Annotated in this window: 77 protein-coding genes, 1 tRNA gene and 16 pseudogenes; 47 read left to right on the forward strand and 47 right to left on the reverse strand. The window is 57.5% G+C overall.

The window, feature by feature from the left end; all coding sequences use genetic code 11:
• The 4 genes and pseudogenes from JCM25414_RS18655 to JCM25414_RS08875 form a co-directional block, all read right to left on the reverse strand.
• Positions 1-189 (reverse strand): annotated as a pseudogene (locus tag JCM25414_RS18655) (energy transducer TonB); the annotation flags it as partial.
• 385 nt (positions 190-574) lie between these two features.
• Positions 575-1,641 (reverse strand): annotated as a pseudogene (prfB, locus tag JCM25414_RS18660) (peptide chain release factor 2).
• Positions 1,642-1,734: 93 nt separating this feature from the next.
• Positions 1,735-4,367 (reverse strand): annotated as a pseudogene (locus tag JCM25414_RS26010) (penicillin-binding protein 1A).
• Positions 4,368-4,918: 551 nt separating this feature from the next.
• Positions 4,919-6,049 carry an SMP-30/gluconolactonase/LRE family protein gene (locus JCM25414_RS08875; protein WP_242403474.1) on the reverse strand — a complete coding sequence of 377 codons (1,131 nt, stop codon included), beginning with the start codon at positions 6,047-6,049 and terminating at the stop codon, positions 4,919-4,921.
• 307 nt (positions 6,050-6,356) lie between these two features.
• Here JCM25414_RS08875 and pgm point away from each other — a divergent pair, with 307 nt between their 5' ends.
• Together pgm and JCM25414_RS08885 are read left to right on the forward strand one after the other, a co-directional pair.
• Positions 6,357-8,003 (forward strand): phosphoglucomutase (alpha-D-glucose-1,6-bisphosphate-dependent), encoded by a 1,647-nt coding sequence (pgm, locus tag JCM25414_RS08880; protein ID WP_025841413.1) that lies wholly within the window; start codon positions 6,357-6,359, stop codon positions 8,001-8,003.
• A gap of 105 nt (positions 8,004-8,108) precedes the next feature.
• The gene (locus tag JCM25414_RS08885; protein ID WP_025841414.1) at positions 8,109-9,503 is read left to right on the forward strand and encodes an alpha/beta hydrolase family protein; all 1,395 of its coding nucleotides are present in this window, start codon (positions 8,109-8,111) and stop codon (positions 9,501-9,503) included.
• 14 nt (positions 9,504-9,517) lie between these two features.
• On the opposite strand, the gene JCM25414_RS08890 is transcribed toward JCM25414_RS08885, so the two are convergent.
• From JCM25414_RS08890 to hemC, 5 genes are all read right to left on the reverse strand, one after another.
• Complete coding sequence (locus JCM25414_RS08890) at positions 9,518-10,087, reverse strand: cytochrome b (RefSeq protein WP_025841415.1); 570 nt, start codon at positions 10,085-10,087, stop codon at positions 9,518-9,520.
• Between the two features lie 12 nt (positions 10,088-10,099).
• On the reverse strand, positions 10,100-10,285 hold the full coding sequence (locus JCM25414_RS24920; RefSeq protein WP_242403465.1) for a plastocyanin/azurin family copper-binding protein: 186 nt from the start codon (positions 10,283-10,285) through the stop codon (positions 10,100-10,102).
• The gene (locus tag JCM25414_RS24925) at positions 10,282-10,536 is read right to left on the reverse strand and encodes a cupredoxin domain-containing protein (protein WP_242403466.1); all 255 of its coding nucleotides are present in this window, start codon (positions 10,534-10,536) and stop codon (positions 10,282-10,284) included. Before JCM25414_RS24925 ends, JCM25414_RS24920 begins: the two co-directional genes overlap by 4 nt.
• A gap of 60 nt (positions 10,537-10,596) precedes the next feature.
• Entirely contained in the window at positions 10,597-12,831 is a 2,235-nt protein-coding gene (gene katG, locus JCM25414_RS08900; protein ID WP_035443031.1) for a catalase/peroxidase HPI, read from the reverse strand.
• Positions 12,832-12,988: 157 nt separating this feature from the next.
• A complete protein-coding gene (hemC, locus tag JCM25414_RS08905; RefSeq protein WP_025841417.1) occupies positions 12,989-14,041 on the reverse strand; it encodes a hydroxymethylbilane synthase in 1,053 nt (350 codons plus the stop codon).
• A 363-nt stretch (positions 14,042-14,404) separates the two neighbouring features.
• Here hemC and JCM25414_RS21710 point away from each other — a divergent pair, with 363 nt between their 5' ends.
• Both JCM25414_RS21710 and JCM25414_RS08915 read left to right on the forward strand, forming a co-directional pair.
• A complete protein-coding gene (locus JCM25414_RS21710) occupies positions 14,405-15,541 on the forward strand; it encodes a TonB-dependent receptor plug domain-containing protein (protein ID WP_025841418.1) in 1,137 nt (378 codons plus the stop codon).
• A gap of 88 nt (positions 15,542-15,629) precedes the next feature.
• Entirely contained in the window at positions 15,630-16,427 is a 798-nt protein-coding gene (locus JCM25414_RS08915) for a TonB-dependent receptor domain-containing protein (protein WP_148301016.1), read from the forward strand.
• A gap of 38 nt (positions 16,428-16,465) precedes the next feature.
• On the opposite strand, the gene JCM25414_RS08920 is transcribed toward JCM25414_RS08915, so the two are convergent.
• Positions 16,466-17,158, reverse strand: coding sequence for a GntR family transcriptional regulator (locus JCM25414_RS08920; protein WP_025841420.1), 693 nt, complete (start codon positions 17,156-17,158; stop codon positions 16,466-16,468).
• 176 nt (positions 17,159-17,334) lie between these two features.
• Between JCM25414_RS08920 and JCM25414_RS24930 the strand changes: the two genes are divergently transcribed.
• From JCM25414_RS24930 to ggt, 8 genes are all read left to right on the forward strand, one after another.
• Positions 17,335-17,730 (forward strand): Plug domain-containing protein, encoded by a 396-nt coding sequence (locus JCM25414_RS24930; RefSeq protein WP_051535795.1) that lies wholly within the window; start codon positions 17,335-17,337, stop codon positions 17,728-17,730.
• On the forward strand, positions 17,730-18,827 hold the full coding sequence (locus JCM25414_RS24935) for a TonB-dependent receptor (RefSeq protein WP_051535796.1): 1,098 nt from the start codon (positions 17,730-17,732) through the stop codon (positions 18,825-18,827). The genes JCM25414_RS24930 and JCM25414_RS24935 overlap by 1 nt, the downstream gene beginning before the upstream one ends.
• A gap of 20 nt (positions 18,828-18,847) precedes the next feature.
• A complete protein-coding gene (locus tag JCM25414_RS24940) occupies positions 18,848-19,666 on the forward strand; it encodes a TonB-dependent receptor domain-containing protein (protein ID WP_051535797.1) in 819 nt (272 codons plus the stop codon).
• A 63-nt stretch (positions 19,667-19,729) separates the two neighbouring features.
• Positions 19,730-21,013: a cation:dicarboxylate symporter family transporter gene (locus tag JCM25414_RS08930; RefSeq protein ID WP_025841421.1), complete on the forward strand. Its 1,284-nt coding sequence runs from the start codon at positions 19,730-19,732 to the stop codon at positions 21,011-21,013.
• 19 nt (positions 21,014-21,032) lie between these two features.
• Complete coding sequence (locus JCM25414_RS08935) at positions 21,033-22,070, forward strand: Ldh family oxidoreductase (protein WP_025841422.1); 1,038 nt, start codon at positions 21,033-21,035, stop codon at positions 22,068-22,070.
• A gap of 435 nt (positions 22,071-22,505) precedes the next feature.
• Positions 22,506-25,055, forward strand: coding sequence for a TonB-dependent receptor plug domain-containing protein (locus tag JCM25414_RS08940; RefSeq protein WP_025841423.1), 2,550 nt, complete (start codon positions 22,506-22,508; stop codon positions 25,053-25,055).
• Positions 25,042-27,105: a M1 family metallopeptidase gene (locus tag JCM25414_RS08945; RefSeq protein ID WP_025841424.1), complete on the forward strand. Its 2,064-nt coding sequence runs from the start codon at positions 25,042-25,044 to the stop codon at positions 27,103-27,105. The genes JCM25414_RS08940 and JCM25414_RS08945 overlap by 14 nt, the downstream gene beginning before the upstream one ends.
• 15 nt (positions 27,106-27,120) lie before the next feature.
• Positions 27,121-28,917 carry a gamma-glutamyltransferase gene (gene ggt / locus JCM25414_RS08950; protein WP_025841425.1) on the forward strand — a complete coding sequence of 599 codons (1,797 nt, stop codon included), beginning with the start codon at positions 27,121-27,123 and terminating at the stop codon, positions 28,915-28,917.
• A 124-nt stretch (positions 28,918-29,041) separates the two neighbouring features.
• On the opposite strand, the gene JCM25414_RS18685 is transcribed toward ggt, so the two are convergent.
• From JCM25414_RS18685 to JCM25414_RS18695, 4 genes and pseudogenes are all read right to left on the reverse strand, one after another.
• Positions 29,042-29,668, reverse strand: a complete 627-nt coding sequence (locus tag JCM25414_RS18685; RefSeq protein WP_242403467.1) for a hypothetical protein — start codon at positions 29,666-29,668, stop codon at positions 29,042-29,044.
• Positions 29,665-29,892, reverse strand: a complete 228-nt coding sequence (locus JCM25414_RS24945) for a hypothetical protein (RefSeq protein ID WP_242403468.1) — start codon at positions 29,890-29,892, stop codon at positions 29,665-29,667. Before JCM25414_RS24945 ends, JCM25414_RS18685 begins: the two co-directional genes overlap by 4 nt.
• Positions 29,889-30,895, reverse strand: a pseudogene (locus JCM25414_RS18690) (ferritin-like domain-containing protein). Before JCM25414_RS18690 ends, JCM25414_RS24945 begins: the two are co-directional and overlap by 4 nt.
• Before the next feature lie 18 nt (positions 30,896-30,913).
• Positions 30,914-31,581 (reverse strand): annotated as a pseudogene (locus JCM25414_RS18695) (ATP-dependent Clp protease proteolytic subunit).
• 181 nt (positions 31,582-31,762) lie between these two features.
• Between JCM25414_RS18695 and JCM25414_RS08970 the strand changes: the two are divergent.
• From JCM25414_RS08970 to JCM25414_RS23365, 8 genes and pseudogenes are all read left to right on the forward strand, one after another.
• A complete protein-coding gene (locus JCM25414_RS08970; RefSeq protein ID WP_025841426.1) occupies positions 31,763-32,707 on the forward strand; it encodes a hypothetical protein in 945 nt (314 codons plus the stop codon).
• A 99-nt stretch (positions 32,708-32,806) separates the two neighbouring features.
• Positions 32,807-34,011, forward strand: a pseudogene (locus tag JCM25414_RS18700) (LL-diaminopimelate aminotransferase).
• On the forward strand, positions 34,008-35,321 hold the full coding sequence (locus JCM25414_RS08980; protein WP_025841427.1) for a homoserine dehydrogenase: 1,314 nt from the start codon (positions 34,008-34,010) through the stop codon (positions 35,319-35,321). Before JCM25414_RS18700 ends, JCM25414_RS08980 begins: the two are co-directional and overlap by 4 nt.
• A gap of 84 nt (positions 35,322-35,405) precedes the next feature.
• Entirely contained in the window at positions 35,406-36,398 is a 993-nt protein-coding gene (glpX, locus tag JCM25414_RS08985; protein ID WP_035443016.1) for a class II fructose-bisphosphatase, read from the forward strand.
• Between the two features lie 21 nt (positions 36,399-36,419).
• A pseudogene (gene recJ / locus JCM25414_RS18705) lies at positions 36,420-38,227 on the forward strand (single-stranded-DNA-specific exonuclease RecJ).
• Positions 38,228-38,274: 47 nt separating this feature from the next.
• Positions 38,275-38,350 (forward strand) — tRNA-Glu (locus tag JCM25414_RS08995).
• A 129-nt stretch (positions 38,351-38,479) separates the two neighbouring features.
• Positions 38,480-39,601, forward strand: coding sequence for a tyrosine-type recombinase/integrase (locus tag JCM25414_RS09000; RefSeq protein WP_025841429.1), 1,122 nt, complete (start codon positions 38,480-38,482; stop codon positions 39,599-39,601).
• 74 nt (positions 39,602-39,675) lie between these two features.
• Positions 39,676-39,831, forward strand: coding sequence for a hypothetical protein (locus JCM25414_RS23365; RefSeq protein WP_159101735.1), 156 nt, complete (start codon positions 39,676-39,678; stop codon positions 39,829-39,831).
• A 228-nt stretch (positions 39,832-40,059) separates the two neighbouring features.
• Here the strand turns inward: JCM25414_RS23365 and JCM25414_RS22995 are convergent, their stop codons facing one another.
• The 9 genes and pseudogenes from JCM25414_RS22995 to JCM25414_RS09040 form a co-directional block, all read right to left on the reverse strand.
• The gene (locus JCM25414_RS22995; RefSeq protein ID WP_148301017.1) at positions 40,060-40,302 is read right to left on the reverse strand and encodes a hypothetical protein; all 243 of its coding nucleotides are present in this window, start codon (positions 40,300-40,302) and stop codon (positions 40,060-40,062) included.
• A gap of 15 nt (positions 40,303-40,317) precedes the next feature.
• Positions 40,318-40,704: an aminotransferase class I/II-fold pyridoxal phosphate-dependent enzyme gene (locus JCM25414_RS21730; RefSeq protein ID WP_148301018.1), complete on the reverse strand. Its 387-nt coding sequence runs from the start codon at positions 40,702-40,704 to the stop codon at positions 40,318-40,320.
• Entirely contained in the window at positions 40,613-40,819 is a 207-nt protein-coding gene (locus tag JCM25414_RS21735; RefSeq protein ID WP_025841431.1) for an aminotransferase class I/II-fold pyridoxal phosphate-dependent enzyme, read from the reverse strand. The genes JCM25414_RS21730 and JCM25414_RS21735 overlap by 92 nt, the downstream gene beginning before the upstream one ends.
• Before the next feature lie 141 nt (positions 40,820-40,960).
• Complete coding sequence (locus tag JCM25414_RS22435; RefSeq protein ID WP_035443021.1) at positions 40,961-41,281, reverse strand: WGR domain-containing protein; 321 nt, start codon at positions 41,279-41,281, stop codon at positions 40,961-40,963.
• Between the two features lie 158 nt (positions 41,282-41,439).
• The gene (locus tag JCM25414_RS09030) at positions 41,440-42,420 is read right to left on the reverse strand and encodes an ABC transporter permease (RefSeq protein WP_025841433.1); all 981 of its coding nucleotides are present in this window, start codon (positions 42,418-42,420) and stop codon (positions 41,440-41,442) included.
• Positions 42,417-43,142 carry an ATP-binding cassette domain-containing protein gene (locus JCM25414_RS23715; RefSeq protein ID WP_369346040.1) on the reverse strand — a complete coding sequence of 242 codons (726 nt, stop codon included), beginning with the start codon at positions 43,140-43,142 and terminating at the stop codon, positions 42,417-42,419. Before JCM25414_RS23715 ends, JCM25414_RS09030 begins: the two co-directional genes overlap by 4 nt.
• A gap of 235 nt (positions 43,143-43,377) precedes the next feature.
• Entirely contained in the window at positions 43,378-43,677 is a 300-nt protein-coding gene (locus tag JCM25414_RS26015; RefSeq protein ID WP_199897611.1) for an ATP-binding cassette domain-containing protein, read from the reverse strand.
• Positions 43,674-43,853 (reverse strand): annotated as a pseudogene (locus JCM25414_RS26020) (ATP-binding cassette domain-containing protein); the annotation flags it as partial. The gene JCM25414_RS26015 and the pseudogene JCM25414_RS26020, both read right to left, overlap by 4 nt.
• A 102-nt stretch (positions 43,854-43,955) precedes the next feature.
• Complete coding sequence (locus JCM25414_RS09040) at positions 43,956-45,008, reverse strand: sugar ABC transporter substrate-binding protein (RefSeq protein WP_025841434.1); 1,053 nt, start codon at positions 45,006-45,008, stop codon at positions 43,956-43,958.
• Positions 45,009-45,568: 560 nt separating this feature from the next.
• On the opposite strand from JCM25414_RS09040, the gene JCM25414_RS09045 reads away from it, so the two are divergent.
• The 3 genes from JCM25414_RS09045 (at position 45,569) to JCM25414_RS09055 (ending at position 48,504) form a co-directional block, all read left to right on the forward strand.
• The gene (locus tag JCM25414_RS09045) at positions 45,569-46,576 is read left to right on the forward strand and encodes a sugar phosphate isomerase/epimerase family protein (protein ID WP_148301020.1); all 1,008 of its coding nucleotides are present in this window, start codon (positions 45,569-45,571) and stop codon (positions 46,574-46,576) included.
• Positions 46,577-46,714: 138 nt separating this feature from the next.
• Entirely contained in the window at positions 46,715-47,578 is an 864-nt protein-coding gene (locus JCM25414_RS09050) for a MurR/RpiR family transcriptional regulator (RefSeq protein WP_025841436.1), read from the forward strand.
• Between the two features lie 2 nt (positions 47,579-47,580).
• On the forward strand, positions 47,581-48,504 hold the full coding sequence (locus JCM25414_RS09055; RefSeq protein ID WP_025841437.1) for a ribokinase: 924 nt from the start codon (positions 47,581-47,583) through the stop codon (positions 48,502-48,504).
• Positions 48,505-48,664: 160 nt separating this feature from the next.
• On the opposite strand, the pseudogene JCM25414_RS24955 reads toward JCM25414_RS09055, so the two are convergent.
• Together JCM25414_RS24955 and JCM25414_RS18730 are read right to left on the reverse strand one after the other, a co-directional pair.
• Positions 48,665-49,369: pseudogene (locus JCM25414_RS24955) on the reverse strand (IS6 family transposase).
• 130 nt (positions 49,370-49,499) lie between these two features.
• Entirely contained in the window at positions 49,500-50,021 is a 522-nt protein-coding gene (locus tag JCM25414_RS18730; protein WP_081775864.1) for a recombinase family protein, read from the reverse strand.
• A gap of 5 nt (positions 50,022-50,026) precedes the next feature.
• On the opposite strand from JCM25414_RS18730, the gene JCM25414_RS18735 reads away from it, so the two are divergent.
• Positions 50,027-50,689, forward strand: a complete 663-nt coding sequence (locus tag JCM25414_RS18735) for a relaxase/mobilization nuclease domain-containing protein (RefSeq protein WP_242403469.1) — start codon at positions 50,027-50,029, stop codon at positions 50,687-50,689.
• Entirely contained in the window at positions 50,640-51,929 is a 1,290-nt protein-coding gene (locus JCM25414_RS24960; protein ID WP_242403470.1) for a hypothetical protein, read from the forward strand. Before JCM25414_RS18735 ends, JCM25414_RS24960 begins: the two co-directional genes overlap by 50 nt.
• 54 nt (positions 51,930-51,983) lie before the next feature.
• Here the strand turns inward: JCM25414_RS24960 and JCM25414_RS09075 are convergent, their stop codons facing one another.
• The gene (locus JCM25414_RS09075) at positions 51,984-52,286 is read right to left on the reverse strand and encodes a helix-turn-helix transcriptional regulator (protein WP_025841438.1); all 303 of its coding nucleotides are present in this window, start codon (positions 52,284-52,286) and stop codon (positions 51,984-51,986) included.
• A 1,689-nt stretch (positions 52,287-53,975) separates the two neighbouring features.
• Here JCM25414_RS09075 and JCM25414_RS09085 point away from each other — a divergent pair.
• Positions 53,976-58,907 carry a glycosyltransferase gene (locus tag JCM25414_RS09085; RefSeq protein WP_148301021.1) on the forward strand — a complete coding sequence of 1,644 codons (4,932 nt, stop codon included), beginning with the start codon at positions 53,976-53,978 and terminating at the stop codon, positions 58,905-58,907.
• A 75-nt stretch (positions 58,908-58,982) separates the two neighbouring features.
• Here JCM25414_RS09085 and JCM25414_RS23000 read toward each other — a convergent pair whose 3' ends face one another.
• Together JCM25414_RS23000 and JCM25414_RS09090 are read right to left on the reverse strand one after the other, a co-directional pair.
• The gene (locus JCM25414_RS23000) at positions 58,983-59,282 is read right to left on the reverse strand and encodes a hypothetical protein (RefSeq protein ID WP_148301022.1); all 300 of its coding nucleotides are present in this window, start codon (positions 59,280-59,282) and stop codon (positions 58,983-58,985) included.
• The gene (locus JCM25414_RS09090) at positions 59,282-60,220 is read right to left on the reverse strand and encodes a right-handed parallel beta-helix repeat-containing protein (protein WP_159101736.1); all 939 of its coding nucleotides are present in this window, start codon (positions 60,218-60,220) and stop codon (positions 59,282-59,284) included. The genes JCM25414_RS23000 and JCM25414_RS09090 overlap by 1 nt, the downstream gene beginning before the upstream one ends.
• 1,222 nt (positions 60,221-61,442) lie before the next feature.
• Here JCM25414_RS09090 and gmd point away from each other — a divergent pair.
• The 3 genes from gmd (at position 61,443) to JCM25414_RS18745 (ending at position 65,117) form a co-directional block, all read left to right on the forward strand.
• Entirely contained in the window at positions 61,443-62,435 is a 993-nt protein-coding gene (gene gmd / locus JCM25414_RS09105) for a GDP-mannose 4,6-dehydratase (RefSeq protein ID WP_025841442.1), read from the forward strand.
• Positions 62,436-62,441: 6 nt separating this feature from the next.
• Positions 62,442-63,362 (forward strand): GDP-mannose 4,6-dehydratase, encoded by a 921-nt coding sequence (locus tag JCM25414_RS09110; RefSeq protein ID WP_025841443.1) that lies wholly within the window; start codon positions 62,442-62,444, stop codon positions 63,360-63,362.
• Positions 63,363-63,425: 63 nt separating this feature from the next.
• Positions 63,426-65,117: a glycosyltransferase gene (locus JCM25414_RS18745; RefSeq protein ID WP_051535799.1), complete on the forward strand. Its 1,692-nt coding sequence runs from the start codon at positions 63,426-63,428 to the stop codon at positions 65,115-65,117.
• A 1,078-nt stretch (positions 65,118-66,195) separates the two neighbouring features.
• Here JCM25414_RS18745 and JCM25414_RS23370 read toward each other — a convergent pair.
• From JCM25414_RS23370 to JCM25414_RS21755, 5 genes are all read right to left on the reverse strand, one after another.
• On the reverse strand, positions 66,196-66,333 hold the full coding sequence (locus tag JCM25414_RS23370) for a hypothetical protein (RefSeq protein ID WP_159101737.1): 138 nt from the start codon (positions 66,331-66,333) through the stop codon (positions 66,196-66,198).
• A gap of 1,740 nt (positions 66,334-68,073) precedes the next feature.
• Complete coding sequence (locus JCM25414_RS18755) at positions 68,074-68,526, reverse strand: ABC transporter ATP-binding protein (protein ID WP_277911176.1); 453 nt, start codon at positions 68,524-68,526, stop codon at positions 68,074-68,076.
• Between the two features lie 32 nt (positions 68,527-68,558).
• Complete coding sequence (locus JCM25414_RS26025) at positions 68,559-68,720, reverse strand: ATP-binding cassette domain-containing protein (protein ID WP_277911179.1); 162 nt, start codon at positions 68,718-68,720, stop codon at positions 68,559-68,561.
• Positions 68,721-68,733: 13 nt separating this feature from the next.
• On the reverse strand, positions 68,734-69,363 hold the full coding sequence (locus JCM25414_RS21750; RefSeq protein ID WP_051535801.1) for a hypothetical protein: 630 nt from the start codon (positions 69,361-69,363) through the stop codon (positions 68,734-68,736).
• Between the two features lie 34 nt (positions 69,364-69,397).
• A complete protein-coding gene (locus JCM25414_RS21755; protein WP_148301024.1) occupies positions 69,398-69,859 on the reverse strand; it encodes a hypothetical protein in 462 nt (153 codons plus the stop codon).
• A 518-nt stretch (positions 69,860-70,377) separates the two neighbouring features.
• On the opposite strand from JCM25414_RS21755, the pseudogene JCM25414_RS18765 reads away from it, so the two are divergent.
• Positions 70,378-71,834: pseudogene (locus JCM25414_RS18765) on the forward strand (mannose-1-phosphate guanylyltransferase/mannose-6-phosphate isomerase).
• Between the two features lie 533 nt (positions 71,835-72,367).
• Here JCM25414_RS18765 and JCM25414_RS26620 read toward each other — a convergent pair.
• From JCM25414_RS26620 to JCM25414_RS09160, 3 genes are all read right to left on the reverse strand, one after another.
• The gene (locus JCM25414_RS26620) at positions 72,368-72,535 is read right to left on the reverse strand and encodes a transposase (protein WP_159101738.1); all 168 of its coding nucleotides are present in this window, start codon (positions 72,533-72,535) and stop codon (positions 72,368-72,370) included.
• Positions 72,536-73,234: 699 nt separating this feature from the next.
• Positions 73,235-73,783: an ABC transporter permease gene (locus JCM25414_RS22450; protein ID WP_242403471.1), complete on the reverse strand. Its 549-nt coding sequence runs from the start codon at positions 73,781-73,783 to the stop codon at positions 73,235-73,237.
• A 779-nt stretch (positions 73,784-74,562) separates the two neighbouring features.
• Complete coding sequence (locus tag JCM25414_RS09160) at positions 74,563-75,057, reverse strand: alpha/beta hydrolase (RefSeq protein ID WP_148301025.1); 495 nt, start codon at positions 75,055-75,057, stop codon at positions 74,563-74,565.
• A 411-nt stretch (positions 75,058-75,468) separates the two neighbouring features.
• On the opposite strand from JCM25414_RS09160, the gene JCM25414_RS09165 reads away from it, so the two are divergent.
• The 3 genes and pseudogenes from JCM25414_RS09165 to aroE all read left to right on the forward strand — a co-directional run bounded on the left by JCM25414_RS09165 (position 75,469) and on the right by aroE (position 78,310).
• Positions 75,469-76,002, forward strand: coding sequence for a cupin domain-containing protein (locus tag JCM25414_RS09165; RefSeq protein WP_025841447.1), 534 nt, complete (start codon positions 75,469-75,471; stop codon positions 76,000-76,002).
• Between the two features lie 57 nt (positions 76,003-76,059).
• Entirely contained in the window at positions 76,060-76,971 is a 912-nt protein-coding gene (locus tag JCM25414_RS18770; protein WP_242403472.1) for a LacI family DNA-binding transcriptional regulator, read from the forward strand.
• A gap of 479 nt (positions 76,972-77,450) precedes the next feature.
• A pseudogene (gene aroE / locus JCM25414_RS18775) lies at positions 77,451-78,310 on the forward strand (shikimate dehydrogenase).
• 271 nt (positions 78,311-78,581) lie between these two features.
• Here the strand turns inward: aroE and JCM25414_RS09185 are convergent.
• Positions 78,582-79,274, reverse strand: coding sequence for an aspartate/glutamate racemase family protein (locus tag JCM25414_RS09185; protein WP_081775862.1), 693 nt, complete (start codon positions 79,272-79,274; stop codon positions 78,582-78,584).
• Positions 79,275-79,498: 224 nt separating this feature from the next.
• On the opposite strand from JCM25414_RS09185, the gene JCM25414_RS26030 reads away from it, so the two are divergent.
• The 5 genes and pseudogenes from JCM25414_RS26030 to JCM25414_RS18785 all read left to right on the forward strand — a co-directional run bounded on the left by JCM25414_RS26030 (position 79,499) and on the right by JCM25414_RS18785 (position 84,330).
• Positions 79,499-79,630 (forward strand): hypothetical protein, encoded by a 132-nt coding sequence (locus JCM25414_RS26030; RefSeq protein ID WP_277911177.1) that lies wholly within the window; start codon positions 79,499-79,501, stop codon positions 79,628-79,630.
• Between the two features lie 103 nt (positions 79,631-79,733).
• A pseudogene (locus JCM25414_RS18780) lies at positions 79,734-81,076 on the forward strand (NAD(P)-dependent oxidoreductase).
• A gap of 2 nt (positions 81,077-81,078) precedes the next feature.
• Positions 81,079-82,347 carry an NAD-dependent dihydropyrimidine dehydrogenase subunit PreA gene (gene preA, locus JCM25414_RS09200; protein WP_025841449.1) on the forward strand — a complete coding sequence of 423 codons (1,269 nt, stop codon included), beginning with the start codon at positions 81,079-81,081 and terminating at the stop codon, positions 82,345-82,347.
• 17 nt (positions 82,348-82,364) lie between these two features.
• Entirely contained in the window at positions 82,365-83,600 is a 1,236-nt protein-coding gene (locus JCM25414_RS09205; RefSeq protein ID WP_025841450.1) for a M20 family metallo-hydrolase, read from the forward strand.
• 85 nt (positions 83,601-83,685) lie between these two features.
• Positions 83,686-84,330, forward strand: coding sequence for a TetR family transcriptional regulator C-terminal domain-containing protein (locus tag JCM25414_RS18785; RefSeq protein WP_242403473.1), 645 nt, complete (start codon positions 83,686-83,688; stop codon positions 84,328-84,330).
• Here JCM25414_RS18785 and JCM25414_RS09215 read toward each other — a convergent pair.
• Positions 84,302-85,744, reverse strand: a complete 1,443-nt coding sequence (locus JCM25414_RS09215) for an NCS1 family nucleobase:cation symporter-1 (protein ID WP_025841451.1) — start codon at positions 85,742-85,744, stop codon at positions 84,302-84,304. The two genes, JCM25414_RS18785 and JCM25414_RS09215, sit on opposite strands and share 29 nt — an antisense overlap.
• A gap of 132 nt (positions 85,745-85,876) precedes the next feature.
• Between JCM25414_RS09215 and hydA the strand changes: the two genes are divergently transcribed.
• Positions 85,877-87,271: a dihydropyrimidinase gene (hydA, locus tag JCM25414_RS09220; protein ID WP_025841452.1), complete on the forward strand. Its 1,395-nt coding sequence runs from the start codon at positions 85,877-85,879 to the stop codon at positions 87,269-87,271.
• A 19-nt stretch (positions 87,272-87,290) separates the two neighbouring features.
• Here the strand turns inward: hydA and galE are convergent, their stop codons facing one another.
• From galE to JCM25414_RS09240, 4 genes and pseudogenes are all read right to left on the reverse strand, one after another.
• Positions 87,291-88,280: a UDP-glucose 4-epimerase GalE gene (galE, locus tag JCM25414_RS09225; RefSeq protein ID WP_025841453.1), complete on the reverse strand. Its 990-nt coding sequence runs from the start codon at positions 88,278-88,280 to the stop codon at positions 87,291-87,293.
• 574 nt (positions 88,281-88,854) lie between these two features.
• Positions 88,855-90,167, reverse strand: a pseudogene (locus JCM25414_RS18790) (bifunctional folylpolyglutamate synthase/dihydrofolate synthase).
• Positions 90,168-90,231: 64 nt separating this feature from the next.
• Positions 90,232-91,107 (reverse strand): acetyl-CoA carboxylase, carboxyltransferase subunit beta, encoded by an 876-nt coding sequence (gene accD, locus JCM25414_RS09235; RefSeq protein ID WP_025841454.1) that lies wholly within the window; start codon positions 91,105-91,107, stop codon positions 90,232-90,234.
• Positions 91,108-91,302: 195 nt separating this feature from the next.
• Complete coding sequence (locus JCM25414_RS09240) at positions 91,303-92,784, reverse strand: sugar porter family MFS transporter (protein ID WP_025841455.1); 1,482 nt, start codon at positions 92,782-92,784, stop codon at positions 91,303-91,305.
• Between the two features lie 67 nt (positions 92,785-92,851).
• On the opposite strand from JCM25414_RS09240, the gene JCM25414_RS26035 reads away from it, so the two are divergent.
• Positions 92,852-92,977: a hypothetical protein gene (locus JCM25414_RS26035; RefSeq protein ID WP_277911178.1), complete on the forward strand. Its 126-nt coding sequence runs from the start codon at positions 92,852-92,854 to the stop codon at positions 92,975-92,977.
• 33 nt (positions 92,978-93,010) lie between these two features.
• On the opposite strand, the pseudogene JCM25414_RS18795 reads toward JCM25414_RS26035, so the two are convergent.
• The 4 genes and pseudogenes from JCM25414_RS18795 to JCM25414_RS09265 all read right to left on the reverse strand — a co-directional run bounded on the left by JCM25414_RS18795 (position 93,011) and on the right by JCM25414_RS09265 (position 95,344).
• Positions 93,011-93,825, reverse strand: a pseudogene (locus JCM25414_RS18795) (metal ABC transporter permease).
• Complete coding sequence (locus JCM25414_RS24965; RefSeq protein ID WP_081775863.1) at positions 93,812-94,261, reverse strand: ATP-binding cassette domain-containing protein; 450 nt, start codon at positions 94,259-94,261, stop codon at positions 93,812-93,814. Before JCM25414_RS24965 ends, JCM25414_RS18795 begins: the two are co-directional and overlap by 14 nt.
• Entirely contained in the window at positions 94,198-94,488 is a 291-nt protein-coding gene (locus JCM25414_RS21765; RefSeq protein ID WP_148301026.1) for an ATP-binding cassette domain-containing protein, read from the reverse strand. Before JCM25414_RS21765 ends, JCM25414_RS24965 begins: the two co-directional genes overlap by 64 nt.
• A complete protein-coding gene (locus JCM25414_RS09265; protein ID WP_025841458.1) occupies positions 94,481-95,344 on the reverse strand; it encodes a metal ABC transporter solute-binding protein, Zn/Mn family in 864 nt (287 codons plus the stop codon). Before JCM25414_RS09265 ends, JCM25414_RS21765 begins: the two co-directional genes overlap by 8 nt.
• 90 nt (positions 95,345-95,434) lie before the next feature.
• Between JCM25414_RS09265 and JCM25414_RS09270 the strand changes: the two genes are divergently transcribed.
• From JCM25414_RS09270 to JCM25414_RS22460, 7 genes and pseudogenes are all read left to right on the forward strand, one after another.
• Complete coding sequence (locus tag JCM25414_RS09270) at positions 95,435-95,935, forward strand: Fur family transcriptional regulator (RefSeq protein ID WP_025841459.1); 501 nt, start codon at positions 95,435-95,437, stop codon at positions 95,933-95,935.
• Positions 95,936-95,959: 24 nt separating this feature from the next.
• A complete protein-coding gene (locus JCM25414_RS09275; RefSeq protein ID WP_025841460.1) occupies positions 95,960-96,445 on the forward strand; it encodes a hypothetical protein in 486 nt (161 codons plus the stop codon).
• 115 nt (positions 96,446-96,560) lie between these two features.
• Positions 96,561-97,491 (forward strand): annotated as a pseudogene (locus JCM25414_RS18805) (asparaginase).
• Positions 97,492-97,500: 9 nt separating this feature from the next.
• Positions 97,501-98,916: a sugar porter family MFS transporter gene (locus JCM25414_RS09285; RefSeq protein ID WP_025841461.1), complete on the forward strand. Its 1,416-nt coding sequence runs from the start codon at positions 97,501-97,503 to the stop codon at positions 98,914-98,916.
• A gap of 345 nt (positions 98,917-99,261) precedes the next feature.
• Complete coding sequence (locus tag JCM25414_RS09290; RefSeq protein WP_025841462.1) at positions 99,262-100,611, forward strand: inorganic phosphate transporter; 1,350 nt, start codon at positions 99,262-99,264, stop codon at positions 100,609-100,611.
• Positions 100,612-101,366: 755 nt separating this feature from the next.
• A complete protein-coding gene (locus tag JCM25414_RS18810; protein WP_369346041.1) occupies positions 101,367-102,152 on the forward strand; it encodes an EAL domain-containing protein in 786 nt (261 codons plus the stop codon).
• A 275-nt stretch (positions 102,153-102,427) separates the two neighbouring features.
• Positions 102,428-103,084, forward strand: a pseudogene (locus JCM25414_RS22460) (IS5 family transposase); the annotation flags it as partial.
• A gap of 776 nt (positions 103,085-103,860) precedes the next feature.
• Here the strand turns inward: JCM25414_RS22460 and JCM25414_RS09310 are convergent.
• The coding region (locus JCM25414_RS09310; protein ID WP_206777955.1) for a Hint domain-containing protein at positions 103,861-105,058 on the reverse strand (1,198 nt) is incomplete at its 5' end.

The raw sequence follows: 105,058 nt of genomic DNA on the forward strand, positions 1-105,058 counted from the left end.
TGGCGGCGGCGGCGGCGGCTTCTTCGGTTCCGTGATGATCTTCGTCTTGATCGGCGGATGGAACTGTTCGACGATTTTCGAACCCAGACCGTTCATCAAGGCGTAGATCACAACGACGTGGAAGAGCACGGCGATTGCGATGCCGACGATGTACTTCGTCGGGCGTCGCTCCTGCTCGGCGTAGTTCATCGGTTGTGTCACTCCAAACCCTCTGTCCTGTGCCCCACACCTCTCTCGCGAGAGGGGCGGACCGACTTGAAATTATCGCAACCGCCTCATGCGATTTGCGTTCCGGTCAAGCGTCAGTTTGGCCGACACATCCCGAAATGTTTACCATGCTCCTGACGCATGGCTCCCGTGCAAATTGGGCAAAGGTAAGGCACTGCTGTCAAGTCAGTTTCGTTTCGTTCATGCCGTTTTCCCGATCGCGTTGGTTTGCATACCAGCGACACGACACTTTGAGACACAGTGAAACGGAACATTAATTCACTGCAAGAGTAATATTTGTGAAACGCGCAAAAAGGGGCCGAAAGTCTTGCACAGCAAGAGATTCAGCCCCCTAACCGCGCCCTGCTCATTGCGCTGTGGCGCTCGCCTCCGAACGCGTTGCGCCCACGCGCTGGGCCAGCGCCGCAGACATGAAACTGTCCAGTGCGCCATCCAGCACCGCGCCGGGATTGCCCGTTTCCACACCCGTTCGCAGATCTTTGACCAACTGATACGGCGCCAGAACATACGACCGAATCTGATGTCCCCAACCGATTTCGGTCTTTGCCGCCTCGGTCTGGGCTGCCGCGGCCTCACGCTTTTGCAGCTCGGCCTCGTACATACGCGCCTTCAGCATCTGCATGGCCGTGGCACGGTTGCGATGCTGAGAACGGTCTGTCTGACACGCCACAACGATTCCTGTCGGGATATGCGTGATGCGAATCGCCGAATCGGTCTTGTTGACGTGCTGACCACCCGCGCCGGAGGCTCGGAAGGTGTCGACCTTCAGATCGCTGTCGTTGATCTCGATCTCGATCGTATCGTCGACGACCGGGTAGACCCAGACCGATGCGAATGATGTCTGGCGACGCGCTGCCGCATCGAAGGGCGAAATGCGCACCAGACGATGCACACCGGCCTCGGTCTTGAGCCAGCCATAGGCATTGGCACCGGTCACCAGCAGCGTAGCGGATTTGATGCCCGCCTGCTCGCCCTCGCTGGTTTCCATGACTGTCACCTTGTAGCCACGCTGCTCTGCCCAGCGGGTGTACATGCGCAGCATCATTTCGGCCCAGTCCTGAGCTTCGGTGCCACCAGCGCCTGCATTGACCTCGATATAGCAGTCATTGCTGTCTGCCTCGCCCGATAGCAGGCTCTCGATCTGACGAGCGTTGGCCTGCTCGGCCAGCTTGCGCAGGGTTGCCACGCTTCGGCCACGGTGTCCTGATCCTGCTCGTCCTCAGCCAACTCAACCAGTTCGAGCATATCGACCGTGTCGCGCTCGATCTTCTCGACACCTTCGATCTGCGTAGCCAGAAGCGTGCGCTCGCGCATCAGCTTCTGTGCAGCGTCGGCATCGTTCCAGAGATCGGGGTCTTCTACGCGGTGATTGAGTTCCGCGAGTCGTGTCTGTGCAGCATCCCAGTCAAAGATGCCTCCTCAGCAGTGCCACCGACTGCTTGATCTGCTCCGATAGGGCCTCGGTTTCGGCCGACATTGTTCATGCTCCCAGAAAAGGTTTGTGCCTCAATAAAGCCCGCCCATGCCGATGTCACCCGGAGGTTGAGCATTGGGGGCCTGAAGTTTCTTCGGAGCGCCCGAATTCTCGCCATTGGGATCGCCTGTACCGGCCTGACTGGCTGCTCCGGCCATATCGGTCTCCGTATCGTACAGATCGGTCCCGGTATCGGCGGCCGTCAACGCCTCGGTGCCCGCGCCGAAGCCATGCAGCGCGATGCTCATGCCCGGCACCTGGTCGGCCTTGAACCCGTCAACGGCCATGATACGCCCCGTATCGTAACGGGCCAGCGTCACGCCGTCAGGCACGCGGAACTTGAGTTCGGGCCGGCCCTCGATCGCGACCTTCATGAAGCGGTTCCAGATCGGACCTGCGATTCGTCCCCCCGTCTCGCTCTTGCCCAGTGATTGCGGGGTATCGAACCCGATCCAGACAATCGTGACGATATCGGGGGTAAATCCGGCAAACCAGGCATCGCGGAAATCCTGGCTGGTGCCTGTCTTGCCTGCGATTTCGCGCGTGATGCCCTGCCCTGCAATCCTGCCCGTACCGCGGCTGATGACGTCCTGCATCATCGCCGTGATCTGATAGGCACTGGCCGCGCTCGCAACCTGGCGTCGGTTATCCTGCAAATGGGGCACCTCCACGCTGCCTGCCACAGGCTGGCTGGCAGGCGCTTGCACCGGTAGCGCTGGTGTGGCGGGCGGCACACCAGCGTCAGGCGCAGGCGCGCTCGGCATCGCGGGTGCTACCGTGGCAGTCTGGTTCGGAGCCTGCATCGTCTTGCCGAGGGCGACAGTTTCGGGCTTCCAGAGGACGCTGCCATCGCGATCAAGGACAGCATCGATCAGAGACGGTGTGACGAGCTTGCCGCCATTGGCGATGGTGGCATAGGCTCCTGCCTCACGCAGCACCGTTGTCTCGACCGCACCTAGGGCTGCGGGCAACACATGCGGCATCTGATCGACCAGGCCGATGGAGATGGCCATATCGGCCACGGATTTCATGCCCAGATGAGCGGCAAGGCGAATGGTGACGAGGTTGCGGCTTTCACGCAGCGCGTCATGCAGCGTGGTCGGCCCCCAGTTATCCTCTTCGTAGTTTTTCGGATGCCAGTCACCGTAGGAGACCGGTGCGTCATCGAATTTCTCAGAAGGCGGAATGCCCTGCTCCATCGCATCGAGATAGACGAAGGGCTTGAACGATGACCCCGGCTGACGCAGCGCCTGTGTCGCTCGGTTGAACTGGGACTCCTTGAACGACCATCCGCCCACCATGGCCAGAACGCGTCCGGTGCGCGCATCCAGGCTGACAAGCGCGCCCTCGACCTTCGGCACCTGACGCACGGCAACACGCCCTGAATCGGCCTGGGGTTCGATCATGATCACGTCACCGACGGCCAGAGTACCGCCACTGCGCATCCAGCCGAGATCCTTGGGCAGAACCTGCCCTTCCTGCGTCTCACCATGCGAGAGCCAGCCCACACGCCCCTGTGCCGGGTTGAGCACAACGGCGAGACGCCACTGGTCGATCATTCCCGCCGGGGGCGTGACATTCTTGAGCGCAGCAGCCCAGCTCTCGCCTGCATCATGCAACTTTGTAACCGGTCCGCGCCAACGACTATGCCCACGATCATACTCCATGAGCCCTGTCTCAGGCTGAGTGTCGCAGCGTCCTGCAATTTGCGGTCGAGGCTGGTATGCACCTCAAGACCACCCTGCATGGCGCGATCGGGACCATAACGATCAATCAGCTGCCGGCGCACCTCGCTGCCGAACCACTCCGCATTGGGCAGCGGGCCGAAGCGCACCGCGTCATGCGGGATGAGCGGCTCTTTCTGCCCGGCCTCAGCGGCCTCCCGCGTGATGGCGTGGATTTCGGCCATACGATCCAGCACCCAGTTGCGTCGTTCGATAGCGCGCTCAGGATGGCGATAGGGGTTGTAATTGGCGGGCGATTTCGGCAGCGCCCCCAGAAACGCAGCTTCGGCATCGGTCAGCTGGTCGAGCGGCTTGTTGAAATAGGTCTGCGCTGCGGCAGCCACACCATAGGCGCCGTTACCGAGATAGATACCATTGAGGTATATCTCGAGAATCTTGTCCTTGCTGAGCGTCTGCTCAATCCGCAGGGCGAGCAGGGCCTCTTTCTCCTTGCGTTCAAGCGTGCGCGCGTTGCTGTTGAGCAGCATGTTGCGCGCCACCTGCTGGGTGATGGTCGACGCCCCCAGAGCGCGCTTGCTGCGATGGGTCAGATTGGTCAGCTCGGCACGGATGATGGCGAGCGGATCGAGCCCCGCATGGGTATAGAAATTCTGATCTTCAGGGGCGATGAATGCGTTTTTCACCCGCTCGGGAATGGCGTTGATCGGTACATAGATCCGTCGCTCGGCGGCAAGCTCCGCCATGATGCGATCGTCTGACGTATAAATCCGGCTGACCGTCGGCGGTTGATAGGTCTTGAGCGTATCGACACTCGGCAGGTCAGAGGCAATCCGCTCATATTGGTGCCAGACGAAAAGGCCGGATCCCGCGACCCCGACCAGCACGATGCCCGTTGCAATCGCAAGACCCTGACGCCAGCGCCTGAAGCGCGGCCCACGAGGTGACCCCACTTCGGCCCGGTCGGCCGCCACCCCGGCCACCCATTGGCGCGCGTGGCGGCGCCCCCCCCGTCAGACGCGGCGGCAAGCCACAGGGACGGGAATGCATCGGAAGAAAGGGCGGTAGAAGAGCGGATCATGATGAAAGATGTAGCAGCCTTGAGGAGACACGTCGCCCCCTGCAAACACGGGATAGGGGCACCAATATGGCAGGCCCGGTCGGGCCGTCACTGCCGACACTTCCCAACGGGGAAACGCCGGACCCGTTCCCTTATCGGGGCAGGGATCAATCCTCGCCTCTGTCTTTGTTCATCCGGTTTATAGGAAACTCAACAAGGTCGCTTGATCGACGAGATGAGAGTGAACAGCCAGCACGCATCCGAGTGAAAGTAAACGTTTCTCACCGTCCCGGACGTCCAGACGAAGCAGGAGAATCTGGCCCTTCGCTCAGCGGCAGAAAGCGACACCATGTTTCCCCTACACTTAGCCTGTATAGCCCCCCCCTAAGGTCACATGACCAATCCGGGAAATTGCACGCGGAAAAATAATTCCGCGCGCAGACTTTCAAAATCGTTTTTTATCCGAAATCACTATCAGGACGGTGCAGCTCCCTGTACGCCAACCTGGAGCATGAACAACGCGCTACCGGCACACATGATGATGTGATCGCGCTTGGGCCCGGCGAAAGTCAGATTCGAGCAGCCCTGCGGCAAGCGAATGCGACCGATCAGCACACCGAGCGGGTTGAACACAAACACGCCGCACAGGCCAAGAGGCCCCGTCACGCCGCACCACAGATTGCCGAACACATCGGCCCGGAATCCGTCCGGATTCATCTGCGCCCCATGAAAGCGCATATCGGCAAACACGCGGCCGTTCGTCAGGCTGTCACCCTGCACGTCATAGACATGGATCGCCTGATCGCCCCCTTTTTTCTGGCCTGGTCCCGCCGGGGTAGAAGCGATGTAGAGCTTCTTGAAATCGGGCGAGAAGACGAGACCATTCGGGCAGGTGATATCCTTTTCTGCCAGAACCGCCTTGAGCGTACCGTCAGGGGCGAGGCGAAACACATGGTCCTGCTGACGCTTCGTGCCACCGATCTCGCCGATCAGCTCGCGGCCGATCTTCCATTTGATCTTGCCATCAGGATTCGTCGGGCCGCCCGGCTCGTCAGCATGGCCCTCGGTTATATTCGTGCCATAGCCCGGATCGGTGAACCAGATGCTGCCATCCGGGTGAATCACTACATCATTGGGTGAATTGAGCCCCTTGCCTTCGAATTTATCGGCCAGGACCGTGACGCTGCCATCATGCTCGAACCGGACGACGCGACGAAAGAAATCCTCGCAGGTGATCAGACGGCCCTGATAGTCGAAGCAATTGCCATTGGCCGAATAGCTGTCCGCACGAAATTCGGTGACTTCGCCCGTTTCCCAGATATAGCGCAAAGCCTTGGACTGCACGACATCGCTGAATACGAGATAGCGGCCTTCACTGCTCCAGGCCGGGCCTTCGCTCCAGATGCCCTTGTCCCAGATGCGTTTGATGGGCGCTGCAAAATAGGTCAGGGCGTTGAAGGACGGATCGAGCGCAAGCACGTCGGGATCGGGAAAATAGGCGGGTCCAGCGGCGCTGCCCCATTGACGGACGGGCTGGCTGATGACGCTCGGCGGGCTGGCCGTGGCTTCGGAAGCTGCGCGTGCCGGGATGGCGGCACAGGCCATTCCCCCAAGCGCCGTGGTCAGAAACCCTCTGCGGGCGAGGGGCATTTTCAGGTCCATCATATCGTCCTGTGTGACTATGTCATTGGCATGCGCCACCGAGCATAACGCCACGCCGGGCCATCCAGACCAAAACGGTTTTGTATCAAGTTATTATCAACCATTCGTGACGAATGTCACATGATGGGTTTTTACCCACCGGAGACCTCTCAAAAGAGAAGGCAACCAGACACGCCACATTGACTTCAAGCCGTCAGGCGGTTTCACCTGACGCCATAAGGTTTGTCCGCACGATCAAGGATCCGATTTCATGACGACTGTCAGCCCCCTCGCCGGAAAGACGCTGCCCGCAGCCGATCTGGCCGATATCCCAGCCCTGATCTCGGCCTATTACAATCGCAAGCCTGACCCTGCCATCGCCACGCAGCGCGTGTCGTTCGGCACATCGGGTCATCGCGGGTCGTCGCTGCATACCAGCTTCAACGAAAATCATATTCTGGCCATCAGCGAGGCCATCTGCCGCTATCGCAAGGACAAGGGCATTAACGGCCCGCTCTTTATCGGCATCGATTCCCACGCTCTCTCAGGCCCGGCGCAACGCTCCGCCATCGAGGTTTTTGCCGCACACGGGATGGAAGTGCGCATTGATTGCCACGACCGCTTCACCCCCACGCCGGTCGTCTCTCATGCCATTCTGACGTATAATAAAGGTCGCACCGAAAACCTGGCCGATGGCGTGGTCATCACCCCGTCGCATAATCCGCCGATCGATGGCGGCTTCAAATATAACCCGCCCCATGGTGGACCGGCCGATACTGACATCACGAAGGTGATCCAGGATCAGGCCAATGCCTTTCTCTCTGCCGGGATGAAAGACGTGCATCGCCTGCCTTATGAGGAGGCCCGCCAAGCCGATTGCGTGCGCGGCCATGATTTCATCACGCCCTATGTCGACGATCTGGGTGCGGTGATCGATATGGACGCCGTTCGCAACAGCACCATCCGTATCGGCATCGATCCACTCGGTGGCGCGGCCCTCGATTACTGGCCTGCGATCATCAAGAAATACAACCTCAAGGCCAAGATCGTCAGTAAAGAGCTCGACCCGGCTTTCGGCTTCATGACGGCAGACTGGGACGGACAGATCCGTATGGATTGCTCCTCTCCCTATGCCATGGCACGGCTGATCGGCATGGGGTCGGAATTCGACGTCGCTTTTGCCACGGATACGGATGCTGACCGCCATGGGATCGTCTCGCGCCCTGACGGGCTGATGAACCCCAATCACTATCTCGCTGTTGCCATCTGGTATCTCTTCACCCAGCGCAAGGACTGGGCCGCCAGCGCGAAGATCGGCAAGACGCTGGTCAGCTCGGCCTTGATCGACCGTGTGGCCAAAAAGATCGGCCGCGATGTGGTGGAAGTGCCGGTCGGGTTCAAATGGTTCGTCGACGGCCTCTATGACGGCAGCCTTGGTTTCGGTGGGGAGGAAAGCGCAGGAGCTTCCTTCCTGCGTCGTGATGGCAGCGTCTGGTCTACTGACAAGGACGGTCTCATTCTCGGCCTTCTGGCCGCAGAAATAACCGCTGTCACCGGCAAGACACCGGCAGAGCATTACCATGCACTCACTGCCGAACTCGGCGCGCCGTTCTATCAGCGCATCGATGCGGCAGCGAACCCGGAACAGAAGGCCATTCTCTCGAAACTCACCCCCGAAAAACTTTCGATGACGCATCTGGCGGGCGATCCCGTCACGGCAACGTTGACGCGCGCGCCGGGTAATGATGCCGCCATCGGCGGCCTGAAAGTGACGACCGATAATGGCTGGTTCGCCGCTCGCCCCTCGGGCACGGAAGATGTCTACAAGATCTATGCCGAGAGTTTCGTCAGCGAAGCCCATCTGAAACAGATCCAGAAGGATGCCCAGACCGCCATCTCGGCACTCTTCAATGCCTGAGGCAGCGAGGCCCTTTTCCTGCGGGAAAAGGGCCTTTTTTATGCAAAGCCTTACGACAGAGCGTGGGGAAATGTAGGCGGCGCATCGATCGGAAAGGGCTTGATCATGATTTTTCGTCGTTACGCCTATCTGGCTTTTCTCGCCTGCCAGGCTCTGACACCGGCCTGCGCTCGTACGCTCTCGGGCGACTGGCGTGGCGCGCTCTTATTGCCGCAAGGCGCGACGCTTCCGCTCGTTCTGCATATGAAGGAAAAAAGGGCAGGCTGGAGCGCCTCGCTGGACAGCCCGATGCAAGGCGCGTTTGGCCTCGCCGTTCAGGACGTGACACTCGACGGCAAAACCCTCACGCTCACTTTGCCAACACTCGGCGCCCGGTACATCGCTCAGGTAAATGGGCACGACAACAGCCTCGAAGGGACATGGTATCAGGGTACGAGTTATCTGCCCCTCACCCTGATACAATCGGCCCCGGCCCCTCCACCAATAATGAGCCGCCCGCAGATCCCCCACCCGCCTTTCCCCTATCGGAGCGACGAGGTGGCGTTCGATAATCCCGCAGGTCCGGCTCATCTGACCGGCACCCTCACCCTGCCCGCAGGCAAAGGACCGTTTCCCGCAGTGTTGCTCATCACCGGCTCAGGGTTGCAGGACCGGGACGAAACGATTTTTGGCCATAAGCCTTTTCTCGTCTGGGCAGACACACTCACCCGTCGCGGCATTGCCGTGCTGCGTGTCGATGACCGTCAGAAAGGCGGCTCGACCGGGCCGGTCAGCACCGCGACCACGCAGGATTTCGCGCACGATACCGAAGCGGGTCTGACCTATCTGCAGCATCGGAAGGATATCGATCCGCACAGGATCGGGCTCATGGGCCATAGCGAAGGCGGCATCATCGCTCCGATGATTGCACAGAGAGACCAGAACGTAGCCTTCATCGTCCTGCTGGCTGGACCGGCAACCAGAGGACGGCAGATCATTCTGGCTCAGCAAGACCATGCCGCGAGGCAGCAGGGGAACTCCGACGCGGCGATCGCGGCCGCTGATACCGCCTATAACGGCCTCATGGACACGCTGTCTCCCGACCAGTCACAGGCCGACGCGGACCAGGCGGCTCAGGCATTCTGGGCGCGCCAGCATCCGGATAGCCCCGCCCCGCCTCCGCAACTAAAAGTCCTGACATCGCCATGGATGCGGTTTTACGATCGTTACGATCCGGCGCCTGCCCTGGCGAAGACCACATGCCCGGTTCTCGCTGTTATCGGTGCGAAAGACCGGCAGGTGCCGCCCGATCAGACCCTGCCGGCTCTGAAAGCCGCGCTTGCCCGAAACAGCCAGGCGACGATCAGCGTGCTTCCGGGTCTGAACCATCTCTTCCAGAAAGCCAACACAGGCGACGTTTCGGAATATGCTCGTATCGAGGAGGATATCGACCCGGAGGCTCTTTCAGTCGTGGGAGACTGGATCATCGCGCAAACCGCCCGCCGAGGAATCACCCCGTAGAGGCGCAGTTTTCTTCAGAAGCGTTCTCCGAAAGGGAAGCGTGGCAGTATCTGGGTAAAAACGCCATCCTTCCTGATCAGGCCATGCCAGGTAGCCGCCGCGATATGACTGACCACAAGGGCCGCCAGTAGCCATCCCGCCCAGTGATGCACCGAACGGAGTGGCGCCTCGAAACGACCATCGGCAGGAAAAGGAAAAAGTGGCCAGTCGAACAGGCCGAACAGGCTCAAAGGCAGCGCCAGACTCGATGTCGAGGCCAGAGCCCACCCGCTCAGGGGCGAAGCCACCTGCCCGACATAAAGCAGGAAATGGGTCAATGCCGCGAACGTTCTGACAGTGGGTGCCACCGAGCCCGGTAGAGACGGCGGTTTGTGGCCCAGACGCCAGAGAATACGCAATCCAATCAGAACGAGCGCCACGATGCCGAGAGCGCGATGGGCCTGAAAAAGGGAGAATGCCAGCATATCATCGAGCGTCACATGATCCATGACCAGACCCATCGCGATCTGGATCAGGATAAGCGCGGCGATCAACCAGTGGAGCAGAGAAGCAACGACCGTATAGCGTGCATCGTCCTGCTTCATGACGCCCTGCCCTCAGCTATGATCGAGCTGGGTAAAGAGCTGGTCGAATCGCTGCTTTGCAGCGCCCGGCTGCGGCACTCCCTTCGCTGCCGTCTCGTTCACAGGCTTGTCGACCACGACGAGCCCGACCATGCCGAGAAAATAATGCGGCAGGCATTTATAGCCATAGAGGCCCGGCTTCGAAAAAGTGACGCTCACATCATGCCCCATCTGGCCCGCGAAAGGCGTCGCGCCGTCAGGATCATACCGGGTATGGACTGGGCGTTGTGCCCCGGATCACTGGCCACGAAATGGACTGTGTCACCCGGATGGATATGCACGATAGCCGGGTCGAAGCCTCTGCCGCCATTGGCGGCGTGAGACAGCATCTTGACCTCAACCGTTGCCGCCTGGGCAGCAAGGGGCATCATGGCGGCGCAGAGCGCCAGGGCGCGTATCGTTCTGGACATGGGTTATTCTCCCGACCCGCCAGCGCCGCAGCACTGACGGGTTCTTGCGTTTTCAGACGCTCAGTTGCGGTGCAGATCGAAACGGTCGAGCGTCATGACCTTGGTCCAGGCCTTGGCGAAATCATTGACGAATTTCGACTTGGCATCATCCGAGGCATAGACCTCAACCACGGCGCGCAGCTCGGCGCTTGCACCGAAAATCAGATCGACCGAGGAGGCCGTCCAGCGCTGCTTGTTGGTCTCACGGTCGAAACCGTCATAGACACCCGGCTGAGAGGCCGATTTTTCCCAACGCGTGGACATATCGAGCAGATTGACGAAGAAGTCGTTGCTCAGCGTGCCCGGACGGGTTGTCAGAACACCCTGCCCGGAATGGGCCGTGTTGATGTCGAGCACACGCAGCCCGCCCAGCAGAACCGTCATTTCCGGCACTGTCAGATCGAGATTACCCGCACGATCGACCAGCATTTCGGTAGGCGATTTCTCATCCTGCTCCGCACGGTAGTAGTTGCGGAAGGCATCGGCGCTGAGTTCGAGCAGGGCAAAGCTCTGCTTGTCGGTCTGCTCCGGCCCGGCATCCACACGACCCGGTGCGAAAGGCAGATCAAGGCTGACACCGGCCTTCTTCGCCGCCTGCTCGACACCGACATTGCCCGACAGCACGATCACATCGGCCAGAGAGACCTTGCGACCATGATGATTGGCGCTGTTGAAGTGCTTCTGCACGGCTTCGAGCTTCGGCAGAACGGTCTGCAGATCGGCCGGATCATTCACCGCCCAGTCGCTCTCGGGAGCCAGACGGATACGGGCACCATTGGCCCCACCGCGATGGTCGGAGGTGCGGAAAGACGCGGCAGAGGCCCAGGCGGTCTTGATCAGGTCGCGTTCTGAAACGCCTGATGCCGCAATCGCCTTCTTCAGCTCACGGATATCGGCCTGGTTGATCATCGCGCCCTGCGCCGCGGGAAGCGGGTCCTGCCACAGGAAATCGGCTGCCGGGACTTCAGACCCGAAATAACGCGATTTCGGCCCCATATCACGGTGGGTCAGCTTGAACCAGGCATGAGCGAATGCATCGGCAAACTGCTCGGGATGAGCCGCCCAGCGCGTGATGATGGCGCGATAGGACGGATCGGTGCGCAGCGCGATATCGGTCGTGAACATCATGAGCGGATGCGCCTTGGTCGGGTCGCTGGCATCCGGCACGATGTTCTCGGCGTCCTTGGGCATCCACTGGATGGCACCGGCAGGGCTCTTTGTCTTGACCCATTCATGGCCAAGCAGATTATCGAGATATTGCGAGGTAAAGTGGATCGGATCGGCCGACCAGGCGCCTTCAAGCCCGCTGGTAATGGCGTCGGTCGCCTTCAGCTTGCCCTTCACGCAGTGATTGGCCCAGCCCAGACCCTGCTGCTCGACAGGAGCGGCTGCAGGAGCGTCCCCTACGCATTTGGTGGCGGAAGCCGCACCATGTGCCTTGCCGAAGGTGTGGCCACCGGCGATCAGCGCCACGGTTTCTTCATCGTTCATGGCCATGCGGCCAAAAGCGAGACGGATCATATCGGCGGCAGCGGCCGGATCGGGCACGCCATTGGGGCCTTCGGGATTGACGTAGATCAGGCCTTTGGTGGTCGAGGCGAGCGGCTTGGGCAGATGACCGCCGGGCTCAACGCTGGACTTCTTGATCTGCGAATCGACGTTCGAGCTCATGAACTGGGTGCCGGGGCCCCAGTAAACCAGTTCGCTTTCCCAGTCATCGGCGCGACCGCCGGCAAAGCCAAGGGTCTTGAAGCCCATGGATTCAAGCGCAACATTGCCGGTCAGCACCATCAGATCGCCCCAGGAAAGGTCGCGACCGTATTTCTTCTTGACCGGCCAGAGCAGACGGCGGGCCTTATCCAGGCTTGCATTATCGGGCCAGCTGTTCAGCTGCTCGAAACGCTGTTCGCCGCCTTCTTCACCGCCGCGGCCATCCATGGCGCGATAGGTACCCGCCGCATGCCAGGCCATACGCACGAAGAACGGCGCATACGTGCCGTAATCGGCAGGCCACCAGGGCTGCGACTGGGTGAGGGTCTTGCGGATATCGGCCTTGACCGCATTCAGGTCCAGCTTCTGGAAATCATGCGTGTAGTCGAAATCGGCACCATAAGGGTTGGACTCGGCGGCGTGCAGGCGCAGCGGGGCAAGGCTGAGGCGGGTCGGCCAGAAGAATTCGTTGGGCTTTTCGATACCGTCAGCCTGCGCCGAACGAGGCATGGTGGTCAGGGTCGTGGTGGCAATCAGAATCGCCATACCGCATTTCAAGAGCTTCACTTCAATACTCCCAATTTCATGATAATGACACGACGAATGCCGAGATCATTATTGTTATGTTTTATCTAGAAACCATTCTGTTATTTATCCAACCGATTGTTCTTATATCTCTGACAGGAATTACCGGGTCAGAGACTCACCAGCCCGGCTGGCCGATCAAACGGTCGAAAACAGCTTCTGGCGTGTCACGACGGAGCATGGCGGCCATTTCGGCACCCAGCGCCGCAGCCTCTCCCGGCTGGCCTTCGATACGGCGCCTGACGACGCACCCACCGTCTTCGGAGGCGATAAGCCCATGCAGGATCAACCTGCCTTTCTCCATACGGGCAAAGCCGCCGATGGGCGTGCGGCACGAACCGTCGAGCGCCTCAAGCAAGGCACGCTCAGCGGTTGCAGCAATGCGCGTTGCCGTGTCTTCGATACCAGCAAGGAGCCCCCGCAACCCCGTGTCGCGCCGACGCAACGTTATGCCGATGATGCCCTGACCGCAGGCAGGCAGCATCGTCTCCGGCTCGAAAACGACATCGGCGCGTGAGCCGAGGCCGAGGCGATTCAGACCGGCCAGCGCCAGAAAAGTCGCATCGCAGGCCCCTTCCTCCAGCTTGCGCAGTCTTGTCTGCACATTGCCGCGTATCAGACAGAAACGCAGATCAGGGCGCCGCGCCAGCAACTGGGCCTGACGACGAATGGAGGCACAGCCGATCACCGCGCCCTTCGGCAGACAATCCAGGGCATCCCCTCCTGCGACAACAGCATCACGGTCGCGCAGCACCAGAGCATCGCGCGGGTCTTCACGACGGAGCGTGCAGTCCAGAACCAGATCATCGGGCAAAAAGGTTTCCAGATCCTTGAGGCTATGCACGGCAAAATCGATGACGCCTGCGCGCAGCGATTCATGGATCTCTTTCGAGAACAGTCCCTTCCCGCCGATATCGGCCAGTCGTCTGACCTGATCGCGATCGCCGCGTGTCGAGATAGGACATTCCTGCAAGGAACCGAAAATCTCGAGAAAGGGATAAGCCGCCCCTAGCTGCGCCATGAAACTGCGCGACTGCACAAGCGCCAGAGGTGAAGCCCGCGTGCCGATACGCAGCGTCCGGCCGAAAGCCGGATGCTGAAGAAGCTCCCGCGGCAGAGCGGCGGCAGCAATCGGATCGATCGACAGGGGGCGTGCGAGTGTCAGGGTCATGACAAAAGGGAATACAATCTGACCCGAACCACATTGTAACTGTTAGTTCCGGGATCAGTGACAGGCATGACCTATTGAAACGGTCTCTTGGGAACGGACGGAGAAGCCTCAAGGACTACCCGTATCAGGGAGAGCCCTGTGCTTTGCCCGCCACAGTGAAGATAATCCGCATCAATCAGGTTCATCAGCAGAGAGTAGCTACTTGTTAAATGATAATGATTCTCATTATCACAAAACTTTCTGTCTCTGGAAGGTTCCCTCTCTTATGCATCGCCGCTGCGTGCGCCCCAGCAAGGCCGAAACGATTCAGCCACCCGTTATATCTGCCTCGCCCTGATAACGGGATCGCTCTGCCTGCCAGACATGGCACTGGCTGACGACACCGAGAAAGCAACCGGCACCACGACAATCACGCCAGCGAAGAAAACGAAAACGGCCAGAGGCGAGGCCGAGAGCGCAAATCCGACAGAAACGATCATCGTGGTCGGCGACAAGCTTGACCGGCTGCAAAACACCAATAGCGCCACGACGATCCTGCGTCATCTCGACGCCAGCGAGTATCGGTCGCTTTACGATGTGGTAAATCGCGTGCCGAACATGATCGGCAATGCCGCCGATATTCCAACCATACGCGGTATGACCGGCTCGGGGGCAGCTGGCGGCATTTTCAGCCTGATGTCAGGCAGCCGCCCAAGAACAGCCACCATCATAGATGGCCTGCCCGAAACCTATTCGGGTCAGCGTTATGTCGATGCAGGCACATGGGACATGGATCAGGTCAGCGTCCTGCGCGGCCCACAGGCCACGACGCAGGGTCGAAATGCCATCGGTGGCGCCATCACGCTCAATTCGAAGGCACCGACGCAATACTGGCAGGCAGGCGTCAGAGGCGGCTATGAAAGCGCAGGCAGCAAGGGCGTTTTTGCCGGGGTTCTATCCGGCCCGATCATCAAGGACGAGCTGGCCTTTCGCATTACGGGCGATGGCGTGCGGGGCGATAGTTATATCCGCTATCCAGGCGATGGCTGGCCTTTCAACCCGCATGAGGTGAGCCAGACCTCGATACGCGGCAAGCTGCTCTGGACGCCTAAAATCCTGCCCGATCTCAAGGTCACGCTCATGGGCTGGCATCGCGAGCAGCATGGCGAATATCTCTATACCGCGACCGGCCTCGATCTGTTTCGCTATCGCTTCGACAATCCCGACATGAATACGCGCATTTCGGATTCCAGCATCGATCAGGCCAGTTTGCGCGCCAGCTATCGAATCAGCCCGTCTCTGACAAACGAACTGACCTATGGCCATGTCTGGTACAACGCGCTCTTTCATCAGGGCAACGCCTCGGCAGTGCCAATAGCCTGGGGCATCTCGCCCTGCGCGAACAGAACAATACCGTTGAAGACCGGCTGGTTCTTGCCCCGGCCCATAGCCGTCTCAATGGCGTGGCCGGATTCTATTATTTCAACCGCGACCAGACCATCCGCTCGGATATGGGCGTGAACGGCCCCGATGCCGAACGCACCTATGCAGGCTATCTCGATGGCACCCTGCACCTGATCGGCGGCCTGAGCCTGATCGCCGGTGCCGTGTGGAACGGGAGGAACAGGCGCGCAATGTGGCGCTCTCATGGGGAAAAGTCGCCCTCAATGCGGGCACGACCATGTTCCTGCCAAAGGGTGGATTGAGCTACAGCTTCACCCCGGTCACAAGCGCCAGCTTTACCGTCAGACGCGGCTATAATCCGGGCGGTGGCGCCATCGACTGGGATAACGGCACCTATTACCAGTACGGCAAGGAAACGGTGACGACCTATGAGCTGGGCGGCCATACCGAGCTTCTGGATCGCAAACTCAGCCTGAACACCAATCTGTTTTACAACGACTATCATGATTATCAGGACCTGCTGAACTATACCTTCGTCAATATCCCGCATGGGCGCAGCCTGGGTCTCGAGCTCGAAGCGATCTATCACGTCACGAAAAGCCTCGAGCTATTCGGTGGGCTCGGTCTTCTGGACACCAAAATTCTCGACGCGCCTGAGGCCTACCGCTCGGTCGTAGGCAAGAAGTTCAGCAACGCTCCCTCGGCAACGCTCAATATCGGCGTGGAGAAAAGCTTCAGAAACGGCTTCTTCTTGGGCGCCAATTTCAACCGTGTAGGCAGTTACTCGTCACAGGTCGAAAGCGGCACGGGGTTGGTCGCAGGCGACTACAATGTGCTCAATGCGCATCTGGGTTACCGCACGCGCCATTACACGATCCGCTTCTATATGAAGAACCTGACCAACGAGAATATCCTGTTCAGCGGTCGCACCAACTGGGCCGGTCTACAGGCCCAGATCGGCCAGCCACGGGCTTTCGGCTTCACGATCGACGGGCGGCTCTAGCCCCAATTTCCTGCCCTGCGGAAACAGGGCAGGCATTTTCATGAGTCGGCGAGAGCTCCGCCCAATCCGGCATGACGATTGCTGCGGGCGCGGTTACGCAGGGCTTTTTCGAGATGCACCAGATGGTCCTGCGTGATGCGTATGGCCTTGTCCCTGTCGCCACGCTCCATGGCGGCAATCAGCTCACCATGGTCGTTGCAGGAATGCTGCGCATCTTCTTCCGACTGATAGAGTGCCGAAATCAGCACGGTGCGCGCTGTCAGGTTTTCGAGAATATCGGCCAGAACCGAGTTGCCCAGCACATCGGCGATATGCACATGGAAATGCCCGAGCAGATAGGAGCGTCTCGCCAGATCCTGCCCGGCAATGGCGCCCTGCTGGGCCATGTGATGGGCACGCAGACGCGCAATGGCTTCGGGCGAAACAAGCGCATGATCCATGATCAGCCCGGTCTCGACGGCGCGTCTGGCTTCGATGATCTCACGCGCCTCGGCCACGGTCGGTTCGATCACGAACCAGCCGCGACGCGGTGAAACATCGACCAGTCCGCGGCTGCTGAGGCGTATCATCGCCTCACGCACCAATGTGCGCGACACTCCGAAGATCTCGCCAACCTCTTTCTCACCGAAGCGCTCGCCAGGCGCGATTCGGCCTGAAAGAACCGCATGGATGATCCGCTCTTCGATCACGAGGCCACTGGCACGTTCCGGGTCGAGTTTCTGATGCTGCATGAATGTTTTATGCGCTGGGCAAAGACCCAAGGCAAGCGGGTTGCATCGTATCGGACCAGCAACAGTCAGACGCGGATTTCACAAATTTTTCATTTCGCCGTGGAACTGTTCCAGTTTGTATTCTAGTTAGTATACAAGTCCTGCCTATACGAGAATTATCGCTGTCGGAGCCGTCCATGTCCCCCCTGAAGACCCATCGCCCCTCGCGCATGATGTCCTGTCGGACAGTTCTGCTCGTCTCGACCATTGTGGCGTCGCCTCTCCTCCTGACACTTGCTTCATCGGCACAGGCGGCCACCGCCACCTCGCACGCCAAACCCGCCGCACATAAAAAGAGTCAGGCACGCGCACCGCTTAATAGCGGCAGCGAAACGGTTCAGGTTGCTGCCCGTCGCGGCGTAACCAGCGCCGGGCAGCACAACGCCCATTCGGAAACCATCCTGTCGCGTCAGGAATTGCAGAACCGGAACGTTCGGCAGCTGACCGATATCGTGCGCGTGGCCCCCAATCTGACCATCCAGCCGAGCTTCGGCAGTGCGGCGCTGAATTTTGCCCTGCGTGGCGTGGGCTGATGGATTTCACCCAGAACAACACGCCTTCGGTCATGCCCTATGTCGATGGCGTGGCGTATCCGGTCAGCATCATGACCACCGGTATGCTGTTCGATATGGACGATATCTCGGTGGCCCCCGGTGCCTCGGGCTTTACCCATGGCCAGTCCACCACGGGTGGCGAGATTAATTTCCATACGGGCGATCCGACGCAGAGCTTTCACGCCGGTCTGACAGAAGACATCGCGAGCTATGGCCGCAACCGTGTTGAGGGTTTTGTCTCCGGCCCGCTCTCGCGCAGTGTTTCCTACCGCATCGCGGGCCAGTCGCAGACCGGCGGCGGGTTTCAGCATAACGGCCAGGGCGTCGGCTACGGCAACAGCAATATCGGCGCCCTGCGCGGCAAGCTGCGCTGGCAGATCGACGAGACCTCGCGTCTTGATATCGGCGGCCACTGGACAACCGACCAGTCGGAATCGTCGTCAGGGCATAATCTCTACAATGCCTATGGCGTGCCGGTTACCAACGATATCTATCAGACAGCCTGGGGTCTGGACCCACGCTTTGCCAAGATCATCGGCATCAACGCCAACAACCCGAAACCCCGTGAGGATAATCTCTTCTGGGGCGCGAATATTCGCTACACCAAGGAATTCAACTGGGCACGCCTGTGGACACAGAGCGCCTATGAGATGGTGGACGAGCATGAATTGACCAACCAGACCAACTCGGTTCTGTCTTATGGCAACATGTTCCGCAACAACCAGACCAACGTGTTCTCTCAGGAAATAAAGTTGGAATCCCGCGACCCGAAGGCACGCTTCCATTGGGAAACGGGAATGTATTATAGCCGTGCCCGCATGGCGCAGAGCTTCTGGTACGACAGCTCCGACCGCCCCGGCACGACGCCGCTGAACGAAACCGCCTATCGGCAGAACCAGCAGAATTTCAATCAGTATGTGCAGCTCAGCTATCGCATCCTGCCCAAGCTGACCCTGATTGGCGCGATCAATCACGAATCAGACGATCGCCAGATGCTCAATCTGACCAGCACCAACGTCAATCTCAATACTGGCCTCGCCACGTCACAGACCAATTTCGGCAGCGCCGGTGCCTGACCAACCAGTTTGGCGGGCGCGTGGGTCTGCAATATCAGGTCACGCCCAATATCATGGGCTATGCGATCTTCTCCAAAGGCTTCAAGCCGGGCGGGTTCTCGGCCAATATCACGCAGAATGCCAACCAGCTTCGCCCCTTCAAGCCAGAATCCGTGCTGACCTATGAGGGTGGATTCAAGTCGATGCTGTTCGACCGCCGTCTGCGCTTCAACGCTGCCGGGTTCTATTACGATTATCGCGACCAGCAGCTTCTGGGCAGCATTCTGGTGCCGCCTTATGGCGTGCTTGGCGGTTACGTGAACGCCCCACGCTCCTATATCTACGGCGCGGAATTCGACATCGAGGCGCATCCCTTCCATGGTCTGACGCTGACGCAGAATTTCGGCTATCAGAACGGCGTCTATACACAGTTCCAGAGCCTGAATCGCAGCGCTACCACAGCGCAATTCGCCTCTACGGGCGTCTGGTCGCCGGTGTTTACCAATTATAACGGCTATAATATGGGCCTCGCGAACCTCACCCTCTCGGGGGCTGCGGTCTATACCTGGCCGATGTTCCGCGATTATCGCATGACCTTCGACGTCGATTACAATTATCGCGGCGCGCAGACACAGCCCCAGCATATCGGTGATGGCGGCATCTATCGCGCCCCGGCATATTTTCTCGTTAATTCCTTCCTGACCTTCGCAGCCCCCAAACAGCATTGGTCACTGACGGTCTATGGTCAGAATCTGGCCGATCGACGCTACTGGCTGTCGGGCGGCACGCAGGCCACCTTCTATGGCGTTATTCCCGGTCTGCCCCGTTTCGTTGGTGCCAAGATCAACGTAACCTATTGATGTTCCTACTGCCGGGCCCGCCTTGCGCGCCCCAGCTGCAGATTTTCTGGCCGGAGAGTTGATTTGAGCGCCCATGACCTGAAGACACCCGCCCGATATCGCCCCGGTATTTTCGTTCAGGTCATTATCGCCACCATAGGCGGCATTCTTCTCGGGCTTTTTGCCCCGCATCTCGCCCATCAATGCCGATGGCTGATCGATCTCTTTCTGCGGCTCATCCTGATGATCGTGGGGCCCTTGCTGTTCTGCATCGTCGTGAGCGGCATTACCGGGGCGGGCTCGCTGGGGGCGGTCGGGCGGCTCGGTAGCCGGGCGCTCATCTATTTCGAAGCCATGACCACGATCGTGCTGCTTCTCTCCGTCGGCGCTGCCCTGCTGCTCCATCCGGGGCGCGGCATGAACTACACGCCTAGCGTGGAAGACGCCCATGCCGTGGCAAGCTATGCCGCCAATGCCCATGCGCTGCACGGCCAGGGCGTGACAGGCTTTATTCTCAACCTCATTCCCCGCTCGCCGATCGCTGCCTTTGCCGACGGCAATATTCTCCAGATCCTGTTCTTCGCCGTGCTGCTGGGCTGCTGCCTGTCGCGACTGGGTGAGGCAGGTGCGCCCATCACGAAGCTCATCGACAGCTTTTCGGCCCTTTTCTCGCGCATGATGCGCGTCATCATCGCGACCGCCCCCCTTGGCGTGTTCGGCGCGGTTTCGACGACTGTGGCCCAATACGGGCTGGACGCCATCGATCATCTGGCACTTTTCGTCATTCTCTATTTCAGCGCCATCGCCGTGTTCATCGTCGTCATTCTCGGCGGGTTGCTACAGCTCTGCGGCATCAACCCGCTGCGCTTTGCGCGCTATTTCCGCGAGGAAATTCTGATCGTCACGGCAACCACCAGCTCCGATTCCGTGCTGCCGAGCATCATGACCAAGCTCGAAGCGATGGGCATTCCGCGTCAGGTCGTGGGACTGGTGGTGCCTGCGGGGTATTCGCTCAATCTCGACGCACTCTCTATCTATCTCGGTTTCGCCGTCGTCTTTCTGGCCGAGGTCACCCACACACCACTTACCCTCACCCAGATCCTGTCGATGCTGGCAACGGCGCTCATTACGTCGAAAGGCGCGCATGGCGTGCCGGGCATTGCCATCGTCGTTCTGGCCGCCACCATGGCGGCCGCCCCTTCCATTCCGCTTTCAAGCCTCGTTCTGCTGATCGCCGTCGACTGGTTCAGCGGTATCGCGCGCGCCGTCGGCAATCTGGCAGGCAATTGCGTCGCGCCCGTAATCCTTGCAGCATGGGAGGGCGCACTCGACCGCGAACGGGCACAGAAGATGCTCGGCTCCCAATAACCGCTGAAGACGGATTTTCATGACCAACGCCACACGCTATCCGGCTGACCTTCTTACCGAATCCTGCCAGTCCAGACTCATCGCCGCAGGCGCCTTGCCTGAAGACGCTGCAGGAACCGTACGTGCCCTGATGCATGCGTCACGCCTGGGCACGGACAGCCACGGTGTGAGGCTGATCGGCTATTATGTCGACATGCTCGAAAACGGCGGCGTGAACCGGCACCCGCAGCGCCGCTTCGAACAGACGGCCCCGGCGACCGGACGGCTCAACGCCGATTTCGGCCTCGCCCATGCCGCTTCCTATCAGGCCATGGATGAAGCCGTCTCTCTGGCGCGCCATGCGGGAATCGGTGCCGTGACCGTGCATCATTCCACCCATTACGGGGCGGGAGGCGCCTATGCGCTGGCCGCTGCCGAACAGGGCTTTGTCTCGCTGGTGCTGAGCAATTCTGACCGCGCCGTGGCTCTGGCGGGAGGGCGGGCGCCGTTTCATGGCACCAACCCCATCGCCATGGGCGCGCCCGTGCGCAACCGCAAACCGTGGCTGCTCGACATGGCCACATCTTCCATCCCTTTCAACCGCGTAAAGCTCTATCGCAGCCTCGGCCTGCCCCTGCCGCCCGAAGTCGCCCTGAACGAAGAAGGCCATCCCACGCTCGACGCCATGCAGGCACGTTTTCTGCAACCGCTTGGTGGCATGGCCTATGGTCACAAGGGGGCGGCGCTCGCCGGTATGGTGACGATTCTCTCTGCTATTCTCGCAGGGGCCGATCCCGACCCGGTCATGATTTCGACGACTGAGGCGCAGAAAGGCCCGAAGCCACAGAATGTCGGCCATATCATGGTGGCATTCGACCCGGCCCGCTTCATCGGTCAGGAGGCTTTCGAAGCCGGGATGGCCCATTATCTCGACCTCCTTCATGCCTCGCCCGTCGCAGAGCCGGGCGTGCCGGTCTGCGCGCCGGGCGACAAGGAATGGGAAGAGGCCCTCCAAAGAGAGCAGCTCGGCATCCCCGTCGATCCCGATACGGAAAAATTCCTGGGCCTGTCCCACTGACAGATCCCGGCCCGAGCTGCTGGCGGCTCGGACAATAGCCCGTCTTCGGGCAGCAAATATTCCCAATGACAAAGAAGTCGTCAGGCTGCGCAGCTATCCGCGCAAGCTGACGAGGCCACCCGGTATCGATGACAGGCAATTCTGCTCCTGACAATCGCTTTCAACGCGCCAGAAATAACCGAAAATAAAATCCAGATTCCATCGACAATCATCGATCCGGCATTACTGGATCAATGATGGATTTAGCCCGACGCAAAATCAGTCCATATAACCCGGCGCACGGCCTATATCATAAAATCATAATCCACAGACGATCTGTGTTATAAAAGAATATGTTACATAAAGTTTCCTTTTCGTTTATTGCCCAAAAGGTCAGCTTATGCTCGGATATTACGAATTCGTATCGTAATGATGTCGTGCTGAAAGACCCCGTGAATGCCCCGCAAACTGCCGGCTGCCAGAAAAACCCTTGCGCCGAAAACCCTCGTTCTGGCCCTGATTTCATCTACTGCCCTTTTCCAGGGTTTTTCACGCCCGGTTCTTGCTGCTGACACAGGCGAGGCCCTGCATGGCCAGCATAAACCGCACGGCCACCACCCTGCCGCATCGCAGAAAACCACCGACCGGAAAAATACTGTCGGGACAGATATGTCGGCACAGCATCGGAAAAGAGGCGCGGAGAAGGGGGCTGATGGTGGCAATGAAGCAATCATCGTCACCGGTACGCGCTCTTCGAACAAGCGCGTGCGTGACAGTTCCTCGCCCATCACCCTCTATACCCAGGCCCAGATGGAGCGTACCGGCGAGTTGAACCTCGCCAGTGTTCTGGCACGCCTCGACCCGTCCATCAGCGTCTCGGCGCTGGGCAACGACACGGCGGCCCTGACCTCGTCCATCCGTATGCGCGGGCTGTCGGCCAACGAGGTTCTGGTGCTTGTCGATGGTAAGAGACGCAACATTACCGGCAATATGGCGGGAGGCACTACCCCGGTCGATCTCAACATGATCCCGGCGGGTGCCATCGATCATATGGAAGTGCTGCGCGACGGCGCTGCCGCCATGTACGGGTCGGACGCCATTGCCGGAGTGGTGAACATCATCACCAGAAAGACCGATCATGGCATTCATACCTACGCTCAGACAGGCGCGAACGCCTATAATGGCGATGGCTGGCAATATCTGATCGGTGCCGATGGCGGTCATAAATGGGGCAATGACGGCTTTGTCCATATTTCCGGTCAGGTCTATCACGCCGATCATTTCGTCGCCGATAACAAGAGCACGCGCGACCATCGCTGGACGGCCACATCGAGCTGGCCCGCCAATTCGAACAAGATCGAGAGCACGCCCGAAGAGACCCGTGAAAATCTCTCGATCGAATGGGGCAAGGATGTCGTCGAGGGCCTGCGCACCTACGGGCTCGTCACCTACGCGCATCGTCACGCCGAAGCCTATGAGAATTATCGTCTGCCCGGCGCCTCGGCCCCGACCACGATCTATCCCTATGGGTTCTCGCCGCTCGAAACGATCGACGAGAATAATTTTCAGGCCAATCTCGGCCTGAAAGGCGATAATCTTTTTGGCTTCAACTGGGATCTAAGCACGCTTTACGGCGAAGACGATGACGATATCGGCGTCAAGAACACCTATAATTCCAGCTATGCCAAAATCTATGGCTATTCGCCCACAACCACGCGCGCTGCGACCTATCGCATGGCCCAGTGGACGAGCAATTTCGACATGCGCCGCAATTTCAATGTCGGCATGGCCACCCCCATGACCTTCGCCATGGGCGCCGAGCATCGTCTGGAAATGTACCATGTCGGGGCGGGTAATGACGCGTCCTATCTCTATGGCGGCACCTCTGGCTATGCAGGCATTTCCCCCGTCAGCGCGGGCACGTGGCAGCGCAATGTCTGGGCCGGGTATCTGGATGGCGACTTCCATCCGCTGAAGCACTGGGATCTCGATTTCGCCGGTCGCTTCGAGCACTATACCGATGCTGGCAATACCGAGACCGGCAAGGCCACCACGCGCTATGATTTCACACGCCGCATCGCCATTCGCGGCACGATCAGCACAGGATTCAGGGCACCGACACTGGCTGAAGAGCATTACAGCTCGCTAAGTGTCTCGCCGACAGGCGCGTCGGGCCTGCTCGGCGCGAATAGCGCGGCTGCACGCGCCATCGGTGCGTCACAGCTCAAGCCCGAGCGATCGACCAGCGCCGAAGGCGGCATCGTGCTTGAGCCGATCGACCGTTTCCACATCTCCGCCGACGTCTATCAGATCAATATCCGTGACCGTATTCTGGCCGCATCGAGCATTGCGGGCACCTCTGCCCTTGAGGCGATCCAGGCTTCGGGCGTCGATATCGCAACAGGCAACGGCGTTTCCCTGAGCAATATCAAGGCTAATTATTACGCCAATGCCGCCAGCACCCGCACGCAGGGCCTCGATATCCAGAGCGATTACCGCTTCCTGCTGCATCGCTATGGCTCGCTCGATCTCTCGCTGCTGCTCAACCTGAACCGCACGGTCGTGAGCCATCTCAACACCAATATTTTCAACAATCCCTTTGCCAACGCCCAGACCCAGGCCTCGGCCCAAGGCGTGCCGCGCTCGAAAATCATCCTCAACGCGCATTGGGATTACGGCAAATGGGGCGTCAATCTGCGCGAAACGCGTTTTGGCTCCTACAAGACCCTGCTCACCTATGAAGATCTCGCACCGTCTTCTGTCCGCTATTCCACGACCACCTTCCTGCCCTTCGAAAACACGCCCGTCTGGACCACCGATCTTGAGGTGGCCTATCGCTTCAGCAAGCACTGGCGCTTCGCGATCGGTTCGAACAACATCTTTAACCAGCGCCCCCGCATGGTGCCGGCTGTCGTGAATTATCTCGGCCCGAAGATCTACGACTCAGCCTCTCCGCTTTCGATGACCGGCGCCTATTATTTCGGCCGTGTCGATGCGAATTTCTAAGCCACGCTATCGGGCAGCGACAAAGCCCCTTCTCAGAGCCAGCGCTGCAACAGGGCTGGCCACATTCCTTGTCGCGGCGGCCCCCTCTCCCCCTCCGGCCCAAACCGGGCCGGAACCCGCACATATCTTCGCGCCCATCGATTATCCGACGGCGATCAACCGCTATCGTTCTGCCGATGGCACACCCGGCCCCGATTACTGGCGTAACCGGGCCGATTACCGCATCGAAGTGGCGCTCGATGCCCCCACCCATCGCCTGACCGGGCGAGAAACCATCACCTATCGCAATAACTGCCCCAGCAGCCTGAACGTGCTGTGGATGCAGCTCGACCAGAATATCTACCGCGAGACATCACGGGGCGCTGCCGCCATGCCAGCGCGCTTCAAGGCGCATGGTCACACCGAGGGTGTGCAGATCGACCATGTTGCGCTGCTCGACGCCCATGGAAAAGAAACCACTGTCACGCCGCTGATTTCCGACACACGGATGCAGATCGCCCTGCCCGCCCCGCTGCCACCCGCCAGCACGATCAAATTCAATGTGTCGTGGCATTACGAAGTGCCCGGCATCTGGGGCGGACGCACTGCCGTTACCCCATCGCGAAACGGGGATATTTTCGAGATCGCGCAGTTCTATCCACGCATGGCCGTTTTCGACGATCTGCGCGGCTGGGATACTGCCCCCTATCTGGGTGGCGAATTCTATCTCGATTACGGCGATATTGATTATCGCGTCACTGTCCCTTCGAATTTCTTGGTCGTCGGATCGGGGGCGCTGCTCAATGAAAGCGAGGTTCTCACCGCGCAGGAGCGTCAGCGTCTTGCACAGGCACGGTTCAGCGAAAAACGTGTTCTGATCCGCGATCAGGCTGATATCGAAGCGGCTTCTCATAGACTCACCAGCGGCACACAGAGCTGGCATTTTTTCATGCCCAACACACGCGATGTAGCTTTCGTCGCTTCTGCCGCCCTGCTTTGGGATGCTGCAAGGCTGGATCTGCCGCCTGTTGTCCCGGCCCCTGGGCTGAAACCTGCGCCACGACTGGCGATGTCGGTTTACCCCGTAGAGGGTATCGGCCCCCAGGCCTGGGACCGCTCGACGGAATATGTGAAGCATAGCATCGAGTATTTCTCGTCGAGCTGGTATCCCTATCCTTGGGCGACCGCCATCAATGTCGGCGGTCATGGCGCCGGAATGGAATATCCCGGCATCGTTTTCGACGGCATGCAGGACCGTGATGCCAAGCTCTTCTGGATTACCACCCATGAGCTGGGCCATGGGTGGTTCCCGATGATTGTCGGCAGCAACGAGCGTCGACATGGCTTCATGGATGAGGGATTCAATACCTTCATCGACTCCCTTGCCTCTCAGCATTTCAACAAGGGAGAATTCGCCCCCAAGCAGGATGGAGAATACGCCCCCGCTACGGGCAAGCCTGCCGATGACATCGTCAAGATCCTGACAAACCCGGTCTATGACCCGCTCATGACCCCCTCCACCATTCCGGGGCACGGCAACCGTCATGCCATGGCCTATTTCAAGGCCGCTTACGGGCTCGAATTGCTGCGCAGCCAGATTCTGGGGCCGGAGCGGTTTGATCGCGCTTTCCGGCATTACATCGCCGCATGGGCGTTCAAACACCCGACGCCGTCGGATTTCTTTCGCCTGATGGAAAGCGATGCCGGTGAGGATCTCTCCTGGTTCTGGCGGGGATGGTATTTCGAAAATCGCAGCCCCGATTATGCGCTCGACACGATCGATTATCCCGATCATGACCCGGCGAAAGGCGCCTCTCTGACGATCAGCAGCAAGGGATGGCTCCCTTTGCCGGTAACACTCGCGGTCACCCGCGAGGATGGCAGCGTCGAACGCCTCGTGATTCCGACAGAAGTCTGGAGCGGCGGAAATACCCATGTGGTGACGCTCCGGGGAGGCAGCCCCGTACGCCTCGCCACACTCGACCCGGATCATGCCATTCCCGATATCGACCGCAGCAATAACGCGCTCAGCCCGGCGCCTCCATCCACTTCGCCCTCCTCTTCCCACTGATTTCAGGACCGCCCCATGGCTTTTCCCGCTTCACCCTCCCGTCGCTGGCGCCAGCGTCTTTTTGCTTCTGCCGTTTCCTGCGCCGTGTCGGTCTCGGCTCTTGCAACCGCCCAGGCGGCACCTGGAGGTGACGCGCTCAATTTCGGTGGCGCCATGACCAGCCGCCCCCCTATTCCCTCGACCCAGGGCGCGCATGGAATGGTGGTCTCGGCGCAGCATCTGGCCTCGGATGTCGGGGCGAAGATCCTGCGTGACGGCGGCAATGCCGTCGATGCTGCCGTGGCCGTGGGCTATGCGTTGGCCGTCGTTTATCCGGCGGCGGGCAATATCGGTGGCGGCGGGTTCATGACCCTGCGCACGCCAGATGGCAAAGCCTATTTCATCGATTTCCGCGAACACGCCCCGCTCGCTGCTACCGAGACGATGTATCAGGACAAGGAGGGCAAGATCATCAAGGGGCTCTCGACCATCGGATGGAAATCGGTCGGCGTGCCCGGCACGGTGGCCGGGCTTGATCTCGTGCTCAAACGCTGGGGCCGTTTGTCGCGTGCCAAGGTCATGGCCCCTGCTATCGCTCTGGCCGGTGAAGGCTACACTCTGGAAGAGAACGACGTTCACCTGCTGAACACCTCGACCAAGGCCTTCATCAACGATCCCTATGCCACGAAAATCTTTCTGCGCGCCGACCGCCAGCCCTTTACAGTTGGCGATCGCTTCAAACAGACCGACCTCGCCCGCTCGCTGCAAGCCATCGCCGATAAGGGGCCGGATGTCTTTTATCGCGGCTGGATCGCTGAAGAGACAGTGCGTGTCAGCAAGGAGAATGGCGGCCTGCTGACCATGGCCGATTTTGCCGCCTACAAGCCGCGTGTCATGGCGCCGGTACGCTGCACCTATCGTGGCTATCAGATCGATACCGCCCCGCCACCAAGCGGAGGCGGTGTGGCGCTATGTGAAATGCTGAACATTCTGTCGGGCTACGACCTCAAGGCCGAAGGGCTCTACAGCGCGCTCTCGACACATCAGGAAGTCGAGGCGATGCGTCACACCTATTCGGATCGACGCGATCTGGGTGATCCTGCCTTCGTCAAGAACCCCGTGGACCACCTTATCGACCCGGCTTATGCCGCAAAAATCCGCGCTGGCATCCCTGCCGAAGATGCTGTTGCCTCAGCCAGCCTCATGGCTGGTGACCCGCAGCCCGAAAAACGCGAAACAACGCAATATTCGATCATGGATCACTCGGGCTATGCCGTTTCCGTCACCTACACGCTCAATGGCTGGTTCGGGGCGAAAGTCATGGCGGGCAGCGCCGGGTATTTTCTGAATGACGAAATGGATGATTTCTCGTCCAAACCCGGCGAGCCGAACATGTTCGGCATTGTCGGGAGCAAGGCCAATGCCATCGCACCCGGCAAGACGCCGCTCTCTTCCATGTCACCCACCATTCTCTCCAGAGATGGCAGGGCCATCATGGCCATCGGCAGCCCGGGCGGCTCCCGCATTCCCACCATCACCGTCGCCGCCATTCTGGGTGTGGTCGATTACGGCATGACCATTCAGGAAACCGTCGACATGCCGCGCATTCACGAACAATGGCAGCCCGAAGCCGTCGAAATAGAACCCGGCGCCTTGGCGGAACCGGTCATGGCCACACTGCGCGCTCACGGCTACACGCTTGAAACACATCAGCCCTGGGGCTCCGTCGAAGGCGTTCTTGCAGGCGGTGCCAAGCTAGGTTCGCATCCCGACGGCCATTTCTATGGCGGTTACGATCGTCGTCATGCGGGTGGCGGCGCGACCGGAGAATAAACAAGCAAATTTTGCGGGGCGCTGCCCCGATCACCGGAAAGGGGCGCACCCCTTTCATCCCTATTTGAGGGCGCCCAAAGGGCGACCGCCCTTTGGCGGGGCATGGGGGAGAGCCCCATGCCTGTCAACGCGACAGACCGCGCCCTTTATCCCATAGGCGCAACCCACGCAGCGCCAGATCGGCAATGCCGGGAAGCAGCCGGGGTTGCATGAGACCAGGGTCGAATGCCGTCATGCGACGGGCATTTTCGCGATAGCAATCCTCGACGAAGCCGCGGAAAGAGAAGCCGTCGAGAAAGAGATTGGTCTGGGTCACGGCGAAATCGCGCCCGTCATTGGGCTCCTGCCCACGACGCACCATACCCAGAAGGCGGCTGAGCGCGCGCAGGTAGAAATGCAGCGATTTGAATGACCGCCTTGCGCGGCCAAGGCCGCGACGCTTTTCACGCCAAGCCATATAATTGATGAAGAAGACGATGTGACGCGTCTCTTCGAACATCAGGATATCGAAGATCTCGAACATCTTTTCGGGCAGGAAGTGCGACTGGCGCGCACTTTTGAAAGCGCCAAACCCGAGAAAGGCGTCGAGACATTCACCGAAGCCGAAATCGATGAAGGCTTTCTCGAGATCGGCAGGGAATTTCTCGATCGGCTGCTTCTCGGCATCGAGACCGTAACGCTCGATCATGACGCGAATCAGATCGGCATGACGGGCCTCTTCGTAGCCCTGAAGCCTGACAGCCTCTTTCACCTCAGGTCGATGATCTGGGGCGTAAAGGCGTCGACAATGGCCCCAGCCCGGCGCTCGGTATGATACACCTCCTGCCAGAACGGGACCGCACGGAGCCGGGACAGTTCTTCTTCCGTCAGTTCGGGCCAGGGGAGCGTCTCAGGATCGAACACCTGATGGGTGTCGATAAACTGCTGACAGAAATAGTGCTTATGCGCCTCTGATCCCGGCTCAATCATACTCATGCAGGGGCGTGCTGCGCTTTATGGCCAAGGCGTGAACGCACCGCACCGGAAGCCTTGCCCCACAGACGATAGGCAGCCAGCCCGGTCTTGACGAGAGTCGGCGTTGTGGTGGGACGCAGCAGGCGATGATCGTAGCCGGAGAAGCGGCGATCGTTCTCATCAAGGCAGAGCTGCATCAGCTCGGGCACCTTGATGTCGATATCCGTCATGTCCTTGGCACCGGTCACGGTGAAATTATTGTCCTGCGTGTGCTCGTTGCCCTCGGAATCGATCGAGCGCGCCAGATCCATGCGCTCATAGGCGAGGAAAGCCCAAACGCCGAGAACGCGCGCTTCGAACACCGGACGCTTCCACCAAGCATGGTAGCACGATGCCATGCCAGCCAGTTGGCAAAAAGCAGGATATGACGGCATTCTTCCTGCATGACCGGCTCGAAGGTCTCGATCAGCTCCATCGGGAAGAGACCGGCACGCTCGGCCAGAGCAAACAGACCGAAGGCGAAGAAGCTGTCGACGCATTCCGAAAAACCGGTGACCAGATAGGCCCATTCCGTGTCTTTCGGCTCGATATAGGGCGGCTCGGGGGCCATTGGGATGTTGTAGGCCTCGACCAGCTTGGAGAGCACCTCCTTGTGGCGGTTTTCCTCCCAGGCATTGCGACGCAGGGCGTCCTTCATGTCCGGGTCGTCGATCATGTCGGCATAGGCCGCCATGCGCAGACGGGCCTTGCCTTCGGTCTGCACCGCAATGTCCCAGATGGGCAGGGAGGTGATGCGATGCAGGGTTGCGGGGTCCAGCTCAGGCCATTCGATGACCGAAGGTTTGTAGGGGTTGAACGTCTCCCTGAACATGTCGGCCACGGCACGCTTGTGTTCTTCCGTGCCCGGCTTGAGCGGACCGGGAATGGCGCTGCTCCAATGACGGGCTTCGAAATCGGCCTTGGCCAGGGTCTTGTCTGACGGCGCATCAGGAAGATGGCTGTAGAGTTGTTCAAGACGAGACATGAGAGAGATTTCCTCTTCTTATTCCTTGATGTCGCTCATTTTGCTGATGACGCGCGAAACAAGGCCATAGGCAATGGCTTCTTCGGCGGACATCCAGTGATTACGATCAGTGTCCTTGGCGATCTTCTCGTAGGACTGGCCGGTTTCACGGGCAAAAAGACGGTTGAGGCGCTCGCGCATCTTGATGATTTCGCGGGCTTCAATGTCGATATCGGTTGCCGGGCCACGCACGCCGCCCATCGGCTGGTGCAGCAGGAAACGCGTGTTCGGCAGGCAGAGACGACGCTCGGGGCGACCGGCGGCGAAAATCAGGCGCCGGCAGACGCGACCCAGCCTGTGCCGATCATGTTCACCGGAGCGACGGAATCCACGAAACGGATCATGTCGTGAATGGTATCGCCACTCTCGACATGGCCACCCGGCGAATTGACGTAGATGTCGATCGGCTTGTCGGACGCGCCTGCCAGAGCAAGGAGGCGCCCCGTCACATCACGAGCGACCTTGTCGTTGATTCCGCCGAAAATCAGCACCTTGCGCTGTTCGAACAGCTTGCCCTCGATCTCTGCGCCGGGCGGCTTCTCGACAGCTTCTTTCTGCTCGGGCGCGTCGGGGGTCTGAGGATCGGGGTCTTCATCGTCGAGACGCGGGGCGAGACGGAAAAGGTCCTGGGGTGTCGTACCACGCATGCTGGGGTTCCTATGTCGGTGGAGCCTGTTCATCCTTTATATGTTGCGCTCGATAGGCGCCCCTCACAAGAGCCCCCCCGATTTTTGCTCCAAATCAAGCATCTCGCCAGAAAGAGCGGGAACGGTTAGGGTGGCGCCAGCGCGAGAAAACCGGACAAGAAACGCAAGTCGATCGGAAAACATGCAGAAAACAGGCTGGCTGCGAACAGGCTTTGCCATGACGGGCATCATGACACTGGCCGCCTGTGGGCATAGAGACGCCGTCGACACGGTCGGCAACTGGTACAACCAGTATCAGGGCGGCGAGATTGCCAAGCAGCGCCCCCCTGCGCCGGGCGTGCACGGCCCCTATCCACGCGTGGGACTGACCCCCACGACGAACGTCGATCTGCCCAGCGCGCAGGCCCGTCAGGCTCTGACCGCTCGCATGACGCTTCAGCGCAATCTGAGCCAGCATGTCGCCGTGGCAGATGGTCCGCTGACGATTGCAGCCCCTCCGCCTCCACCGCCCAAGCCGCGCGCTTCCACTAGCGAGAGCGGCTCGTCGATGAGCGTCGTCGCGCCCGGACAGACGCCTCCCGCCACGCCATCTGCTACTGTGAATACCCCCGTTGCCAAGACGGCCGGATCGAAGACGGCGGACGATACCAGACCGGCCTCTGAGGCGGCTCTGCCCGAAGTGACACGCTTCGCCCCACCGCCCATCAAACCGGGCGAACTGCCCCAAATCGGCGATCTACCGCCCGTCGCACCCAACTTCCCGGGCTTCGCCATCCCGCGCGATGCAGCGCTGCCCGATATCGCGCCGCCTGCCTATGATCTGACTGAGCCGCATGGCACGCTGATCCGCTTCAATCAGGCGTCAGACCAGATCGCGAGCGGACAGGATGGCGTGATCGGCAAGGTTCTGGGCGCAGGCAGCCCGCACGACATGCTGTTCATCAAGGGCTTTGGCGAGATCACTTCTTTCCAGCCCTCCGAACAGGTGCTTGGCATCAAGCTCGGCCTGCTTCGGGCACGCGTGCTGGCCCAGAGCCTGATCCTGCGCGGTATACCGGCGTCGCATATCCGCATCAGCGCAGGCGCGCTGGGACGGGGTGCGAGAATTGACCGCTCGCCTTACTGAGGAAGGTTCCGCCGGTTCTGGAATCGGGTTAGTGAAGATTGTCGGAGTCGCCCTGACTCCGGTAATTTTATTTCAACCCTGTGCCCCCGAGCCGAGAAAATGACCGAAGAGTTTCACCGTATCCGTCGCCTGCCGCCCTATGTGTTCGCCGAGGTGAACAAGGCCAAGGCCGCGGCCCGAGCGCATGGTGAAGACATCATTGATCTGGGCATGGGCAATCCTGACAGCCCCACACCGCCCCATATCGTCAAGAAGCTGGTCGAGACCGTGGCGGACCCGCGCAGCCATCGCTATTCGGTCAGCAGGGGCATTCCCGGCCTGCGTCGGGCGCTGGCAGGCTATTACGAACGCCGGTTCGGCGTGGATCTGAACCCTGAGACAGAGGTCATCGCGACTCTCGGATCGAAAGAGGGTCTGGCCAATCTGTCTTCGGCCATCACGAGCCCCGGCGATACGATTCTGGTGCCCAACCCCTCTTATCCCATCCATCAGTTCGGTTTCATCATCGCTGGCGCCTCGGTACGCTCGATTCCGGCGACGCCCGATGAGGACATGCTGCGCGCGCTTGAACGCGCCGTGCGCCACTCCGTGCCCAAGCCTACCGCGCTGATCGTGAACTTCCCGTCCAACCCCACGGCATTCACGGCCTCGCTCGACTTCTACAAGGAGCTGGTGGCGTTCGCCCGTCGCGAACAGATCTGGATCCTGTCCGACCTAGCGTATTGCGAAATCTATTTCGGCGACGAGCCGCCGCCATCGATCCTACAGGTACCGGGCGCGAAGGACATTGCGGTCGAGTTTACCTCGCTGTCGAAAACCTATTCGATGGCAGGCTGGCGGATGGGGTTTGCCGCAGGCAACCCCCATCTGATCCAGGCGCTCACACGCATCAAATCCTACCTCGATTACGGCGCCTTCACCCCCATTCAGGTCGCGGCTGTGGCAGCACTCAGCGGGCCGCAGGATTGCGTGACCGAAATTCGCGACATGTATCGCGAGCGACGCGACGTGCTGATCCGCGGATTGCATGCCGCAGGCTGGGATGTTCCCTCGCCCCAAGCTCGATGTTCGCCTGGGCCCCCATCCCCGAGCGCTTTGCCGAAATGGGCAGCGTCGATTTCAGCAAGCTCCTGCTGAAAGAGGCTGGCGTGGCCGTCGCGCCGGGTCTTGGCTTTGGTGAATATGGTGAAGGCTTCGTGCGTATCGGTCTTGTGGAAAACACGCAGCGCCTGCGTCAGGCGACACGCGCCATCAAGACCTTTCTCAACAAACATGGCGTCCAACAGGCAGAGGCAGTTTCGTGAACGGTCAAACTCTTCATCTTGGTATTGCTGGTCTTGGCACAGTCGGGGCCGGCGTGGTGCGTCTGCTGCGCGAAAATGCCCAGGCCATTACGGCCCGTGCCGGACTCAGCATCGAAGTGGTGGCCGTCTCGGCACGTGATCGCACGCGCGACCGTGGCGTCGATCTGTCCGGCCTGACCTGGCATGACGACCCCATCGCCCTTGCCTCGGACCCAAAGGTCGACGTGGTGCTCGAGCTGATCGGTGGCGCCGAAGGGTCGGCTCGCGCATTGGTTGAGGCCTCGCTCAAGGCTGGCAAGCCGGTCGTCACCGCCAACAAGGCCCTGCTCGCCATTCACGGGGCCGCACTCGCCACACTGGCAGGCGAGAACAACACCTCGCTTCTGTTCGAGGCCTCGGTGGCAGGCGGCATTCCTGCGATCAAGCTGGTGCGCGAAGGTCTGGCGGCCGATCATCTGCTGCGCGTGGGCGGTATTCTGAACGGTACCTGCAACTACATCCTGACCGCTATGCGCGAGACAGGTCGCGATTTTGACGATATCCTCGCCGAGGCTCAGGCGCTGGGTTATGCTGAGGCCGATCCCTCGACCGATGTCGATGGCTGGGATGCCGCGCACAAGCTGGCCATTCTGGCTGGCCTCGCCTTTGGGCGCCCGGTGCGCTTCGACAGCCTGCATGTCGAGGGTATTCGCAATATCGCCGCATGCGACCAGGCTTTTGCCCGTGAAATGGGCTATCGAATCAAGCTTCTGGGCAGTGCACGCAGCGACGGTTCAGGCCAGATCGAGGCCTCGATGCGCCCCTGCATGGTGCCGCAATCGGCACCCATCGCCAATGTCGATGGCGTGTTCAATGCCGTCCTGACCGAAGGGGCCTTCAGCGGTCCCATGCTGATCGAGGGGCGCGGTGCCGGTGCAGGCCCGACGGCGAGTGCAGTTCTGGCCGACGTGATCGATCTGGCACGTGGCACGGCGTTGCCGGTCTGGGGCATGGCGCCCCAGCCCGAGATCGCCTGCGCCCCACGCGAGACGCTGCGCGGCGCCTATTATCTGCGGCTCTTCGTTCAGGATCGCCCGGGTGTCGTCGCCGATATCACGGCAGCACTGCGCGATTACGGTGTCTCGCTGCGTGCGCTTTCGCAGCACGCGGCAGAACAACAGGTCCAGCCAGCAACTTCACAGACGGTTGTACCGCTTGCGCTTGTCACACATGAAACCAGTGAAGCGGCCATGCTTTCCGTCCTCACTGCCCTGAAACCCCTAAAAACCGTCATCGGCACACCTCTGCTCATGAAAATCGAGACTGTGTGATGTGGCAAAGACGGCACTTACCGGCATAACAGGGCGTGTCGCAATTCCGGCTCAGCCGGATAGAGTACAGATAGGATTTACCGGATGCCTTTCTCTCCTAAGTATAAAGTGACGGATCGCAACCTCGCACTCGAACTCGTTCGCGTGACAGAGGCGGCGGCCATCTCGTCATCGGCTTGGACGGGCCGTGGGGAAAAGAACGAGGCTGACGGTGCGGCCGTTCAGGCCATGCGGGCTGCGTTCGACACGGTAGCGATCGAGGGAACGGTCGTTATTGGTGAGGGTGAGATGGACGAAGCGCCGATGCTCTATATCGGCGAAAAGGTGGGCGCTGGCGGGCCGAAGATGGATATCGCCGTCGATCCGCTCGAGGGCACTAATCTCTGCGCCAAGGACATGCCCAATGCCATGACCATGGTGGCGCTGGCTGAGAGCGGCAATTTCCTGCACGCTCCGGACATCTATATGGAGAAGCTGGTCGTCGGGCCGAACCTTCCCCCCGATCTGATCGATATCGATGCCCCCATCGAGACCACGCTGCGCGATCTTGCCAAGGCCAAGGGCAAGGATATCTCCTCCATTACCATGTGCGCCCTCGACCGCGAGCGTCATGAGGAGCTGATCGCCCGTGCCCGCGAAGCCGGCGCACGCGTCATGCTGCTGACCGATGGCGACGTAGCTGCTGCCATTGCTGCCTGCATGGACGAAAGCCGCGTGGATATCTATGCCGGTTCGGGCGGCGCGCCGGAAGGTGTTCTGGCTGCCGCTGCCGTGCGTTGCGTGGGTGGCCAGATGCAGGGCCGCCTCATGTTTGAGGATGAGAGCCAGGTCGAACGCGCCCGCTCGATGGATCCGGGTAACGACCCGACCCGCAAGCTTGGCCTGCACGACATGGCACGCGGCGACGTGCTTTTCTCGGCAACGGGTGTCACCACCGGCACGCTGCTGCGTGGCGTACGCTTTTACGGCCCGACCATTGCCCGCACGCATTCCATCGTCATGCGGTCGAAATCAGCGACGGTGCGCTTCATCGAAGGGCGTCACGATTTCTCCACCAAGACGTGGGCAGCTCACTGAACCCAGACTATAAGGGGGCGCATGTCTGACGCCCCCTCACTCATCGCCTCGCCAGAACCGGTTCTTTCGGTCCATTCCAGCGGTAGCGGAAGGGCCTGGGTCTGGCGCGATGACAGCCTCGCCACTGGCGATGGCAGACAGGCTCTCGCCATGGCGCAGAGAGCCGCCATTCCTGAAATTCTTGCCCGTATCCTCCATAGTCGAGGCGTGGAAGCTGCCCGTGTCGCTGCGTTTCTGGACCCGCGCCTGCGCGACTGGTTGCCAGACCCCTCCTGTCTGCGCGACATGGACAAGGCGTCCGCCCGACTGGCAGAAGCGGTCAGGACTGGCGAAACGATCGGCGTCTTTGGCGATTACGATGTCGATGGCGCCTGCGGCACCACCATCCTGACCGAGACCCTGCGCGATCTCGGCTGCGCCGTACATTTTCATATTCCCGACCGACAGAAAGAGGGTTACGGCCCAAACGGGCCTTCTCTTCAAGGCTTGCGCGAAAAGGGCGCCACGCTGCTGATCTGCGTCGATTGCGGCACGGCGGCAGTCTCGCTGCTCGACAGGCTACGCGAGGATGGCGACATCATCGTGCTGGACCATCACAAGCCGGACGGTGCTGTTCTGCCAGGATGCATCGTAGTGAACCCCAATCGCCTGGATTGTGACTCCGGCCTTGGCCATCTCTGCGCCACCAGCGTCGCTTTTCTCACCCTCATTGCCACTTGCCGCGTGCTCAGGCTGACAGGCTGGTTCGAGACGCATGAAGAGCCTGCCCTGCTACGCAAGCTCGACCTGGTCGCCCTTGCGACGATTTGCGATGTCATGCCGCTGCGCGATCTGAATCGCGCCTTCGTAGCGCAGGGTCTGCGCGTGATGGGGCGAGGCGAGCGGTTGGGGCTTGCGACGCTGGCCTCTGTGGCGGGCGTAAAAGAGACCGCGAGCGCCATGGCCTGCGGCTTCGGCATCGGCCCGCGCATCAATGCCGGAGGGCGCATCGCCAAAGCCGAACTGGGCGTGACGCTTCTGCTCTGCGACGACGCCTTCGAAGCGCGCGCCCTTGCTGAGAAACTCGACGAGATCAACCGCCAGCGCCAGACGGTCGAAGCCGACATTCTGACAGAGGCCTACCACCAGGCCGAAGCGCAGCTCGATGCAGGTCATGCCGCGTTGTTTCTGTACGGAGAAGACTGGCACCCCGGTGTGGTCGGCATTGTCGCCAGCCGTGTACGTGAGCGGTGCAACCGCCCCGTTCTGGTCGGCGCAGTGCAGGAGGGTCTGATCAAGGGATCGGCCGCTCAGTGCCCGGCATCGATATCGGCGCGGCCATTATCGGTGCAAGCCAGTCGGGCCTGCTGCTGACGGGCGGCGGCCACGCGATGGCGGCTGGTTTCTCCCTCGCGCAAGAGAAGGCTCAGGCCTTTCATGCCTTCCTTGACGACTTACTCGCCGAAGCACGCCAGCGCCCACGGCATGACGCGCTGTGTATCGATGGCATTCTGAGCCTACGCGGTGCCACGGCAGAGATTGCGACCCAACTCGCCCGGCTCGGGCCGTTCGGTGCAGGGCATGAGGAACCGGTCATTGCCATCAGCCGCGTGCGTGCCGTCAAGACCGAGCGCATCGGCCGCGACGGCAATACGCTGCGCGTCATAATGCAAGGCGAAGATGGCGGCAGGCTGCGCGGCCTCGTCTTTCGGGCAGCTGACAAGGCCTATGCCGCCCTGTTGGAAGACCGGTCCATGCCCGTTCTGCACGTGGCCGGACAATTGCGCTGCGAGCAATGGCAAGGTCAGGACATGCTTAGCTTTTTTATTTTGGACGCCGCCACGATTTAGGGTTGACCCCTCCCCAACGCTGGGATAATCAGCCGCTCACGCCTCCAGTCCCGTTCGTCTAGAGGCCTAGGACACCGCCCTTTCACGGCGGTAACACGGGTTCGAATCCCGTACGGGACACCACGGCATTTGCCGCAGTTTTCTGCGGAATGTAGCCTGTTAAAAGCAAAATCCTGATTTACCAAAGTATTGATTTTGAGCCATTCCTGAGCCAATCAGGAAGTTATGGCTCTTTGGTATCAGGGGCTTCGCATGAGCGAATCAGAAAAATCAGGCATCGATCCGGCCACAGGTAAACCGCTCCCAAAAGGGTTCTGGTACCGCGGCGCGGGCCAGTATCAGGCCCGCAAGATGGTCGACGGCAAACGCCTGAGGAAGACCTTTGCATCCTCAGCGTTGGCTCGCCGCTGGCTAACTGAAAAACGTGCCGAGGTCGATCTTCGCCAGTTCAAGGACACATCGTCCCTCGACAAGACACCACTCAGACGATTGGTGGAACGCTATCGCGACGAATGCATGGCCCATCGCCAGGGGGACCGTACGGGCCACATCCCTGCCCTGCTCGATGACCCTGTCGTTAATGTTATGGTGAGCAAATGGCAGCCAGCTGACGTTCGGGCCTTTCGCGATCGCATGCTGTCCGACGGTTATGCGCCAGCGACGGTGGTCAAGCGGCTCAATCTCCTCGCCAGCATCGTCCCGCACGCGATCAGTGAGTGGGATATCCATACGGTCAATCATGCCTCCGGCAGGGTTGTAAAACGGCCGCAAGGCGCTGACAGGAAGCGTAACAGGCGGTTGGCCATTCTAGATAATGAGCTTAATCTTCAGAGTGAATATGACCGCCTTATAGAGGTTGTTTCGGCCTCTGAGCATGCGGACGATGTATGGCTCGTCAAATGGTCGATCGAACAAGCCTGTCGTCTATCGGAGTCCGTTTCTCTCTGCTGGAGAGACATCGATTTCCGCAATCGCACGCTGTCGCTTATCAGAGTGAAGAGCGAGCGACACCGGGAGGAGCTCGGTCCTGAGAAGCGCCCCCTGACACCCGGTGCACGGCGCCTCCTCGTCGAGAAACTCAAGCAGATGCCGCACAGGCCCGAGCCGCACGAGAAGATCTTCAATATCGGCAATGAGAAGGCGTTCTCCGTCCGCTTTGGCCGGATGACCAAGCGGGCGGGGCTGACCAACCTCACCTTCCACGATCTGCGCCATGAGGCGACGTCGCGTCTCGCGCGCTATCTTGCGAACCCCCTAGATCTGATGCGTATCACTGGACATCGCGATCTGACATCGCTCGACCGATACTATCAACCCGTCATGCAGGAACTTGCAGACAAAATTGAGGCGAATGAACCGACGCTTATAACATAGATGCTCGATCGCTCCCCTATTTCCGATAATTCTTATTATCGGAAATAGGTGCAGGGCGCGCAAGAGCGCGCCGGATGGGTTCAGAAGCCTGTTTCAAAGGCACGAGTTGTGGCGGTTCGGATCGTTTTTCCACTCATGCCGATACGCGCCAAGCCGGACGGCAGCGTCTGCTTGAATCGCGAGCGGATATGGCGGTCGGGCATATTCCTGAAAGCTGGCATCTGGAATGATTACTGAAAGCCTAACCAGGGCCGCATGCGAAACCCACTCGATCGGTGGTCGGTGAAGCCACGGTCGGCGGACGGTAAGCCGCCTCCCATGTATCTCCCGGTTAGCGTCGTGTGTACAAGATTGTTCAATTAACCATCCTTGTAAGCCCAGCGATTGCGGCATTGCTCACGTCGGCCATGTTCAACCAGATTTCCAAGGCGCGCTTTGGTAGAACCATTTTGCCGCGATCATCGTGTCTTTCTAAGAATCTCTCGTAGAGCCCGATCTGTACGAGTAACATCTTCCTCGGTACCGATGCTCACGCGGATCCAGCGATCGAGTGGCAGAAAAGGCTTGCCGACGAGCAATCCGTGATCGGTGAATGCCTGTCTTGCATCAGGCACGGGGAGTGGGCTCTCGAAAAAGACGAAGTTCGCTTGGCTGTCTGTATGGCGGAGGCCGATCTGATCAAGGGTGCGTGTGAGGCGCATGCGTCCGTCGGTGATCTATGTCCGGACTTGCGCCACCCATGCTTGATCCGCCAAAGCAGCACGGGCAGTCGCGATAGGCAGCCGACCAATACCGTGTGCATCGCCGAAACCGGCCTCCTGAAAGGCGTGAACGAGTGAGGGCGGGGCGACGAGATAGCCGATTGGCAGCCCGGCCAGGCCATAAATCTTGTTTAGTGTGCGAAACACGGCGACGTTGGCCCCCGACCGGATAAGAGCTACCGCACTTCGGGCCCGAGGCGCATATTCGATATAGGCCTCGTCAACGATCACCGGTGTCCGTCGCGAAATATCAGCGAGGAAAACGCTCGAAGTGGTTCGGATCGCTCGCCACTCCGCTCGGATTATGCGGATTGACGAGGTATAGCGCTCTCGTCCCGGCAGTCACGGCACATGTGAGTGCGAGCAGGTCGTTGCCAAGGGACGCATCGAGCGGGATGCCAATCACGCGGGCGCCGACCGGACGCCCGGCATCGACGAGCGCCGGATAGTCAGGCACGGAGTAGACGAAATCTCCGCCCGGCGCGCCTCTCGCGGCGCCAGTTCGGCCGTTTTCAGGAAACGATCGCGTTCGGCAATGGTCAGATATTTCCACGTCTCCTGCCGGGAGTGTGAGAGCAAAGCCTCATTCCTTTCTGTCTCACATTTTCTCCCTCCGGGCCCGATACCCCCGCTCCACCTTCTGTCCGAGCACCGCGTCAAGCGCGCCCTGAGCCGCTCCCCGATCGCGATAGAGTGCGATACGAAATTGGCCACCTGTGCCGATCCGTCCCCAGTGACGAATGAGGACGGTGCCGCCGAAGAGATCTTCCTGCAGGGAGAGGCGGTAAAAACGCCAGCATTTGGTGGCGGCATCGATACGCGCGAGATCGGCCTCTTCGGGAAAGAGACAAAGCTGAGTGAGGGGCGGGACGGAGCCTTTTAGGGTATTTTGGGCATTTATCCGAGTGAACTGTATCACAAGTGCATGACAGAAGACAGCAGGATCGACTGGAAGATCCGTGTTTTCTGGGAAAAATCAGAGCGCGGAAGGCTTTAGAACCGCAAATATATTGTGCATACCGTAGCCAGCAATCACATAATTTAAGTGGTCCCCCACAGAGCGAGGAACCGAGAACTTCAGGCGCGCCCTCTCGTAAAGCGATCGACCAGCATGGCAACGATGATGATCAGGCCGGTGGCGAGAAGCTGATAGAACGCCTGAACATTGAGCAGAGTTAGTCCATTGCGCATTTCCCCCAGCACGATGGCGCCAAAGATCGTGCCGACAACGCTTCCCTTACCGCCCATGAGGGAGGCACCACCGATCGCAGCCGCAGCGATGGCATCGAGTTCCCAAAGATTGCCGAGAACGGGTTCTGCTGCGCCAAGCCGCCCGATAAGGATCATGGCGGCAATCGAGGTAACACAACCCGAGATCATGTAGGTGGCGATCTTGGTTCTGGCGATGGGAACACCTGCTATACGGGCTGCTTCCTCATTCCCGCCCACGGCAAGAATATACTCGCCAAGCGGCATTTTGCGCAGGATAAACCAGGCGACCAGCCCGATCACCCCGGCGATGATAACAGGCACGGGTATGGGACCGAGAGTGCCGTTGAAGATCGTACGGAAGCCGCGATCCAGCCCAATGATCGGATTGCCACCCGTATAGATCAGGGCGAGAGCCCGAAAGAGGCTGAGCGTACCGAGCGTGACGATGAAGGGTTGCAATCCGGCAAAGGCCACGAGCGCCCCGTTACAGAAACCGCATAACAGGCCTACGCCGATCCCGGCGCAGAGTGCCAGAGGAATGGGTATCCCCGCATGAAGCGTACTGGCAGTAATCACGGCTGAGAGCGCGGCAACCGGGCCGACCGACAAATCGATTCCTCCTGCGACGATCACCAACGTCATACCAAGAGCAACACAGGCATTGATGCTTGATTGCTGGAGGATATTGATAGCGTTGTGCGCCGTCATGAACAGCGGTGTCGAGAGGGTGAACACAACGGCGATCACCACAAGGCCGATCAATGTTCCTGCGTCGCGCAGATTGGGAAGCCAGCGCAGTCTCTGCCCCGTTTCGGGCCGCAGGGTAAGGGTTTTCTGTTGGCTCATGACACGAGCTCCGTCTGGGCTGTCTGCAGGGTCTCTGCGGCATAATGGGCGATGGTTTCCTCCGACAGGGCGTCGCGCTCGAGCGTTGCCGCGACATGGCCCGTGCGCATGACAAGCACACGATCACTGACGGTCATGATCTCGAGTAATTCCGAGGAAACGACGATGATGGCCTTGCCTTCGGCAGCGAGCATGCGGATCAGGCGATAGATCTCCTGCTTGGCGCCCACATCGATACCGCGTGTCGGCTCATCCAGAAGAAGTATCTCCGTTTCAGCAAGCATCCACCGGGCCAGAATGGCTTTCTGCTGGTTGCCACCACTGAAAAGACGGATGGGCTTGTCAGGATCCATTGGGCGCAATTGCAGATCGCTATAGAGGGAATTGATCCGTGCGCGCATCTGTTTGGCTTTGATATGTCCCAAGCGTGTAAATCGTCCCAGCGAGGTGATTGCCGTATTGGAAAGGGCGGAGCGCAGTGGAATGATGCCGTCACGCTTTCGCTCCTCAGGTACCAGACCAATGCCAAGCGCAATGGCATCACGCGTAGTGCGAAACTGACGTGCGACGCCCCCGACTTTGATTTCGCCAGAATCCGGCTTTTCCGCGCCAGCAAGCAATTGCAGCAATTCTGTTCGTCCGGCGCCCACCAACCGGCAATGCCGAGAACCTCGCCCTTGTGCAGATCGAGCGAGACATGCCGCACCTTGTTGCCCCAGCACAGATCCCGCGCTGTCAGGACGACTTCTTCAGTCCTGAACGACACATGCGCAAAGGCCGAAAGTTCACGCCCGACCATCATGGAAACCAGCTCGCGCTCACTCATATCCCGCAGGTTGACCTCGGAAATATGGCGGCCATCACGTAGCACCGTGCCACGATGACAAATACGCATGACCTCATCGAGCTTGTGCGATACATACACGACCGACACGCCCTGACGGCACAGATCCGCAATCACCTGTTCGAGCTTCGCGACTTCAGTGGGCATGAGACTGGACGTAGCTCATCCATGGCAATGATTTTCGCCTCGAAAAGCAAAGCCCGGGCGATTTCGACAAGTTGGCGGCTTGCTACGCGCAAGGTATGAATGGGCGCACGTACATCGATAGAGGGGTCGAGACGTGAGAGAACCTCCTGAGCGCGAATTTCCATTTTGGTGCGTGCCAGGACGGGGCCGTACCGCAAAGCGCGGCCCAGAAACATGTTCTGGGCGACGGTGAGTTCCGGAACCTGTTGCAGTTCCTGATGGATCATGCGACGCCCGCCATGCGGGCTCCTGCCATGGTATAGCTGGGCAGTTCCGTACCATCGACGCGTACAACGCCTGAGGTGGGACGCACAACGCCAGAAAGCATTTTGAGTAACGTCGATTTTCCAGCACCGTTTTCGCCCAGAAGGGCATGGGCGGTGCCTGGTTCGATCGTAAGGCTGACATTGTCTATAACCCGTGTCTCGCCGTAGCACTTGACGAGATTTTCGAGTGCCAGCCGGGGGAGGGAATAACCGTCCATGACCAACTCCTGCTTCCAGCGTCAGTGAGACGATGTGGCGTCCTCTATCAGAGCGGCCCTGACGCTTTTCTCATCGCCCGTAAACCTGGCCATGTTCTCGCGTGTGACTAGAACCTGCGGCGTCGCCACAACCCGGGGTAGTTTTTGCCCGACAGTCAGGCGTGTTGCGGCATCAAAGGCAATTTCACCCGTCAATACTGGGAAGCTGTCGACCGTCCCCTCCATGTCGCCCGCCTTGATCGAACTATAGGCATCCGTAGTGCCATCCGTGCCGAAAACATGCACCTGTTTGGCAAGGCCAAGCGATTTGACCGCCTCGACGGCCCCAAGCGCCATCGTGTCGTTATTCGCATAGATACCGACAAGCTTTGGGTGGGTCTGGAGAATATTGACGGCGGCATCATAGGATTGCTGGCGGTCCCAGTTACCCGGAACACTGGCGACAACCTTGAGCTTGCCCGAGGCGACAATCGTTTCCTTGAAGCCGATTGTGCGCTGAAGGGCAGCGAAAACGCCCGCCTGACCTTCAATAATCGCAACTTCCCCCCCATTGGGGTAGTGCTCGATGAACCATTTCGCCACGCGTACGCCATTCTCGCGTTGAACGACGCCGACGAAATGGCCGATCGAGCTCACCACGGCATCATCGACATTGATCACAGGGATGCCGGCCTTCTCGGCTTCGTCGATGGCAGGCTGAAGATTGGCATCTGTCTGCGGCGAGATCATGAGTGCCTTGTATTGCGGGCCGATCATGTTCTCCATCATGGCAAGCTGACCCATCTGATCAGACTCACCTTGGGCAGCCTGCACATCGACTTTTGCGCCAGCATCGGCCGCGGCCGTCCTGTAGCCCTTGGCAAGGAGGCGCCAGAAATCATTTGTCAGCGTCTTGAGAACCACTCCAATTTTCTGACCCTGTACATGCGGGGCGGGGCCATATTTTTGCGGGACCTGATACCAGGCGATCCGATCGGGTTCGCTGTCCGGATTGAGCGGCGACAAATCTGCCGCGAGAACGCTCGATGACAGCAATGCGCTAAGTGTCAGACCTGAAACAACCGTTTTCCGCATGATACGCGCCCAATAAAATGAGGATAATGCTGGTGATCGGCTCCGAAGCGGCATGATTGCGGTACGGAATACCGGCCAAGCGCCGTTTCTTCGGCGTTCAATGCCTCATCCCCCGTTTTCTAAACGCGTTTCGGTAATTCATTTCCTTAGGTGAGCCGTACAATCGATAGCCTCGACCTATAAGAAGCGAAAAGCTGACCTCCTTTAATTTCTATATATATGTTAATTTGTGAAGTTATAAATCACAAAATGGTGTTTTAGTATTAAAGCCAAGTGCTCTGCTCGTTTGCTACCCGTTGAGCATAACGCCTCCAGCAGATGGGTAAGGTCGCGATTTTATAAAGGACTTAATAGTAATTTTCTGTATTTTCAGGGTGTTAATTGAAATGGCTGGTGGCTAGGTGATTTTGAGACAATACTATCTGCAAGAGGCTGAAGCGTCCCCATCGTCACAGAAAAACGGAACAAAAAAGAGAGGGAATCGCAAAGCACGAGATTTCGTGATTCGTAACTTCACGAGACAACGTATAAACGTGAAGATAGAGAGGAGATTTATTCCCATGTCCCACAATCTTCACAATCTGCCCTTCGCGACACGTCTCAACTCCTTCGCTTCCAACCCGGATGCGTTCTGGAGCGATCTCAAGGGTAAGCCGACCCCTTTGCAAATGGCGCAGCGTGCTGCCACGGTTGAAGGACTTACCGTTCTTGATCTGAACTACCCCGATCACTTTATCGACCATGACCCTGTCGAACTGGCGCGTGCAATACGCGATGCCGGGCTCGATATCAGCGGCGTGGCGATGCGCTATTACAGTGTGCCGCAATTCCGTCTCGGTGCCTTCACGAACCCCGACGCCAGCGTGAGGCGGCAGGCTATCGATCTGACGAAAAAAGGCGTGGATGCGGCAAGCCAGTGCGATGCCCCTCATCTCACGCTCTGGATGGGGCAGGATGGCTTCGACTATGCGTTTCAGATGGATTACGCACGGGCGTGGGAAGCGGAAATCGAGGCGATACGTGAAGTTGCGCTCCACAATCCCGATGTCATGATCAGCATCGAATACAAGCCCAACGAACCACGCTCTTATGCGCTCATGCCAGATGCGGCCACGACCCTGCTTGCAATCCACGATGTCGGCCTGCCCAATCTGGGTGTAACGCTTGATTTCGCGCATGTACTCTATGCCGATGAACAGCCAGCTTTCGCTGCAGCGCTGATCGCACGGCATAGCAAGCTTCTCGGCATTCACCTTAATGACGGGTACTCAAAGCGTGATGACGGGTTGATGGTTGGTGCCGTTCATACGGTCCAGACAATCGAACTCCTGCGTCAGATCAAAAAAGACGGGTATTCGGGCGCACTCTATTTCGACACTTTCCCGGATGTGACGGGCCTCGACCCTGTTGCCGAATGCGAGGCTAATATTCGCACGGTCCGGCACATGATCGATGTCGTCGACCGCCTCGATGCGCGTAACGGTCTGGTCGATGCGATCGATCGTCAGGATGCCGTCTCCTCCAACCGTATCCTGCAGGAAACGATGCTGCAGACGGCACGGCTTTGAAGCAAGCTCTATCGGCTCACCGGGCTTGATGGCGACAGAAGAGGGGGCAGTCTAGAAGAGGCGTTGTGCCTGGGGCAACGGCGTATCCTGCCGTTTTGCCCTGCACCTTTGGCATGAACACTTGTGGGCGGAAAGACGATGAGCGGTGAGACAATGGATATCTATGCAATCGGAGCAAGGATCAGGATGCTGCGACCCGGTCTCAGCCCGTCCGAACTCAAGGTCGTCGATATGCTTACCCGCCCCGACATGCCCGACAGCATCAAGCTGAAGGATCTGGCTGAGACGATCGGGGTTTCGGAGCCGCTGGTGGTCAAGACCACCCAGAAACTCGGTTTTTCAGGTTATCGTGACTGCCGCCGGTTCCTGCAAGCCTATAATGCCCTGCCGTCCACCGCCCTCTTTCAGGAAATTGAGCCTGAGGATTCCACGGCGGAGATCCTTTCCAAGGTCTTCAACACCTCGATCCAAGCTTTACAGGAAACCCTGGCAATCCTCGATGTCGCCAGTTTCGAAAAGGCGGTCACTGCCCTTCATCAGGCGCGTAACCGCGATCTCTACGGCGTTGGTGGATCGGCCCAGATCGCGCGTGACGTTGCGCATAAACTGCTGCGTATCGGCGTGCGAGCTTCAGTTTATGACGATGCCCATATGATGCTCATGTCCTCATCCCTCCTGGGCGAGGGCGACGTTGCAATCGGCTTCTCCCATTCCGGCCGTACAGGTGTGGTAATCGATGCCATGCTCCGGGCACGGCAGGCTGGCGCCACCACGATTGCAGTAACCAATTACGCAGAATCGCCCCTCTCAGAAGTGGCTGACCTGGTGCTGTGCTCTACAGCGCGCGGCTCGCCCCTGCTGGGGGAGAATGCTGCTGCGCGTGTTGCGCAGCTCAATATCATGGACGCCATGTTCGCGGCCCTTGCACAGAAGAATCTCGATTTCGCCGAGCGGAATCTGCAGAAAACCTCCGGGGCCGTTTCCGAAAAACGAAGGAAATAATCATGCTTCCCTCCGTACTTGTTGTTGGGAGTCTTCATTACGATCTGATGATCGCAGGCCCTCGTCTTCCGCTTCTGGGGGAGACACTGCCGGGTTCATCTTGGCACTACAAGGCGGGTGGAAAAGGTGGAAACCAGGCAGTGGATGCCGCACGCCATGGTGTCGCCGTCTCGATGATTGGCTGTGTTGGCAAGGATGATTTCGGCAAGGTTCTGGTCCGGAACCTTGCGCGCGCCGGGGTCGATACCGCCCATGTTGCAATTATCAAGGGGGAGACGGGGCTCAGCATTGCGATTACCGAAGCCGAGGGCGACTACGCGGCCGTTATCATTTCAGCAGCCAATGCCATGATGCAACGCAATCAGATCGAAGAGGCCACAGCATTGTTTGATAGTGCGGGAATAATCGTGCTGCAAAATGAGATACCTGAAGAAATCAATATTCTTGCAGCGCAGATGGGCCGCAAGGCGGGCGCAAAGGTCATTCTGAATGCCGGTCCGAGCCGACCCATGTGCGATACCCTCAAGCCTCTAATCGATATCCTTGTAGTCAACAGCCTCGAAGCCGAGGGGCTGGGAAGCTGTTCTGTCACCGATCTCGCCTCGGCGCAGGAGGCGGCACGCCAGTTGGCCCATGATTTTCCGGCAGTGATCGTGACCGCTGGGGGCAATGGTGTGGCGTTCTGCGCGGGCGATGACGAAGCCGCCCTCGCACCGCATAAGATCCGGCTTGTCAGCACCCATGGGGCGGGGGATGCTTTCATTGGGGCACTTTCTGCTGAACTAGCAAAAGGTGAGACGTTACGCTTTGCCGTTACACGCGCGAATGCTGCAGCAGCAGTGATCGTCTCAATGCCTGATACAGAGCGGCAAGCGCTAGACGCAAAACAAATGAGGTACAATATTTATAAAATATGCGGATTTTGATATTATATGTTAATTTTATAAATATATAATTTTTTCAATATTCAAATGAGTATTATTTATTACACTTAAACGCTAAAGAACTAATATAGATGTAGTTCATTTTAAAAGGGTGATGTCACGTCAACTAAAGTGAGTTAGCTGAAGCCCGTGAAAGGGACATTCAGACGCTGAGAGCTGTCGCGCTGCCCCATTGAGCGAAGGCCCTGATGCGATGGATGTGCCGGGAAAAGGTGGTGATGATGGAGGCGGATGGGACGAAGAGATTACGAATGGCCGGAAAGACAAAGACGAAGCGCTGACACCCGCCCGGAAAGCAGAATTTCTGCATAATGCGCTCGCGTTTTCGTAGAGGGAGATTGCTGTTCTCTGCCCTGTTGTTCAGCCCCTTATGCGAGAGATGCCGTATTGAGAGACACATTTTGCGTCTGGCTGCTCCATAGGATTTCAGCTTGTCGGTAATCAGGCGACCGGGGCGCAACCCCTGCCGCTTCAAAAGCCGTGTCAGCAAGCGTCTGGCGGCTTCGGTGTTGCGTCATATCTGAAGGATTTCGTCGAGAATATACCCGTCCTGATCCACGGATCGCCACAACCAGTGAGACTTGCCACGGATCACGACCCGCACCTCATCCAGGTGCAAGATATCATCCGGTCTTGCTGCCTTGCGACGCAAGGAGCGAGCGTAAGCTGTGCCGAACTTCAGGCTCCACCGACGGATCGTCTCATATGAGACGACTATACCCCGCTCGAGCAGCATTTCTTCAACAAGACGAAAGCTCAGGGGAAAGCGGAAATAGAGCCACACCGCATGCGCTATCAGTTCACACGGAAAACGGTGCCGATTGTAGCTCACAGATGACGTTCTCATCGTCAGCGTCTAACACGCCGCACTTAACGTGACACCACCGGCTTGCGCTTGTCGCTGCCTGCGGTCTGGCGGGTCTCGCGTTGATGCAAAGGGCTCGGCACTGAGGCAACGACAGCCTCCAGCGTTAAGCTCAGGCTGCAGCGCTGGAGGATGGCCCGGCCCGCTGCGGTCTTGCTTCACTCTGCAGCGCTCGATGCACGGTGGCGCGCCCGACATTCATGACGGACGCGATGTCCCGGATGGACAGACCCTGTGCCGCCAATGCCCTGACGTGCTGCGTCTGCGCCGGTGTCAGCGCACGGGGCCGTCCGATGCGACGTCCCGCCGCTCGCGCTGCCGCAATCCCCGCCCGGGTACGTTCGCGAATGAGCTCGCGTTCAAACTCCGCTATCGCCATCAGGATAGTGAGAAACAGGCGTCCATTGGCCGTTCCCGTCTCGATGCCCAGCGCAAGAATACGCACTCTGACGTCGCGCGCGTCCAGCGCGGAGACGAGCTGCAGCATATCGATTGCATCGCGCCCGAGCCTGTCGAGACGCACTACCACTAGACTGTCGTGAGGCTGGAGCCGGTCTAGCAGCGAGGCAAGGACGGGACGCTCTCTGGCAGGAAACCCGTATCCGGACAAGCGGCGGCCATCAGGCCGTTTCACGCCATGTGCTTCGGGGCGCGAAGAACGAAGCCATACGCGTTCTCTTTGGCAGCGACTGGTGCCTTGCGGACTGGATGAAGGAAGCAAGACGTGAGGGCATACGCTACGGCCTGCGTCACATAGCCTTCAACCCTGCCGAGCCCATGAGTGACGAGGCCCTCGCCTCTTTCGCCGCCAGGCTGTGCGATGAGTTGCAAGCAGATAGGGAGCGCATGACGCTGGTCGTGCATCAGAAGAATGGCAACACCCATGGTCACCTGCTCCTGCCCGAATGGCAGGACGACCATATGCTGAGCTCGCGCTTTTCCTGGCAGCGTCTGGAGAAATGTGCCCGTCTCGAGGAAATCCGTCTGGGGCATCAACTGGTTCCGGGTCGGCATGACCGGGCCATTGTCAAAGCCCTGCGTCAGGAAGGAAAGACGGCAGAAGCGGAACGCGTTGAGGCGACCCTGCAGGGACCAGCAACCGATAGTGCAAACCTCCCCGCCTCTACCCCTGCATCTCCTGACACACAACTCTCTCCAGCCGCATCCGCATCCAAACGCGGACCCCAGCCCCTTCCATGCGCAGCCTATACTTCGCAGGCGCGGCGCATAGCCGAGCGACAGAGACTGGATCTTGCTGAAGCAAAGAAGGTCATCGCCCCCCCTCTGGGCGCAGTCGGATAATCAGCTGCATCGTTTTCGCATCCTGCTGAAAACGACGGGCTGGGTCATGCGTGCCGGAGACCGGCATGATACCCGCAAGGACGTGCATATCATCGAGACATCAGATGGTGTGCTGATCGGGTCTTTCACGCGTCTGATGAAGACACGCATGAAGGATTTCCGCCAGCTTCTGGTGGATGAAGCGACCAGACCGAAATGCGGAGATATCCGGGCAGCAGTCAAGCCGCTCGTGGACCGTGCTGCTCTGGAGACGGCCGCGATGGAAAGTTATGCAGAGCGGAGCGGTCTGCTCCTGCCGTCCTGCGAGGAACTGAGGCGTGACCCGGAAACACTTGCCAGAGCGGCTGCCAGAGGAGGGTCGTCACAGCACTCGCAAAAACGACCGAAGATCGTTTTTCTGGATCGTATCGACGAACTGCCACCGAACTTTGCTCACTACATCCGGCAGTGGAGACGAGAAGCCAGAGCGTGCCGCACAGTACTGAATGCAAGACCGCCTCTGGAGTATGGCCCGCGGCGCTCTGTCGATGAACAAGGCGCAGCGCTCTTTGCGCAGATCGAAGACACGCGCAGGCAGCTCTGGCAGGCCGGAAAACAGCTGCAGGAAACACGACAGGAGCGTGACGCTCTGCAGGACAGGGTGTTCGTCCTATCGAAGAAGAAACGCCTCTCCCATCTCGACGAGGAGATCGAACGGCTCTCGAAAATACTGTCCGAGATCCTGCGCTATCTTCTGCAGACCGTGTTCTGGCATCTTGGCCTGCGGGCCACGCCGCCCGAGCCGCTTTGTCTGCCTGTGCCGACAGAACGAGAAGAGACCAATGCGCGGCTACGGAGAGAGAACCGTGAGCTGCTTCAGCAGATCGTCAGGCGGGACACATGCAGGGAATGGCTTGTCACGCTCTGTCACGAGGCCGATGGACGCAGGGAGGAGGAGATCGCCGTCTGGAAAGAGCGCCATGTCGCCCAGTGCGATAGGGCCAAGAGAGATCTGGACCTGCTGGAGGCCATCTGGATGCCGCCAGCAAAGCTGCCTCGTGAGACACAGGGAGAGATCATGAAATGCAAGCTGACCGGCAATCATGAAAAGGCCAAATACGTGATACGTGCCGCTTTGAGGAAATTGGACGCGGCTGAGGCAGTACGATTGGTAGCGGAGATGGAGAGCGAAAACGCTGCGCCCTTCGCCGAGACTCCAGCTCCCTACTCGGTGAAACCATCTCCCGTTTTTGAGCCGTAAAGGTCAGATTAGACCAGACCAGACCCGAATACGTTACAGGAACAGACTGATCAGTCAGATGATGAGGCCAATGAGACCTAGCAGGGCTGGAACGAGCCAGACGGCCGCACCCCTACCCGGCCTTTTAGGGCGTTTACGCGCTGGTTCGGGTGGCGGTACCACACCTGCTTTCTCGTCGAGCCATGCGTCCAGATCCGTCACGCGAAAGCGTACGTCGCGTCTGCCATAGCTGATGGATTTCGGAGCTATACCCATCCACTTGCGATTGCGTAAGCGCCCAGGGGAAATACCCAGATAGCGCGCCGCATCCTCGCAATTCAGCACGGCCGGTCGGAGAGGTTCAGGTTTATCGGCCATGAGTCCAGCGTTCTGAAACGAAGCCTTCTATTAAGCCGTCAGATGCTAGACACGTCAACCAAACGCGGCTGAGCCATGAGCCAAATGGCGGAAGATCAGGGGTGACAAGCAGTGACCTATGGTGATAAAAAACACATGAAATCAGGGTTTTGTAATCTTGACCTCAGGCATCCCAAAGGTTCTTGCAGCTCTTTCACGGCGGTAACACGGGTTCGAATCCCGTACGCGACACCACGGCATTTACCGCAGTTTTCTGCGGTATGCAGCCGGCTAGAAGCAAAATCCTAAATTCACCAAGTCATTGATTTTGAACTAACCAAGAAAATATGCTTCCTTGGTATCCGAGGTTTCGTACGAGCTAATCAAGACGTTGAGGCATCCATCTCGTCAAAGAGACGCTAGTACAGTGGCTTCGGCCAATAACAACCCTGCAGAGTGGGCGATTGCGCGCATTTGAGGAAGCTCCGGCTCGTCGCTGATTTATCGAAAAACGTGTCAAGGTCGATCTACGCTAATTCGAGAATACATCATTTTTCGACAAGCCCCCCCCCTCAGACAATCATTGGAACGCTATCGTGACGACTGCTTAGCACATCGCGAAGTGAACCGTAGCGGTCACATCTCTGCCCTGCTCAATGAGCTTGTCGTCACTGCCGTGATAAGCAAATGGTAGCCCGCTGATGTCAGGGCCTTTCACGAACATATGCTGTCTAACGGTTGTGCTTTAGCGGCCCTCGTCAAGCGCCGCCATCTTCTCTCCAGTATTACGTAAGATCCGATCAGCGGATGAGACCTTCACGCGATGAATCAGGGAAGGGCTTTATAAGCGAGACTGCGCAGAAACGTTAATCGATCGAGTTCAAGTCTCGGATTGCGCCGGCGGTCACCCTGAACGCGCAGACGATTTAGGCTGCTGCCAGCCTGATCATCATGGAGGGACTTCATCCCAAGGTTGGTCCGTTGCTGGCGGAATGGAATTTTACGCGGGATGCTTCTTTTCGGTTACGCATAATCAGAGACGACAAATGATCGCTTCTGCAACATCCGCTTTCCGTGGTCCAACAACAAGGTACGCTGCAACGGCACGGACCTGTAATCGGCCTACGGACCATCCACCACGCACGACGGCGCCATAACTGGTGTATCGCAAATGTTCCTACCTATAGCAGGATCTGATCGTGGACCGAGTCCGGATCTCGGCCATCGTCGACACTCCAATGCGCAAAGCCTTCCTCCATCTTATGGTGATTATGGATTGGTGCATTATATGGGTACCAATCCATGATTACCGATCAAGGCCAATAATTTATCATGCACTAGTTAACGGATGTGCGGGAAATACCTCATATCCGCAACAGCATGAACGGGCGCGGCTGGTGAACAACATGATCGAGGCGGGCCGCGATAAATTGACATAGTCGGTTGTGCGAATCCGCGAGTTCAAAACCTAAGGACCGCTTACGTCACCATCATGAGTCTAGAGGGCATGCGCAGGTTGGAAAAGGAGCGAACCAAGCTTCGGCGGCAGGAAAAAGGGCCAATAAGAGAACTGCACCCGATAGACGGGTGGCGCGGAATCTACACTTTCTGGAAAGCCGCACTCTACGAAGCTCTGCTTGCCATTCGAACACTTGCAACAAAGCCAGTCAGTATCTAACAATTACCCCCCGCGACATGTAACGCTTAAGGGTGGCGAGTTTGCTTAAGAAATTTCTCCGTGGTTCAACGATAAAGACGCCGAAGGTACATATCGTTTTAAGTGATAAAAACTGGATTATAGAAGAACTTTCTCAGCATCTCGTTCATACACTTCCTTACGTAAGCGCGGGAATGAATGCGAATGCCAGTGCCTTAATTCAATATTACATGACGTATAGTTCTAGAATAAAACGTGTGTCCCCAATCGAACTTGCGCTTTTCACGCATCGCGAGGATGAGGCTAATGCAGCGCGTCGCTTCGACGATGCCGCCAAAGCCGTCGATCATGCCGTCTCTATGTCGCAGACCACTGACCGACTGGTGGCGGCGCTGGGCGTCAAAACGCGCAGCTGCATCTCGCCGGGCGTGGACCTCGAACGGTTCAGGCCACAGCTGAAGATAGCCGTGGTAGGGCGGACCTATCATACTGGCCGCAAGGGAGAGGCCTTGGTCCGCGCTGTGATGGATATCCCCGACATAGAGTGGCATTTCACGGGTAGCGGCTGGCCAGGACCGGCCTTGCATCTCGCAGAGCACCAGCTACCCGCCTTTTACCGGTCTATGGATTACATCTTGGTACCCGCTACGAATGAGGGCGGCCCAATGAGCGTTTTGGAAGCCCTGGCCAGCGGCGTGCCTGTTATCGCGTCGGATGTCGGCTGGGCCGCTGAATACCCGCACATTGCCTTTGAGCGTGGTAATGCCGCATCGCTGCGCACCGTGTTGGAGCGGTTGCGGGCCGAGCGATTTGCCTTGCGCGAAAATGTGACCGGCATGACTTGGTCCCGCTGGGTAGAAGAACATGACCGGCTGTTTACGGAGCTTGCCTCCCGCCACAAGCCGTCCCTAGCAGGGGCGTCAGCTGCGGTGGCGTCGCATCATCAGGTGCGTTCGGTAGCACTCCTGACTCATGGCGCTGAGGATTACACGCTGGGGGGGCCAAGTGTGCGTGTGCCGCGGACGCAGGAAGAGTTGACGCGTTTGGGCTTGCGTGTAACGGTTGGCAAGCATCTGGATACAGATGTTGCTTCGTCAGATGTTGTGCACGGTTTCAACATATGGGCGCCAACCGATGCTTATCGGATGGCCTGCCAAGCCAAACGGCAGAGTACGCCGCTTGTGTTTTCTCCAATTCTACTCGATCTCAGCGAGGCGCCTTTCTGGCAAGTGGATCTGCTGCGTGCCTTCCGTGCCGCGAGTGATGCACAAAATGCTGAGGCGCGCATCGTCGACGCTTTCTCCGCCTATGTGAAGCAAACGAAGCCGCCCGTTGATTTCGAGCCCGGTTATACGGCTGCTCTGAGGGCGATCAACGAGATAGCTGCCGCTACGGTGTTCCTTAGCGACAAGGAACGCAGACTGTACGAACGCCTCGTAGGAACACCTCCGGCCAACTCCTTCCTTGTCCGCAATCCCGTGGACGCATCGCGTTTCGAAGGGGCAGATCCGGACCTGTTTCGCAAGACATACGGACTGGACGACTACGTGCTGTGCGTCGGCCGCCTGGAGCACCGCAAGAACCAACTAATGCTGGCTGCGGCGCTGGCATCCACTGGCTTGCCTCTTGTTCTCATTGGCCACGAGGCTGATGAGGAATACGGTCAGCTGATACGCCGTTTCGGCGGCCCTAATCTGCATATCATCGGGCGCATCGATCCTAAATCGCCGCTGTTGGCGTCGGCTGTCCTCGGTGCGCGGGTTTTCGCCCTGCCAAGCTGGGCCGAAGGCGCTCCACTCGCCGCGCTTGAGGCCGGCGCTGCAGGCGCACGTATGGTGCTATCCGACCGTTCCGGCGAACGCGAATATTTTGGTGATCATGCTCAATATTGTGATCCGGGAAGCATGGCCTCAATTCGCGAAAAAATCGTTGCGGCTTGGAAGAAACCGCGGGATGAGGCCGATGAGGAAGCACTGCGGCGCCTAGTTCGCGAGCAATATGACTGGTCCAGACATGCTGAGGCTACCCGTGCGGTCTATGAAGCGGTGGCGGGCCGACAGACTGCCGTTGTCACACCGGAGGCGCATAGCCCCGCACTGCCCTCGCCACGCGGTATCATTTTCGATATTACTACTTGGGCAAACAACCCCGACACGCTCTCAGGCATTGTTCGCGTAGAATGCGCAATCGCGCAAGCCTTGCTTCAGCGCGATGACCAGTCTGTACGCTTCATTCTATACCTAGATTTCGCGCGATTTGTGGAAGTTCCACGCCAGGTTGTTGAACAGGTTTCCATCGGTAGTTTCGTCAAGATGGTTCGCAACTTGAGCGAGCCGCCATTGATCGGGTTCGACACGCGCGACTATTCTGATCTTATCACGGTTGGTAGCAGCTGGATGCAAAGCGCCGTCTACGCTGCGTCAATCGCCGGCTTTGCACGAGAGAATAACTTACATCTCAATATTCTGATGCACGATCTTACACCGCATCTATTCCCGCACTGGTACAATCCAGGATATACTGCAATATGGGATAAAAATTGCCGCAAGGTAGTATCGCAATCTGATCGTATACTGGTCTATTCAAATAGTACCGCGCGTGACGTTAATCGTTTCTGTCAATCTCAGGAGACACAGGCACCAGCGCTTGCCAAGATCCGGTTAGCTGATGAAATTGGTAATTTCGCCATGAGCGAGATCACCCCAGCTAGTCAAGCATTGCGCGACTGGTTCTCGCGTCGCCCCTTCATTCTCGCCGTCGGGGCTCTTCATACACGCAAAAATTACGGTCTGCTTTACGACGTCTGGACCATGCTGACCGAAAGCATGGGAGATGCGGCACCTTATCTCGTCATCGTTGGCGGGGTCGCATGGAATGGCCAAGAACTGGCCAGGGCCATTCGGGAAGACAATAGGGTCAACAGTCATATCCGGATCCTCAACGACGTCGACGATCAACTGCTCGCCTGGCTTTACGAACATTGCTTGATGACGGCTTATCCCTCGCTTTACGAAGGCTGGGGACTGCCGGTCGGCGAGAGCCTGTCGCGAGGTAAGATCTGCCTCTCATCGGCGATCTCCTCGATGCCGGAAATCGCACCAGAGGCGACGGACCTTCTGCCGCCGATGGATCGCTCTGCCTGGGCAGCGCGGATCGAGCACTATGCCCGCTCAGCCGCTTCGCGCGCTACGCGTGAAGCGGAAATCCGCGAACGCTTTGTTGTAACAACTTGGGCGCAGACCACCGACGATATCATTCGCGCGCTGCGCACGCCTATCCGCCGCCCAGTGCCGGACAGATACTTGGCCGGTGCGCTAGTCGCAATGGCGGCCGACGGAGCCTCTCGCTATCTTGAGGATGGCTGGTACAGCGCCGAGGCCTGGGGCGTCTGGTCAGGTGATACCAAGGCTGTACTCTCGTTCCAGCTGGCTGGCCAGCCGGCAGGAAACATGGTTTTCTCAATCCTAGCCCGCGTGCTCAAACGTGCTACGGACCAATGTACTTATCGTGTTATTGTAAACGGTGTTTATTGCGGCGTGATCGTTTTTGGCAAAGAAGCCAAACCGAGTCCGATCATTCAATCGGTCGCACGTGTCCGTGTTCCGGCCAAAGCGTTGAACCGCGACGATGGATATGTCCGTATCGTCTTGGAAACAGACGTCCTGCTCCGGGTTCAGGATATCGATCTCAATTCGCAGGACAGCCGCCGTCTCGGCATCGGATTGAGCGCCTTCATGCTTGAGGCAGAGGAGACCTCAGGCGACATGCCGCGTTTCCTCAGCACCCGGCCAGAGATCCGCGCCATGCTCAAAGTTCCGGTAACGCAGGACTTGGCTCACATGTTGTCGCACCATACTGGGCGAACGGCGATCCCACCTAATCAATGGGTATCTTCGATCGGTGATTATATCCGTTCGGGCAACAGTTCCGCCCACGGTGTCGTAGCGGTCGACGGTATCTTGAGCCTAGCCATGGGGACAGCGCGGCTGCGCTTGGCAGAAAATGCAATTATCGATTTGGTGATCGATATCGGCCAATCCCCCAAAGAAAAAACGGATATCGATTTCTTCGCCAATGGAGAGCCAGTTTCTTCTTTCTCCCTCGAACCAGGCGAAACAATTGTTCAGCTGAACTTACCTCATGATACGCTTGGCGCTTCAGATCCACTGAATTTAGTGTTGGCTGTCCGTCACAAAGCCGGCTTGCAGGAATTCACGCTCAAGAAGCTACGTATAAGGCAAGACCACAAGGCTGCACCTTTAAACCTGTCGCATGGGGAAAGTGTCGTCATCGCAGAGTGGTTGCCCGATATCGCTTATCGGTCATGCGGGCAAATATCCGCGCGGCTGACCCTATCCGGGGTCAATGCTGATAGCGTACTAATCATTCGTGGGGGGGGGCGCCAACTTGTCGCCGCCGAGTTCGACGGGGCTGCCGTTCCCTTTGTCATTGATGATACGGGGGACGTACTGGTGATGCCCAACGACGAACCGCAAGCGTTGAGCCAAGGTATGCTCGTATGGTCCTCTAAAAAGTCAGAAACTGATAAGGGTCTGATTACCATTCAGCAATTGGCCGCGCTTGATGCTCCGTCCGTCGCCACGACACCGCGATATGTTCCCTTAGGCAAGTGGAACGATGTCGAGGAGGATGGCAGGCAGTGGGGCTGCTGCGAAACCCAGTCTTTCTGGGTTAAGCCAGGCCAAGCCCACGGGGTGTTGGTCTTGGCAGAGCATATCCTCGGGCATCGTGCAATGAACTCAATCTCTGTCACGGTCGACGGAGAAGCCGTAGACGCCACAATCGTCCCGTCTGGCGGCATAGGTCAATTCACGATCCACATTCCTCTCCCGCAAGGGGACGGTCCAGTGCGTCAGATCGCTCTGTCCGGCCTGCCGGTTGTAAGGCCTGCCGATCTTGGAATGAACACGGATCAACGTAATCTGTCGCTGCGATTTGTCGAATTATCTGCGCTCGACAGCTAAACGACTCAGGCGTCATAGCTGGACGCGCAGGGGGGCTGGCACGTTCGTGCCCCCCCCCGCATTCGCTTGCAGCCGTTAAGGTGGGTTAAGCAAGCATCCCTTGAACGAGCGGCTGGTACTGCCCGCCATCTTCGCTGTATTGCCCAACAGCAATCCTCTTGATGCTGGCGCAATATTTACCTGACTGCTGACGTCCAACAGGCCGCAAGTTGATCTAACCTGACCTGCTGGCGCGCCAGAAAATCTATTATCCGAGACGGTCATATGACCAGTAAGCCCCTCAATATTTATCGGCAGGACCGCATTGACGATCCTGTTGCCGGAGACGACGCCACCGCTTGTTGGCGCATCATACCAAGGCGTGGAACCCAGCATCAGTCCGAAACCGCAGCTTCGCTGTGCCCACAGTCAATATCATTACCCACCACCTTCGTACCATCATAGCGACCGGAAGTCGCTTTAGGCCAAGCCTGAACCATAAGTTCCGCATAAGACCCTCCTGCAGAGAGCCCGCTGTGCCGGAAGATGTTATTCGCCACGATACAATCAGTGCAGCCGCCAAAAATCAGTTGAACATCGGTATTATCGACAAAACGATTACTTACAACAGAGAGGTGCTGCGCATCGTGAATAGTTAAACCGTCTGACCACATCAGATGAACGTTATGCGTGCCGTTTCCCACGATCGTGTTGCCAGCGATATGACCATTCGCGCCATTTTCATATTCCAAGGCAGTATAGCATGCGAAAGACGCAAGAACGGAGCCCGTCAACGAGAAATCATCGCCGGAGACACTCATCCCCCCTCCTGCAGGGCGCCTCGCCGGATCCAGACAAAGCGGAGCATTGGCTCCCCCGGAGAAGACGATGTGATCAAAGCTGACGCCGTGAGAGCGGATCGTTACCGGCATTAATCTCGGTTTGATCGTATCCGGCCGAAGCTGAAGAAGCAGCGTGGCGCAGCGCGGATCGTGCACTTGGCAGGTCGGCGCTGAACGCGCCATACCTCGCGTCGAGATAGACACTGGCTGAGTGATAAGCAGCGGGGCAGTGATCAGGTAGCGGCCGGGTGCAAGGGCTATCACGCCGCCTGGTGGTTGCGAGGTGATACATGCCGCGAGTGCAGAGGAAGCATCTCGATCTCCGACTCTCATTTGGTCCAAGACGCGGCAAGCTGCGCTCATCGTATTATGCGGCGCAGCCAGCACGACAATCTCCGGCATGGAAAGCATTGCAATGCTGAGAGCTGTTACCGCTACCAACTGCCGCAAAATTCGATAGATCGCGGATCGGAAGTATGGATCGCTTCTCATGTCCAGTCCTTTCGTTGGAGTCAGGCTCCAGCCTAACGGCCTCACCATGCAATAAAAACGACTTAGGGAGCAAAATACCTCGCGCGTATCGTAACTCCGCTTTTCCAGCGTTATCTGTCCCGATACGCTAGCCGGTCAGGCTTGCCTCGAATCGCGACGTCGGCGCCTACCTATAATTTGTGCGTGGAGCCCGTCTATCTATTCAGATTGCAAACTGCTCGCCGAAAATAACGGCGAACTGACTGGCTTTGTTGCAAGTGTTCGAATAGCGGGCCCAGCCACGTAGACTTTGGCTTTCCAAAAAGGCACCTATCCCGGGTTACCTGTCTATCAGGCGCCATTCTTCGATAAGTCCTAGTTCGTGCTGCCAGGATCTGATCTGCCCTTTTTTCAAGACGCGCAGGGCCCATAAACCTGCAATGGTGGCATAGGCGATCTTACTGATTTCGGATCGGCGCGCTGGCTTGGCGAGCTGTGTTATAACTTGCCATGGCCCGCTCCGATTGCTTTCTTCATACCCGATCGCGTTCCTCATATAGGAAGTTTTGCGCTGCCACGCAGCTAGCCTTCAGTCTTAAGTTGCGCGATCGCGATACCTAAGGTCGCCGCATTATCCACGTTGATCATCTCAGGCTTTTCCGGTCTTGCAAATTATTTGCCGTCCTCCCAGGAAAGCATTGCACAGCCGTAGACTCCAGGTCGGAGACAGATAAAAATCGACCTAAATAGTCGCTGAGAAGCTCATTCGCCGCTAGAAGCATGTCAAACAATCAGCGCTATTTTTTCTGCGCCAGGCTGCGAAAGGCAAATCAGATCGTTTTCCGATGCAAGCTTCAAGACGTCTCTTTCTGAATGAAAGAGGCCTCTCACATAACACTTTCCCGCGTCGGAATCTGGTATCGAACGCTCATGCATTGTGACGCGATAGGACGAGCGCTGTTTCTGACAGGAGACTTGAAGCCCCACGACGCAACAGGCTGCGCAAAAGCTTCGGCTACTTTCAAAACTTGGATCACCATGCTAGCCTAACATTAGCTGTATAAGCTCCTTCTCAGGGCAGGACATCATGGCTTTTTGCATCAGAGCATCCTTGAGGGAAGGCTCTCAACAGGAGTGGCTTCTACCGTTTCGTCGAAGGAAAAAGTGGCGAAAAACAAAAATTCCAAATTAAAAACGCAGTTATCAAGATAGATCACGCGCACTGAATTGTAGGAGCAAAGATATGCGGACAGCACTCATCACTGGAATCACGGGGCAGGACGGTGCCTATCTAAGCAAATTACTTCTTGAAAAGGGTTACCGCGTCGTCGGACTTGTTCGACGCTCCTCTTCGTCGGACCTTGTTGACTCCCGTTTGCGTTGGCTCGGGGTGGAGAAACAGGTTGAACTCGTCGACGGTAATCTGACCGATATTTCAAGCATCATCAGAATTCTACAGCAGGTCGAACCGGACGAGGTCTACAATCTCGCGGCGCAGAGTTTCGTCGCTACGTCTTGGCAGCAACCGCTTTTGACAGCGAACGTCACTGCGATCGGTGCTGCCAACGTCTTGGAAGCGATACGTATTGTTAATGACAAGATTCGCTTCTATCAGGCGTCTTCATCGGAAATGTATGGAAAAATTCAGGAAGAAAAGCAGTCTGAAACTACACCATTTTATCCCCGGTCTCCCTATGCCGTCGCGAAGCTCTACGCGCACTGGATGACGGTTAATTATCGCGAGAGCTTTGGTCTGCACGCTTCCTCGGGAATCTTATTCAACCACGAGAGCCCGCTTAGGGGTATCGAGTTTGTGACTCGCAAGGTGACGGATGCCGTCGCGCGCATTCATCTTGGCCTAGCTGACAGCTTGGCGTTAGGAAATCTCGATGCCACACGTGATTGGGGGCATGCGCGTGATTATGTCGAAGCCATGTGGCTAATGCTGCAGCAGGACACGCCGGATGATTACGTCGTGGCGACCGAGCGTACGACGAGCATCCGGGATTTGTGCAGGATCGCCTTCGGCTGCATCGATCGTGATTACACAGATTATGTCAAGATCGATCAGGCCTTTTTCCGCCCAGCGGAAGTTGACGTTCTGTTAGGCAATAATGGGAAGGCTCGCCAGGCTCTTGGATGGGAGCCCAAGACCTCGCTCGAAGAGATGATCGCCGAAATGGTGGACGCTGACATCGCGCGACATCGGAAGGCAATCCGGTCCGCAGAGGGTTGAGGCAGCATGTCTCTACGAGTTTTCGTAACGGGTGCGAGTGGTTTCGTCGGGCAACATCTGATTAAGTGTCTGTCAGATCGCCACCCTGACTGGGAAATTGAAACCAGTCGTTTCGACGTCGCAGATCGTGAGGCGACGCGTGCTGCGCTAAGACAGGCCTCCCCCGAGGTCTGTCTGCATCTCGCGGCAATTTCCAGCATCGGTCGCGCGAAAGAGCGACCGGAAAATGCGTGGAACGTCAACGTTCACGGGACACTGCTGCTGGGCGAAGCCTTGCGGGAGGTCAATCCTGAGGCGACGCTTTTGTTCGCCTCTACGTCGGAGGTTTACGGAGACACGTTTCGTGAGGGACGAGCACTTGATGAAGCCGCTCTTCTTTCCCCTACGAACCTTTATGCCGTGACCAAAGCAGCAGCTGATCTTGCGCTTGGGGCACTCGCACACCAAGGGCTTCGCGTTGTAAGGCTACGACCATTTAACCATACGGGCGCGGGTCAATCATCGGACTTCGTTGTTGCAGCATTTGCGAGACAACTCGCGCGTATAGAGGCCGGTCTCCAACATCCAGTCATTCAGGTCGGAAATCTCTCCGCAGAGAGAGATTTCGTTGATGTGGGTGACATTTGTCTAGGTTACGCGCTCTGCATCGAGAAGCGAGATGAAATTGCCTCTGGTAGTATCATCAATCTATGTTCGGGTCAGGCAAGAAGCGTCGAGAGCATACTGTATGATCTGATCGCTCTGTTTGGCGTTAAGGTCCACGTTCAGACGGATGCGGCACTGATGCGACCTGTGGATATCGCTAGGGCAGTAGGTTCCAATGAACGGGCAAAGATGCTCCTCGGATGGGAGCCAGCTACGGATTGGCGATTGACCCTCGAACAGGTCGTTGAATACTGGCGCGCGAAAACCCGTAGAGAGATTTGACCTCGAATACGTAGATTTTCTTACACGATAGTAGTAGCTCTTCTCGCGCAATGGTATAGACCGATGAATTATCGAAAAACGTTTTCAAAAGTTATCAAGCGGTCCTTTTCTATCTCTCCTTCCAGCCGCAGGCTAGGAGATCAGGCTCGCGATCAAAAGGATTGGTCGCAGGCCGTCATCGACTATCAGCAGCACCTCGCCGAGCACCCTCAGGATCAGGCTATCTGGGTTCAGTTCGGACATGCGCTCAAGGAGAGCGGAGACAGCCACCGCGCTATCAATGCCTATAAAACGGCTCTCATCCTCAATGCGGACGATGTCGAAACCTATGAGCATTTTCTGCATCTGTTACGGGTAACGGGTAGCACAAGTGAGTCGGTTTCTTGCCTGCAGCAGGTTTATGAGTTGCGCCCGCTCAAGATGTTTGCAGACGCTCTGAAGGACGCGCATGCGGACGTCGTGGGTGTCAAGCAGACGCGAGAATACGGAAAGTGGATTATCGAGATAGATGATATGCTCGACTATCTACGAAATCATAAAACCCCGTCTGGGATACAGAGAGTACAAATAGGTATAATTAAAAGCATATTAGGATTTGATGAGAAAGACCAAAGCAATTACTCATTCGTGAGGACTGGCCGAAATGCACCTGGCTTCTGGCGCCTTACTAATAAGAGCTTAGAGGACATCTTAACTTATATCACATTGCCGGAGATCGAACAGGATTGCCTGACGGCCAAGATCTCAGCCGCGGAAGATGTCGCTGAGTTTCTCGAACCGCAATCAGGGCAGGTGTATCTTATACTTGGCGCGTTTTGGGGCTTCGGCGCGAATGCGGCTAGGTATATTGCTCTCAAAAAGTGCGGCGTTTGCGTGGGCGTTTATCTGTACGACACCATTCCCGTGTCATACCCAGAATACTGCGCTGCGGGCCTTGTAAGCGAATTCACATTGGCCCTCGGCGACGGCCTTCATTCTTTTGATTTCATCTTTACGATCTCAAGTTTTGTTGCTGACGATATGAAGGCCCTCATGTCGACGCATAATCTTCCCGAAATTCCGGTGCAACCTGTGCTCCTGGCCCACCAGCTGCATGCATCGGAAGCACCCAGAGAGACTTCCCATATGGATCTCTGGGGGAAGAAAATCGAATTTCTGAAGGAGAAGAAATTCGTCCTGATGGTTTCGACGATCGAGGCGCGCAAAAATCATATATACCTCTACAACGTTTGGAAAGAGATGATCAAGACTCTTCCGGAGGTGCCAGACCTCGTATTTGTCGGACGGTTCGGCTGGCGCATGAACGATTTCCACTCCATCTTGGTGGATACGGATTTCCTAGATGGCCGAATTCACGTCCTGCATGACATTTCCGATGCCGATCTAGAGACTCTTTACCACGCATGCGAATTTACCGTCTTTCCAAGTATGGTCGAAGGATGGGGCCTTCCGGTTGGGGAGAGTCTTGCCCACGGACGCCCCTGCGTGGCCTCAAATACATCGTCTGTGCCAGAGGTGGGCGGCGATCTCGTTGATTACGTCGACCCACTCAATATCCGATCCGGCATTGAGACTATCTCGAATATGGTCGTTCGCGTCGGCTACCGAGAAGAGAGGGCGCAGCAGATAAGGCGAGACTTTGTACCCAGAACGTGGCGTGACGTGACCGAAGACATGGTCAGAAAACTCCACAGCCTCGGGGATATCCGAAATCGTCCTTTCGTCCCAACTGCTGAAGGCGGGCGAGGTATTTGAGCCAGAGAAATTTGCCGTTGGCGAGAAAATTCCTTCCTCCTACCTAGGTAGCCGCTACGCCCCATCTTGGCGGAGAGCTGGTATCCACTGGAGCGTAACCTTGGTGCTTGGATGAGAGGAAAGACTGGGTTTCTCGAATTCGCCTCGACCTACGAAGAGGGGACGTGCATACGCCTTCTTCTCGACGTCGTTATGCCCCCATGGACTGAACACTCCCTACATGTGTCGATGCTCGGAGATGATAAAGATACGAAGCGTGAGGCGATCTCGATCAAGGCAAACCAGAAGAAATTAATCGTGATCGACGGGGTAGTTGGTGCCAACGGAGTAGTAACAGTCAACTTTTGCGTTAAAGGAGAGACTATCGGACAACACCCAGGGAAGGGTGAGATGGATACAAGAGAATTCTATTTCGGCTTACAACGGATAGTCTATTTCTTTTGCGAGTAACGCGAAGGCTTTCAGGGCGCTACGGCTCGCGGGATAATCGCGGGCCGCATATCAAACGGTACTTCACTTGTATGCCCTTGCGGACCGCAGCCCGAAGTTTGCGTGATCACAGTGTCTTTCGCAATGGAAGGACGACAGTCGATTAGCACAGAAGAAATGCGAATATTGCTACACTGGGAGGGATTTTTCAGCGTTAATTCGGCTACCTCCATCATGCGAGCTTTGATCGCTCCCGCCAGGATGGAAACCTGTCTGCTGGACCTTATAGCGTCCGCCGCTTCTACGGGTGATTCGCAGCAGTACCTTTTTGGCCAGATCGCTTTCATTTCGCCGATCATCAGTGTTACGCCGCTCGCATCGAAGCTTCCCAATCTGTATCCCGGTTGCAACGGATCCACCTTGTCTCGCCACGAATTATTTCCCGGATCGGGCAGCATACGCAAAGAGATTGCTAGCGCGGTGGCTCGCTAGATATTCAACCATCTCCCGAATCTCCTGTCCTCTTACGGAGATTCTCTATAGCTAACCGAAAGTATTCGCCGGGCGCCTGGGACCGATGTCTGGACGAGTTGTTAATAATTACCAAAATACAATGCGATAACCCTTTCCTCTCTGGCGCATTTCACTTTCATTGCACACTGAGCACCTGCGCATCACCACCCGAACTCTGAGCAAGTACGATTCTGTGTTCTTGCGTCTCGGCTTTGGCAACGTGATTCAAAGTGGCGTTAAAGCCGATGAGAAAAAAAGCGATGAGTTTACTCATTTGATTTTCTCCAAACCGGAGCCAAACTTCTATCCCCCTCATTGGGCGGTAGTCAGATTAAACGACCGTATAAGAACATCGTATACAAGCCATAATATCAGTAGTTGCTCAATCTGATCCTGCCGTGACAAGGAAATATCCTTGGATTCCAGATAGCGGTCGGGCGAGAACTCACAGCCAATTACCACTTCGCAAAACAGCAGAATATTTCAAAAAAAGTTCAGTCTGGTTTTTGGAAGAAGACTACCGATAGAATGCCATTCACCGGCTCTGGCGACGCAAATTCATATGCCCCTACGCGCTATTCGCTATCTGGATCAGCACGGGTCAGAATATTGACACCATGTCAAGTGACCAAGGCTCTTCTTTGTTCCCGTCTGTATATGCCAGAACCTTCTCCAAACTACCCTCAAATGCCGTACCATTTATTGTTCGGAAAGACGCCGAGAGCCGTTCGTCCAGCCCACCCGGCCCAGCCAAGGATTCTTCGATATCAGTGAAGCCAAACTGTTGAATCACCTATCTCTTCGGAAATATTACTACCGTCCCTTTTTCATATATCTGTTAACTTGAATTTTGATAATTCGAATGGGGCTCCACGGAGAGACCAAGTCATTCACTCTGCCTGACGGAAAAATGGACCGTCTGTCGCTTTCGTCCCGAAGAGCCACACGAGCATTTGCATTGATTATAACTGAGTCCTGAGTATCATCGTTTTTACCAATTGGAATGGCCCGCGCTGACGCGGATGGTCCATGTAAGTATGGGCCGTACAAGACGCTTTATAATCGCAGTAAGTATCCGGGTACTGCGTAGATCGTTGCTCGGATGATGGATATCATGTCCGCTACCGGATCGGATCACCAGATGTTTCTGATCGACGCAACCTATCTTAAGGCACACGGCACGACGTCGAGCCCGCAGGTAAAAAAGGAGGCTCAGACCGCCTGATCGCTGCTACGGCACTGACTGATTCAGGAACGGGCCGGAAGAAGAGGGGACCAAGCCGTGTGTCCCGGGGTGGAAATCTCGCAAGCCGATCGTGAGTTACGACAAGCGCAAATATCGGCGCCGCAATCGTATCGAGATCCTGTTCGGACGGCTCGTCCGTCTAGTCAGAGTGACCGGCCCCGAGCCTCTGCTCCAAGGGTCTTCAGGAAACCGGTTTGAGAGATATCCCCGGTCACAGACGGCGCATCGCGGCATACCCAACAACGCATCCGTGGAGTGTCAATTCATACGCCCGTCCCGACGTGAGGGTAATGGACAGGGCTTTTCCGCAAACCTTGCTGCCAGTGCCTCCGCGCGAGCGGCCAACTGCTCGACAGCCGCTCCGACTTTCTCGGAATCCCCCCTTTTAGCCGCTCCCGCCGCCTTGTGATGTCCCTTGATGTTCGTACCAACGAGAAAGACCGTTCTAATGGTTGGATCTCGGTCTTTTGCGCGCTCGAAACGTGGTTCCAGAACGCCGATCTTTGTCCATCGAATGAAGAGCTGTGCTACGGTCCACCAAGGGTCATATTCCGCGGGGAGACGGCGCTATTTCGTGTCGTTCTAGAGACGTCAAAAGATCGCCGATGCTGTCCAGCGCAGGTTACGTGATGGTGTTTGATCTCTGGGCCGCACGGCCTCGATCGCAGGCTTCCGGATCGGCTGCGCATCGTCGGGAATGAAAAGACTGAATCATGCTCGTCATACCAAGCCGTGCAGGCCCACTGCATCTTCAAATCCTAACAGGTCCTAGAGCGACTCGTATGTTCCAATAGCCTCTTCGACGTCTTGATAAGTAGTGAATTTACCTTCATCTATGATAGCAGCCCTGTCACACGTGTCTCTCATGAAATTCATGTCGTGAGAGACAAGTATCATCGCTCTATCCTTTCTTTTTCCAAATAGCTCCTCCTCACACCTTTTGTGGAATCTCGCATCGCCGACCATGATAACTTCATCTATTAAGTAGCAATCGAACTCTATGACAATAGAGAGGGCAAAAGCCAGTCGTGCACGCATGCCGGAAGAATAGGTTTTGACAGGTTCTGCTAACTGAGAACCTAATTCGGCGAAGTCGTCGACATAGGCACGGGTTGTTGCGTATTCTAGTCCGTAAATTCGGCAAATAAAACGCAAGTTATCAAGGCCGCTCAGGCTTCCTTGGAAAGCACCTCCAAATGCGAGAGGCCAGGAAACAGACATGGTTTGTTCTATATAGCCGCTAGTTATCGGCTCTACCCCCCTATCATACGGATAAGAGTTGATTTTCCTGCACCATTACGGCCCAGCACACCTAGTTTCTGCCCTCGTTCGAGACGAAAATTGACCTTGTCCAAAATACGGCGCCTACCGCCAGCCGCCGAGAACTCTTTAACAAGATCAACGCAGTTCAGCATTATGTCAGGTTTATCAGACAAGCTTGTGCTCACGCGCGCCACTAATCAGTAGCATAGCCATCAGATATATCCCCATTGTGGTAGCAAATACGACTGCAACATTCGAAGTAGCACGCGGATATTTTGCATAGTCAGGAAGGTTGGGTTTAGATATTTCGTTTAGATACAATTGCTGTTTGGCAGCAAGAAGTTTTGCGGCCGCAACACCCGAGTCCGCAGAAGCGATTTCTTTTTCAAGTAGCGTGCGCTGGAATACGAGACTCTCATAACCGCTTATTTTAGGTACGAAAGACGTGTCCGATCCCGTGACGCCCGCCTCAGCGTGAACGATCTCTGCGTCGAGTGCGGACAGGCGACGTCTATAGACCTCAATAAGAGGGCTGTTGGGTGTCGAATGCTGAAGCTGGGCAAGTTGCACGCGCGATGTTGTCACCGCAGTCTGAAGAGCTGCGATATCTTTGAGTGTAGGTTGCGATTGCATGCTAGGATTAAGCATAGCAATCTGATTGCGATATGCGTCTATTTTTGCATTAACATCCTCGAGCTTTTTCAAGGAAAAATCGAGTTCTTTGGTCACCGCTGCAATGGTATTTTCACGTTGCCGACTATTCATTTCGTTTACCAGCTTTTCCGCAGCAGCCACCAGCGCTCTCGCAATGCGTTGCGAGTCCTCGGGATTAAACGTGCGGACCTGCAGTTGATACGCCGGTCGTCGTATCCAATTCGGCTATGACATGACGACGATAATAGCTGTAGAAATGTTCAAACGTGCGGCCAGTATAAAAATTGGGAAAGCGTGCTAAAATATCTGCCGAAGGGTTATTATAAGCAGCAGCGAGTCCCTCGGTTTTTATCAATAGTTGGGCCGCGTCACGAGATGTAACGTAATCCTGGACTGCGTAGGTATCTTCGCTGGCGGAGCCACCGCCTGAGGCCTCGAGCAACCCGGCAAGCATAGTGCCCGACTGGTTGTGCTGCCCCTGCACGATAAACTGGGCCTCAGAGACATACTGCGGTGATGCAAAAAACACGAAATAGAGAGCCGATGCCAACGTGGGCGCCACGACAAAGCCATAGAATCCCTTATTTCGACCTAAGTAGGCCAGAGCACGGTCAACGAAGCGGGAGCGATGGTTCACAGTACGATCTCGTGCAAGGGGCATGTTATCCATACCTCTCCAATTGCCCTAATCTAATCCGCTAGGCAACTCTCATAGCCCATAAGGAAGGACTATAAGGAATGCTACGAAAGCGCGGCCTCCTTAACGTTTATGCATGCTGCGCAGCGTTACTGCAATCAGCAAAGCTTCTCTCTTCCTGTTGAGCAACGCTGAGTTTTTTACTTAACATTGAATAGCCTAGGAATGCACGAATTGCATCACTTTGCCGCAAGACTAATCAACGCGCGAGACGGGACGGAACTAAATCGATATTTTCAGGATCGCCCCCCCCCCTCACATTTGGAGAACAGGCGTATAGGCAGAAGCGCAGTTTCCACAAAAATATGCTGTTAATCAATCTTAAAATAGCGATGGATGAACTCTGCTTTTGGCGCTAATCAGGCTCCACATTTTTGATCGCACTCTCATTGCGCACGCGAAAATAGTCGATGGGTTAGTTTGACTCATCAAACAAGTGACGGAAGGCCGGAACTCACATGACTACCTTTACCCTAGCGTCAAACGCATCCCATCCTACATCGTCCGTCGTGCCGGTTATACTCTCAGGTGGCTCTGGTAGCCGCCTGTGGCCCATCTCGCGTCGGAGCTTTCCGAAGCAATTCTGGCCTTTTCTTTCGGACAGGACCTTGCTTCAGGAAACCGCTCTGCGCAGTGCGAACGTGGGCCTTGGGGCGCCGATCATTGTCTGCAACGCTGAGCACAGATTCATTATTTCTGAGCAACTGCGAGAAGCTGATATCAAGGAAGCTCAGGTTGTTCTCGAGCCTATCGGCCGCAACTCCGCACCCGCAATTGCAGCGGCCGCGTTTCTGCTTGCCGAGAGCAACCCCGATGCCGTGATGTGGATCATGGCGGCAGATTCTGCTATTCGTGGTGAAGAGGCATTGCAAGCGGCCCTCTCAGCTGCGGTAACAGCGGCCACCGCGGGGTACATCGTCACCTTCGGTATCCACCCGACAAAGCCAGAGACAGGCTATGGCTATATAGAGCGTGGTGCCAAAATAGACTCCGTTGGTAACGTCTACCATGTCTCAAAATTCATCGAAAAACCGGATGCCGAGCGCGCAGAAAGTCTAGTAAAAGACGAACGTTTTTCTTGGAATTCTGGTATGTTTGTCGCACGTGCGTCCGTGATTTTGCAAGAAATCCGAGAGTTCGCTCCAGATGTTTATGCCGCTGTTGCCAACTCCGTGAAAAATCGTGAGATAGATCCAGATTTTATTCGTCTTGCCGCCGCTGATTTCGCTAAGGCTCCTGATATTTCGATCGACTACGCAGTAGCAGAGCGCACGAAGCTAGCTGCTGTGGTACCCTCAGCCTTCGAATGGTCGGATGTTGGTAGCTGGGACGCGCTTTGGGAGCTTTCGCCGAAAGACGCCGACGGGAATGCGGTATATGGCGATGTGTTTCTAGATGGAACTAAAAACTGCTATGTTCGGTCTAACGGAGTTGTCGCAACAGTCTGTGGCGTCGAAGACCTAATCGTCGTTGTCACAGAGGACGCTGTAATGGTCTCACACAGAGACAAAGCTCAGGACGTCAAAAAGATGGTGGCACAATTGACTGCTGCCGGACGTTCCGAAGCGATCAACCATAATCGAATGTATCGTCCTTGGGGGTTCTATGAGAGCCTCATTCATGGTGATCGCTTCCAGGTCAAGCGTATCCACGTGGAACCGGGACATAAGCTCTCTTTGCAGAAGCATTTCCACCGTGCCGAACATTGGGTCGTTGTGGCAGGAACCGCCCTAGTTACGCGAAATAATGATGAAATAATGGTTCGGGAAAATGAGAGCATTTACTTGCCCCTAGGGACTATTCATCGCCTCGAAAACCCAGGAAAGATTGTTCTTACATTAATAGAGGTGCAGTCAGGACCCTATCTAGCGAAGATGACATTGTGCGGATCGAGGATATTTATGCTAGGTCGTAATTAAAATATCTACTAAATACATTTAACATATGCGGCGTCGTGACAGACGCCGCATATGTTAAATGAAACACACTGACCTTTGACGCCGCCAGACAGTTTTGTGCGGAGTACTGCGACCTTTGCGTGATAGAATGACCGGCAGGATCCCGTGGGCCAACAGATTTCGGCGGAAATTGTCTTTGTCATGGCCCCGGTCGGCCAGCGTGGCTATGGGTTTTGGAAGAGGCAGCTTCATAAGGCTGTCCGTGGCTTCATAGTCCCAAGACCTGTCCCTCCGGTAAGGTCAAAGCCGAGAGAGTGTTCCTGATTATCACATCGGGAATGGATTTTCCTTGCAAAGCCACTGCGTACCCCCCCCTGAATGAGCCTCTCTTTTGCTCCAGTGGCCTGTGAATGCGCACGAACTACGATGCTGCCGGTCATATGTTTCCAATCATCGTCTAGCCTCAGATCTAACAGGGTTTGCAAAAGAGCATCCCAGACGCCTGTTCAGCCCAACGTCGGAACCGTATATGGACCGAATTTCACTTGCCTTAGCGCTTATGCATGTTCCGCCAAGGGCAACCTGTTCGCAAAATATGCAGCATATCACTCAGAAACTGGCGTTTGTCTCCAGATGGACGTGCCAACCGCCTACGCTCAGACGGTAGAAGTAGACCACTTATCGCCCATTCCAGATCCGCCAATTCGAATCGTGCCACACGTGTTCTCTCTATTTAAGACCCGCAGACAGAAAGAGAATCAGATCTCAAGTGGATCGTATAAATCTTTTGTCAACATGACCTAGGAGGAGATGAAAGGTAAGCTCTAACATCATTCATCCAACTATACTGGCGCCCCAACAGGCTATATCTGCGTGATGATACATCTTTGGGTGATTTTCATTCAATGTGAGTTTTTAAAATTACGTTATGTGAGCAGCTTTGAATATTTTATACGATCTAACTCTGAATGACACATAACCAGAGCGCGTCACGCCGCTTAGAATCGCCCGTGGGCGCATAGATAATGGCTGGTGTTGCTGTAGCGCTCCCCAACAACAGCAATAGCGCGTTCCGCTGCACTAGTAGATGACGCACCCAGACTATGGCGATGCATTTCCGCTTCGCAGGCACATTGCGAGACTCGACCTGCGCTAACACTAGGACGGCCCACACCGTTAGAGCGGTAAAATGAGGAAGTTTGGTTTATCCAAATGACCCTATATATCCGGTCGCTTCGCTCTACCCAAGTTCCCAAGCCCGCGCACTAGAGCCGTATTACCGTCCATCTCTGCAAATGGCTGCTGAAAAATCAAACAAATTCGACGCGCGACCACAAAACAGAAGAGCATATTTACGAGAATAGCTATAAATTACAGGTTGAATATTTCGGAACTAATATTTCCGTCAATCAAATTTCTAATTTATGTAGATATATTTCTTCGAACGCAATGTTAAAGATACACCTATGAGTATCAAAACAAAATTGATCCATATAGAATATATTATATCATAATGTGCGTGCGCGGTATAACCAAACTGGCCGGCCCGTATCATTTCGATACTATCGACACTTGGAGATAACAACAAAATCCAGCGATAATGCGGCGGTATCCAGTCTACCATAACGAACGCACCAGACAAGGGCAGGGATAGATATGATAGTACATTGATCGATTTTTCAAAAAGTTCACTTCTTTGCGTTAGCGGCGCAACAATAAGTGCTGTGGCAAAACAAAAAAGTATTTGAAATAAGGTGCCCACATAAATCAAACCTATATTATGAGGCGGCTTCATAAAACCAAAAATTATAGCTAACGAAGAAACTAATATTCCTGCTCCAATTACCCCCATCACCTCAAGCGTCGTCCTGGAAACAATAATGTCTAGAGGCGTTACTTGCCTATGAAAGAGTAAACTTCCATTTGCTTCGAAGGCCAACACTGCTCTACCATGCAATGGCGCCACATTGTAAGCGGGACATATCCTGTAATGACGATAGCTGTAGTCGGCAATCCGTGCTCATGGGCGGGACGGATGGCGCTCCAAACAATGGCGACTCCAGCACAAAAAAGGATTGGCTCGCCTATAATCCACAGGAAACCGAGGCCATGGCGCCCAAAACGCGTGTGGAGTTCGCGCATCATCAGAGCACCAATTACGCGGAGTTGCAGCGCAAACAAGGAGGAGAGTGATTGAGATCTCATATAAGTGATAGCAGCCTCAGTCGTCTGGGCTTCCCATTTACATCGTGTAGATAAGCCATGCAAACTGGCCTCGAGACTGATGCAAGGCTGTTGCGGTGGGTTTCGATAGACCTCAGGCGCGTCAATCGATCAATATTTACCCTACGTTGACTGCAAAAAAATGTCTCTCTTTTAATGCGCGTTATAACTTAGTTTAATCCGCGTCTGCAACGATATGTCTAACCGAGAAGAACGGGCACTTAGGTTTTCACGTACCTAGTTGCAACAGCGATCAACTGTTTAAAATACGCCCACAAGCTTTCGAATGGACCACTTTTCTGCTGTGCCCAGCTCACGCCACGCTTGCGTTGCCCGGGCACCACCGATATTTTCTGGGGCAAGTCACTACGGCGGTACCCCTTCCGCTAGGAGGTCATATCTCGATCTGCGGCTCCCAGATCCATAACGCATCGTCGGAAGTCACTAATTGTATTGCGCTACACGGTACAGCGCAATCCCCTTCGTCGGCTCAGCACATGAGCCAGATTGTGGGAAACGGCCCTAATGCTGAGTGTCCAAGCCGATCTTGTGCACGAAGTTGCTCAGTACTTCCAAACCGCCCGTCTCTAGCAAGGTTGAATGCGTTCCCTGCTGAGTCGTCCATATCTGTTTAGGTTCCGGGGCAGCATTGAAGACGGCAAGGCTCTGCGCTGGAGGCACCGTTGTATCGCGTAGCGTGCGCATCACGAGAAGCGGGATTTTCAGACCCGAGATGCGGCCGAGCGTGTCGAACTGATTTTTCAGCAGCAAATGCACAGGCATATAAGGATAACGCGACGAGGCTACATCGGCGATGGTGGTATAGGGCGCGTCGAGCACGAGCCCTGCAACCGGATGGGCAAGCGCGGTGCGCAGTGCGACATTGGTGCCGAGCGATTCCCCGTAGAGAACGATCTGCCTGGGGCGATGCCTGATCTTGCACAAATCCCAGTCCGGCAGCGGCGTCGAGCACGAGACCCGCCTCGCTCGGTGAACCCGGATTACCTGCGTAGCCACGATACTCGACCGCGAGCAGACCCATTCCCTCCTGGACTAACAGGGCAAAGCGGCGGGCGCGGGATGTGATCGAACCTGCATTGCCATGCAGATAAATCAGGATCGCTCCCCCCGAAACTGGCGGCCGATAATAGGCTTTGAGATCCAGGCCGTCTGACGTGTGCAACGTCACCATGCGCGCGCCCGGAATGAGCGATGTCGGGTCGCTGAGTGGCGTGGAGTCAGCGGGAAAGACCAGACTATCCTGCCTGACGTACAGAAAACCTGCGACGACAAGATAGACGGCGACGGCACAGACAAGGAAGATCGCGGAATATCTGATCACGATTAAGGGTCTCGGAACGATTTTCAGGTACGGACGTAGTCAAAGGGATGTGACCTTCCGTAACCCGATTGTCGAGAGTCAGATCGATGAAATATTTATGGCCTCTCCCGCTCCTGCTGGCTTTTTTCGCAGCAGCAGCGCTGGCACAGGCGGCTGAAAAGCCAGATGAAAAACCTTTGCGGAGCTATCAGCATCTCTGGACCGACAATAACGGCATAAGTCATATCACACGCTGCCCTGTTTCGAATTTCTTCCTGAAAAGCATGTCGCCCCCTGCCGGACCGCAATGGCAGGACCCCATGGCACCGCAGACAGCGACACTGATGATAACCGTTCAACCGCGACACTGGAACGGCGCCTGGCATCCCGATCCCAAGCCGCAATGGATCATCCCGCTCAAGGGGCGCTGGTGGGTGCGCGCGATGGACGGGACACGCATCGAGATGGGACCGGGCGATATCCTCTTTGGCGAAGATCAGGGTGTGCGCCCCCTGTCAGATGGCCCTTACAAAGGAAAGAAAGGACATGACGCCGGCAATGTTGGTGATGATGAGGTAACGCTTCTCGTCATCCAGTCCGCCAGCCCGCCAGAAATCAACAAGCCATGCCGCTACAATTGAAGCTCATCCATCATGCTGTGATCGCCCGCCTGCCAGCATTCGTGTCATCATGGTCTCATGACCAAGCGTGTGATCACCTCTATCGATGTCGCCCGGCTTGCCGGCGTCTCGCAATCGGCCGTCTCAAGGGCTTTTTCCTCCACAGCCAGCATTTCGCCCGAAACAAAGGAACGTGTATTTCGGGCAGCAGAGACGCTGAATTACCGCCCCAATCGCATCCCCTCGATCATGCTGACAGGGCGTTCCGGTATGATCGGCATTATTGTGGGCGGGTTGCAGAATCCGCTCTACGGCTCCGCGCTGGAACAGCTTTCGGCAGGCATTCGCAACGCCGGTTTTCAGGTTTTGCTGGTTCAGGTCATCGATTCCGTTACGCTCGATGCCGCGATCGACCAGCTTGCCGGATACCGCGTGGATGCACTCATCACCGCACTCGCCATTGGTCTGGAGAAAACAGCTGTCGCGCTCTCGGCTCTTGGCATACCCGTCATCGCATTCAACTCCCCCCTCACGGGGCCAAGCATTTCATCAGTGCGATCGAATAACAAAGAATCCGGGCGCCTCGTCGCCAGAATGATGGTGGCCAAAAAGATCGAACGTCCGTTCTGGTTGGCTGGACCGGCCCGCAATGCGGCATCCCAGGCCAGAAAAGCAGGTTTTTTTGAAGGCTGTGCTGAAAATGGCCTCTCCGTGACAACGCTGGAAGGCGATGACAGCTATCAGAGCGGGTTCGACGCCGTCACAAAAGCCCTCGCCGAAGGATACCGCCCGGACGGATTGTTTTGCAGCAACGATCTGATGGGCTGCGGTGCGCTCGATGCCCTTCGCGATCGACCAGGCTGCTCCTGTCCTGAGAACATCATGGTGGTTGGCTATGACAATATTCCACAATCGGCATGGCAGGGCTATCAACTGAGCAGTTTCGACCAACGCGCCGACGCCTGGTGGCTGCGGCTCTCGATATCCTGACGCGATCCCTGGCGAGCCCGGAAGAGCGTCATTCCGAAACCTGTGTCATCGACGCCAATCTGATTCAACGGCGCAGCACGGCAAAAACGGTTTAGCCGACAGGTGGGATGACTGCCTGCGCGCCGGCTATACGACCTGAGCCATTCTGGCGACGGCTCAGATCCAGACGCCCACCGCGGCAAGGTTCGCGCTCAACGTCTGCGCGCGAACGGTAAAGCAGGACCAATGAGCGCGCATACCGAACCCTTGAGATTGCTTTTCGCCATACCCGCTTCGCTCAACTGTCTAATTAAACGGACAGAGTGAATCAGATCTCAGACAGTTCGTGAGTGTCTGCCACCAAGGTAGCGTGAGCGTGTAAACAAAGGACAGCATGGCTGGGAATCCAACCTTTAGACGCAACCATTGTCCTTCAGGTCGCATTATTGCATAGCTATGCAATTCGCAGACTTAGCCCTGCTTTGCCCCGGAGGCTCCGTATGACAGACCGTTCCTTCCGTTCGATCCTGACAGGCTCTTTCTCGACACCCTGCGCAAAAAACCCGACCGTCGCCATGATGGAGGCGGGTTATGCCAAGGCGGAATCGATGCACGCTACATCAATTGCGATGTCAAACCCGACAACCTTGCCGCCGCAATCGCGGGCGCCAGGGCCATGGAATGGGCCGGGTTCAATTGCTCGATCCCCCACAAGATTGCCGTTCTCGACCATCTTGACGCGCTTGCGGACTCGGCGAAGATCATCGGCGCCGTCAACTGCGTGCAGATCCGCGACGGCAAGCTCACCGGCAATAATACTGACGGCAAAGGCTTTCTCGCATCGCTACGCAAACTGGCCGATCCCAAAGGTAAAACCATTTTTCTTCTTGGAGCGGGCGGTGCCGCGCGCGCCATAGCCGTCGAACTTGCCCTCGCCGGCGCGCGCCACATCACTATTGCCAATCGCAGCGTGGAAAAGGCACAGGCCATTGCCGACCTCCTGGCCGAACACACCGAGTGCAACGCCGAAGCCCAGGGCTGGCCGGAAGGGCTGCGCATCCCTGAAGGGGTAGACGTGCTTATCAACGCGACCTCGATAGGACTCGGCGATGACGAGGCGCTTCCCCCCATTGATACCAGCACGCTGGCCAGCGCGGCTATCGTCGCCGATGTCATCCCCAACCCGCCGATGACAAGGTTGCTGCGTGAGGCAAAAGCGCAGGGTTGCAAGACACTCGATGGCCTCGGCATGCTGGTCAATCAGGGTATCATCGGTGCCGAGCTGGTGGTAGGCGCCAAACTCGACGCCGGGATCATGGAAAAAACTCTGGCCGATATTTTCGGGGTTCAGGAGCCATAACGTAACGTGATTGGCCGGTTGCCGAAGGAGGATGCTGCGCCTCCCGATCTGTTCCTGGTGAAACGCTGCCAACGAACTGGACCATCACACCCCCGAAGACGCGCGCTCGATCTGGCCTCAGCGCCTTCTGCTTCCTCGAGGCGGAAATCTGATCCATGACAGCAGATCGGCAGAAGGCAGCTCATTGTGTGCGCTGCCTCGCGATCAACCGGATCTTTGGGGCTCGACCAGCCTGAGCGTTCAGCCTTGATAGAGTTGACAGACCCTCACCCTATCCTCGCATTAATGCCCTTTCCACAGCAGCACGGGCATGAAGGAATGTGGTATCAAAAAGCGGTACTGCGCAGTCCCTGGCTGAGACAAGCAAGGTGATTTCGGTGCAGCCCAGAATGATGGCCTCGGCACCAGCCTCGTTCAGCCTTGTCATGATCCTGCGATAAATCTCGCGGGATTCCGGCCTGATCCGTCCCGTAACGAGCTCTTCGTAAATGATGCGATGGATCTCGGCCCGATCTGCCGCATCGGGCACGATCACATCCAAACCGTGTTTGTCCGCAAGGCGCCCCTTGTAGAAATCCTGCTCCATGGTGAAAGCGGTGCCAAGCAAGCCGATTTTCTGAAACCCTGCCTTCCTGATGGCTTCGGCTGTCGGGTCGGCAATATGCAGCAGGGGAATAGCGAGCGACGCCTGGATCGCGGACGCCATACGATGCATGGTGTTGGTGCAGATCACCAGAAATTCTGCACCGCCATTTTGTAGACGCACAGCAGCGTCTATCAAACGCGCGCTCAGGGTCTCCCAATCGCCACGGTGCTGCAACGCCTCGATTTCGCTGAAATCGAACGACCAGAGCAAACAATGTGCCGACGCTGTAGGGCCCAGACGCTCTCTCACCCCCTCGTTCAGCAGACGATAGTACAGCGCCGAACTCTCCCAGCTCATCCCACCCAAAAGCCCGATCATCTTCACTACCGCAACTCCCCGACGCAAAGACTGACCGTCGCCGATTACGGGTTTACAAGCAAATAACCGATTTTTTGGCCATTCAGCCCGATACGGAAATTCCGCCCGAAATCGACATATCGCGAAGATGATAGGCACTCCTGACACTCAGCCGTGCTTCTTCACCACGAAGATAGTTTCTGTATCTCACTATTGTACAGATTCAGTGCCTGAAGCAGATAACGATGATGCGCAGACCGCCCGACTTCTGGTGGGTAGAGACTATCGATCCGCATGGCTGGGGTGCCTCCGCTCTATGCGACCCTATCGGATCTCGCATTTTCGGTCTCGATTTCGCGCAGTTTTCGGGCGGATAGTGCACGCTCCACAAACCTGAACATATGGTCAAAAATAACTTGCACTCGCGATCTAAACTTCCGTAACGTTCTTTTTGTGGAATGATTTGAAACGGAACAGCCCATGTGTCCTGACATTGCTTGCGGTCGCCTGAGCGACACTGTGCTGAGCCAGAATTTCGCCGACGCACATCCGGGCCTAACCGCAGAACAGGCGGGCCTTGAGGCCGATCGCTGTTTTTATTGTTACGATGCCCCCTGTATCGAGGCCTGCCCAACCGATATCGATATTCCGCGCTTCATCAAGGCCATAGCGTCGAAGAATATCGCGGGGGCGGCCAAAACCATTCTTCAATCCAATATCCTAGGCGGCTCCTGCGCAGGGTATGCCCGACCGAGATTCTGTGCGAGCAGAAATGCGTTCATACCGCCATCGAAACCCATAAGCCTGTGCGCATCGGCGCCTTGCAGCGTTTCGCAACCGACTGGCAGATGGCGCAGACCAATCACCCTTTCACGCGCGCCGCCCCAAGCGGGCGTCGTGTTGCCATCATCGGCGCAGGCCCCGCCGGGCTTGCCTGCGCGCATCGTCTGGCGCGCCACGGTCACGAGGTCACGATTTTCGACCGACACGACAAGATGGGCGGGCTGAACGAATATGGCGTGGCGGCCTACAAGCTGGCGGATGATTTTGCCCAGAAAGAAATCGATTTCCTGCTCTCGATCGGCGGCATCGGTTTCCAGGGCGGCGCGATCCTCGGCGAAACGCTCAGCCTTGCCACGCTGAGGCAGGATTTTGACGCGGTGTTCCTCGCCATCGGTCTTGGTGGAGTGCGGGCGCTGGGTCTGGAGCACGAGACCCTTGATGGCGTGCAGGACGCCGTCGCTTTCATCGAGACGCTGCGTTCTCACCCGCTCTCATCCAGCGCCGTAGGGCGCCGGGTTGTGGTGATCGGCGGCGGCAATACTGCCATCGATGCTGCCGTTCAGGCGAAACGCCTGGGTGCCGAGGAGGTCACGCTGGTCTATCGCCGTGGCGAAACGTCAATGTCCGCCACCTCGGTCGAACGCGAGTGGGCGCAGACCAATGGCGTGACGCTTCGTCTCTGGGCGGCCCCGCTGCGCCTCGAAACGGAGAATGGCACGCTGCGCGGCGTGCGTTTCAAGCGCACCGATCCTGGAAATCTACCTGCCAGTACACCCGCCGAATTCATGATCGAGGCTGACATGGTGCTGAAAGCCATCGGTCAGATTTTCGTTCCCACCCCCATCGCGCAGGACCAGATCCTGATCGAGAACGGGCGTATCGTTGTCGACGCGCAAGGCCGCACAAGTCTCAACAACGTCTATGCCGGAGGCGATTGCACGGCGGGTGACGATCTCACCGTCGCCGCCGTGCGCGACGGGCGAGAGGCGGCTGAGGCCATTCATGCCGATTTCAGCAATTCCGACGAGAGAGTGAACTGACCATGGCCGATCTGCGCACCAATTTCGCCGGGATCACCTCACCCAATCCGTTCTGGCTGGCATCTGCCCCGCCGACGGACAAGGAATATAATGTTCGTCGCGCCTTCGAGGCAGGCTGGGGCGGCGCTGTATGGAAGACGCTTGGCGAAGATCCTCCAGTGGTCAATCTCAGTTCGCGCTACGGTGCCCTTGCCTTTGGGGGCCAGCGTCTGATCGGGCTGAATAATATCGAGCTGATCTCGGATCGGCCTCTGGCGACCAATATTGCCGAGATCAAGCGCGTCAAACGCGATTTTCCCGATCGCGCGCTGATTGTCAGTCTGATGGTGCCTTGCGATGAGCATCGCTGGAAGGCGATCCTGCCTCTGATCGAAGAAACCGGCGCGGACGGAATCGAGCTGAATTTCGGCTGTCCGCATGGCATGTCAGAGCGCAATATGGGCTCTGCAGTCGGTCAGGTGCCCGAATATGTCGAGATGGTCACGCGCTGGTGCAAGCAGAACACCCGCATGCCCGTCATCGTCAAGCTGACGCCGAACGTCACCAATATCCTCATGCCGGCCCGTGCGGCCCGTCGTGCTGGCGCCGACGCAGTCTCGCTCATCAATACTATTCAATCGGTTATCGGGGTCGATCTCGATGCCATGGCGCCCATGCCTGTCGTGGGGGGAAAGGGCACGCATGGCGGGTATTGCGGCCCGGCGGTCAAGCCTGTCGCCCTGCGCATGATCGGCGAAATTGCCCGGGATCCCGACATGGCGGGCACGCCTATTTCCGGCATGGGCGGCATCAGCAATTGGCGCGATGCCGCCGAGTTTCTTGCCATGGGGTCGAATGCCCTTCAGGTCTGTACGGCAGCGATGCATTACGGCTTTCGCATTGTCGAAGACATGATCGACGGATTGTCGAACTGGATGGATACGAAAGACTACGCCACCCTGCCCGATCTGAGCGGCAGGGCCGTCTCACGCTTCGTGCCGTGGAACCAGCTCAACATGAATTTCCGTACGCTCGCGCATATCGACCAGAAAAGCTGCGTCGGCTGCGGGTTGTGCCATATCGCCTGCGAAGACACCTCTCATCAGGCGATTGCCAGACAGACAGGCCCTGAAGGACGCCAATACAGCGTGATCGAGGATGAATGCGTCGGCTGCAATCTCTGCGCCCATGTCTGCCCGGTGGATGACTGCATCACTATGGTGCCCCAGCCTGTCGAAAGCGAGATGACCTGGCTCGAACACCCGGCCAACACGCACAGACTCGACGCGTAAGAAGCGAGAGGCAGAACATGAGCAATATCCGCATCGATGGCGCCGCCTTATGGGCCGACCTGATGGAAACGGCCCGCTTCGGCGGGACCGAAAAAGGCGGTATCAAACGCCTGACCCTGACTGAGGAAGACCGTCAGGTGCGAGACTGGTTCACCGCTGCCTGCACACGCCTTGGCTGTACGATAACCGTGGACGCTCTGGGCAATATGTTCGCCCGCCGTGCGGGTCTGGACGAGTCCCTGCCGCCGCTCACCATGGGCAGTCATCTCGACACCCAGCCGACAGGCGGAAAATTCGACGGCATTCTAGGCGTTCTCGGCGGGCTCGCCGTGCTGCGGGCTCTTGATGAATCGGGGCACGTTACCCGGCACCCGATCGAGCTGATCAACTGGACGAACGAAGAGGGGTCGCGCTTCTCTCCTCCCATGATGTGTTCTGGCGCGTATGCCGGGGCATTCACCGAGCAGGAGGTGCTCGACAAGCATGACCGCGCAGGTATCCGTTTTGGCGATGCGCTCGACGCCATCGGCTATCGGGGACAAAAACCCTGCCGTGCCACGCCGATTGCGGCCTATTTCGAACTCCATATCGAACAGGGGCCTATTCTGGAGGTCGAGAACCGCGTGATTGGCGCAGTGACCGGCGTGCAGGGCATGCGCTGGTATGAGGTCACGATCACCGGCAAGGATGCTCATGCGGGCTCGACACCCATGACCCTGCGCAGCGATGCGCTATTAGCGGCCGCTACCATGATCGGTGCCATTTCGGATATTGCCCGCTCTCACGCGCCTCAGGCGCTCGGCACGGTCGGGCTGATCGAGAACAGGCCGAACAGCAGCAATGTCGTGCCGAGCGAGACGCTTTTCACTGTCGATCTGCGCCATCCCGACGACACCACCGTCGCCATGATGGAGCAGGACATGACAGCGCGTTTCAAGACCATTGCCGAAACGACGGGGGTTACGCTGTCGATCAGACAGATATGGGATGCACCCGCCGTTCCCTTCGACCCATGCTGCGTTGCAATGGTCGACGAGGCCGCCAGCGAGGCAGGTTTCGAAGCCATGAAAATTGTCTCCGGCCCCGGTCACGACGCCGCCTATATGGCGCGTGTGGCACCCACGGCCATGATTTTCGTTCCCTGCCGCGACGGTCTCAGTCATAACGAATCCGAAAATATTACCGAAGCTGAGGCTGAGGCTGGTGCCAATGTGCTTCTCGGCGCGTTGCTACGGGCGGATCGTGCGTTCTGAAGACAGTTTCTTGCCGCCTGCGCGTGCCTCGACCACCACCCTGACCTTGTGAAGCGGGATTTCTGACGAGAGGATCGAACGCCCTGTGACAGATGTCTGCGAGCCGACGAAAGGCAGAAAACCCAGCGCGCCACGCCGCGCAACCCTGCCGCAGATCCTAAATGCCGCAGAATGGACTTTCGGCACGCGCGGGCTGAAAGGCGCACGCGTCGAGGAAATTGCCGCACTCTGCGCCATCCCCAAAGCCAATATCCTCTATTATTTCCGCACGAAAGAAGACCTGTATCAGGCCACTCTGGCGAGGCTACTCGAAATCTGGCTGGCAGACGCCGATGACTGGCTTGCGGCGGAGCGGGACCCTCTTGAGGGAATGGAAGGCTATATACGCGCCAAGATGGCCTTTTCGCGCACACGGCCCGAAGGGTCGCGTCTTTTCGCGCAAGAGCTTCTTTCAGGCGGTCTGATGATTCAAGCTTCCTCAGAGAAACGCTGCGCGCTCATGTCGATCGTCATGCCGAGATTTTTCTTGACTGGCAGGCACAAGCTGATGCGCCCGATCGACCCGACGCATTTCCTGTGCCTGCTCTGGTCCGGCACGCAGGCCTATGCCGATATGCAAGTACAGTTCGAAGCCCTGCTTGACCGCACCACGCTGCGCGACAGCGATTACGAAACCGGAATCGCGACCTTCATGACGCTCATCAGGCCGCTTTTTGTACGGGCTGATTGAGGCGGGACAGAATGGCGTGACAAATACCGCCTGTCATGAATCCGATGACCCATGAAAAATTCTGAAGCAGAGCCAGAGCAGGCAGAAAAACCACCAGAAGACCAAGGATAACGGAAAGACCAAGCGCTGCCAGCGCGCGTGGGTTGATGCCCTTGCGATACCAGTATGCTGCGCCTGGCTCAGTACTGTAGAGCGCATCGGGATCGAGCTGCTTTCCCTGCACGAGATAATAATCAACGAGCAGGATGCTGGTCACGGGCGCGATGAAAAGCCCGAGAATATCGAGGGTCAGGTGGATGAGTTCGGGATGGGCATAAAAATTCCACGGTGTGAGCAGAATGGCCCCGATCGAGGCGATCACACCTCCCTGACGCCATGAAATTGACGCCGGAGCTATATTAGAGAAATCGAACGCCGCAGAAACGAAATTGGCCGAGATATTGATCCCGATCGTCGCGGCTACGAGGGTCAGGATGCCGACAAGAAGGATGGTCTGGCTATCGAACAGAATGATGGTTTCAGCCGGATCGATGATAAGTCGACCAAGCGCCGGTTGCGTCAGAACGATAGTCGTCAGCACGAGCAGGACGAAAGCCATGAAGTTGACGGGCAGACCCCAGAAATTGCCGCGTCGCACATCACCCATGGTGACGCCATAACGGGCAAAATCGCCGAAATTCAGAATAATGGCCGAGAAATAGGCAAGGGTGAGCGACGCCACGCCCAATGTGCCCCACAGGGAGGCATAGATCGAAAACCCGCCATGAGGCAGAACCGAAAAATGCCATGCCCCATGGGTCTTGAAAAGCAGCGCCGCATCGAGAACGAGAATGACGCCATAAATGGCCGGACCTGCCCAGTCGATGAAATGACGTATGGCCTCCATTCCGCGCCAGAACACGGCCAGTTGCAGCAGCCAGACAAACAGAAAAGCGCCCCAGCCAAGCAAGGACAGACCAAGTGCCCCATGACGATGCAGATCGGCATAGGACAGCACATCGGGAAAGAGATGCAGAATGAACAGGACGATGGCATTCGAGGCGAGCCAGGTCTGTATGCCGTACCAGCCGACCGCAATCACGCCACGCACCAGCGCCGGGATTATGGCCCCGTAAACGCCAAAGGCGGCACGTATCACGACGGGAAAGGGCACGCCTGCGCTCTGGCTGGGCACCGCCACCATATTGCACAGGAGATGCACCAGCAGAATGGCCAGAACCAGCCCGGCAAGCACAGCCCCCACAGGCAGACCCATGGTGAAGAAACTGCCAAGCGTCAGATATCCCGCGACGCTATGGACATTGGACATCCACAGAAAAAGATAATCGCGCCATGCCCAGTGCCGCGTCTGTACCGGGGCAAGATCGACATTCGATAGCGGGCCTGACGGCAAGACTGCCTCTCGCTGTGTCATCAACTGATGCCCTGCCTCAATAAATCCCGAAAGAAATCGAGCCATAGATTGACCATATGGTCAGGCTAGCCCTATGATTTCGATAATACAACGATATTCTGTTTCGGGCCTTTCGGCGACGGGAACATGCACATGCTACTGATCAAGGGCGGGACGATCGTTACCGCAGAGCGGCGTTTCAGATCCGATATCCTGTGCGACGATGCTGGCCGGATCGCAGAGATCGGGCCCGATCTCAATGCGCCAACAGGATGTGCTATCGTCGATGCAGACGGACTTCTGGTCATGCCAGGGGGTATAGACCCGCATACCCATATGGAAATGCCCTTCATGGGCACAACGGCAAGCGACGATTTCTTCACAGGCACGGCGGCGGGCCTTGCGGGTGGCACGACGAGCATCATCGATTTCGTCATTCCCGAGCAGGGACAATCTCTCTACGAGGCCTGGCGCGACTGGCGGGGCAAAGCTGAAAAAGCCGCCGCAGATTACGGCTTTCATGTTGCCGTGACGCATTGGGACGCTCAGGTTCACGAGGATATGGGGCGCCTCGTGACAGAAGGTGGCGTGAACTCGTTCAAGCATTTCATGGCCTATAAAAACGCGCTGATGATCGACGATTCGGTCTTTCTGCGCTCGATGCAGCGCGCAAGAGAGCTGGGTGCGCTCTGCACCGTTCACGCCGAAAATGGCGATGCCATCGCGTTTTTGCAGGCGCAGCTTCTCGCTCGGGGCGAGACGGGGCCACAGGCCCATCCCCTCTCTCGCCCGCCCGCCATAGAGGGCGAGGCGGCACAGCGCGCTATTACTCTGGCCGCGCTCGACGACACACCGCTTTACGTGGTGCATGTCTCGACCGATGAGGCAATGCAGGCTATCGCGGCCGCGCGTCTCAAGGGGCTCAGGGTTTATGGCGAGGTTCTGCCGCAGCATCTCGTCTTTGACGAGAGCGTCTATCGCAACAGCGACTGGCTGAAGGCGGCGCGCCATGTCATGAGCCCGCCCTTCCGACCGGTCTCCCATCAAAAGGCGCTCTGGGGCGGACTGGTTTCCGGTCAGTTGCAGACCACGGCGACGGATCACTGCTGCTTCTGCCAGGATCAGAAACTACGCGGACGTGATGATTTTACCAAAATCCCCAATGGCGTGCCCGGTATCGAGGAGCGCATGAGCGTTCTGTGGCATCACGCCGTGGTCAGCGGTCGGATGAGCGCCGAACAATTCGTGGCCATCACCTCGACCAACACCGCGCGTATCTTCAATCTCTATCCGCGCAAGGGCTGCATTGCGCCGGGTGCCGATGCCGATCTCGTTCTGTGGGACCCTTCAGCCAGCCGAACCATGACGGCCCGCGCCCTGCACCAGAATGTCGATTATTCGCTCTATGAAGGCATGACACTGACAGGTCTGGCCAGAAAGACGATCAGCCAGGGCGTTGTGGTCTGGGATGACGGCATTCTGCGCGCCGAGCGCGGCAAGGGGCGTTACGTCAAACGCGCGCCTCTGGGGAGGGTACGCCCCCTTTAAGAACCCGCAAACCCGGAATTCAGGCGATGCCATAGCCGTCCGGATGAGATTCTCTCCAACGGAAAGCCGTTTCGACGATCGTATCGAGCGCCGAAAGATGCGGGGACCATCCCGTATCTTTCATGAATTGGGACGGATCGGCGACCAGTGTGGCCGGATCGCCCCCGCGCCTCGGAGCGGCTTCCCAGGGTAGCTTGCGCCCACTGACACGTTCGACCGCCTCGATCACCTCGATATTCGAATACCCGCGACCGGTGCCCAGATTGAAAACGACACTTTTATCATCGATCTGGTCAAGGGCATGAGAATAGGCCGTGCCAAGATCACCCACATGCAGATAATCCCGCACGCAGGAACCATCGCGCGTCGGATAATCTGTGCCGAACACCTTGAGCGCAGGACGGCGACCGAGCGCCACGTCGATGGTGAGCGGAATCAGGTGGGTTTCAGGCCGATGGTCCTCACCGGCACGCCCTGCAGGGTCTGAGCCCGCAGCATTGAAATAACGCAGGCAGGCGCTACGCAGGCCGTATATCCGATCGGCCCAGTGCAGCACGCGCTCGATCATGTATTTGCTCTCTCCATAGGGAGAGCCCGGTTCTATCGGGGCGTCGGGCGGAATAGGCTCATCGCGCTCCGGCCCGCCAAACAGCGCTGCCGTTGAAGAAAAGACGAATTTACGCACATCGTTATCGACACAGGCCCGGATCAGATTGAGAGACGAAACCCCGTTATGCTCGAAATAACGCAGCGGGTCGGCCATGCTCTCGCCCACCAGAGACAACGCTGCAAAATGCAGAACCCCATCGAAAGACTGACTGGCCAGAACTTCCTGAGTCGCTGCGAGATCCATCAGATCGGCATGATGAAATCTTGCAGCCGTGGGAATGGCCTCGCGATGTCCAGTGCTGAGATTATCGAGCACGACCACCTCATGACCGGCATCGAGAAGGCTGAGAACGGCATGACTGCCTACAAAACCGGCCCCACCAGCCACCAGATAACGCATCGCTTCCTTCTCTCCACTCTCGAAGCCAGATATGAATGGCTCACATTCATGGCGACGCATTCAACCCGCCAGAGAGAACGAACGGCAGGAAATGCACATTCCATGCCCTCTTCAACCGCGCGATCAAAGTGCCTGTGTCACTTCACCCGACAATGAGGGCAACGCGCGCTTCAATTTCTCCGTCAGATCAAGCGTCTGCATTCATTTTATCTTTATCTATTTAACAAGAAATTTCTTACATCGGAATGAAAATTATTGTTATCGAGATATAGTACGAAAATATTTCTTGTGTTTTCCTCGATTTCACTAATGAATTAGCTTCCTGTCGTCGTCCGCACGATATTTCTTCAAAACTGCTGACGGCTCCAGGCGGAAACCACTGCTTCTTCTGCCAGCATTACACGCTGCTCTCTCGTGCAAGAAGTCGCGCTTCACGAGCGCAACGTGGGAAGCATCCTGCCGATCAATAGGGACCCGACAGATAACGCTGCGCCACAAAGCGCCGCCATATCGTGTCAGAGTTGATAAATCCCTCCATGATCAGTCGCACTCCAAGAGGCCTTGTGAGGACGCATTACCGCGGGATCGACCCGTCCTGCTTCAGCACCACCCCTGCCAGATAAAGACTGCCACAGATCAGCACACGGGATGGTGGCCCCTGCAAGCCGGGCAGAATAGCCGCGATGGTCGGACCGGGCAGTGCCTCACCGCCAGAAGCGTTTACGATGTCTTCGACGGGCAGGGCGAGATGCTGGCCCTCTTCGCTCACCGCATAGAGCCTCGTGGCATGGCGCTGGACCGGACGCAGGAAGCCTGAGGCGTCCTTGCTCTGCTTCATGCCCACAATCACATGCAAGGGTCTGTCCGACCAGGCTGCGAGCGTCGGAGAGAGCGCCTCGCCTGCATTGGGGTTGTGACCGCCATCGAGCCAAAGCTCCCATCCTTCCGGCAATTGCGCCGCCAGCCTGCCTTCCAGACGCTGCAGGCGCGCGGGCCATTGCGTTCGGGCGATACCGGCCCAGGCCGTGTCCGGCATCGGCAATCCGCTGGCGCGCAACGCCGCAACAGCCAGCATCGCATTACCCGCCTGATGCACGCCTTTGAGGCCTGGAGTGGGTAGAGTGAGCGTACCCAACGGATCGTGATAGGACATGGTGCCATCGGCCTGTTGCTCGATAACGATCTCGCGCCCGACCTGCCACAGGGGCGCGGCACAGGATTCCGCCTGAGCCTCGATCACAGATCGTGCCGCTTCCTGCTGAGCGGCACAAACGACCGGCACACCCGGCTTGATGATGCCCGCCTTTTCTGCGGCAATCAGGGCCAGCGTGTCGCCCAGAAACGCCTGATGATCCAGATCAACGGGGGTGATGACGCAAGCCGCAGGCCTGGCCACCACATTGGTGGCATCCAGTCGTCCGCCCAGACCGACTTCAAGAATGACCAGATCAGCCTGTTACGCGCGAAAAGCAGAAGTCCCGCCGCTGTCAGCACCTCGAACACGGTAATGGGGTGACCCGCATTGATGCGTTCGATTTCCTCGAGCGCTGCGACAAGCGCGTCTTCACTCACCAGTTTTCCAGCGATACGGAAGCGTTCGGTAACATCAACCAGATGCGGGCTGGTCATGACATGCACCGACCATCCGGCGGCCTCGGCGATGGCACGCAGCGTAGCGCAGGTACTGCCTTTGCCGTTGGTGCCTGCCACATGAATGACAGGCGGCAAGCCACGCTCGGGGTTTCCCAGCTTGTCCAGCAAGGCACGAAGACGGTCGAGAGAGAGGTCTATGAGCTTGGGATAAAGTGCCTGAACCCTGGCCAGAACGGCGCCGGTCCGGCCCTCATATTCATCGCTGAGCTTGGCCGGGGGCGCTTGGGCTGTCATGGAGATCATCCGAGGGGTAGCAAAACCTCCGCTCCATTACGCAGAGCGGGGGACAGTCATTCTGTCAGGCGGCTTCGACAGCGGCCTCGATGGCAGGCTTGTTCATCATCATGCCGATCAGACTGCCAAGCTTCGCATGCAGGTCATGACGCGACACGACCATATCGATCATGCCGTGGTCGCGCAGATATTCCGAACGCTGGAAACCTTCGGGCAGCTTCTCGCGCACCGTATCCTGAATCACGCGCGGGCCGGTAAAGGCAATGAGCGCCTCGGGTTCGGCAATCTGGACATCGCCCAGCATGGCGAACGACGCCGACACACCGCCCGTCGTCGGGTTGGTCAGCACGACGATATAGGGCAGGCCTGCGTCCTTGAGCATCTCGACGCCAATGGTCGTGCGCGGCATCTGCATGAGCGACAGAACGCCCTCCTGCATGCGAGCGCCGCCAGAGGCGGTGTAGATGACAAGCGCGGCCTTTTGCAGCACGGCAAGTCGGCAGGCCGCTATAAAGGCTTCACCCAGTGCCGTGCCCATGGTGCCGGCCATGAACTCATAGGCCATCACCGCGACGACCGCATCGTGTCCACCGATCTTGCCATGAGCAACAGCCAGCGACTCATCAAGATGCGTCTTGGTCTTGGCGTCCTTCAGACGATCAGCATATTTCTTCTGGTCGCGAAAGCCGAGAGGATCGCTGGGAACCTTGGGCAGTTCGATCCTGGTGTATTTACCGTCGTCGAATGTCCAGTCGAGGCGTTCGGTCGCCTTCGCCTTGCCATGATGGTTGCAATGCGGGCAAACGCGCTGCGCCTTCTCTAGGTCCTTGATGAGAATCATCTGCGAGCAGGAGTCACAGCTGGTCCAGAGGTTATCAGGCACCTCGCGCTGCAAAAGGCCACGGATTTTCGGTCGAACGTATTCGGTCAGCCAGCTCATCTTGATCCTACTTCTCGCTTGTCCCGCATGCGGAAAGCCCCATGCGCCGGGACGCTGCGGTCTGGATGGCTCCAGTCACTATGAGGGTGCTTTTAGCGATCTTCTGATTGTAATGCCAGTTCCACAAGCAAGGGCGGCTCCCGCTGAAAGAGCCATCCTGCAGGGCGCTTCCCGATCGAAAGATAGCCGTTAAGTTCAGGCGGCCGCTTCTTCCTGCTCGTCCTCGGATACGATGCGTGTCTGGCCGCGTACCGGGCGGAAACGCTTTTCGTGCAGGGCCAGCTCGATATCCTCAAGCGTGGCGCCGGCCGTTTCCGGCACGAAGAAGAAGATGAACAGCACCGATGCCAGATTGATGGCGGCATAGAACCACATCGTGCCGCCCAGCGTGATGAGCTGCACCAGTGTCAGTGCCGTACCGGTTACCAGAAGATCCGAACCCCAGAGCGTCGCGGCGTGAAGGCTTGTGGCCTGACCACGCATCGAAAGCGGAAACATCTCAGCGCCAAGCAGCCAGCCACAGACCTGGATGCCGCCCGAATTGAACGCCATGAACAGCAGCAGGAACACGATCACCAGATAAGACCCGACACTGTTCGGTGCGGGATGCATGGCGAACACGATGCCCAGCCCGATCAGACTGACGATCGAGCCCGGCCCCATGATCAGCATGAGACGACGGCGCCCGACGCGATCGACGATCAGGCAGCCGATGAAGGTCATGATGCAATAGGTTATGGCAACGCCCAGCGACGCCATTAGCGCGGAAGACGCACCGAACCCGGCATCACGCAGGAAGGTCGGGGCGTAATAGATCATCATCTCCAGACCGCCGCACTGGGTGAAGAACGCCACACCGAGTGCTGCCACCAGAGCAGGACGCACCCAGGGACGGAAAAGTCCCTTCCAGCCACGATTGCGCGGATCGGTAGCCTCTGCGTTCTCGCGCATTTCACGCACTTCCTTGCGGATGACCTTCTTGGAAGTGCGGATACGCCCCAATTCGATAATCGCGCGCTTCATCCCCTCATTCTCCGCCGTCCAGCGTGGGCTTTTGGGCATGAAGAACATCGAGACGAAGACGATGGCTGCAGGCAGGGCGGCGAGTCCGACCATGGGGCGCCAGCCCCAGGCCTCGCGCTGGGTAAACCCGATGATATTGGCCAGAAGAATGCCAAGCCCGATCGCCACGTTGAACATGGTCACCAGCGTGCCGCGTTTTTCGGCAGGGGCCAGTTCGGAGATGTACATCGGCACGACCTGGGTAGAGCCGCCAACGGCAAACCCGAGAAAAACGCGGGCAACGATCAGCAACCACACATTCGGAGCGAAGGCACAGGCCAGCGCGCCCAGCACGAACACGCCGCTCACGAGAGTCACGCAGGCCCGCCGTCCATATTTTTCAGAAAACGATCCGGCTGCCAGCGCACCCAGAATGGCGCCAGCAAGAATGGCGGAAGCCACCATTTCCTGCATCGTGCTGCTGAGATGAAAATCATCCGAGATCAGGAGCAGGGCGCCCGAAATGATGCCCGTATCATAGCCGTAGAGCCCACCGCATATGGCGGCTACGACGGCAGCCAATATCAGGATGTATTTCGCATAGGGCGAAACCTCGATCGGATGATCGTCGTGATGCGTCGCTTCGGGGCGAACCGTCTCTGAATTATTTTTCATGACGATATAACCGGATACCTGCGATTTGGTTTAAACTAGTCGGGTAAAAAGGAAGAAGGAGCCTTTTATGGCCAGACCAACCAAGCCAAAAGCCGACGTGCCCACGATCAATGTGCGCGAGTTGATCATCATGCATATCGTGCTGGCGACTTTCATCGTAGGAATCATGATGCTCGACTGGCATCTCAACTGAAGAACACCCGACCCGTCAGGGCGGGTCTAACCATCAGCGCGTTGCCGGGGCGAGAAACCGTGCCGCGACATAGCTGAGTGCGGCGCCGAGACTGATCCAGAACGATACCGGCGCATCGGTATACCAGGACAGAACGAGCCCGCCCCATGACAGCGCCAGCGCCAGCAGCGCTGAGCAGGCAAGGCCCGCCCAAGGGGCGAGACCCAGCCGGAGCACGCAGGCCGCTGGCCCGACGAGCAGGCTGAACACCAGAAGAATGCCGGTCGTCTCCGAACAGATGGCCGTTGCCAGTGCAACGAGACTCATGAAGCCGCAGGCAACGAGCCTCAGCCTGACGCCTTTCGCCGCCGCCAGATCGGGGTCGAGACTCGCGAAAAGCAGGGGCCGTGCCAGAAGGCACAACCCGGCCAGACACAGCCCGGCAAGCAGAAACAACAGGCGCAGGGTCGCATGATCCACCCCCAGCACATTCCCGAAGAGCAGCGCTGTCGTACTGCTGACCGGCGCATGCTGCCATTGCAGAAACAAGAGCCCCAGCCCGAGACTGGCCGCCAGCACAAGTCCGATCACGCTGTCCCGGTGATTGGCCGTCGCCGCATTGGCGCGCAGATCGCCCTCGGCCTCCCATCCCAGCACCAACCCTGCGGCGACCGCAGAGAGTGCCATGCCCAAGAGCGGCGTCAACCCGATCAGCACAGCCCCTGTCGCGCCGGCAAAGCGATATGAGACAGGGCATGGCCAGCGAAACTCTGGCCGCGCAGCACCAGAAACCAGCCCACCAGGCCGCTCAGCACTGCGACGACACCCGATGCCAGAAAGGCATTCTGCATGAATTCATAATGCAGCATCGCGCAGCTCCAGTTTCTGCCGAGAGATCTGCAGCACGTGATCGGCAAAGGGTCTGACGGCCTCCAGCCCGTGGCACGACATCAACACCGCCATGCCCGTCTCGCGGCAGCGCGCATGCAGCATGGCGAGAATTTTCTGCTGCCCCTGAAGATCCATGCCGCTCAGCGGCTCGTCGAGAATGAGCAAGGCAGGTCTGTCGAGCAGCGCCTCCGCAAGAAAAAGCCTCTGTCTTTCCCCGCCGGAGAGCTGACTCAGCGGCTGCTCGGCCAGCGCCTCGGCGCCGGTAAGCGCCAGTGCTGCGTTCAGACCCTCTGCAAGCCTGCGCCCCCAGCCCGGCAGACCGAAACGCGTGCCATGCCACGAGGCGGCAATCAGGCACGTCCGGTCAGTTGCGGAGCAGGAAGCCGGCGCTCCTGGGGCATATAGCCGATCGATTTGCGTGCGGCGCGGGGCGTGCGACCCAGCACCGTAATCTTTCCTTCGCGGGCAGGGTGCAGCCCAAGCAGAGCGCGCATCAGCGTCGTCTTGCCGTGGCCATTTGCCCCCGCCAGCACCGTGAAACTGCCCGGCGCCAACACAAGATCGGCCTTTTCGACGAGCAGGCGCGTACCATGGCTCAGCGTCACACGATCCAGAAGGATCGCAGCAGGGGTCTCAGCCATGAACACCCAGCGCCGCAACCAGCCTGTCGAGTCGGGCTTTCATCCAGTCCTGCCAGGACTGCCCTGATTCGGGAAATTCGTCGAAGCTCACAACAGTCACATGCGAGGCCCGCGCCAACGCCTCGATACGGGCCAGAGACGGGCTTCTGACAGCCGGATTGACGATCAAAATCCGCACCTGGCGGTCGCGCAGCGCGTCTTCCAGACGGGCGACATCGCGAGGCGCCGGGTCGTCGTGATTCATGGCGGCAAGGGCGAATTCAGGGTCGACCACCTCAATACCGAGCGCCTGAAGCAATGGTCCGCCTACGGGCTCGGCCACTGCAATTTTCATACCCTGCGTCTGTGGCCGAAGCTTTTTCAGCCTGTCGGAAAACGCTGCGATGACAGCATCCATATCGTTCTGACGCGCCTTGATTGACATTGCGTCACCAGGCAGACGCGCGGCCAGCTCGGTAGAAAGCGCGGCAACCAGGCGTTTCACCGCTTCGGAATCGTCGAAGAGATGCGGATTGTCGTTTGGAGCCAGCCCCGCCAGCGAGGCGACGGAAATCACATGGCGTGACGCGCTGGGCTGGGCGGCCAGCAAAGGCGACACCCAGTCGTCATAATGACCGCCCATCATCAGAACGATATTGGAATCGGCCAGCTTGCGCGCCATATCGGGCGTGACCTGAAAATCATGCGGGTCGATACGCGGCGAGGTGAGAATGCTCGTCGTGCTGACGGCACTGCCCCCAAGGGCTTCGGCCAGATCGCACCAGAGCGCCTCGGCACAGAAAACCTTTACCGGCTCGGCTCTGGCAGAGCCCAGCAGGGTCAGAAAGCAGATCAGCAGGAACAGGGTCTGGCGCAAAAAAGTCGCCTTTAGTTATATTATAACGACTGAGATACGCGATATAGAGGCGGAACTCTGGTCAGGACAAGCCGGAAAAGGAATTCCTTCATGCTCAACAGCACGGCCACGACCGAACTGGACCCGTTCTCGCCCCAGATTCTCGCGCTTCTCGACCGTGCCGCCGCGTTCTGTGCCACACGTGCCAGCCGCCTGACAGATACCAGGCGCCTCGTGCTCGGCCTGATTCTCGAAAGCAGCAAGCCCGTGGGCGCGTATGACATTCTCGATCATCTTCGACAATATCAGCGCAACGCCGCCCCTCCCACGGTCTATCGCGCGCTCGATTTTCTTCTGGCCCAGGGCCTGATTCACCGTATCGAGCGTATGAGTGCCTTCATCGGCTGCGCTCATCGTCTGGAGTGTCATCATGGCCATGGTTGCGGTCATCGCGCCCAGTTTCTGATCTGTAGCGGTTGCGGGGCGGTCAGTGAGGTGGAGGACAGCGAAATCTCACATGCCATCACCAGCGCGGCGCAGAAGATCGGTTTCAAGCCGCATCAATCGACGGTCGAGATCGAAGGACTTTGTGCCATTTGCCAGCAGGGCTGACCTTTCTGGACCGCATGCTGCGCCATGGCCCGCGCTGACGGATTTCCGCTTGTGGGCGGTGCCCTCCACTCTCGCCGCGAGCGCATGCCCCGCGTCACGAGGCAGGAAGAAGCGCCTCGCGCGCAGCCTGACCTGTTCGACTATGTACCCCCTGTCAGACGCACCCATCTGATGCCGGAAGAAGCCCCGCTTCTCATTGTCACGACACGGGCTTTCTCCGAGAAAGAGCGCGAGGATGGCTGGCTCTACAGCCTGCTGCCTGCCGCGCGGGCGTTGTCGGTCATGGATGAGGGGCTGACCCTGGATGCCCGCGAGCCTCTGATGTTCTGCGAACGGCCTGCGCTTCTGCCGCTCTTCACCGCCGCTGACGAAGAGACCGCCGAGACCGAGACGACACTGCTGCGCGTACGCAGGACCCATATCGCCCCCTGGCTTGAAGATGACCCTGATATGAGTGCGCGTCTTGGCGCAGCCTGCTATCTGCTGTCGCGACAGACACCGATCGGCTGAGGCCGGTCCCTACCCCTGATCGTCATACAAGGATCCCGTCATGGACGATATCGCCCTTGCTGAAGTCACGCGCGGCGGACGCATCGAATCCCTTCATCTCGGCCGTATCGCCGTTATGGACGATACCGGCCGGGTCGTTCAGGCGCATGGCGCCATCGACAGGCCGGTCTTTCCACGCTCGACGGTCAAGGCCCTTCTGGCCCTGCCTCTGGTAGAGACCGGCGCTGCCGACCGCCTTGGCTTGAGCGATGCCGAATTGGCGCTGGCATGCGCGTCACATGGTGGGGAGCCACGTCATGCCGAGACCGCAGCCGCCATGCTGGCCAAAGTCGGTCAGACCCTGACCTGCCTCGAATGCGGCGCCCACTGGCCCACCTATGAAAAGGCTGCTCACACTCTCGCTGCCACAGGTGCCAGGCCGACCGCCCTGCATAATAACTGCTCGGGCAAACATGCCGGTCTGATCTGTCTGTCGATCGACCAGTCTCTTGACCCTGCGGGTTATATCGACCCCAGCCATGGGGCGCAGCGTCAGGTGACCAATGCGCTTGTCATGGCCACCTCCGTCCCACATAATGGGGACAATCGCGGTCTCGATGGCTGTTCCATGCCAACCTACGCCATTCCGCTTTCGGCGCTGGCTACCGGTTTTGCCCGTTTCGGCACAGGAAGAAATTTTTCATCGGGTCATGCGTCGGCAGCCGCGCGTCTGCGTTCTGCTGTCGCGTCCGAGCTTCATGGTGGCGGGGAGCGGACGTTTCGATACGACATTGATGGCGCATTTCGGTAACCGAATCTTTTGCAAGATGGGTGCAGAAGGGGTGATGGTCGCGTCTGTGCCCGAACTCGGGCTGGGGATTGCGATCAAGACCGATGATGGCGCGAACCGGGCGGCAGAGGTGGCTCTGGCCTCGCTTCTGCTCGGGTTCGACGAGGCTGGCTGGTCTGACTCAGACCGCGCCGTGCTGACCGGATTGTCGCATCAGGTGATGAAAAACTGGAACGGACGAGAAGTCGGCACACTACGTGCCGCCGGAAGAGGATAAGACCAACACATGGCGATAGATACAGAGGCCGGAAACACTGAGGGCGGACTGGCGTCGGTTTTCGACGCAACAAAATTCAAGATCGTGGTCATCGGCGTGCTGGCTGCCCTTGCCGGCTTGATGTCCGGTCTGGATATCGGCGTCGTTGCCGGCGCACTCGATTTCTTCGCCAAGCAATATCACGCCTCGACCTTCGCCCAGGAATGGGTAGTCAGCTCGATGATGGCCGGTGCCGCCGTCGGCGCTCTCGCCGCAGGCTGGATGGCCCACACACTGGGCCGCAAGCGCTCACTCATCGTCGGTGCCTCGATTTTCGTTATCGGTTCGATCGGCTGCGCGCTCAGCTGGTCGATCCCGTCCATGATCTGCTTCCGTGTGGTCATGGGTCTGGCAGTCGGCATCTCCGCCTTCACGGCCCCCCTCTATCTGTCTGAAATCGCCAGCGAAGCAACCCGCGGCGCCATGGTGTCGACCTATCAGCTCATGGTAACGGTCGGCATCTTCATTGCCTTCCTGTCCAACACCTATTTCTCCTATTCGGGCGACTGGCGCTGGATGTTCGGCGTCGCCGCCATCCCGGCCGGTCTGTTCCTGATCGGTGTGCTTTTCCTGCCTTACAGCCCGCGCTGGCTGATCATGCAGGGGCGTCACAAGGAAGCCCGTGAAGTGCTGCTGTCGCTGCGTGAAGACCCGCTCGAAGCCGCCAAGGAAATCAAGGCCATTCGCGAGCAGCTTGAAATCAAGCAGCACGGCTTCGAACTGCTCAAGACGAACTCGAATTTCCGCCGCTCGATCGCACTCGGCATCATGCTGCAAGCCATGCAGCAGCTCGCCGGCATCAATATCATCATGTATTACGCGCCGAAGATCCTCTCCAGCGCCGGGTTCGATGCTACCTCGCAGATGTGGTGCACCGCCATCATCGGTCTTGTGAACATGCTCGCGACGTTCATCGCGGTCGGTCTTGTCGATAAATGGGGCCGCAAACCGATCCTCTATATCGGCTTCTCCGTCATGGCGCTCGGCATGGCCGCTCTGGCTGTGCTGCTCAATACAGACATGTCAGGCGAAACGTCGAAATTCATTGCGATCTTCCTGCTTCTGCTGTTCTGCACGGGCTTTGCCATGTCGGCCGGACCGCTCATGTGGGTGCTCTGCTCTGAAATCCAGCCCATGCAAGGCCGTAACCTGGGCATCTCGCTCTCGACCCTTACCAACTGGATCACCAACATGGTGGTCGGTGCCAGCTTCCTGACACTCATGAACACTTTCGGCACGTCAGGCACTTTCTGGCTCTTTGCCGGTCTGAACGCCTCGTTCATCCTGCTGACCTTCTTCTTCGTGCCGGAAACCAAGGGCATGTCGCTGGAAGTCATCGAGAAACGTCTCATGGCTGGCGAAAAGCTCCGCAAGCTCGGACGTTGAGGTTGCGCGGGGCTCTATACCCCGCCCGGAGAGAGGCTTGCCCCTTTCATCCCCCTGAATGGCGCTACCGAAGGGCGATAACCCTTTGGTAGGGGCTGGGGCGAAGCTACAGGCTTTTCCCAGGTATCGCTGTAAAATGGATCCATGCGGGGCGCTGCCCCGGCTCCGGGAAGGGCACATCCCGCTCATTCCCTAAAATAGGGGCGACGGCCCTTTGGGGGGCTTGGACAGAACTCCCCTCCTGCAGCAAAAATGAAGATTATACGAAACTTGATGCGCCTCTCTTTGCGAGAGCGGGCAAATGCCGGAAGTTGGGAAAGTCTTTACGCGAAGGCTGTCTGACACATGCTTCAATTCGCTCCTTCCTCTACCGGCTCGCTCGTCATGCTGGCGATCTGCTTCCTGCTGGTTTGCGTCTTCGAATTTGCCAATGGCTTTCATGACACGGCCAATGCGGTCGCCACAGTCATCTACACCAACTCGCTGAAGCCACGGGTGGCGGTTGTCTGGTCCGGACTGATGAACCTGCTGGGCGTGCTGCTTGGTGGGATCGCAGTGGCCTACACGCTGGTGGAGCTGCTGCCTCCCGATGTGCTGACACCACCCAACGGCAACCCGGCGGTGCCGATGCTGGTTTCCCTGTTCGGCACGGCTCTGGCGTGGAATCTCTGCACCTGGTGGTTTGGTATCCCCAACTCGTCGTCGCATTGCACGATCGGGGCGCTGATCGGCATTGCGATCGGGGATTCCTTTGTCCATGCGCGTGCACTCGGCCATAGCGTGGATTGGGGGCAGATCTGGAAGGTGCTTCGGGCTCTCGCAATTTCGCCCCTGCTCGGCTTCTTTCTGGCGGGGCTGCTCTATCTGATCATCCGCTTTGCGATCAAGATGCCCGCGTTGTTCACGCCCCCGAAACCGGACGAAAGCCCCAACCCCATCGTGCGGGCTCTGCTGATCCTGACCTGCACCTCGGTGAGCTTTTCGCATGGCAGTAATGACGGGCAGAAAAGCATCGGTCTGATCATGCTGACCATTATCGGCTTGATGCCTGCCAGCTTTGCGATGAACCCCGACCACCCGGCAGATCGCGCCCAGCTGGCGCAGATAGCCCAGCAGGCACGCCCACTGATCGAGCACTACGATCGCTACAGTTTCAAGCCCGACGCATTGGCCGCGATTGACAACCTCGTACGGCCGGATGGCCCTGCGACGCCAGCGCAGATCCGCGGCGACGTTTATGAGATCCTGTCCGGGTTGAGAGATGCGGCCGCCAATCCGGCATCGTCAGTGAGCGAAAAGGAAACGAGTGCTCATCTGGCGAAGACACTACGTCCCACTGTCGAATATGCACCCTATTGGGTGCGGATCCTGAGTGCGCTCTGCCTCGGTATCGGCACCATGATCGGCTACCGGCGCATCGTCAAAACCCTCGGAGAGGGCATTGGCAAGCGTCACCTCACCCCGGCTCAGGGCGCAGCTTCAGAACTGGTCGGTGCCGGTCTGATTGCATCTGCGGGCTATACGGGCCTGCCGGTTTCCACCACTCACATCATCACTTCAGGCGTAGCGGGCACGATGGTTGCTGCGGGCTCGGGCATCAATATGCGCATGCTCACCAAGATCGCCCTTGCCTGGATTTTCACCCTGCCGGTCACGATCACCGTCGCCGCCTGCACTTTCTATCTACTGGACTGAGGACGTTTTCATCTGAAACAGCCCGCGCAAACCGGGCGGGAAAACCACCCTGCTCCACACGAATTCAAGGGTAAAGCACTCCCAGTCGCTGGGTTCGGAACAATCGCAGTAGAGACGCCCATCGGAAACAGCGCAAAGAGAGTCGAGCGTCTTTTCGGCATGGACGAGAATCTTCAGGCCGCCAAGGATCTGGTGTCCGCATCATTAGCGCGACAGTGTCTCGGTGATGAAATGACCATAATGGGGAACAAGGTTGCAGCCGTAAAAACAGGCAAATTCGGACGGTAAGGCGCACGCATTTGAGGGGCTGATACAGCAACTCGCTGACTGCCCTATGGCGGCGTTCGACCAGCCGCGACGAGGGCCACCGGTGGGGATTATCCGTCCATAAAAATTGTATTTGCCATAACAAGAATTGCAATACCCAGAAATTTTCAGAAAATAGAACACGTTATTCAAGGTCGGAAATGGAAGATCGCCATTAAAACCAATAAAACCTTTAGTCAAAGCAATGGCATTGCATTGTCATAGCGGATGCAATTTATTTTGTTATTTTCAATATGAATGAAAATACATATTAGTAATACAGAACAATTTTATACCTACTCGTAAACAAACACTTATGCGGACAAAAAACTCAAACAGACCATCTGCCAGCGTTTTCTGGCATCCTTACCCTAAGTCAGATTCTTTTACCTTGCATGCAAGTTTCACGAACCCGTGACCTTTTGCCGCGTTCGGGAGACGCAAATCTGATGCACGGGGGTTCTGGCTCGATGATTGCTCCATTCTGGTCGCGAGGTAAGCGCAAGCTCTGCACAGGCTGCGGTGAAGGTACCGGATTCGATCTGCCGATCACCATGGCCTTTCAGCCGATTGTTGATCTCACAAACCGCCGTGTCTTTGCCTACGAAGCCTTGGTTCGCGGTGTGAATGGCGCCAGTGCGCAGGAGGTTCTGTCCCGAGTAACCCCGGAAAATCGCTATGCCTTCGACCAGAAGTGCCGAGTGACCGCTATTACCCTGGCAGCAGAGCTCGGCCTTGCCGAACAGGGGGCTCTTCTATCGATCAATTTTCTACCGAATGCCGTCTATGAGCCCAGCGCCTGCATCGGTGCGACACTTGAGGCTGCGGAGCGCGTGAATTTTCCAACATCGAACATCTTGTTCGAGTTTTGCGAAAATGAGGCTTTGGATACGGATCATTTACTCCATATCCTGCAAAGCTACGACACGATGGGTTTCAAGACCGCTATTGACGATTTTGGCGCCGGCTATGCTGGTCTCAACCTTCTGGCGCAGTTTCAACCCAATTATGTGAAACTCGACATGGGGCTGTCACGCAATATCGATAGCACTCCCGTCAAACAGGTCATGATGCGTCATACGGTTGCCATGCTCGAAGGGCTCGGTGTCATACCCATCTGCGAGGGTGTGGAGACCGCGGAGGAGGCCGGTATTCTTGCTGAGATCGGGATTTCGCTGCAACAGGGCTACGTCTATGCAAAGCCTGCTCTGGCAGAACTACCTATGGTGCATTGACCTTGCTAACGCTCCGGCATCACTTCGAAAGAAAATCTTTTCGATCAAGCACGCGGTATTTATTCGACTCATACGGACGCCCCCATCTCCAATCTGACGCGTTTGAGTTAAGCCGATCCTTAGTCTTCTACTGATCGGGCCTCCGTCCGAGTAGACTTGCATAAGTCCGTATCAATGGAACGGAGTTATGGGACGTATATGCACGCTTCTGGCTAGGCTCAGGACCCATTGATTTGGTGGGTAAAGCTGATTCAGGCTCTTTGAGGAGATTGAAGATGAGCGACCTGTATTGGCTGACGGACGAGCAGATGGCGCGTCTGGAGTCGTTTTTCCCATGGAGTCATGGCAGACCGTGTGTTGATGACCGGCGTGTATTAAGCGGGATCAACTTCGTGAACCGCAACGGGCTGCGCTGGCGGGATGCTCCGCAAGAGTATGGCTCGCGTAAGACGCTCTACAATCGTTAGAAACGTTGGGGCGCCATGAGGATCTTTGCCCGGATGATGAATGTTCCGGCCGCCGGCAGACTCGATCACCTGACAATCATGATCGACGCGACCTACCTGAAGGCGCACCGCACGGCCTCAAGCCTGCGAATAAAAAAGGGGGCGCAGGCCGCCTGATCGGGCGGACCAAAGGCGGCATGAACACGAAGCTGCACGCCGTGACAGACAGGAATGGCCGCCCGATCAGATTCTTCATGACGGCGGGCCAGATCAGCGATTACACCGGGACCGCTGCCCTGCTGGACGATCTGCCCGCTGCAAAGTGGCTCCTGGATGATCGCAGTTATGATACCGACTGGTTCAGGGACGGGCTGGAGGAAGAGGGGTCAGCCCCTGTATTCCAGCACGACGTCCGTGAGCTACGACAGATGCCCGACCGTCTTCTTTTCCGCCGTCTGCCTCGCCGCTACCGGTATGTTCTGGCTACGAGTCCTGAACCTAATGCTGTATTGCTCAAGCTCTCCCCCGTTGCGTCGATCATACACCTCCTGCTTGAGAGCGGCTTGCATCCGCTGGGGCATGTCTGCAATACGGATGAAGCCTAGCTCCTTGTGTACGGACGGGTTGCCGTTACTCTCTTGCAGTGGGCCGCCCGCGACCTTGCTATGGTGGGCGAGCACAAGTACTCGATTGCATCTCGGCCTATGAAGCGCAAATCACCGCTAATGGACAATGCAGCAATCAGCCAAGCTGGGTTTGGAAAACTGATCTGAAAGCGAAAGACCAACGTGCAGGCATACGTCTTCTGAAGTCAAAACTGGAAAGGCACAGCGATACCGGGAGAGGATCTGCAGTCTGCTGATCAGCGCCCCAGCCATCTGGACGCGATATCCGCCATAATTACATCATGGTACGCACATGAACTCGTCGCCACGAAAACGACACGCCAAAGTCTCCTACACCAGCATACGCAAAGACATGATGGCAATGGGTCGCATCAACCGCTTGGCACGGTGTGCAAGCGTGATCGCTGCCAATCCAGTGTCCGAGGACATCAAGGAGCAACGCGAACCCATTTGCCCTATCGCATTTCACGACCTCACCCACCCGATTCGCCCCCCCCATTGCAACGTGACGCGTCGATCTAGGGCGTTTTCCAGCAATTCGATCGTATCTCGGTAAAGACAACCGGAATTTATGTCGACTGGCTGCTATGGCGATAAGGGGAGAGTAGCGTAGATCCGATAACACACGACCGCACCTCAATGAAGAGAGTATTTACCCCTGTGTTCCCTGAAGCGCTCACAGTCATCTAGCACCTCGATCGCAAGCACGGCTTCTCCCGCTGGCTCGTTACGTTGGAGTTTGAGATCAGCTTCACCCACCGTCCAGCGACACATTCCTGTCTCATACGATGACCACCCATGCACGTATCTGTTCTCGAGATGACTCCTCTGGGAAGATGAAGAGGACGCCTCGTAAATTGTGATGTTACCAACTAACAAGCCAAGCCTGCGTCGATCCTCAATGTGAACACCAACCATGTCGTACGGCCGAGCCGCAGATGAAACAATCTTCAGAGTGTCGATATTAGCTGGAACCCTAAAAGAAGTCGTACGACCATTTACACCACGCTTCACAAGCTCTTGACCATCCGCACTGAAAACTTGGAACGCCAGAGGCGCAGATTCTGTGAGCGTAGCCGGAGAACTATCCAGATCATATTTATTACGTATACGCTCAATTTTTTCTGGGTCGGTACAGAGTGTCATTTGGCGGGCTGGACCCATCTTCAAGAAAGATTTATTATGAATGGTTATCATATCTCTGAAGATACAATGGGCAGATCTACTAACTAAACTTTCTATCGGCAATCCATTGGCGTCAATCACGTAATGATCGTGTAAATCAATGTGATAATATTTATAGCACTCGATCTTCGTATCAAATGCTATTTTCTTACCATCGACAAGACTTCGGGCCATCACCAGCCTCCCATCAAAGTCGATTGCATGATCCCCCGTCACCCAGAGATCTGCATCAGGCTTATTGTCGCCAAGAGCATCCTTTCTGATCACTACAGGATATCCTGCCATGTCAGGAAACTCACTCTTGGACACCCGGCAGAACCCGATAGAAAGCGTTTTGATCGGGCGCCACGCTAACGTGCCACCGATAAGAACACCTATTCTGTCTTCGACGCGCAGCGTCTCTACCGCACGATACCCTTCTTCCGTGAGTATCATTGCTCCAGCCAGAAAACAGGGCATGTTGGCGTGTATGGTCGGATCATAAGGTCCAGGCGACGTCACACCACCCGGAATACGCTCGTAAGAGGTGCTCTCATTTCCAGCAATATTCTCCAGACGGAGCGATATGCTAGCCCCCCCGAAAGAAGGGAACGGCATCGTCCCGGGGATAGCGCCATTTTGGTTCGACCACCTAACCTGAGATGGATCT

The organism is Asaia platycodi JCM 25414 (genome assembly GCF_000614545.1).
Lineage (GTDB): Bacteria > Pseudomonadota > Alphaproteobacteria > Acetobacterales > Acetobacteraceae > Asaia > Asaia platycodi.

Coding starts and splice junctions, on each gene's coding strand:
- JCM25414_RS09030 (WP_025841433.1), bottom strand. CDS start 42,420: ATGAGCCAACAGAAAACCCTTACCCTGCGGCCCGAAACGGGGCAGAGA.
- JCM25414_RS08875 (WP_242403474.1), bottom strand. CDS start 6,049: ATGGCCTGTGCCGCCATCCCGGCACGCGCAGCTTCCGAAGCCACGGCC.
- JCM25414_RS08940 (WP_025841423.1), top strand. CDS start 22,506: ATGCCCCGCAAACTGCCGGCTGCCAGAAAAACCCTTGCGCCGAAAACC.
- JCM25414_RS24930 (WP_051535795.1), top strand. CDS start 17,335: ATGTCCCCCCTGAAGACCCATCGCCCCTCGCGCATGATGTCCTGTCGG.
- JCM25414_RS22995 (WP_148301017.1), bottom strand. CDS start 40,302: ATGCGCCTCACACGCACCCTTGATCAGATCGGCCTCCGCCATACAGAC.
- JCM25414_RS09055 (WP_025841437.1), top strand. CDS start 47,581: ATGCTTCCCTCCGTACTTGTTGTTGGGAGTCTTCATTACGATCTGATG.
- hemC (WP_025841417.1), bottom strand. CDS start 14,041: ATGACCCTGACACTCGCACGCCCCCTGTCGATCGATCCGATTGCTGCC.
- JCM25414_RS08970 (WP_025841426.1), top strand. CDS start 31,763: ATGCAGAAAACAGGCTGGCTGCGAACAGGCTTTGCCATGACGGGCATC.
- JCM25414_RS18810 (WP_369346041.1), top strand. CDS start 101,367: ATGCACGGGGGTTCTGGCTCGATGATTGCTCCATTCTGGTCGCGAGGT.
- JCM25414_RS09275 (WP_025841460.1), top strand. CDS start 95,960: ATGGCCCGCGCTGACGGATTTCCGCTTGTGGGCGGTGCCCTCCACTCT.
- JCM25414_RS09165 (WP_025841447.1), top strand. CDS start 75,469: ATGAAATATTTATGGCCTCTCCCGCTCCTGCTGGCTTTTTTCGCAGCA.
- JCM25414_RS26035 (WP_277911178.1), top strand. CDS start 92,852: ATGGCCAGACCAACCAAGCCAAAAGCCGACGTGCCCACGATCAATGTG.
- JCM25414_RS09215 (WP_025841451.1), bottom strand. CDS start 85,744: ATGACACAGCGAGAGGCAGTCTTGCCGTCAGGCCCGCTATCGAATGTC.
- katG (WP_035443031.1), bottom strand. CDS start 12,831: ATGGCGATTCTGATTGCCACCACGACCCTGACCACCATGCCTCGTTCG.
- JCM25414_RS09090 (WP_159101736.1), bottom strand. CDS start 60,220: ATGAGAAGCGATCCATACTTCCGATCCGCGATCTATCGAATTTTGCGG.
- JCM25414_RS09285 (WP_025841461.1), top strand. CDS start 97,501: ATGGCGATAGATACAGAGGCCGGAAACACTGAGGGCGGACTGGCGTCG.
- JCM25414_RS08935 (WP_025841422.1), top strand. CDS start 21,033: ATGACCAACGCCACACGCTATCCGGCTGACCTTCTTACCGAATCCTGC.
- JCM25414_RS09110 (WP_025841443.1), top strand. CDS start 62,442: ATGTCTCTACGAGTTTTCGTAACGGGTGCGAGTGGTTTCGTCGGGCAA.
- JCM25414_RS09045 (WP_148301020.1), top strand. CDS start 45,569: ATGTCCCACAATCTTCACAATCTGCCCTTCGCGACACGTCTCAACTCC.
- glpX (WP_035443016.1), top strand. CDS start 35,406: ATGCCTTTCTCTCCTAAGTATAAAGTGACGGATCGCAACCTCGCACTC.
- JCM25414_RS08890 (WP_025841415.1), bottom strand. CDS start 10,087: ATGAAGCAGGACGATGCACGCTATACGGTCGTTGCTTCTCTGCTCCAC.
- JCM25414_RS09240 (WP_025841455.1), bottom strand. CDS start 92,784: ATGAAAAATAATTCAGAGACGGTTCGCCCCGAAGCGACGCATCACGAC.
- JCM25414_RS18745 (WP_051535799.1), top strand. CDS start 63,426: ATGAATTATCGAAAAACGTTTTCAAAAGTTATCAAGCGGTCCTTTTCT.
- JCM25414_RS21710 (WP_025841418.1), top strand. CDS start 14,405: ATGGCACTGGCTGACGACACCGAGAAAGCAACCGGCACCACGACAATC.
- JCM25414_RS26025 (WP_277911179.1), bottom strand. CDS start 68,720: ATGCTGAACTGCGTTGATCTTGTTAAAGAGTTCTCGGCGGCTGGCGGT.
- JCM25414_RS09040 (WP_025841434.1), bottom strand. CDS start 45,008: ATGCGGAAAACGGTTGTTTCAGGTCTGACACTTAGCGCATTGCTGTCA.
- JCM25414_RS09050 (WP_025841436.1), top strand. CDS start 46,715: ATGAGCGGTGAGACAATGGATATCTATGCAATCGGAGCAAGGATCAGG.
- galE (WP_025841453.1), bottom strand. CDS start 88,280: ATGCGTTATCTGGTGGCTGGTGGGGCCGGTTTTGTAGGCAGTCATGCC.
- JCM25414_RS23370 (WP_159101737.1), bottom strand. CDS start 66,333: ATGAGTAAACTCATCGCTTTTTTTCTCATCGGCTTTAACGCCACTTTG.
- JCM25414_RS24925 (WP_242403466.1), bottom strand. CDS start 10,536: ATGTCCAGAACGATACGCGCCCTGGCGCTCTGCGCCGCCATGATGCCC.
- JCM25414_RS09075 (WP_025841438.1), bottom strand. CDS start 52,286: ATGGCCGATAAACCTGAACCTCTCCGACCGGCCGTGCTGAATTGCGAG.
- JCM25414_RS24935 (WP_051535796.1), top strand. CDS start 17,730: ATGGATTTCACCCAGAACAACACGCCTTCGGTCATGCCCTATGTCGAT.
- gmd (WP_025841442.1), top strand. CDS start 61,443: ATGCGGACAGCACTCATCACTGGAATCACGGGGCAGGACGGTGCCTAT.
- JCM25414_RS23365 (WP_159101735.1), top strand. CDS start 39,676: ATGGGTTCAGAAGCCTGTTTCAAAGGCACGAGTTGTGGCGGTTCGGAT.
- JCM25414_RS08920 (WP_025841420.1), bottom strand. CDS start 17,158: ATGCAGCATCAGAAACTCGACCCGGAACGTGCCAGTGGCCTCGTGATC.
- JCM25414_RS09185 (WP_081775862.1), bottom strand. CDS start 79,274: ATGATCGGGCTTTTGGGTGGGATGAGCTGGGAGAGTTCGGCGCTGTAC.
- preA (WP_025841449.1), top strand. CDS start 81,079: ATGGCCGATCTGCGCACCAATTTCGCCGGGATCACCTCACCCAATCCG.
- JCM25414_RS21765 (WP_148301026.1), bottom strand. CDS start 94,488: ATGGCTGAGACCCCTGCTGCGATCCTTCTGGATCGTGTGACGCTGAGC.
- JCM25414_RS08945 (WP_025841424.1), top strand. CDS start 25,042: ATGCGAATTTCTAAGCCACGCTATCGGGCAGCGACAAAGCCCCTTCTC.
- hydA (WP_025841452.1), top strand. CDS start 85,877: ATGCTACTGATCAAGGGCGGGACGATCGTTACCGCAGAGCGGCGTTTC.
- JCM25414_RS08885 (WP_025841414.1), top strand. CDS start 8,109: ATGATTTTTCGTCGTTACGCCTATCTGGCTTTTCTCGCCTGCCAGGCT.
- JCM25414_RS09205 (WP_025841450.1), top strand. CDS start 82,365: ATGAGCAATATCCGCATCGATGGCGCCGCCTTATGGGCCGACCTGATG.
- pgm (WP_025841413.1), top strand. CDS start 6,357: ATGACGACTGTCAGCCCCCTCGCCGGAAAGACGCTGCCCGCAGCCGAT.
- JCM25414_RS24945 (WP_242403468.1), bottom strand. CDS start 29,892: ATGAGTATGATTGAGCCGGGATCAGAGGCGCATAAGCACTATTTCTGT.
- JCM25414_RS09290 (WP_025841462.1), top strand. CDS start 99,262: ATGCTTCAATTCGCTCCTTCCTCTACCGGCTCGCTCGTCATGCTGGCG.
- JCM25414_RS26030 (WP_277911177.1), top strand. CDS start 79,499: ATGATGCGCAGACCGCCCGACTTCTGGTGGGTAGAGACTATCGATCCG.
- JCM25414_RS09270 (WP_025841459.1), top strand. CDS start 95,435: ATGCTCAACAGCACGGCCACGACCGAACTGGACCCGTTCTCGCCCCAG.
- ggt (WP_025841425.1), top strand. CDS start 27,121: ATGGCTTTTCCCGCTTCACCCTCCCGTCGCTGGCGCCAGCGTCTTTTT.
- JCM25414_RS09000 (WP_025841429.1), top strand. CDS start 38,480: ATGAGCGAATCAGAAAAATCAGGCATCGATCCGGCCACAGGTAAACCG.
- JCM25414_RS18755 (WP_277911176.1), bottom strand. CDS start 68,526: ATGTCTGTTTCCTGGCCTCTCGCATTTGGAGGTGCTTTCCAAGGAAGC.
- JCM25414_RS18770 (WP_242403472.1), top strand. CDS start 76,060: ATGACCAAGCGTGTGATCACCTCTATCGATGTCGCCCGGCTTGCCGGC.
- JCM25414_RS23000 (WP_148301022.1), bottom strand. CDS start 59,282: ATGCTGGGTTCCACGCCTTGGTATGATGCGCCAACAAGCGGTGGCGTC.
- JCM25414_RS26015 (WP_199897611.1), bottom strand. CDS start 43,677: ATGATCCATCAGGAACTGCAACAGGTTCCGGAACTCACCGTCGCCCAG.
- accD (WP_025841454.1), bottom strand. CDS start 91,107: ATGAGCTGGCTGACCGAATACGTTCGACCGAAAATCCGTGGCCTTTTG.